110 protein-coding genes, 3 tRNA genes and 6 pseudogenes (2 of these 119 only partly in view) are annotated in these 110,653 nt (G+C 63.0%); 65 read left to right on the forward strand and 54 right to left on the reverse strand.

The features are described 5' to 3' along the window. On the forward strand, positions 1-978 hold the 3' end of the coding sequence (locus ACNJYB_RS19190; protein ID WP_439375354.1) for an AAA family ATPase. Its footprint begins 2,349 nt before the window's first position; the window shows 978 of its 3,327 coding nt (coding positions 2,350-3,327); its start codon lies beyond the left edge, outside the window; its stop codon occupies positions 976-978. Positions 979-2,495: 1,517 nt separating this feature from the next. Here the strand turns inward: ACNJYB_RS19190 and ACNJYB_RS19195 are convergent. From ACNJYB_RS19195 to ACNJYB_RS19215, 5 genes are all read right to left on the reverse strand, one after another. Further along, on the reverse strand, positions 2,496-3,851 hold the full coding sequence (locus ACNJYB_RS19195; protein ID WP_439375355.1) for an HlyD family type I secretion periplasmic adaptor subunit: 1,356 nt from the start codon (positions 3,849-3,851) through the stop codon (positions 2,496-2,498). Positions 3,852-3,873: 22 nt separating this feature from the next. Then, on the reverse strand, positions 3,874-5,697 hold the full coding sequence (locus tag ACNJYB_RS19200) for a type I secretion system permease/ATPase (RefSeq protein WP_439375356.1): 1,824 nt from the start codon (positions 5,695-5,697) through the stop codon (positions 3,874-3,876). Between the two features lie 11 nt (positions 5,698-5,708). After that, positions 5,709-9,824 (reverse strand): hypothetical protein, encoded by a 4,116-nt coding sequence (locus ACNJYB_RS19205; RefSeq protein WP_439375357.1) that lies wholly within the window; start codon positions 9,822-9,824, stop codon positions 5,709-5,711. A gap of 79 nt (positions 9,825-9,903) precedes the next feature. Next, positions 9,904-10,200 carry a hypothetical protein gene (locus ACNJYB_RS19210; protein WP_439375358.1) on the reverse strand — a complete coding sequence of 99 codons (297 nt, stop codon included), beginning with the start codon at positions 10,198-10,200 and terminating at the stop codon, positions 9,904-9,906. 122 nt (positions 10,201-10,322) lie between these two features. Further along, a complete protein-coding gene (locus ACNJYB_RS19215) occupies positions 10,323-10,934 on the reverse strand; it encodes a sigma-70 family RNA polymerase sigma factor (RefSeq protein ID WP_439375359.1) in 612 nt (203 codons plus the stop codon). Between the two features lie 526 nt (positions 10,935-11,460). On the opposite strand from ACNJYB_RS19215, the gene ACNJYB_RS19220 reads away from it, so the two are divergent. The 5 genes from ACNJYB_RS19220 to ACNJYB_RS19240 all read left to right on the forward strand — a co-directional run bounded on the left by ACNJYB_RS19220 (position 11,461) and on the right by ACNJYB_RS19240 (position 17,394). Then, positions 11,461-11,655: a hypothetical protein gene (locus ACNJYB_RS19220; RefSeq protein ID WP_439375360.1), complete on the forward strand. Its 195-nt coding sequence runs from the start codon at positions 11,461-11,463 to the stop codon at positions 11,653-11,655. Between the two features lie 139 nt (positions 11,656-11,794). Continuing rightward, positions 11,795-13,045, forward strand: coding sequence for an HlyD family efflux transporter periplasmic adaptor subunit (locus tag ACNJYB_RS19225; RefSeq protein WP_439375361.1), 1,251 nt, complete (start codon positions 11,795-11,797; stop codon positions 13,043-13,045). Positions 13,046-13,049: 4 nt separating this feature from the next. Continuing rightward, positions 13,050-15,419: a peptidase domain-containing ABC transporter gene (locus ACNJYB_RS19230; RefSeq protein WP_439375362.1), complete on the forward strand. Its 2,370-nt coding sequence runs from the start codon at positions 13,050-13,052 to the stop codon at positions 15,417-15,419. 545 nt (positions 15,420-15,964) lie between these two features. Beyond that, complete coding sequence (locus ACNJYB_RS19235) at positions 15,965-16,069, forward strand: hypothetical protein (RefSeq protein ID WP_439375363.1); 105 nt, start codon at positions 15,965-15,967, stop codon at positions 16,067-16,069. A 147-nt stretch (positions 16,070-16,216) separates the two neighbouring features. Continuing rightward, positions 16,217-17,394 (forward strand): IS3 family transposase gene (locus ACNJYB_RS19240; RefSeq protein ID WP_439368046.1). Its coding sequence is split into 2 segments (ribosomal slippage): positions 16,217-16,514 and positions 16,514-17,394, totalling 1,179 coding nucleotides; the frame shifts between segments, so codons are not numbered across the junction. Between the two features lie 1,054 nt (positions 17,395-18,448). Here ACNJYB_RS19240 and ACNJYB_RS19245 read toward each other — a convergent pair. Beyond that, positions 18,449-18,694, reverse strand: a complete 246-nt coding sequence (locus ACNJYB_RS19245; RefSeq protein WP_439375364.1) for a hypothetical protein — start codon at positions 18,692-18,694, stop codon at positions 18,449-18,451. Positions 18,695-18,746: 52 nt separating this feature from the next. Beyond that, entirely contained in the window at positions 18,747-18,875 is a 129-nt protein-coding gene (locus ACNJYB_RS19250) for a hypothetical protein (RefSeq protein ID WP_439375365.1), read from the reverse strand. A gap of 457 nt (positions 18,876-19,332) precedes the next feature. On the opposite strand from ACNJYB_RS19250, the gene ACNJYB_RS19255 reads away from it, so the two are divergent. The 4 genes from ACNJYB_RS19255 to ACNJYB_RS19270 all read left to right on the forward strand — a co-directional run bounded on the left by ACNJYB_RS19255 (position 19,333) and on the right by ACNJYB_RS19270 (position 21,538). Next, the gene (locus ACNJYB_RS19255; protein WP_439375366.1) at positions 19,333-19,836 is read left to right on the forward strand and encodes a recombinase family protein; all 504 of its coding nucleotides are present in this window, start codon (positions 19,333-19,335) and stop codon (positions 19,834-19,836) included. A 13-nt stretch (positions 19,837-19,849) separates the two neighbouring features. Continuing rightward, positions 19,850-20,110 carry a hypothetical protein gene (locus ACNJYB_RS19260; RefSeq protein WP_439375367.1) on the forward strand — a complete coding sequence of 87 codons (261 nt, stop codon included), beginning with the start codon at positions 19,850-19,852 and terminating at the stop codon, positions 20,108-20,110. A 652-nt stretch (positions 20,111-20,762) separates the two neighbouring features. Then, on the forward strand, positions 20,763-20,948 hold the full coding sequence (locus ACNJYB_RS19265) for a hypothetical protein (RefSeq protein WP_439375368.1): 186 nt from the start codon (positions 20,763-20,765) through the stop codon (positions 20,946-20,948). Between the two features lie 359 nt (positions 20,949-21,307). Then, positions 21,308-21,538 (forward strand): hypothetical protein, encoded by a 231-nt coding sequence (locus tag ACNJYB_RS19270; protein ID WP_439375369.1) that lies wholly within the window; start codon positions 21,308-21,310, stop codon positions 21,536-21,538. Positions 21,539-22,008: 470 nt separating this feature from the next. Here the strand turns inward: ACNJYB_RS19270 and ACNJYB_RS19275 are convergent. The 5 genes and pseudogenes from ACNJYB_RS19275 to ACNJYB_RS19295 form a co-directional block, all read right to left on the reverse strand. Continuing rightward, a pseudogene (locus ACNJYB_RS19275) lies at positions 22,009-22,326 on the reverse strand (transposase); the annotation flags it as partial. Between the two features lie 175 nt (positions 22,327-22,501). Next, the gene (locus tag ACNJYB_RS19280) at positions 22,502-23,059 is read right to left on the reverse strand and encodes a hypothetical protein (RefSeq protein ID WP_439375370.1); all 558 of its coding nucleotides are present in this window, start codon (positions 23,057-23,059) and stop codon (positions 22,502-22,504) included. Between the two features lie 182 nt (positions 23,060-23,241). Next, entirely contained in the window at positions 23,242-24,990 is a 1,749-nt protein-coding gene (locus tag ACNJYB_RS19285) for a caspase family protein (protein WP_439375371.1), read from the reverse strand. Positions 24,991-25,147: 157 nt separating this feature from the next. Beyond that, positions 25,148-25,993 (reverse strand): tetratricopeptide repeat protein, encoded by an 846-nt coding sequence (locus tag ACNJYB_RS19290; protein WP_439375372.1) that lies wholly within the window; start codon positions 25,991-25,993, stop codon positions 25,148-25,150. A gap of 74 nt (positions 25,994-26,067) precedes the next feature. Next, positions 26,068-26,319: a hypothetical protein gene (locus ACNJYB_RS19295; RefSeq protein ID WP_439375373.1), complete on the reverse strand. Its 252-nt coding sequence runs from the start codon at positions 26,317-26,319 to the stop codon at positions 26,068-26,070. A 91-nt stretch (positions 26,320-26,410) separates the two neighbouring features. Between ACNJYB_RS19295 and ACNJYB_RS19300 the strand changes: the two genes are divergently transcribed. Next, a protein-coding gene (locus ACNJYB_RS19300) for an IS3 family transposase (RefSeq protein WP_439368046.1) occupies positions 26,411-27,588 on the forward strand; the annotation gives its coding sequence in 2 pieces (ribosomal slippage) (positions 26,411-26,708 and positions 26,708-27,588; 1,179 coding nt in all). A gap of 309 nt (positions 27,589-27,897) precedes the next feature. Here ACNJYB_RS19300 and ACNJYB_RS19305 read toward each other — a convergent pair. Continuing rightward, positions 27,898-28,371: an ATP-dependent DNA ligase gene (locus tag ACNJYB_RS19305; protein WP_439375595.1), complete on the reverse strand. Its 474-nt coding sequence runs from the start codon at positions 28,369-28,371 to the stop codon at positions 27,898-27,900. A gap of 203 nt (positions 28,372-28,574) precedes the next feature. Here ACNJYB_RS19305 and ACNJYB_RS19310 point away from each other — a divergent pair, with 203 nt between their 5' ends. Together ACNJYB_RS19310 and ACNJYB_RS19315 are read left to right on the forward strand one after the other, a co-directional pair. Next, positions 28,575-28,931 (forward strand): hypothetical protein, encoded by a 357-nt coding sequence (locus ACNJYB_RS19310; protein WP_439375374.1) that lies wholly within the window; start codon positions 28,575-28,577, stop codon positions 28,929-28,931. Positions 28,932-30,190: 1,259 nt separating this feature from the next. Beyond that, the gene (locus tag ACNJYB_RS19315; protein WP_439375375.1) at positions 30,191-30,415 is read left to right on the forward strand and encodes a hypothetical protein; all 225 of its coding nucleotides are present in this window, start codon (positions 30,191-30,193) and stop codon (positions 30,413-30,415) included. Positions 30,416-30,825: 410 nt separating this feature from the next. Here ACNJYB_RS19315 and ACNJYB_RS19320 read toward each other — a convergent pair whose 3' ends face one another. From ACNJYB_RS19320 to ACNJYB_RS19330, 3 genes are all read right to left on the reverse strand, one after another. Next, positions 30,826-30,993 carry a hypothetical protein gene (locus tag ACNJYB_RS19320; RefSeq protein ID WP_439375376.1) on the reverse strand — a complete coding sequence of 56 codons (168 nt, stop codon included), beginning with the start codon at positions 30,991-30,993 and terminating at the stop codon, positions 30,826-30,828. Between the two features lie 462 nt (positions 30,994-31,455). Beyond that, the gene (locus ACNJYB_RS19325) at positions 31,456-32,073 is read right to left on the reverse strand and encodes a LabA-like NYN domain-containing protein (protein ID WP_439375377.1); all 618 of its coding nucleotides are present in this window, start codon (positions 32,071-32,073) and stop codon (positions 31,456-31,458) included. Between the two features lie 1,227 nt (positions 32,074-33,300). After that, entirely contained in the window at positions 33,301-33,549 is a 249-nt protein-coding gene (locus ACNJYB_RS19330; RefSeq protein ID WP_439375378.1) for a hypothetical protein, read from the reverse strand. Positions 33,550-34,012: 463 nt separating this feature from the next. On the opposite strand from ACNJYB_RS19330, the gene ACNJYB_RS19335 reads away from it, so the two are divergent. Both ACNJYB_RS19335 and ACNJYB_RS19340 read left to right on the forward strand, forming a co-directional pair. Beyond that, complete coding sequence (locus ACNJYB_RS19335; RefSeq protein WP_439375379.1) at positions 34,013-34,135, forward strand: hypothetical protein; 123 nt, start codon at positions 34,013-34,015, stop codon at positions 34,133-34,135. Between the two features lie 150 nt (positions 34,136-34,285). Beyond that, entirely contained in the window at positions 34,286-34,474 is a 189-nt protein-coding gene (locus ACNJYB_RS19340) for a hypothetical protein (protein ID WP_439375380.1), read from the forward strand. A gap of 304 nt (positions 34,475-34,778) precedes the next feature. Here the strand turns inward: ACNJYB_RS19340 and ACNJYB_RS19345 are convergent. The 5 genes and pseudogenes from ACNJYB_RS19345 to ACNJYB_RS19365 all read right to left on the reverse strand — a co-directional run. Then, positions 34,779-35,872: pseudogene (locus tag ACNJYB_RS19345) on the reverse strand (IS3 family transposase); the annotation flags it as partial. Between the two features lie 515 nt (positions 35,873-36,387). After that, positions 36,388-36,954, reverse strand: a complete 567-nt coding sequence (locus ACNJYB_RS19350) for a hypothetical protein (protein WP_439375381.1) — start codon at positions 36,952-36,954, stop codon at positions 36,388-36,390. A gap of 4 nt (positions 36,955-36,958) precedes the next feature. Continuing rightward, complete coding sequence (locus ACNJYB_RS19355; RefSeq protein ID WP_439375382.1) at positions 36,959-37,561, reverse strand: HEAT repeat domain-containing protein; 603 nt, start codon at positions 37,559-37,561, stop codon at positions 36,959-36,961. Further along, a complete protein-coding gene (locus ACNJYB_RS19360; RefSeq protein ID WP_439375384.1) occupies positions 37,562-38,314 on the reverse strand; it encodes a hypothetical protein in 753 nt (250 codons plus the stop codon). Between the two features lie 548 nt (positions 38,315-38,862). Next, positions 38,863-38,937: transfer RNA gene (locus ACNJYB_RS19365), tRNA-Glu, on the reverse strand. Positions 38,938-39,164: 227 nt separating this feature from the next. Here ACNJYB_RS19365 and ACNJYB_RS19370 point away from each other — a divergent pair. Genes ACNJYB_RS19370 through ACNJYB_RS19380 form a run of 3 tightly spaced genes read left to right on the forward strand, consistent with a single transcriptional unit; the run spans position 39,165 to position 39,882 of the window. Continuing rightward, a complete protein-coding gene (locus ACNJYB_RS19370) occupies positions 39,165-39,419 on the forward strand; it encodes a PilZ domain-containing protein (RefSeq protein WP_439375385.1) in 255 nt (84 codons plus the stop codon). Between the two features lie 53 nt (positions 39,420-39,472). Next, complete coding sequence (locus tag ACNJYB_RS19375; RefSeq protein WP_439375386.1) at positions 39,473-39,715, forward strand: hypothetical protein; 243 nt, start codon at positions 39,473-39,475, stop codon at positions 39,713-39,715. 5 nt (positions 39,716-39,720) lie between these two features. After that, positions 39,721-39,882, forward strand: coding sequence for a hypothetical protein (locus ACNJYB_RS19380; protein WP_212336736.1), 162 nt, complete (start codon positions 39,721-39,723; stop codon positions 39,880-39,882). Positions 39,883-40,015: 133 nt separating this feature from the next. Here ACNJYB_RS19380 and ACNJYB_RS19385 read toward each other — a convergent pair whose 3' ends face one another. The 3 genes from ACNJYB_RS19385 to ACNJYB_RS19395 all read right to left on the reverse strand — a co-directional run bounded on the left by ACNJYB_RS19385 (position 40,016) and on the right by ACNJYB_RS19395 (position 42,122). Next, complete coding sequence (locus tag ACNJYB_RS19385) at positions 40,016-40,654, reverse strand: glutathione S-transferase family protein (protein WP_439375387.1); 639 nt, start codon at positions 40,652-40,654, stop codon at positions 40,016-40,018. 290 nt (positions 40,655-40,944) lie between these two features. Then, positions 40,945-41,397, reverse strand: a complete 453-nt coding sequence (locus ACNJYB_RS19390) for a VOC family protein (protein ID WP_439375388.1) — start codon at positions 41,395-41,397, stop codon at positions 40,945-40,947. Between the two features lie 257 nt (positions 41,398-41,654). After that, on the reverse strand, positions 41,655-42,122 hold the full coding sequence (locus ACNJYB_RS19395; RefSeq protein ID WP_439375389.1) for a cupin domain-containing protein: 468 nt from the start codon (positions 42,120-42,122) through the stop codon (positions 41,655-41,657). Positions 42,123-42,330: 208 nt separating this feature from the next. Between ACNJYB_RS19395 and ACNJYB_RS19400 the strand changes: the two genes are divergently transcribed. From ACNJYB_RS19400 to ACNJYB_RS19410, 3 genes are read left to right on the forward strand one after another with little or no spacing between them, the layout of a single operon-like run. Continuing rightward, positions 42,331-42,528: a hypothetical protein gene (locus ACNJYB_RS19400; protein WP_439375390.1), complete on the forward strand. Its 198-nt coding sequence runs from the start codon at positions 42,331-42,333 to the stop codon at positions 42,526-42,528. Continuing rightward, positions 42,528-42,791: a hypothetical protein gene (locus ACNJYB_RS19405; protein WP_439375391.1), complete on the forward strand. Its 264-nt coding sequence runs from the start codon at positions 42,528-42,530 to the stop codon at positions 42,789-42,791. Before ACNJYB_RS19400 ends, ACNJYB_RS19405 begins: the two co-directional genes overlap by 1 nt. Continuing rightward, positions 42,788-42,940 (forward strand): hypothetical protein, encoded by a 153-nt coding sequence (locus tag ACNJYB_RS19410; protein WP_439375392.1) that lies wholly within the window; start codon positions 42,788-42,790, stop codon positions 42,938-42,940. Before ACNJYB_RS19405 ends, ACNJYB_RS19410 begins: the two co-directional genes overlap by 4 nt. Before the next feature lie 117 nt (positions 42,941-43,057). Here the strand turns inward: ACNJYB_RS19410 and ACNJYB_RS19415 are convergent, their stop codons facing one another. Both ACNJYB_RS19415 and ACNJYB_RS19420 read right to left on the reverse strand, forming a co-directional pair. Next, positions 43,058-43,552 (reverse strand): hypothetical protein, encoded by a 495-nt coding sequence (locus ACNJYB_RS19415; protein WP_439375393.1) that lies wholly within the window; start codon positions 43,550-43,552, stop codon positions 43,058-43,060. Between the two features lie 176 nt (positions 43,553-43,728). Beyond that, positions 43,729-44,001 (reverse strand): hypothetical protein, encoded by a 273-nt coding sequence (locus ACNJYB_RS19420; RefSeq protein WP_439375394.1) that lies wholly within the window; start codon positions 43,999-44,001, stop codon positions 43,729-43,731. A gap of 313 nt (positions 44,002-44,314) precedes the next feature. Between ACNJYB_RS19420 and ACNJYB_RS19425 the strand changes: the two genes are divergently transcribed. Continuing rightward, complete coding sequence (locus tag ACNJYB_RS19425) at positions 44,315-44,650, forward strand: GYD domain-containing protein (RefSeq protein ID WP_439375395.1); 336 nt, start codon at positions 44,315-44,317, stop codon at positions 44,648-44,650. A 120-nt stretch (positions 44,651-44,770) separates the two neighbouring features. On the opposite strand, the gene ACNJYB_RS19430 is transcribed toward ACNJYB_RS19425, so the two are convergent. Both ACNJYB_RS19430 and ACNJYB_RS19435 read right to left on the reverse strand, forming a co-directional pair. Next, positions 44,771-45,073 carry a hypothetical protein gene (locus ACNJYB_RS19430; RefSeq protein WP_439375396.1) on the reverse strand — a complete coding sequence of 101 codons (303 nt, stop codon included), beginning with the start codon at positions 45,071-45,073 and terminating at the stop codon, positions 44,771-44,773. A 354-nt stretch (positions 45,074-45,427) separates the two neighbouring features. Continuing rightward, positions 45,428-45,685, reverse strand: coding sequence for a hypothetical protein (locus tag ACNJYB_RS19435; RefSeq protein WP_439375397.1), 258 nt, complete (start codon positions 45,683-45,685; stop codon positions 45,428-45,430). Between the two features lie 18 nt (positions 45,686-45,703). On the opposite strand from ACNJYB_RS19435, the pseudogene ACNJYB_RS19440 reads away from it, so the two are divergent. Then, a pseudogene (locus ACNJYB_RS19440) lies at positions 45,704-45,999 on the forward strand (HU family DNA-binding protein). A gap of 703 nt (positions 46,000-46,702) precedes the next feature. On the opposite strand, the gene ACNJYB_RS19445 reads toward ACNJYB_RS19440, so the two are convergent. Then, on the reverse strand, positions 46,703-46,882 hold the full coding sequence (locus tag ACNJYB_RS19445) for a hypothetical protein (RefSeq protein WP_439375398.1): 180 nt from the start codon (positions 46,880-46,882) through the stop codon (positions 46,703-46,705). Positions 46,883-47,066: 184 nt separating this feature from the next. On the opposite strand from ACNJYB_RS19445, the gene ACNJYB_RS19450 reads away from it, so the two are divergent. Both ACNJYB_RS19450 and ACNJYB_RS19455 read left to right on the forward strand, forming a co-directional pair. Next, a complete protein-coding gene (locus ACNJYB_RS19450; protein WP_439375399.1) occupies positions 47,067-47,333 on the forward strand; it encodes a hypothetical protein in 267 nt (88 codons plus the stop codon). 100 nt (positions 47,334-47,433) lie between these two features. Beyond that, a pseudogene (locus ACNJYB_RS19455) lies at positions 47,434-47,613 on the forward strand (hypothetical protein); the annotation flags it as partial. A 224-nt stretch (positions 47,614-47,837) separates the two neighbouring features. On the opposite strand, the gene ACNJYB_RS19460 reads toward ACNJYB_RS19455, so the two are convergent. Beyond that, the gene (locus ACNJYB_RS19460) at positions 47,838-48,119 is read right to left on the reverse strand and encodes a hypothetical protein (protein WP_439375400.1); all 282 of its coding nucleotides are present in this window, start codon (positions 48,117-48,119) and stop codon (positions 47,838-47,840) included. A 227-nt stretch (positions 48,120-48,346) separates the two neighbouring features. Here ACNJYB_RS19460 and ACNJYB_RS19465 point away from each other — a divergent pair, with 227 nt between their 5' ends. Then, complete coding sequence (locus tag ACNJYB_RS19465) at positions 48,347-48,631, forward strand: hypothetical protein (RefSeq protein ID WP_439375401.1); 285 nt, start codon at positions 48,347-48,349, stop codon at positions 48,629-48,631. Between the two features lie 69 nt (positions 48,632-48,700). Here ACNJYB_RS19465 and ACNJYB_RS19470 read toward each other — a convergent pair whose 3' ends face one another. Beyond that, entirely contained in the window at positions 48,701-48,865 is a 165-nt protein-coding gene (locus ACNJYB_RS19470) for a hypothetical protein (RefSeq protein ID WP_164933808.1), read from the reverse strand. A gap of 380 nt (positions 48,866-49,245) precedes the next feature. Here ACNJYB_RS19470 and ACNJYB_RS19475 point away from each other — a divergent pair, with 380 nt between their 5' ends. The 7 genes from ACNJYB_RS19475 (at position 49,246) to ACNJYB_RS19505 (ending at position 54,108) form a co-directional block, all read left to right on the forward strand. Next, on the forward strand, positions 49,246-50,007 hold the full coding sequence (locus tag ACNJYB_RS19475) for an SIR2 family NAD-dependent protein deacylase (RefSeq protein WP_439375402.1): 762 nt from the start codon (positions 49,246-49,248) through the stop codon (positions 50,005-50,007). Between the two features lie 198 nt (positions 50,008-50,205). After that, a complete protein-coding gene (locus ACNJYB_RS19480) occupies positions 50,206-50,868 on the forward strand; it encodes a cold-shock protein (RefSeq protein WP_439375403.1) in 663 nt (220 codons plus the stop codon). Between the two features lie 130 nt (positions 50,869-50,998). After that, complete coding sequence (locus tag ACNJYB_RS19485) at positions 50,999-51,484, forward strand: DUF192 domain-containing protein (RefSeq protein ID WP_439375404.1); 486 nt, start codon at positions 50,999-51,001, stop codon at positions 51,482-51,484. Between the two features lie 96 nt (positions 51,485-51,580). Continuing rightward, a tRNA-Pro gene (locus tag ACNJYB_RS19490) sits at positions 51,581-51,657 on the forward strand. A gap of 387 nt (positions 51,658-52,044) precedes the next feature. Then, positions 52,045-52,230 carry a hypothetical protein gene (locus ACNJYB_RS19495; protein ID WP_439375405.1) on the forward strand — a complete coding sequence of 62 codons (186 nt, stop codon included), beginning with the start codon at positions 52,045-52,047 and terminating at the stop codon, positions 52,228-52,230. A gap of 290 nt (positions 52,231-52,520) precedes the next feature. Beyond that, the gene (locus tag ACNJYB_RS19500) at positions 52,521-52,727 is read left to right on the forward strand and encodes a hypothetical protein (RefSeq protein ID WP_439375406.1); all 207 of its coding nucleotides are present in this window, start codon (positions 52,521-52,523) and stop codon (positions 52,725-52,727) included. A 1,150-nt stretch (positions 52,728-53,877) separates the two neighbouring features. Further along, entirely contained in the window at positions 53,878-54,108 is a 231-nt protein-coding gene (locus tag ACNJYB_RS19505; protein ID WP_439375407.1) for a hypothetical protein, read from the forward strand. Positions 54,109-55,374: 1,266 nt separating this feature from the next. Here ACNJYB_RS19505 and ACNJYB_RS19510 read toward each other — a convergent pair. Together ACNJYB_RS19510 and ACNJYB_RS19515 are read right to left on the reverse strand one after the other, a co-directional pair. Then, complete coding sequence (locus ACNJYB_RS19510; protein WP_439375408.1) at positions 55,375-55,536, reverse strand: RNA-binding protein; 162 nt, start codon at positions 55,534-55,536, stop codon at positions 55,375-55,377. A gap of 278 nt (positions 55,537-55,814) precedes the next feature. Further along, positions 55,815-56,066 carry a hypothetical protein gene (locus ACNJYB_RS19515; protein WP_439375596.1) on the reverse strand — a complete coding sequence of 84 codons (252 nt, stop codon included), beginning with the start codon at positions 56,064-56,066 and terminating at the stop codon, positions 55,815-55,817. 664 nt (positions 56,067-56,730) lie between these two features. Between ACNJYB_RS19515 and ACNJYB_RS19520 the strand changes: the two genes are divergently transcribed. Continuing rightward, a complete protein-coding gene (locus ACNJYB_RS19520; RefSeq protein ID WP_439375409.1) occupies positions 56,731-56,925 on the forward strand; it encodes a hypothetical protein in 195 nt (64 codons plus the stop codon). Positions 56,926-56,937: 12 nt separating this feature from the next. Here the strand turns inward: ACNJYB_RS19520 and ACNJYB_RS19525 are convergent, their stop codons facing one another. After that, positions 56,938-58,110, reverse strand: coding sequence for an OpgC domain-containing protein (locus ACNJYB_RS19525; protein WP_439375410.1), 1,173 nt, complete (start codon positions 58,108-58,110; stop codon positions 56,938-56,940). Positions 58,111-58,367: 257 nt separating this feature from the next. Between ACNJYB_RS19525 and ACNJYB_RS19530 the strand changes: the two genes are divergently transcribed. From ACNJYB_RS19530 to ACNJYB_RS19545, 4 genes are all read left to right on the forward strand, one after another. Then, a complete protein-coding gene (locus ACNJYB_RS19530) occupies positions 58,368-58,673 on the forward strand; it encodes an ETC complex I subunit (protein ID WP_439375411.1) in 306 nt (101 codons plus the stop codon). Positions 58,674-58,843: 170 nt separating this feature from the next. Beyond that, positions 58,844-59,335 (forward strand): Lrp/AsnC family transcriptional regulator, encoded by a 492-nt coding sequence (locus ACNJYB_RS19535; RefSeq protein ID WP_439375412.1) that lies wholly within the window; start codon positions 58,844-58,846, stop codon positions 59,333-59,335. A 62-nt stretch (positions 59,336-59,397) separates the two neighbouring features. Then, a complete protein-coding gene (locus ACNJYB_RS19540) occupies positions 59,398-59,751 on the forward strand; it encodes a DUF1428 domain-containing protein (RefSeq protein ID WP_439375413.1) in 354 nt (117 codons plus the stop codon). A 197-nt stretch (positions 59,752-59,948) separates the two neighbouring features. After that, positions 59,949-60,245, forward strand: a complete 297-nt coding sequence (locus ACNJYB_RS19545; protein ID WP_439375414.1) for a DUF3551 domain-containing protein — start codon at positions 59,949-59,951, stop codon at positions 60,243-60,245. Positions 60,246-60,339: 94 nt separating this feature from the next. On the opposite strand, the gene ACNJYB_RS19550 is transcribed toward ACNJYB_RS19545, so the two are convergent. Beyond that, positions 60,340-61,368, reverse strand: coding sequence for an AraC family transcriptional regulator (locus ACNJYB_RS19550; RefSeq protein ID WP_439375415.1), 1,029 nt, complete (start codon positions 61,366-61,368; stop codon positions 60,340-60,342). 98 nt (positions 61,369-61,466) lie between these two features. Here ACNJYB_RS19550 and ACNJYB_RS19555 point away from each other — a divergent pair, with 98 nt between their 5' ends. The 4 genes from ACNJYB_RS19555 to ACNJYB_RS19570 all read left to right on the forward strand — a co-directional run bounded on the left by ACNJYB_RS19555 (position 61,467) and on the right by ACNJYB_RS19570 (position 67,247). Further along, positions 61,467-62,639, forward strand: coding sequence for an isovaleryl-CoA dehydrogenase (locus ACNJYB_RS19555; protein WP_439375416.1), 1,173 nt, complete (start codon positions 61,467-61,469; stop codon positions 62,637-62,639). 82 nt (positions 62,640-62,721) lie between these two features. Then, positions 62,722-64,326 carry a carboxyl transferase domain-containing protein gene (locus ACNJYB_RS19560; RefSeq protein WP_439375417.1) on the forward strand — a complete coding sequence of 535 codons (1,605 nt, stop codon included), beginning with the start codon at positions 62,722-62,724 and terminating at the stop codon, positions 64,324-64,326. A gap of 4 nt (positions 64,327-64,330) precedes the next feature. Beyond that, on the forward strand, positions 64,331-66,334 hold the full coding sequence (locus tag ACNJYB_RS19565; RefSeq protein WP_439375418.1) for an acetyl/propionyl/methylcrotonyl-CoA carboxylase subunit alpha: 2,004 nt from the start codon (positions 64,331-64,333) through the stop codon (positions 66,332-66,334). Position 66,335: 1 nt separating this feature from the next. Continuing rightward, positions 66,336-67,247 (forward strand): hydroxymethylglutaryl-CoA lyase, encoded by a 912-nt coding sequence (locus ACNJYB_RS19570; protein ID WP_439375419.1) that lies wholly within the window; start codon positions 66,336-66,338, stop codon positions 67,245-67,247. A 9-nt stretch (positions 67,248-67,256) separates the two neighbouring features. On the opposite strand, the gene ACNJYB_RS19575 is transcribed toward ACNJYB_RS19570, so the two are convergent. The 5 genes from ACNJYB_RS19575 to ACNJYB_RS19595 all read right to left on the reverse strand — a co-directional run bounded on the left by ACNJYB_RS19575 (position 67,257) and on the right by ACNJYB_RS19595 (position 72,089). Next, positions 67,257-68,017 (reverse strand): IS5 family transposase gene (locus tag ACNJYB_RS19575; protein WP_439375420.1). Its coding sequence is split into 2 segments (ribosomal slippage): positions 67,257-67,658 and positions 67,661-68,017, totalling 759 coding nucleotides; the frame shifts between segments, so codons are not numbered across the junction. 177 nt (positions 68,018-68,194) lie between these two features. Further along, positions 68,195-69,121, reverse strand: a complete 927-nt coding sequence (locus tag ACNJYB_RS19580; RefSeq protein ID WP_439375421.1) for a dihydrodipicolinate synthase family protein — start codon at positions 69,119-69,121, stop codon at positions 68,195-68,197. 72 nt (positions 69,122-69,193) lie between these two features. Further along, positions 69,194-70,177 carry a TRAP transporter substrate-binding protein gene (locus ACNJYB_RS19585; protein ID WP_439375422.1) on the reverse strand — a complete coding sequence of 328 codons (984 nt, stop codon included), beginning with the start codon at positions 70,175-70,177 and terminating at the stop codon, positions 69,194-69,196. 23 nt (positions 70,178-70,200) lie between these two features. Next, the gene (locus tag ACNJYB_RS19590; protein ID WP_439375423.1) at positions 70,201-71,466 is read right to left on the reverse strand and encodes a TRAP transporter large permease; all 1,266 of its coding nucleotides are present in this window, start codon (positions 71,464-71,466) and stop codon (positions 70,201-70,203) included. After that, positions 71,466-72,089 carry a TRAP transporter small permease gene (locus ACNJYB_RS19595; protein WP_439375424.1) on the reverse strand — a complete coding sequence of 208 codons (624 nt, stop codon included), beginning with the start codon at positions 72,087-72,089 and terminating at the stop codon, positions 71,466-71,468. Before ACNJYB_RS19595 ends, ACNJYB_RS19590 begins: the two co-directional genes overlap by 1 nt. A 181-nt stretch (positions 72,090-72,270) precedes the next feature. Here ACNJYB_RS19595 and ACNJYB_RS19600 point away from each other — a divergent pair, with 181 nt between their 5' ends. Beyond that, a complete protein-coding gene (locus ACNJYB_RS19600) occupies positions 72,271-72,954 on the forward strand; it encodes a GntR family transcriptional regulator (protein ID WP_439375425.1) in 684 nt (227 codons plus the stop codon). A gap of 98 nt (positions 72,955-73,052) precedes the next feature. Here the strand turns inward: ACNJYB_RS19600 and ACNJYB_RS19605 are convergent, their stop codons facing one another. The 3 genes from ACNJYB_RS19605 to ACNJYB_RS19615 are packed head-to-tail and all read right to left on the reverse strand — an operon-like array spanning position 73,053 to position 75,981. Then, entirely contained in the window at positions 73,053-74,411 is a 1,359-nt protein-coding gene (locus ACNJYB_RS19605; protein WP_439375426.1) for a TRAP transporter large permease, read from the reverse strand. Beyond that, the gene (locus tag ACNJYB_RS19610; protein WP_439375427.1) at positions 74,408-74,962 is read right to left on the reverse strand and encodes a TRAP transporter small permease; all 555 of its coding nucleotides are present in this window, start codon (positions 74,960-74,962) and stop codon (positions 74,408-74,410) included. Before ACNJYB_RS19610 ends, ACNJYB_RS19605 begins: the two co-directional genes overlap by 4 nt. Further along, complete coding sequence (locus tag ACNJYB_RS19615) at positions 74,959-75,981, reverse strand: TRAP transporter substrate-binding protein (protein WP_439375428.1); 1,023 nt, start codon at positions 75,979-75,981, stop codon at positions 74,959-74,961. Before ACNJYB_RS19615 ends, ACNJYB_RS19610 begins: the two co-directional genes overlap by 4 nt. A 340-nt stretch (positions 75,982-76,321) precedes the next feature. Here ACNJYB_RS19615 and ACNJYB_RS19620 point away from each other — a divergent pair, with 340 nt between their 5' ends. Continuing rightward, positions 76,322-76,564 (forward strand): pentapeptide MXKDX repeat protein, encoded by a 243-nt coding sequence (locus ACNJYB_RS19620; protein WP_130367076.1) that lies wholly within the window; start codon positions 76,322-76,324, stop codon positions 76,562-76,564. A 118-nt stretch (positions 76,565-76,682) separates the two neighbouring features. On the opposite strand, the gene ACNJYB_RS19625 is transcribed toward ACNJYB_RS19620, so the two are convergent. Beyond that, a complete protein-coding gene (locus tag ACNJYB_RS19625; protein ID WP_439375429.1) occupies positions 76,683-77,030 on the reverse strand; it encodes a DUF6481 family protein in 348 nt (115 codons plus the stop codon). A 267-nt stretch (positions 77,031-77,297) separates the two neighbouring features. Here ACNJYB_RS19625 and ACNJYB_RS19630 point away from each other — a divergent pair, with 267 nt between their 5' ends. From ACNJYB_RS19630 to ACNJYB_RS19640, 3 genes are all read left to right on the forward strand, one after another. After that, positions 77,298-77,534 (forward strand): hypothetical protein, encoded by a 237-nt coding sequence (locus ACNJYB_RS19630; protein ID WP_439375430.1) that lies wholly within the window; start codon positions 77,298-77,300, stop codon positions 77,532-77,534. Positions 77,535-77,607: 73 nt separating this feature from the next. Then, positions 77,608-77,832 (forward strand): DUF2273 domain-containing protein, encoded by a 225-nt coding sequence (locus ACNJYB_RS19635; RefSeq protein ID WP_439375431.1) that lies wholly within the window; start codon positions 77,608-77,610, stop codon positions 77,830-77,832. A 210-nt stretch (positions 77,833-78,042) separates the two neighbouring features. Next, positions 78,043-78,816 (forward strand): hypothetical protein, encoded by a 774-nt coding sequence (locus ACNJYB_RS19640; RefSeq protein ID WP_439375432.1) that lies wholly within the window; start codon positions 78,043-78,045, stop codon positions 78,814-78,816. Between the two features lie 91 nt (positions 78,817-78,907). Here ACNJYB_RS19640 and ACNJYB_RS19645 read toward each other — a convergent pair whose 3' ends face one another. Further along, positions 78,908-79,069 carry a hypothetical protein gene (locus tag ACNJYB_RS19645; protein WP_439375433.1) on the reverse strand — a complete coding sequence of 54 codons (162 nt, stop codon included), beginning with the start codon at positions 79,067-79,069 and terminating at the stop codon, positions 78,908-78,910. Positions 79,070-79,341: 272 nt separating this feature from the next. On the opposite strand from ACNJYB_RS19645, the gene ACNJYB_RS19650 reads away from it, so the two are divergent. Beyond that, positions 79,342-79,494: a hypothetical protein gene (locus tag ACNJYB_RS19650; RefSeq protein ID WP_439375434.1), complete on the forward strand. Its 153-nt coding sequence runs from the start codon at positions 79,342-79,344 to the stop codon at positions 79,492-79,494. 144 nt (positions 79,495-79,638) lie between these two features. Here the strand turns inward: ACNJYB_RS19650 and ACNJYB_RS19655 are convergent, their stop codons facing one another. Continuing rightward, the gene (locus ACNJYB_RS19655; protein WP_247349066.1) at positions 79,639-79,866 is read right to left on the reverse strand and encodes a DUF2171 domain-containing protein; all 228 of its coding nucleotides are present in this window, start codon (positions 79,864-79,866) and stop codon (positions 79,639-79,641) included. Positions 79,867-79,988: 122 nt separating this feature from the next. Here ACNJYB_RS19655 and ACNJYB_RS19660 point away from each other — a divergent pair, with 122 nt between their 5' ends. Next, the gene (locus ACNJYB_RS19660) at positions 79,989-81,266 is read left to right on the forward strand and encodes a hypothetical protein (RefSeq protein ID WP_439375435.1); all 1,278 of its coding nucleotides are present in this window, start codon (positions 79,989-79,991) and stop codon (positions 81,264-81,266) included. A 23-nt stretch (positions 81,267-81,289) separates the two neighbouring features. On the opposite strand, the gene ACNJYB_RS19665 is transcribed toward ACNJYB_RS19660, so the two are convergent. Beyond that, positions 81,290-81,526: a hypothetical protein gene (locus ACNJYB_RS19665; RefSeq protein WP_439375436.1), complete on the reverse strand. Its 237-nt coding sequence runs from the start codon at positions 81,524-81,526 to the stop codon at positions 81,290-81,292. Positions 81,527-82,641: 1,115 nt separating this feature from the next. On the opposite strand from ACNJYB_RS19665, the gene ACNJYB_RS19670 reads away from it, so the two are divergent. Further along, positions 82,642-82,926, forward strand: a complete 285-nt coding sequence (locus tag ACNJYB_RS19670; protein ID WP_439375437.1) for a hypothetical protein — start codon at positions 82,642-82,644, stop codon at positions 82,924-82,926. A gap of 85 nt (positions 82,927-83,011) precedes the next feature. After that, the gene (locus tag ACNJYB_RS19675) at positions 83,012-83,218 is read left to right on the forward strand and encodes a cold-shock protein (protein ID WP_439375438.1); all 207 of its coding nucleotides are present in this window, start codon (positions 83,012-83,014) and stop codon (positions 83,216-83,218) included. A 693-nt stretch (positions 83,219-83,911) separates the two neighbouring features. Here ACNJYB_RS19675 and ACNJYB_RS19680 read toward each other — a convergent pair. The 3 genes from ACNJYB_RS19680 to ACNJYB_RS19690 all read right to left on the reverse strand — a co-directional run bounded on the left by ACNJYB_RS19680 (position 83,912) and on the right by ACNJYB_RS19690 (position 85,821). Beyond that, positions 83,912-84,112 carry a hypothetical protein gene (locus ACNJYB_RS19680; protein WP_439375439.1) on the reverse strand — a complete coding sequence of 67 codons (201 nt, stop codon included), beginning with the start codon at positions 84,110-84,112 and terminating at the stop codon, positions 83,912-83,914. 261 nt (positions 84,113-84,373) lie between these two features. After that, positions 84,374-85,399, reverse strand: coding sequence for an acyltransferase family protein (locus ACNJYB_RS19685; protein WP_439375440.1), 1,026 nt, complete (start codon positions 85,397-85,399; stop codon positions 84,374-84,376). Positions 85,400-85,593: 194 nt separating this feature from the next. Continuing rightward, positions 85,594-85,821 (reverse strand): hypothetical protein, encoded by a 228-nt coding sequence (locus tag ACNJYB_RS19690; RefSeq protein ID WP_439375441.1) that lies wholly within the window; start codon positions 85,819-85,821, stop codon positions 85,594-85,596. 1,135 nt (positions 85,822-86,956) lie between these two features. On the opposite strand from ACNJYB_RS19690, the gene ACNJYB_RS19695 reads away from it, so the two are divergent. Further along, the gene (locus tag ACNJYB_RS19695; RefSeq protein ID WP_439375442.1) at positions 86,957-87,202 is read left to right on the forward strand and encodes a hypothetical protein; all 246 of its coding nucleotides are present in this window, start codon (positions 86,957-86,959) and stop codon (positions 87,200-87,202) included. A 1,256-nt stretch (positions 87,203-88,458) separates the two neighbouring features. Here ACNJYB_RS19695 and ACNJYB_RS19700 read toward each other — a convergent pair. Beyond that, positions 88,459-88,535, reverse strand: a tRNA-Arg gene (locus ACNJYB_RS19700). Positions 88,536-88,940: 405 nt separating this feature from the next. Between ACNJYB_RS19700 and ACNJYB_RS19705 the strand changes: the two genes are divergently transcribed. From ACNJYB_RS19705 to ACNJYB_RS19730, 6 genes are all read left to right on the forward strand, one after another. Then, entirely contained in the window at positions 88,941-94,145 is a 5,205-nt protein-coding gene (locus ACNJYB_RS19705) for an alpha-2-macroglobulin family protein (RefSeq protein ID WP_439375443.1), read from the forward strand. An 8-nt stretch (positions 94,146-94,153) separates the two neighbouring features. Continuing rightward, positions 94,154-96,289: a penicillin-binding protein 1C gene (gene pbpC / locus ACNJYB_RS19710; RefSeq protein ID WP_439375444.1), complete on the forward strand. Its 2,136-nt coding sequence runs from the start codon at positions 94,154-94,156 to the stop codon at positions 96,287-96,289. A 50-nt stretch (positions 96,290-96,339) separates the two neighbouring features. After that, on the forward strand, positions 96,340-98,082 hold the full coding sequence (locus ACNJYB_RS19715; RefSeq protein WP_439375445.1) for an ArnT family glycosyltransferase: 1,743 nt from the start codon (positions 96,340-96,342) through the stop codon (positions 98,080-98,082). A gap of 1 nt (position 98,083) precedes the next feature. Continuing rightward, a complete protein-coding gene (locus ACNJYB_RS19720) occupies positions 98,084-98,920 on the forward strand; it encodes a phosphatase PAP2 family protein (protein WP_439375446.1) in 837 nt (278 codons plus the stop codon). A gap of 66 nt (positions 98,921-98,986) precedes the next feature. Beyond that, on the forward strand, positions 98,987-99,724 hold the full coding sequence (locus ACNJYB_RS19725) for a glycosyltransferase family 2 protein (protein ID WP_439375447.1): 738 nt from the start codon (positions 98,987-98,989) through the stop codon (positions 99,722-99,724). Beyond that, positions 99,721-100,059: a lipid-A-disaccharide synthase N-terminal domain-containing protein gene (locus ACNJYB_RS19730; protein WP_439375448.1), complete on the forward strand. Its 339-nt coding sequence runs from the start codon at positions 99,721-99,723 to the stop codon at positions 100,057-100,059. Before ACNJYB_RS19725 ends, ACNJYB_RS19730 begins: the two co-directional genes overlap by 4 nt. Positions 100,060-100,068: 9 nt before the next feature. On the opposite strand, the pseudogene ACNJYB_RS19735 reads toward ACNJYB_RS19730, so the two are convergent. Beyond that, positions 100,069-100,524 (reverse strand): annotated as a pseudogene (locus tag ACNJYB_RS19735) (PhoU domain-containing protein); the annotation flags it as partial. A gap of 61 nt (positions 100,525-100,585) precedes the next feature. Here ACNJYB_RS19735 and ACNJYB_RS19740 point away from each other — a divergent pair. Continuing rightward, a pseudogene (locus tag ACNJYB_RS19740) lies at positions 100,586-101,131 on the forward strand (PhoU domain-containing protein); the annotation flags it as partial. An 88-nt stretch (positions 101,132-101,219) separates the two neighbouring features. Here ACNJYB_RS19740 and metC read toward each other — a convergent pair. Further along, the gene (gene metC, locus ACNJYB_RS19745) at positions 101,220-102,404 is read right to left on the reverse strand and encodes a cystathionine beta-lyase (protein WP_439375449.1); all 1,185 of its coding nucleotides are present in this window, start codon (positions 102,402-102,404) and stop codon (positions 101,220-101,222) included. A 381-nt stretch (positions 102,405-102,785) separates the two neighbouring features. Between metC and ACNJYB_RS19750 the strand changes: the two genes are divergently transcribed. The 5 genes from ACNJYB_RS19750 to ACNJYB_RS19770 all read left to right on the forward strand — a co-directional run bounded on the left by ACNJYB_RS19750 (position 102,786) and on the right by ACNJYB_RS19770 (position 107,751). Next, positions 102,786-103,802: an amino acid ABC transporter substrate-binding protein gene (locus ACNJYB_RS19750; RefSeq protein ID WP_439375450.1), complete on the forward strand. Its 1,017-nt coding sequence runs from the start codon at positions 102,786-102,788 to the stop codon at positions 103,800-103,802. A 27-nt stretch (positions 103,803-103,829) separates the two neighbouring features. Next, positions 103,830-105,035, forward strand: a complete 1,206-nt coding sequence (locus ACNJYB_RS19755; protein ID WP_439375451.1) for an amino acid ABC transporter permease — start codon at positions 103,830-103,832, stop codon at positions 105,033-105,035. Then, positions 105,032-106,552 (forward strand): amino acid ABC transporter permease, encoded by a 1,521-nt coding sequence (locus tag ACNJYB_RS19760; protein ID WP_439375452.1) that lies wholly within the window; start codon positions 105,032-105,034, stop codon positions 106,550-106,552. The genes ACNJYB_RS19755 and ACNJYB_RS19760 overlap by 4 nt, the downstream gene beginning before the upstream one ends. 11 nt (positions 106,553-106,563) lie before the next feature. Next, the gene (locus ACNJYB_RS19765) at positions 106,564-107,301 is read left to right on the forward strand and encodes an amino acid ABC transporter ATP-binding protein (RefSeq protein ID WP_439375453.1); all 738 of its coding nucleotides are present in this window, start codon (positions 106,564-106,566) and stop codon (positions 107,299-107,301) included. A 99-nt stretch (positions 107,302-107,400) separates the two neighbouring features. Further along, positions 107,401-107,751 (forward strand): hypothetical protein, encoded by a 351-nt coding sequence (locus ACNJYB_RS19770; protein ID WP_439375454.1) that lies wholly within the window; start codon positions 107,401-107,403, stop codon positions 107,749-107,751. 61 nt (positions 107,752-107,812) lie between these two features. On the opposite strand, the gene ACNJYB_RS19775 is transcribed toward ACNJYB_RS19770, so the two are convergent. Next, a complete protein-coding gene (locus ACNJYB_RS19775; protein ID WP_439375455.1) occupies positions 107,813-108,847 on the reverse strand; it encodes a cysteine synthase A in 1,035 nt (344 codons plus the stop codon). 741 nt (positions 108,848-109,588) lie between these two features. Between ACNJYB_RS19775 and ACNJYB_RS19780 the strand changes: the two genes are divergently transcribed. After that, a protein-coding gene (locus tag ACNJYB_RS19780) for an efflux transporter outer membrane subunit (RefSeq protein WP_439375456.1) crosses the window boundary here: on the forward strand, positions 109,589-110,653 show its 5' portion. It continues 420 nt past the right edge of the window; only the first 1,065 of its 1,485 coding nucleotides appear in the window; it begins with the start codon at positions 109,589-109,591; its stop codon lies beyond the right edge, outside the window.

Raw genomic sequence — 110,653 nt, forward strand, 5'->3', positions numbered from 1 at the left:
AACCTGCGCGAGGTCATAAAGCTCGTCGAGGAGACGAACGTGCTGGCCGAACGAAGCGGTGATCCCCTGCGTCAGGCCGAAGCCGATCATCTTGCGGGTGTGCTTTCGTTCCACCTCGGCCAGTTTCAATTCTCACGTGACCGGCTCGAGAGAAGCGCACAAGCCGGGGAACACCGCGGCCGATACTATTCCGAAGTTTACGGAATCGACATGAGCGTATTCTGCCGTGCCTACATGAGCCATTGCGACTGGCATCTCGGCTATCCCGTTCGTGGCCTCAAGATTGCTGAGGAAGGGCTCGCGGTCGCGCGCGAGATTTCGCATCCATTCAGCATCGCGCTCGCGCTCAACTATTTGGCGATGCTCTATCAGTTCCGGCGAGAGCCCGATGCCGCGCTGAAAGCCGCTACAGAGTCGCGAGACATCTGCACCGAGTTCCGTTTCGATTATTATGGCGCCTGGGCGAGCCTTGTTCGCGCCTGGGCGATCGCTGAATCCGGCCGGTTTGACGAGGGAGTTGCTGACTTTGATGCCGGGCTTGAGGACTTCCGGCGGACCAGTGCGGGACTACGCATTCCGCACCATCTTGGCTTGCTCGCGGCGCTTCATCGCAAGGCGGGGAACTCTATGGCCGGGCTTCGGCTCATTGACGAAGCGGACGCCGTTGCGGACGCAAGTCTCGAGAGCTGGTGCGGTGTCGAACTTCATCGCGAGCGCGCTGAACTGCTGTTGCTGGCAGCGGGGGAGCAGGCAGAAGGTCAAGCGGACGCACACTTCGAGGCTGCCATTGAAATGGCCGCTGCCCAGGGAGCAAAGCTGCCCGAGCTTCGCGCAACTGTTGCGCGCGCCAGATTCCAAGCGGCACGCGGCATGCGTCAGCAAGCGCGCGACGCTCTTGTGCCGATCTCTAGCTGGTTCAGCGAGGGTTTGGAAACGCGCGATCTTATGGAAGCTCGCAAGTTGCTGGCAGACTTGTAGCGCGTTGTAACGAAGTAATCCTCGATCGGTTCGGCCTCAAGTTTCCATCTTGGCGACTGCCGTGCGACTTTGCATGGGGTTGTTTTGATATTTTGGTGAGACGTGGCCTGAGGCCCCAGTCCGCCTTCGCCCAAGAGGGCTCCGGCGCGACAGCATTCGCTCGCTTCGCTTTCGAGAGAGTTGCGCTGGCTTGCCGAGCCGGTGTCCATCAAACCGGCAGCAGCTCATCGAGGTTTTCTACATGAGCTAGCGCAACTTTATGGGATTCCGGGTTACTACGGCATTCGAGCACCGAGGCGCAGCCAATCGCCACCATCATAAGAGGTACGCCAGTTGCCCAATCGCGAGTTCCCTGCCGGTGATGTAGGTTGTTGGAGCTGGGCTTTCGTGACGCCTTGGCCCGGTACCGCGGCCTCAACCCGAGACAGCCCCGAGTTGGGGCCGCTCTATTCGGCAATGAAAGACCGCCAAACCGAGGCGGCCTTAGTACCTCGTGAGAGGCTTCCACGACTCTCCCGCCATTGCTTCTATGTTGGACCAAGTTCTCCGCTGCGGTCTTCGACATCGGCCGCCCGTTGGATCAGGCCGGATGCAACCTCCGGTTCGTCGGGTTTGCCATGCGCAGCAGCGTTAAGGCCGCTGGATATTTTTGAAAACCGGCGATGCATATACGTGCTCGCTGGCCGTCAGTCAGATTTGAGAACTCATTTTGACAATGCACCGGATCAACAATGCATCGGAAGCCACCCAGCATTAAAGCAATCGTTTCAGCTTACGTAGGATTAAGGGACCAGCGGGCGCTCGAAGATACGAGAGATCTTCGGCGCGAATTACTCCAATCCATGTCCGGCCCCGCAGCCAAGTACGTTCAGCATGATCTCCGATTGATCGAAGATGGCTTGGAAGAACTGCGCCAGCTGCATATCAGCTCTCCTTCTGAGCGTGCTCGGCCTCGGCGCGGAGCAGGGCGGTAAGGCTGGGATACTCTAACCATCGCGAGCGTAGCGATGACGCGCCCGACATAGCGGGCCGATCCGTCGGGCTTGCCGCGCCAGCTGAACAGCAGGACGGTGCTGCTGTGCCGGCGCAGAACGTGGCCGGCGCCATTACCGAACGACTTGCTCATGGGGTGGCGCTTCATGAGCTTCGCCAGCTCCGACCGGATAAGCATCTAAGCATCCCGGACGGGGACGTTCCTATTGTAGGCGAGGAGAGATTTGGCGGAGGTGAGCAACTTCACACTTCTGGTTTTCAGGCGGATTGGAATAGGCTGCCAGCTGCACAGGTCGGGAGCCTTCCAAGGCAACAGAGCTGACTGTCCAGCATGCCCGGCTGCCCCGGCGTCGGGCGCGCGAGCTCCGAGCTGCGCAGCACGTCCGGACGTCGACGGATCGGCAGCAATATTCGACAGCGACAGATGGCTGTCATCGCGGCCTATTACGAACCTGTCCCGCGATGGCTCCAGCACCCAGGCCGCCACGCCGGGCTGCGGTGGCCGATTGACGTAAACCGTTAAATCATGTTTCCCGGAAAGCGCGGTAGAAACTGTCGAACACCGGTTTCATGATGTACTCGAAAAACGTGCGCTCTCCGGTCTTGATGTAAACGTCGGCGGGCATCCCAGGTGTCGGGATAAAGTCGGGCACCCGTTTGACAACATCATCTTTGTCCAGGCGCACCCGAACGACGTAGAATTCCCGACGCATGTCACCGTCGGGATGTGGCTCGGCTTTTACCTCTGCGAGGGCATCCGCTGAGATGTAGATGACGCTGGCCCCAACCATTGGCGTGATGCGCTGGTTGAGCGCCGACAGCCGGACCAGCGCCTGCTGGCCTACGCTCACGTGTGAAATGTCATTGGGCCGCACATGTGCCTCGATAATGCGCTCGTCGGCGATCGGGAGGAGCTCAAGGATTACGGCCCCAGACGACACAACGCCGCCGGGGGTATGGAAGTTTTGCTTCACCACGATGCCGCGGACCGGGGAGCGGACATCGATGCGATCGACCACGTCTTGAGCAGCCCGAATCTGCTCCTCGACGTCATCGAGGTCCGCCTCGGTCTCGCGCAGCTCTTTGATAGCGTCCCGGAGCGCCGTCGAGTGGAGCTGGGCTATTTTCTCGTTCGCTTGAGCAATTCGTTCCTTGGAATCGGCGATCCGGCCGAGATATTCGCCTAGGTCTCCGCCGAGGCTGGCCTCGGAGCGTCGCAGCGCCAGCACATCGGTCTTGCGGACCAATTGCTGGCCAAGAAGCATATTCTTGTCCTTTAGCTCTTCGGCAAACAGAGCAATACGATCCTTGGTGGATTGCACTTGCGCCTGATACCCACGAACGCTTTCCTCAAGCCCGGCGATTTGCTTCCTGAACACGCTTTCCTCGGCGGCGCGACTATCTTGGCGCGCCCGCAGCTCGGCTCGTTGCAGCTCGAGAATCGCGTCGATCTCCGGGTCACGTGCGCGCCCGCGGAACGCGGCTGGAGTGTCGATCGTCTCTGAAGAAGTCATTTCGGCTCCGAGACGTGCCTTCATGGCGAGTAGTCGATACTTCTTCAACACCAGCCGCCTCAACTTGGATTTGGTAGCAGTGTCGTCCATGCGAACGAGCACCTGGTTCGGCTCGACGACATCACCTTCCTTCACCGCGATCTCGCGGATGATTCCGCCTTCGAAATGTTGGACCAGCTTGTTCTGTCCAGTAGCCACGAACGTGCCCGAGGCGACCACCGCACCGTTCAGCGGAGCGATCCCGGCCCAAACACCAAAACAACCGAGCCAAACCACCAGAATGGCGAGACCGGTGAAAATGGGCCACTTGGCGCTCAGCGGAATCCCCCGGTACCAATCGCCGGTGCTGCCATTTTCCGTTTTCATCCTGTCCTCCCGGTACGTCATCTCAGGGGCCAGAGGATTCGATGCGTGGCGGATGATCCGTCTTGTCTCCACCGGCTCCGCCGGTCGAACGGACCAAGCGATGCAACACTTCGCTCGGAGATCCGAATGCCTCTGCGCGTCCGGCCCGCAGAATCAGCACTTTGTCTACGCTGTTCAGCAGCGCGGGTCGCAAGGTCACGACGACGGCGGTGACGCCACGCTTCTTGGCGCGCTGCAGGGTCTCGGTTAGCGCCTGCTCGCCCGCCGCGTCGAGATTCGAGTTGGGTTCATCGAGCACGACGAGGCATGGGTTGCCGAAGAAGGCGCGCGCGAGCGCAATCCGCTGCTTTTGTCCGCCGGAGAGCGGCCCACCGCCGCGATCTAACGTGGTCTCGTACCCGTGCGGCAGCTGGCAGACCATGTCGTGGGTGCCCGATACCATCGCGGCCTGATAAATGCTTGCGTCGGGCAGGTCGCTGCGCATGCGGCAGATGTTCTGCTTGATGGTTCCGGGAAACAGCTCGACCTCCTGGGGCAGGTAGCCGGTATATTCCCCGAATTGCCGGCGATCCCAGTTGCGAAGCTCGGTTCCGTCCAGTCTGACCTTGCCGGCGGTCGGAACCAGGCAGCCCACCAGAATGCGCGCTAGCGTCGATTTGCCCGATCCGGACGGTCCGACAATGGCCAGGGACTCTCCGGGCGCAAGCTCGAGGGATACGCCATTCAGGACTGGTTCTTTCGACCCGGGCGGCAGGTACAGCACCCGATCGACCGTCAGGCGGCCTTGCGGCTTGGGTAGGCGCAGCTTCGGCGTTTCGTGTTGGAATGACTGCACCGCCTGGACGACGCGCGCATAGGCCGACCGCGCCTGAACGCAACTCCGCCACCCTTCGATCAGGCCCTCAAGCGGCTGCAGCGCACGACCGGCAATGATTGAGGCAGCAATCATCATGCCGCCGGTGATCTCCGCATGGAGAGCCAAATAGGCCCCGGTTCCCAGTATGGTGATTTGCGTCACGAGGCGGACGAACTTTGACCCGCCACTGATCCAGAAATTCCGGTCGAGTGCCTGTCCTTGCGCGGTCAGCGCTGGCGCCTGCCGATGACCCCAATGCAGAATGCTCTCGTTCAGCATCCCCATCGCATTGATCACCTGCGAATTTCGCGCCAGCGACTCGGCGGCTGCGTCGGCCTCGGCGGCATGCAAACTTGCCTGGCCGAGACGCTCCGAAGTTGCTTTCTGGTTGATCAGCGCAATCAGCGATAAGGCCAAGCCCGACACGAGGGCTAGATAGCCGAGATCTCGGTGAACGAGGAAGATAACTCCGAAATAGAGCGGCGAGAGCGGTGCATCCATCAACAGAAGCATGACGGGGCTGCTGATAAATCCACGCACCTGGTGGAGGCTGCGGATGCCCTGGATGGTCCCGCCCTCGCCAGCTCTGGCGTTGTTGATGCTGCTCGCCAGCACGGCGCCACCGAGCAACGCCTCCATCTTGGTCGCCAGACGACCCAGCACCTGCCGACGCAGTATGTCGATGATCGAGAGGACGCCGATGAACGCCAGCGCGAGGGCCGAGAGCATCAGCAGTGTTTCGAGGCTGCGGCTCGTCAGCACGCGGTCGGATATCTGGAACAGATACATCGGTAACGTAAGCATCAGCAGATTGACGACGACCGAAAAGGCCGCAACCGCAATCAGGTGTGCGCGCGCCGCCGAACGCCAGGCCGCCAGGGGGTTGACGGGTCCAACCTGCTCGCGCGCTTCGCCACCACTTGGTGCGACCGGGCGCTGATCCGGAAAATCGTCGCGCGGCGGATTGCTTAGTGGCTCGACGACCGCCATGTTCGGCCCCGCTATAGGATGGCGTGCTGATCCGTTGAATGTGTGGGATCCACGATGTCGGGAGGCGGCGGCGCCTGCTCCTGGACATCGGCAAGCTCCGGCGCTGAACTTTGCGGGGCCGATGTGGCGGAAGACACGGCGTCCGGCGCCGAAGTGCCGGCATCTCCGCTCAGCGCAACGCCATATTGGGTATATTGAGTTCCGCTGTAGAGGCTGCTTTCTGGAGGCGGCGGCGCGTCGTTCAGGGCAATCACGTCGCCTGAGAGATAGGTTGGGTTGACGGGCGCAGCGGACGCGGTCGGCGCGGTTTCAGGCACCTGGATCGGCGCGTCAGTCGAGGTGGCGAGCGCGAGCAGGGTGTCGGCCGGGAGTGACGCGTCGGTAGGCGCATCGCTCGGAGCAGCGGTCGTGACGATGGCCGGCTCGCTCGTGTTGACGTTCGACGCTGTAGTTGCAGGCGGGGCCTCGGTAGCTGAGGGCGACACGTCCGTAGCCGGATCACTCGGCGCGGCAGCCGTTGTTGCGACCGACCCAGACGTGTGAATGTCTGATATCGTACTCGCAGCGGCGTCGTTGGTGACGGCCGAGGCCGACACGTCATTGCCTGGATCGCTCGTCGCGTTAGCCGTAGTGGCGACCGGTTGCACGCCCGATGTGGTACTCGCAGGTGTATCGCTGGCGACGGTGTCGGTGGCCGGATGCGACGCGTCACTGACCGGATCGCTGGCAGTCGGAGAAGTTATAGCGGCCGACCCGGACGTTTGCACGTCCGATGTGGTATTCGCCGCAGCATCGTTGGCGACGGCGTCGGTGGCCGGATGCGACGCGTCACTGACCGGATCGCTGGCAGTAGGAGCAGTTATAGCGGCCGACCCGGACGTTTGCACGTCAGATGTGATATTCGCCGCAGCATCATTGGCGACGGTGTCGGTGGCCGGATGCGACGCGTCACTGACCGGATCGCTCGGCGCAGCAGCCGTGCTGACGACCGCGCCCGATGTGGGCACATCCGACGCCGTAGTCGCCGCAGGATCGCTGGTGATGGCCTCGATGGCCGGATGCGGCACGTCACTGACCGGATCGCTCGAAGCGGCAACCGTTGTCGCGGCCGCTCCCGATGTGGGCACATCCGACGCCGTAGTCGGCGCAGGATCGCTGGTGATGGCCTCGATGGCCGGATGCGGCACGTCACTGATCGGATCGCTCGAAGCGGCAACCGTTGTCGCGGCCGCTCCCGATGTGGGCACATCCGACGCGGTAGTCGCCGCAGGATCGCTGGTGATGGCCTCGATGGCCGGAGGCGACACATCACTCACCGGATCGGTCGATAAGGCGGCCGTTGTCGCGACTGCCCCCGATGTCGGCACATCCGACGCGGTACTCGCGGCAACATCGCTGGTGACGGTCTCAGTGCCTGCCGTCACCACCGGCTGCGCCGCGGTCTCAACCGGTGCGACCGCATCGACCAGGTCGTGACTGGCGCTGCCCACGCTGTCGGTCACAGCCGTCAGCACCGGCTGCGCTGCGGTCTCGACTGGCGCGACTGCATCAGTCAGGTCGTGGCTCACACCGCTCACGCTGTCGGTCACAGCCGTCACCACCGGCTGCGCCGCTGTCTCGACCGGAGCTACTGCATCAGCCAGGTCGTGGCTCACACCGCTTACGCTGTCTGTCACAGCCGTCACCACCGGCTGCGCCGCGGTCTCAACCGGTGCGACCGCATCAGCCAGGTCGTGGCTCACACCGCTCACGCTATCGGTCACAGCCGTCACCACCGGCTGCGCCGCGGTCTCAACCGGTGCGACCGCATCGACCAGGTCGTGACTCACGCTGCCCACACCGTCGGTCACAGCCGTCAGCACCGGCTGCGCCGCGGTCTCGACTGGTGCGACCGCATCGACGACCAGGTCGTGACTCACGCTGCCCACACCGTCGGTCACTGCCGTCACCACTGGCTGCGCCGCGGTCTCGACTGGCGCGACTGCATCAGTCAGGTCGTGGCTCACACCGCTCACGCTGTCGGTCAGCACCGGCTGCGCCGCGGTCTCGACTGGTGCGACCGCATCAACCAGGCCGTGACTCACGCTGCCCACACCGTCGGTCACAGCCGACATTGCAGGCTGCGCCGTGGCCGCGACCGGCGCGGCTGCATCAACCAAATCGTGACTCACAGTGCCCACGCCGTCGGTCACAGCTGTCACCAGCGGCTGCGCCGCGTTCTCGATTGGCGCGACCGCCGCATCAGCTAGGTCGTGGCTCACAACGCTTACGCTGTCGGTCACAGCCGTCACCACCGGCTGCGCCGCGGTCTCAACCGGTGCGACCGCATCGACCAGGTCGTGACTGGCGCTGCCCACGCTGTCGCTCACAGCCGACATTGCAGGCTGCGCCGTGGCCGCGACCGGCGCGACTTCATCAGTCAGGTCGTGACTGGCACTGCTCGCGGCATCGGTCACGGCCGTCAGCGCCGGCTGCGCCGCTGTCTCGATCGGCGCGACCGCATCAGCCAAATCGTGGCTCACGCCGCTTACGCTGTCGGTCACGGCCGTCACCACCGGCTGCGCCGCTGTCTCGACCGGCGCGACTGCATCAGCCAGGTCGTGGCTGGCACTGCTCACGGGATCGGTCACAGCCGTCACCACCGGCTGCGCCGCGGTCTCGACCGGCGCTACGGTATCAACCAGGTCTTGACTGGCGCTGCCCACGCTGTCGGTCACAGCCGTCAGCACCGGCTGCGCTGCGGTCTGAACTGGCGCGACTGCATCAGTCAAGTCGTGACTGGCACTGCTCACGGCATCGGTCACGGCCGTCAGCGCCGGCTTCGCCGCTGTCTCGACCGGCGCGATGGCATCAGCCAAATCGTGGCTCACGCCGCTTACGCTGTCGGTCACGGCCGTCACCACCGGCTGAGCCGCGGTCTCGACCGGCACGACTGCATCAGCCAGGTCGTGGCTCACATCGCTCACGCTGTCGGTCAGCACCGACTGCGCCGCGGTCTCGACCGGCGCGACTGCATCAGCCAGGTCGTGGCTGGCACTGCTCACGGGATCGGTCACAGCCGTCACCACCGGCTGCAATACGGTCTCGACTGGCGCGACTGCATCAACCATGTCCTGACTGGCGCTGCCCACGGTGTCGGTCACAGCCGTCAGCACCGGCTGCGCTGCGGTCTCGACCGGTGCGACCGCATCAGCCAGGTCGTGGCTCACACCGCTTACGCTGTCGGTCACGGCCGTCACCACCGGCTGCGCCGTGACCTCGACCGGCGCTACCGCATCGGCCAAATCGTCGCTGACACTGCCCACGCTGTCGGCAACAACCGTCAGTGTCGGCCGTGCTGCGGCCTCGACCAGCCCGGCCGCATCAGCCAGGTCCTGGCTCACACTGCTCACGCTGTCGGTCAGAGTTGTCGCTGCGGTCTGCGCCGCGGTCTCGACCGGCGCGACCGCATCAGACAGGTCATGAGTTATGCAGCCGAGCTGGGGTGTGGACGCCATCATGAATGGGCTAAATAGGCTTCCAGGCACGTTGGACGGCTCGGACTCAAGCATTAGCTCGGCAGGCGGTTGATCGAGCCCAAGCTGCGAGTTAATTGACACCGAATAGGCAGAGCTGTCGTCGGGTGCGCCATCACTGTCGTGACAACAATGATGATGATGATGATGATGATGGTAAGGATAATCGGCATCATCGCCGCTCCGTCCATCTTCGCCTCCCGTGGCGACAGCGACCCCTTCACCGAGGGTTGCGCTCAGCTTAGTCACATCTTCATGCGGCGGCGCTGCAACCCCGATTGGATCGATCTGAGGCGCACCCACTGCCCCGGAGCCGGCGACCTTATTGGCTGCCGCATTCTCTGCGCTCGTTTTCCAGTGATCAGTCAGCTGTGCATCGTCGTTCGTCGAATGCGGTGCCGCGCCGTTCTGCGCAGTGGTCGCGTCTTCCTCGGCCGCCGCCACGCCGCTCGCCGTGGCGGAGAAAAACTCTTTGCCGGCTATCAGCGGGGCAATGAAGAACGACCAAGTCAAGAAACCAAATGAGCCGGTTCGCTTGTCTGCACGCCGTATTCCGGCCTCGAAATTCTTACGACGTTGCTCGATTAGATCGCGCTGTTCGATTTCGTTCATGACTACCCGCCCATATCGTTTCCTCTTTTCCCGCCTCCAGCCAGCATTCGAGAGCCGTGTGACCCCCGTTGTCGAGTCATCAACTGTCGTGGGACGTGTCCACGGGCGCGTCGAGATGCCCTACGTCCAGGTGATCCGCGATGCTCAGCTGGCTGATGGCGTAATCGAGCGCATCGTCAGGCGACATTGCAGCGAGCGCGGCATGGGTGTCCGAATGATCCAGGCCTTGTGAGCCGAACTCAGCATGGGAGCTGAGATCAGTGTGAGAGAAGTCGAACTTGGCCAGCGCTTCACCCGGGTCGTTGCCGCCGACCTCGGACGGGCTGCTGTCGCCATGTTCCGATCCGAGATTGTCCGGAAGGTTACTCACCGACATCTCTCGCTCCTCCTTTGGTGATCGCGACGGTCGGCAGGCAACGCCCTAGCTAGACCGCGCCATCACCCTTATCGGCGCCGCACGCCGATGGATGCAGCGGCGAAAAAAATACATTCACGCGGTCATTCCAACTGCCGGCGCATGGCCATGAGCTCTCTCCGGATCCAAGCCTTGACAGTGCCTACGGGAACTCTGAGGTATTCAGCTATTTCTTCATGCGTGCGTCCGTCGATAATCGCCAACAACACGCTCGCGCGGCGGTTTGGCTCCAGCTGATCAAGCATCGCTCGGAGCGCCATACTGTCTGGGATGCAGAACGCCGGATTTGGAATCATTTGTTCCCGCTCGCAGATGGCGTTCAGGGTAGCGTCCTCTAGTGCGAGCTCGCGCCTCGCGTTCGCTAGCGTTTTGAGTGCCGTGTTGCGGACAATCGCGTAGATCCAGCCGCGCGCGGATCCGCGCGCAGGATCAAAGTCTTCGGCGTGTCGGAGAATCTGCGCGAATGCCTCGTGAATGACGTCCTCGGCGCGCGACATGTCGTGCACAATCCGGTGCGCCACCGCGTGCAAGTGGTCCTTCTCCCGGGCGTAAATCTCGCCGACCGCCGACTGCGACCCACAGGCGCAGTCGAGCAGCGCCCTCTCGTAATTAAGTTCCGTCTGGCATCGCGATGTGTCTTGCTGCGCTGCGCTGGCGCGAGCTGGCTCGACAAACTGCATAACTTCATGGGACATGCGTGCCTGCCGGCGACTTGCATTTCAAGCAAATGCGAAATGCTTTTTGGCGTTCAAACGAGGTGGCCAGGACTTCGTTCCGACGGGATTCGGTGTTCCTCAATTTTTTTTTAAAGCTGATCGTGCGCCTCTTCGGTGCACGCTCTCAACTTGGTACCTGGACGATCAACGGCAGTCGGCGCGCCACACTTCAAAAGCCTTCCGGCTCCCGTAGGCAATGTCGAGTGCACTGTAACTTGTGGCAGCCGCGCAATAGCACTGCATGCGTGGGCATCGATACCATACGAGGCCGTTGAGTCTTCGACCCGTGCTGAGGCTGGGAGGAAAACGTCTTCATCGAATATGTCGTGTTCGATTCGGCAGTTGATTCGGACCGGCGCGATGACAAACGCGAATCAATAATAGCGCCTCGCAATGCCGCACAGAAAATTTGTCCGACAGTGCATCCGGTTTGGCGTCTAGCAGCTAGTGATAACGTGGCAACCATTACACCGAATAATCTCGCCACTGAAGAAAGGACACCAACATGCACGAGATGACCTTTGCTCACCCTATCGAACTCTCCAATGAGCAGCTCGACCTCGTCGCCGCCGGCGGCACCCGCGACTGTAACAGCGGCTGCAACACTGGCTGCAACGGCGGCGGCGTCACCATCGGTATCGGTATCGATATCGACCTCGATGTCAATGTCTCCCTGGGTAAACAAGAGAAGTGCTGGTAAGATGAGTTGGCGAACCGCTTCCCCATGGCGGAAGCGGTTCTCCACCACCTTGTACGGTATCAGCCCACAGGGACTTGTTGTGGCTATCCCGTTATCCCTTAATCCCTTGGATTCACGAATAAGAGCGCACGGTGCATAGATGGCGGCACGCCCAGCTCTATTTCGCCAGGAAGCAATCGACTTTTTGCGCCAGCGCCATAGCTGGGGTGAGGTGGTCGCGCTGCAGCCATTATCGACCACGATCCTGAGCTGGAGTTTTGCGGGGGTCATCGTACTCATTGTTTGTTTCTTATCGATTGCGTCATACGCCCGCAAAGAAACCGTAGTCGGCTATCTCACGCCAAGCTCCGGCACGGCCAAAATTTTCGTGCCACAGCAGGGCTTCATCAAAGAGATAAAGGTGAAGGAGGGGCAGGAGGTCGCGGAGGGCGACCCGCTGCTGACCGTGGTGACCGCCCAAATCACTGCCAATGGCAATGATGTCAATGCCACCGTGCTCGAAGTTCTGAGGCAGCAACGCAATGTGGTCGAGCGGCAGATCGCTGCGGAAGAGCGGCGGACCACCTCGGAACGGGATCGGCTTGCTTCGTCGATCAACGGAATGGAAGGAGAAATTGCCCAGCTCGAGGACCAACGGAACATTCAGAACGAACGGCTGAAGCTGTCCGAGGGGTTCGTAGCGACGGGCGCCAAGCTGACCGCAAGCGGAACTTTGGCGCCGATCGAGCTGAAGCGCCGCGAGCAGGCCGCACTCGAGCAAAAGCAGAGCGTGGTGTCGCTCGATCAGCAGATCACTGCACGACGGAGCCAATTGACCGACACCCGGCATGCGCTCGAGCAACTGCCGGCCGTCGTTGCCGAGCGGGTTCGCGTCCTGCGTAGTGATCTCTCCTCGATCGAACAGCGCGTCGCCGAGGTGAACGGACGGCAAGCTTACGTGATCAAGGCGCCGACGAGTGGGCGGGTGTCCACGCTGCAGGCGACGGTCGGCCAGGTCGCTGATCCCAGACAAATGCAGCTCGAGATCATCCCCCTCGAGGCGCAGTTGCAGGCGCAGCTATTCTTTCCGACGCGTGCCTTTGGTTTCGTGCGGCCCGGCCAGCCGGTGAGATTGCTGTACGATGCATTTCCCTATCAGAAGTTCGGCGCCTATGGCGGCAGCGTGACAGAAGTCTCGCACGCCGTCCTGACGCCTAATGAAACCACTGGGCCGATCACACTGAAGGAACCGGCATACCGGGTGACGGTGGCGCTCGATCGGCCCGACATCGATGCCTATGGGCGCAAGATGCCGCTGCAGCCGGACATGCTGCTCAGGGCTGACGTCATTCTGGAGCAGCGCTCGCTAATACGGTGGCTGCTCGATCCGGTGTTAAGCGCGAGGATGTAGCTGCATGCACGGAATGTTGAATTTTAGTGGACGCAGGGTGCTCCCGGTCATCAGGCAGACCGAGGCGACGGAATGCGGACTGGCATGCCTTGCGATGGTCGCGTCCTATCACGGCCATCGCACCGACATGAATACGCTGCGGCGGCGGCATCCGGTATCGCTGAAAGGTGTGACGCTCCGCGACCTCATTGAGATCGCAGCTCATCTGGGGTTGGGCTGCCGGCCGCTGCGAATCGAGGTTGGCCATCTCGGGCAATTGCGGCTGCCGGCGATCTTGCATTGGGACATGGCTCATTTCGTCGTCCTGAAGGCCTACAGAAAAAAAGGCATCGTGGTGCACGATCCGGCCGCTGGCGAGAAATGGTTTCCTATCAAAGAAGCCGCGCGACATCTCACCGGGGTCGTGCTCGAGCTCTCGCCCACCGAGGCGTTCTGCCGCACCGACGAGAGGGTGCGATTGCCGTTCTCGGTATTCTGGAGCGGCATGAGCGGCAGCACTCATTCGCTAATTCAGATATTGATCCTATCGCTGGTGATCGAAAGCCTTATCTTGGCCGCCCCCTTCTACATGCAGCTCACGGTCGATGAGGTGATCGCCAGAGGCGATGCTGATCTCCTGGTTGTGCTCGGGCTGGGGTTCGCGCTGCTCCTGCTGATCAAGGTAGGCTCGACCGCGACGCGCTCATTCATTGTTCTCATTCTGCAGAACACGTTGAGCTTTCAAATTGGTGCGCGGCTGTTTCATCATCTTTTGCGTTTGCCGCTGTCGTTCTTTGAGAAGCGCCACATAGGCGATATTCTGTCGCGCTTCAACTCGATCGAGCCGATCCGCAACATGCTCGCCGAGGGCTTGATCACCGGCCTGATCGACGGCCTGATGTCGGTGCTGATGCTGGCCTTGATGTTCACCTACAACGTCCAGCTCGGCTGTATCGTCCTGTTCGCGTTCGCTCTCTATGCGGCGGTACGGCTCGCGTTGTTCAGGATGTTCCGGCGACGGAGCGAAGCGATCATTCATAGCAAGGCAGACGAGAACTCCACCTTCATCGAAACGCTGCGGGCGGTGCAGAGCCTGAAGCTATTGAACCGGGAGAACGAGCGGGAGAGCCAGTGGCTGAATCGGTATGCTGCCTACGTCAATGCCACCGTGAGGCTAGGCCGGGCGAAGATCAGCTTCAAGGCGATGAACGACACGATATTCGGGCTGGAGAACGTCATCACCATCTATCTCGCCGCTCGCCTCGCCCTCGACAACCTCATGACGGTCGGCATGATCTTCGCGTTCGTCAGCTACAAGATGCAGTTCGCCGAACGCACAGCGCTGCTGATCGAAAAGCTGGTGGACCTGCGCATTCTCGGACTGCACCTTGAGCGCCTCGCCGACATTGCGCTCACCCCGCTCGAGCGCGGCCACGACCAGAACCTGTCCTATATGCGACCGATCCGCGGCGCCATCGAACTGCGCAACGTGTGCTTTCGCTATGCCGAAGGCGAGCCGCTCATTCTCAATAATGTCAACCTGTCGGTCGCTCCCGGACAATTCGTCACGATCATGGGGCCTTCTGGGTGCGGCAAATCAACGCTTGTCAAGATCATGCTGGGGCTGCTTGAGCCCACGAGCGGAGAGGTTCTGATCGACGGCGTCCCGTTGTCCCAGCTCGGAGCGCGCGCCTATCGCGAGCAGATCGGCGCGGTTATGCAAGAGGATCAATTGCTGTCGGGATCGATCGCCGACAACATCTGCGTGTTCGAGACCACATTCGATCTTCAAGGGATGACCGAGTGTGCGCGGATCGCCGGTATTCACGACGACATCATGGCAATGCCGATGAGCTACAACAGTCTGATCGGGGACATGGGAAGCTCGCTGTCGAGCGGGCAGAAACAGCGAGTGCTGCTGGCGCGGGCGCTCTATCGCCGGCCAAAGATCCTGTTTCTGGACGAAGGTACCGCGCATCTCGACACCGACAAGGAGAGGGAAATCAACGCCAATCTGCGGCAGCAGAACATGACGCGCGTGAGCGTGGCGCATCGCCCCGAAATCACTCACGGAGCCGACATGATTCTCCATCTTGCGCCGGCGGCCGCCCCGTTGCAGGTCGGGGTCACAAGCCAAACGCCAACGGCCGCGCCGGGTGGCGATGCTGCTGTTGCTAAGCGGCTGGAGGCAAGCGAGCATTCGACCGAGCAGCAAGCCGACGATCCGGTGTCCGGCCGGAGCGATGGCAACAACGATTGTGGCCAACCGCGCAAGGAAGACTGTGAGCCGCAGAAGGATCCTTCCGATGTCGATCTGGCTGGCGATGGCGGCAAGCGGGGCAGCTATCGCAACGCGGGTGAAGCGCTCGCCAACACCGATTTCTCAAGGTGCTGACTCGCGGAATCGTACTCGCCCGAAAAAGAGCATGGCGCCTCACAGAGGTCCGCGAAGGGGCGTTCGCGGTCGGTGATGTCGCCCGCGTCCTCTTGAGCATCGACAATTTTGCCACTGTGGTGATTGCTATGCGTGAGTTTAGCGCACCTCGTACCGCCATCGGTTTGGCGCCGGCATCGAGTTTGCGATCGAGCGCGGCTCGCTCTAGCTGCACGAGAGCGGCACCTATGTGAGGCTGCTGCCGCCGGGCGAAGAGTCTGTTCAAATAGGAAATTCCGCGCCGGATGATGCCAAACGGCGTGCGCCGCCCTTAGTCCGGTGCGTCGGGCGGTCGCGGTGCGTCTCGGCTCCAGCCCCAGATGCCTGGGCCCATGCGTACTCCGCAAGTTCCGATTCGCCTTGGGACAAAGTGCGCCTAGGATTGACGCCGATCATTGGAGTTCTCGCGTCTGGCCTCGAACGGGCGTTCATGAACCTAACAACCTGCGAACAAAGCCAAGGGCGCCTTAAAAGAGGGCGCTGGTAAGCTCACCGGCGACAAGGAAATGGAACGCGAAGGCCACGCCGACAAGGCAAAAGGTGACCTGCACAAGGCCGCGGGCAACGTCAAAGATGCCGGGCGCAATGCGGCCGATAGCCTTAAGAAGTAACCCCCGAGAAACGGCCGCTATACCTGACCGCCCCCAACAGGAGGCTGCAACGGTGCCGAGTCAAGAACAGCCTCGTACAGATTATCTTTGAACCTCCTCCGAATTGATGGACACCCGTAGTAGGCTCGAAGAGCCAGGAGGTGTCGGATGGAAGGACGTCAACGTCGCTCGTTTACCGATGACTACAAGCGGCAAGCGGTTGATCTCGTAGCGTCTAGCGGTCGCTCGATCGGCTCGGTTGCCAAGGAACTTGGCTTGCGTGATTCCGTGCTACGGCGGTGGGTGGAGCAGCGAGGGGCCCGGCTGGAGCCGACGGCGGCGGCGCGGCGCCCCGCAACGCAGGCGACGCTGCCGTCGGCGGACCACGCGGCGGAGATCGCTCGTCTGCAGCGCGAGAACGACCGGCTGCGCATGGAGCGCGATATTTTAAAAAAGTCCATTGCGATCTTTGCTGGAGTTCAGAAATGAGATTTCGCTTCATCGAAGATCGCCGCGCCGACTATCCAGTGACGATCATGTGCGACGTGCTTGGCGTCTCGCCTGCTGGATATTACGCCTGGCGAGCGCGCCCTGAGAGCCAGCAGGCCATTGCCAACCGTGAGCTCGTCGACGACATCAAGCGGGTTCATCGCGACACAAACGGCCGCTACGGCAGCCCGCGCATCCATGCCGAGCTGAGAGCCCAAGGCCGTGGAGCGAGCCGTGGTCGCATCGAGCGGTTGATGCGTCGTCACGGTATCAGAGCCATCATGGCGAGGCCGCGACGGGTGCGCACCACCGACAGCCGTCACGATTTCCCGATCGCGGCGAACTTGCTCGAGCGCAACTTCGTCGCCGCCGCGCCGAACCGCATCTGGCTCGCCGACATCACCTATGTCCAGACTGATCAGGGCTGGCTCTATCTGGCCACGGTCATGGACCTCTACAGCCGCAAGATCGTCGGCTGGGCGATGGCGGATCATTTGCGCGCCGAGCTGCCTCTGGCGGCGTTGCGGATGGCAATCGCGGCGCAGCGGCCAAATGCCGGCCTGATCCACCATTCCGATCGCGGCGTTCAATATGCCTCGGCGGATTATCGCAAGCTGATGCAAGCCACCGGCCTCAGAGCCTCGATGAGCCGCAAGGGCGACTGCTATGACAATGCCCCGATGGAGAGCTTCTTTCACACGCTCAAGACGGAGCTCGTTCACCACCGGCACTATGAAACGCGGGCAGAAGCCACACGGGATCTCTTTGCCTATATCGAGGGCTTCTACAATCGAGTTCGCCGTCACTCCGCCATCGGCTTTATCAGCCCGATCGAGATGGAGCTAAAAGCAGCTTAACCCTGTCCATTTTTTCGGTGGAGGATCACTTGAGCGATCACTTTCAGTAGGTCGCTTACGAGTTCAGACTCAGTGCAGCCCATAAAACCCGCCCGAGCGCGCAAGCTGGTCAAAGTGTCGCGGCTTAAGGTAAGTGGCGCTCCGGGCCGCGAGCAGCGCTACGCTCGCGATGGTGTGGAGTATCCCAGCCTTGCCGCCCTGCTCCGCGCCCTAGAGGCCGAGCACGCTCAGAAGGAGCACTGATGCGCGCCTGGCGGAGCTGTTCCAGCCCATCTTCGATCAATTGGAGATCATCCTGAACGTACTTGGCTGCGGGACCGGACATGGATTGGAGCAATTCGCGCCGAAGATCTCTCATGTCTTCGAGCGCCGCTGGTTCCTTAATCCTGCGTAAGCTGAAACGATTGCTTTAATGTACAGATATAGAGATAACACTACGCCATGCTCACTCCCCACAAACTCACCAGCAACTTATCCATGACCAAGCGTCTCCGTGGCGCGAACCGCCATCGCGCGATGTGATTGACAGAAGGCCTGGAGGAAGCGACAACGCTCGACGTTGCGGACGGAGAGTCGACTCCCCACCAGGCTGGTAGGTGGTGCTCGGCAAAAGCACTACCTACCAATCCCGTTACCTGATGCGTTCCTTGACGGGAAGGGCGTGGCGGAATAAGCGCATAACTTATCCCGCGGTGATTTTAAGTCATCGATTGTTCGTCTTTGGGCTTGATTTCCGAATCCAGCAAAGTAATCCGCCCGCTGCCTTGATATTGAATAACTTTCTTCGGCCTTGCCAGCGTTCAATCGAGGCCGCCCCTGGCCGGGGCCTCACCGCCCGACGATTATGATTCGTGAGAGGCCATGGCGGAGACGTTCACGCGCCGAATCGGCGCATCCTGTCAGCCCTGGCGTAGCGCGCGCTCAACCGCGCGCGGGCTCCGCCAATGAACGTGATTGTCAAGACGACGCCGAGCACGTAGGAGCGCGCCGCCTCAAGCGCGCGCGGCAACCCCGGAGCAGCGGCGATTGCCGCATGGTCGGCGAGGGCTTCGCCCTACCAATCCAGGTCCGCCGCGCCGCCTGGCTCCGCCGGGTTGCCGGTAGGTTTGCCGGTTACTGCCGGTGGACCAGGGAAGGGCACCACGTCGCGGTCCGCCGCCCGGATCACTTCCTTGGCCATCCGCATCGGGTCGAACCCAAGATTTGCGACCGCCTCGGCCACGCCCTGCCGCTCCAGCTCGGCGACGATCGCCTCAGCCACCTTCATCAGTCTTGCCATCTCCGCCGGGGTCTCGCTCATGATCGTGTCCTCACATGGTGCCACGCTCGCCCTGGGTGGCGAGCGCTTCGCGCTACGGACTCCTCAGCGCTATCGCGGCGTCGATCAGCTCGGGCTGGCGCACCAGCAGCGCGGCCACGCCGACCAGCAGCAGCATCCCGGCCACCATGATGGCAATGGCGATCCAGATCCTGTCCTCCATCAGGGCCCGCCTACCTTCCCTTCAGGCGCGCCCGTCTTCGGATTTTTTTCCTAGCGGACCAGCATGACCGCGAGGGCGGCCACGAAGCCGACCACCAGAAGGCTGCCGGCGGTTACCGAGATCCAGTCGATTTGGTGAAGATGAATCCGCATTGGTGTGACCTTCCCGTGAGGCGTCGCCGCTGCCGCAACGGGGCAAAGCGGTTTAGGCGGCGGCGCGCCGGGGCGCGGTTGAAGTCCGCGCTCTCTCCCCATTTAACGGCCGCCCGGCCGGTGCCGTTCCTGATGGGACGCCTAATCTTTGAGCGCGCCTTGGCGATTTGCGAAACTCAGGAGTTTTGCAAGAAACTCCTAGGCATGGAAAATCAATGTGTTACACTTTGCGGAAGTTACTTGCAAAAGTGGGGCGCGAAATGGCAACCCTTGGATACGCAAGAGTGAGCACGCGAGACCAGCACTTGACCGGCCAGCTCCGAGCCCTAAAGGCGGCCGGCGCCACCACGATATATCGCGAGAAGGTTAGCGGCGTCCGGGCCGATCGGCCCCAGCTCGCGAAGCTCATGTTGGCGCTTCAGGCTGGTGACGTCGTCGTGGTGACGAAGCTGGATCGGCTCGGCCGCTCGACGCGCGAGTTGTTGTACCTAATCGAGCAGATCGGCGCGGCCGGCGCGGCGTTCCGGAGCCTCGGCGACCCGTTGTTTGACACGACGTCGTCGCAGGGCCGGCTTCTCCTGGCCGTGCTGGCCGCAATCGCATCGTTTGAGCGCGATTTGATCCGCGAGCGCACTAGCGAGGGGCGGAAGCGCGCAATGGCCGAGGGGCGGAGGTTCGGCCGGAAGCCGAAGCTGACACCCCACCAGCGCGCCGAGGCCTTGAAACGCCGGGCCGCTGGCGAGATGCTGGCTTCGATCGCCAAGAGCTATGCGGTCGACATCAGCATGATCTCGCGCCTGGCCGAATAGGGAGGGCCGACCCATGACCGATTTGGTGCAACGATTGCAATCTGAGCGATCCCCCATCTGCCTCGAGGCAGCACGCGAGATCGAGCGCACGGGCTCGATGCTGCGCGAGGCAAAAGCCGAGATCGTTCGTCTGCGCGATGCCAAGCGCCGCGCTATGCAGGTCGCCGACGAGCGCGCGAAAGAGGTAGTCGACTTACGCATGCAACTCGCCAAGAGCTTTGCGGTCGACGTATCGATGATTTCGCGGCTGAGTCGAAAGTCTACGGATCGTTAAACGCCGCTATCACGAGCCGTCGATCCTTGAGCTTGACGAGAACCTGGTGGCTAACTGGGAATAGCGTGGGTCAGACCGTGTACCGCATTCAGGCTGATCCGGCCGCGAAGGCCGTGCTGGCAACAGAGCGCCCCAATCCCAGGCTGAACCTTTCGCCCAGATGATCTCTCGTCTCCGCTGAAGTTACCCTGATGGCACTTCAGACAGGGCCGGCGGTCCGTTCCACCCATGCTAGGAGAGGTGATGTTGCCTGACTTCGCCGGGCTTCATGTCCTCAGCCCTTCAACTTCAATCGCGCCTTACCAAGCGGGGTCGTCTGCCCTCGGTGCGGCGACGGGGTCGCGGTCTAGCGACGAGCGCCGCGAAGGCGATGATCCCCGCGACATCAACTGCGATTGCGTAGGTTTCGTACAGCAACAAAGTGTCCCCGTGTGTTACCAGCGTCCGCAGCCTAGCGATTCCTCGATCTCCGTTCGGTTCGATTGCTGACACTGCCGCGCTCCGCGGCTCGCCCAGCGCGTGGCGTGGGTCGCCCGGCCCTTCGACCGGCAAGATGGAAGGTCCACTCAGCGACCCCCGCACGGGCGCCCAGGCCCCCTGCATAAGTGGAACAACCCTCCGCGTCTGCACCAAATGGGTGCAAAACTGATCCATGCCCCGCGGCCCGCAGACCTTCCGCCAGATCGACGTCAAAAGGGCCGTGCTGGCCGTGATGGCGGCCGGCCTGCCGGTCGCGCGGGTCGAGGTCTCGCCCGAAGGGCGAATCATTGTCATTGCCGGCCGGCCGGGGCAGGATGCAGGCTCAGCAGAGGTCAATGAGTGGGATGCTGTCAAATGAAACGCCGCAACCCGCCTTTCGTGCACGAGTACCAGACCCAGCACGGCACCACTGCCTATTACCTGCGAAAGCCGGGATACCCGAAGGTTAGGCTGCGCATCCCCGACGGATGCCGGCCTTGGTCACCGTCATTTATCTCGCCAAGTCGACCCAAACCGTCGCGCCAGCCTTGAAAGCGCGCATCCAAATTATCAATCGGAAAGGGCAGGCGCGTCGAAATGCAGGCCGGCTTAGTGTTCGGCTGCGCACATAATTCGTAGGAGCGCGATTGCACCGAAACAACGTCTGCATGGGTTGATGCCGCCGACCTAATGACGCTAGGCTGCCCGAGCAAGCGCAAGACATAAGGGAGGGCCGCGATGTCCATCGACGACCGCCACCGTGACAAGAACGGTGAGATCAGCAAGAAGCACGGCAACACCCTTATTCGTACACTGCGCAAGATTTACGGCAACACCTTCGCCGCCGGCCACCCGGAGACAGCGAAGCTGGGTGAAGTGTTCCAGCATCTCAATGAGACATCGCTAAGCCAGCTGGTTCACGATCACAAAAACGGGCACCTCGAAAAGAAAATCAAAAAGGTAGAATAGCTCGCCATCCGCTCGGCTTGCGTTGAGAGAAGGCTTTTCGGAAGGCTCGCAACGTGCCAAGGCCGACGAGGTCTGGCCTGGCATCGCTCGCACCTATGGGCTGGCGAAGAAATACAAGATCAGGTGGCCTGGCCCGCAAGTGTTGACGCCACCACGGGCTGCTCCTTAACAGCCCGCCGGATTGCCCCTCGGGCTCGTACAGTTCATGTGCCTGATCAAAGAGGTAGCTTAGAGCGCGCACGTAGTCGTTGCGCTGGTTTTTCCGAGCAAACGATGCGGCGAGGCGAGCTTCGATTTCGGCGGACAGGCTTCGTCCGGTACGTTTTGCCTCCGCCTCTAACCGCCCACCATTGTGGGGCTTTCCCTGCGGCCTTGGGATGCCTCGCCCGCTGACGTGCCAGACGAAGGGCCATGCGGCTGGAACGGCAACCTGTATGCCGACAGCTGGGCGTGCGCCCAAAAGCTGCGGCGAGGCCGCAGAACCAGCGATAGGCGAGATTGAGCTGAACCTCGCGGCATAGTGCGCGCTCCGAGCGGATCGCGAATACGCCAAGGATGAGCATCCGGATCATCAGCTCCGGATCGACCGATGGTCGGCCAGTGTTGGAGTAATGCGGCGCAAGCTCGACGCGCACCCACGACAGATCGAGAACTGCCGCAATTTGCCGAACCTGATGGTCGTCCGGCACTACGGCCTCGAGGTCGAACGCATAGAACAGATGACCCTGCTCGCCTTGCGCCGCCCCATCATCGAATCTCTCCGTCGATAGCCGCTTCTTCGACGGAATCACGGTTCGCACCGCTCCTCAAGGTAGTTCTGCAACAAAATCCCCCGAAAGCGGACCGCGGCTGAGCGATTTGTGAGTAACGGGCGCTTAGGCCAGCCGCTGCCATGACGCGATATAGTGCGGCGAGCTAATGCGTAAGCATGTAGGTGCCCCCGATCAGATGCTGATGCTGATGCTACCGGTTCGCGAATGCATTGCCGTTTTGAATTGAGCAGGTGGCACCCAATGTTTCTACTGAGAGAACCTCGCGCACGACGCCATCGAACCCCTGGCGCTTAATGGTTTTGCCGTTCTCTTTGCCAACCACAACGGCCACGGTGCAGCTGGAGTAGCTGCTATCGAAGGTCGCGACGGCGCGCATCGCGCCCGAACCGCCGCCGCCCGCATAACCGCGGTAGGCGACAAGCTGGTTGCCCTCAAATCGCAGCCCTCTGGCTTCACCGATTCCGGTTTTCGCCGCGTTCGGGTCGACATCTCCGCCCTGGGTGCGCCTCCCGATCGATCGCGACGAGTACTCGAACAACCGACCCAATGAGCTAATGTAGATAATGTACTTGATGTCGTTGCGGGTCTGCCTCTCCTTTCCATTGGGATCGCGCACAACAGCCTGTGCGGTCCAACTCAACGTAACCGTTTTGTTCATCAGTTGTTGCGGAGCAGCCGTCGCTGGAGCCGCTCCCATCCACACGAGGCCGATGAAAACAACACTAACGGCTGAACGGGCCAAACCCATGTGAACCTTTCCTCTACACCCCAATGAATCTAAATTCTTTTGCGCCTCCGCCGAAAAGGCGGCCACCCTGGCGTCCTGTATGTCCCGTTGGACCGGGCATAGCCTCAAACAAGGAGGGCGAGTCGTGGGTCATCATACTGAGGTCTCTGTCGGAATCGACACGTCAAAATCGAACGGAATGGTCACTCGCAATAGGTCTTCCCGCCGAAGCTGAAGCATTTTCCACCCACCGATGGCCGAGGGGCCTGTACCTTCGGCGACTGCTCGCGAGCGAGCTCGCGCGGCTTTGGCGGCGGCTCTGATCGCTTCTCGCATTCCCCGTTCGAGTTCAGAAAATAGTCCTTCCCGCAGCTGATCTGAATGCAAAGATCGCCGTCAACCCGCTGTCCTTTGGCGCAGATCAGTGGACAAACCCGGTCCTTCCTGCCGCGTACGGTGTCCAGCGCGTCCAGGCTCGCAACCTTGATGTCAAAGTTTGTTTTCGCATACTGGTTGAACAGAGCGAGCGCCTTTCTGGATCTGTCATCCCAGCGGCCCTCGCTGCTCCCTGGATCACAGCCGACGCGTTTGAGGTGGGCTTGCAGTAGCCGCGCGACATCGGAGGCATCGATCTGGGGCGAAGGAAGCGGGGGAGCCTGTGGGACTGGTGCGGGCGCGAGGGAAGACATTTTCGCCGCTTCCTCTCTGGCCTCTCGTCTGGCGCGCTCGACCTGCGCCTGGGCGTCGGCAGCGGCCTGACGGCGGATGTCCTCAAGCTGCTTGCGGGCCTCTTCGGCCTGCTGCTGCGCCAACTCAACCTGCTTTCTCGCATCGTCCAGCTCTTTCTTGGCCTGTGCAGCGAGCTGGCGGCGGCTTTCCTCAAGCTCCTTCTTGGCCTGCTCGGAAATTTTCTGCTTGGCCTCCGCTGTCTGACGCGCGCTTTGCTCTTCCAGCTGCCTGCGCAGGTCCTCGGCCTTCTGCGTCGCCTGGACTTCGGCGTTTCGTCGCGCTGCGTCAGCCTTTTCTCGCGCAAGCTGCGCTTCCTGCAGCTTGGTCAGCTGCGCTCGTGCGAGATCCGCATATAGTCCGCTTCCGTGGGCGGCAAGGAATGAGCGCCAGGCGTCCATCGTGCTGACCTGCGCCGCCAACTCGTAGTCGACGCGCGCAGCCGTATCCAAGTCGATCTGCTTGGGAACCAGCGCCATCGTCTCGCCGCCAAGCGAGCCGTAGACAAAGGGTTCCTGACGGTTCGCAGTTGCCTTGAGGACTTCGTCGCGGATACGCCCGAATGCGAGGCGAAGGTCCAGGCCCGGCTCAGCGATATTTCTGACGAGCGCCGTCGCGAATGGGCTGTGCTCGCCATCCCCGTCGCTTGCGACCGCGCCGGCCTTCGCTGCGAATGCGATCAGCGTGTCCGACATCGCGGGCTCGACCTTGGCAAGACCGCGGCCAATCGAACGGCTGGAAACGGTTCGTCTCATCGTTTTGGCGAACGGATTATCGCGGCACGCGTCGAGAACGATGAGCTTGAGCCGCTTCGCACCCTCCAGCCCCTTCAGAACGCGGTCAAGCGAGATGGTCTCGTCCTCGATATCAAAGTCGCTCAACAGCTTGGCGTCGGCGGGAATGAGATAATTGACCCCGTCGACTTCGATGCCATGCCCGGCGTAGTACACCACCGCGATGTCCGCGCCCCGGGCGATATCTGAGAAATTGCGTATGGACTGGCGGAAGCTGGCGATGCCGAGGTCATGCTCGGTATTGACTACGTCGAACCCGACGCTTTTGAACAGAGAGGATACTGCATCGGCGTCGCTCGCCGGGTTCGCGAGTTGGGGGACCCGCTCGTATTTCGACATGCCGATGATTAGGGCGACACGCTTTTCCGCGCGCGCCGTGCCGCCCGTGAACATCACGATCAGCGCTAGAATGACCAGAAGTACCGACCGCATCCTTAGCCCCAGAGATCGGAATTCGTCTTACTTCAACCTATCATCGGAAACGTCCATTTGAGCGACTTGGATCGCGCCTAACGTGAGGGAGATCACACTGCGACGCCCCAGTCCGGCGGGAGCCGCCAGCGCCGATTAGAGCTTTATCGACCAGCCATCATTTTTTTGTTTTTTCCAGCCTCCGAATCTTAGCCATGTATGGGGCGCCGATATCGGCATCAACAAGCTTCAGGACTTGACGGTAATCGGCAATCGCCGATGCAGTCTCACCCTTTTCCTCATACGCTGAAGCACGCCTTATGTATGAAAAGGTGTCTTTCGGATCATCGGTGATCGCAGCGGTGAATTCCGCGATGGCCGCATCAAAATCACCTCGGTCAAGCGCAGCGCGCCCTTTCATATACGACGTAGGCGTCGCTGGGGCCGGTGGGGGCGCAGCAGCGGTCGGCAGCGCCTGCGGTGAAGCAGCGGCCACACGGCTGTCCGGATTCTGCTCGGCTTGCTCTCTGAGCATCGTGAAGGCCAGATCACGATCCGCTTCGCTTTCCGAGATCAACAGGGGGTACACGGTCACATAAGTCTCTTGCGGAACGACGATCTCACCCAGCTCGGGCAGATCCAAAATTATCGGAGCTGACAGCGCCGTTAGCGCTGGCAATCCGATTGTGCCGCCGCGAAACCTCACAAAGCGCTCGGGAGCAAGGCGGACAGGGTTAGCCAAGATGGGATTGCGGGGCGCGAACGCCGCCCGCTGCATCGTGTGAACCGGCCCAATGTGGATGACGGGATTCGGTTGGACATACTGCCGGGGCGCATAGACTCGCGCGGGCATCGTCCGATAGACCGGTGCCGAACGCACAATCGGGGATGCCCTGAAGGTGCTGACCGACCTCGCCGGCGCGCTCGAATGGATGTACCCGCCACCGCCGGCCCGCGCCATGACCGACGACGACGCGATGAAGCTTCCGGCGAACAGAAGACCGAACAGCAATAGCCTCTTCATATGCCCCCCTAAAATGACTTAGCTTGAAAGGCGCCAGTGTTCAGCAACGAAGACGCGAACGCAAGCGGGGTTACCTATTCTTTGCCTTCAGTCCGGCGGCCGGGACAAAACCTGAGCGGCGGCTGCGGGACTACCAATAATAATATCAGCATGAACATCACCGTTTCCGGCAATGCCAGCAAAGACGAGGTCGGGAGAATGATGTTCCAGGACGCGCAAACGCCGTCGAGGCAGCTGGCCGCCGCCAGAAACAACAGCAAACGAAACCCTTTCAGCGATCCGGGCGCGCGCCGTCGTAGTCGGTCGTTGCCGAACTTCTGCGCCATGCTTGCTGCAAAGCCAGACGACGCGTAATGTCTGAACCTCCTCCGAATTGATGGACACCCGTAGTAGGCTCGAAGAGCCAGGAGGTGTCGGATGGAAGGACGTCAACGTCGCTCGTTTACCGATGACTACAAGCGGCAAGCGGTTGATCTCGTAGCGTCTAGCGGTCGCTCGATCGGCTCGGTTGCCAAGGAACTTGGCTTGCGTGATTCCGTGCTACGGCGGTGGGTGGAGCAGCGAGGGGCCCGGCTGGAGCCGACGGCGGCGGCGCGGCGCCCCGCAACGCAGGCGACGCTGCCGTCGGCGGACCACGCGGCGGAGATCGCTCGTCTGCAGCGCGAGAACGACCGGCTGCGCATGGAGCGCGATATTTTAAAAAAGTCCATTGCGATCTTTGCTGGAGTTCAGAAATGAGATTTCGCTTCATCGAAGATCGCCGCGCCGACTATCCAGTGACGATCATGTGCGACGTGCTTGGCGTCTCGCCTGCTGGATATTACGCCTGGCGAGCGCGCCCTGAGAGCCAGCAGGCCATTGCCAACCGTGAGCTCGTCGACGACATCAAGCGGGTTCATCGCGACACAAACGGCCGCTACGGCAGCCCGCGCATCCATGCCGAGCTGAGAGCCCAAGGCCGTGGAGCGAGCCGTGGTCGCATCGAGCGGTTGATGCGTCGTCACGGTATCAGAGCCATCATGGCGAGGCCGCGACGGGTGCGCACCACCGACAGCCGTCACGATTTCCCGATCGCGGCGAACTTGCTCGAGCGCAACTTCGTCGCCGCCGCGCCGAACCGCATCTGGCTCGCCGACATCACCTATGTCCAGACTGATCAGGGCTGGCTCTATCTGGCCACGGTCATGGACCTCTACAGCCGCAAGATCGTCGGCTGGGCGATGGCGGATCATTTGCGCGCCGAGCTGCCTCTGGCGGCGTTGCGGATGGCAATCGCGGCGCAGCGGCCAAATGCCGGCCTGATCCACCATTCCGATCGCGGCGTTCAATATGCCTCGGCGGATTATCGCAAGCTGATGCAAGCCACCGGCCTCAGAGCCTCGATGAGCCGCAAGGGCGACTGCTATGACAATGCCCCGATGGAGAGCTTCTTTCACACGCTCAAGACGGAGCTCGTTCACCACCGGCACTATGAAACGCGGGCAGAAGCCACACGGGATCTCTTTGCCTATATCGAGGGCTTCTACAATCGAGTTCGCCGTCACTCCGCCATCGGCTTTATCAGCCCGATCGAGATGGAGCTAAAAGCAGCTTAACCCTGTCCATTTTTTCGGTGGAGGATCAGTCGTCGATGTGACCAAACGGAAGCTCAGTGGAACGGAGCCGATCCGTCTGGACAAAGCGGCTTTACTGTCGGGGCCGGTCGGAGGCAAACGCCTAGGAGGAGCTGGTTGGCAGAGGTGCCCCAGCAGCCGCCGTTAAGCGCGTGGGGCACCACGTGTGATGCTTGGACGAACTGTTGAAGTCACACGTCCAGCCAGGGTCGGCGCAGCCCGCAAAAAAGCGCCCCGCCGGAAGGGGGGCTTTAAGCGTCCGACGGCTGTGGATGGCGGCCTCCCGGCCCCTTACGCTAGTGCGCCCATCACGCGGTACATCGCCGGATGAGTCCGATTTTTGACCTTGATCCAGTATTTCGATCGGCCGCCCTGGTAGGGTCGATCACGGTGTTTGGAGACGATCCCCTCCAGGCCCATTTTACAGGCCGCCTGAAAGAGGTCCGGCCCGATCGCTCCTTGCTCAAACGGGCTGACGAAGATGCCTTCTGGACGCCGCGCTAAAAGGCGCCGGAGAGCATTTTTCCGAAGGTGGAGGGGAAGCTTGCGGAGATCGTCACCGTTCTCGACAAGGAGGTCGAATGCGCAGAGCTGAACCTCCTCGTCATGCTGCCGGCTGTGCAAGGCGTTGAAATCCGGCACGCCATCAACGCCAAGCACGACGGCTTCCCCATCGAGGACGAAGCGCTTCTGGCGGATCTTGCGGGCGGCCTCAATGATCCATGGGAAGCGGGCGGTCCAGTCGTAGCCATTGCGCGAGAACAGCCGGACGCGGTCGCCGTCGCGAACGACCCACTAACGCGGGTAACCCCGTTGCACCACGGTGCCCACGCCAAGCGTCTTGCCGGCGCGCTCAAAGGCACGAGATAGATTGCATTGCGCCTATCAAGGTTAACTATCGATCCAGCTTCGTTCACGTCCCGCTCAATACTACGCTGGAGGAAAACCCCTAGGGTGGCCTCAGCACCATGGACACGCTCGAAACGATCGGGGTCATAGCCGTCTCTTTCGCCCCGTTTCTGGTCTCGGTTGGAGCGGTGCTCTCGGCTGGAGGGCCCCGCAAATGGCCATTCTTCTCATACGCGTGTTCGTTTTTAGCTGGCTTGGCGGCCGGAAAGGGTTTCGGCTTTCTGCTGTGGTCCATTTGCTGGATCCTTGCGTGGGTATTTGCCGTGATTGCGCTGAAGGCGGGTGGGGACCGTTCGATCCGAACCTCTTCACCTGAAAATGCGCAGGCCCACGATGCTGAAGTCGCTGTCGAGCCACCTGATGATGAAGCTTCGCCGCGGGGAGGCGGCTCCGGCGGCGAAGGCCAAGCAGCTTGAACGGCGCTGGGCCGCCCGGCGGGACGCAACGGTTAGAGAACTGAGAGCGTGAACGAGAGCAACGCCGCTGGCTTGGCGCGCTCGGTGTTCAGCGCAGCGGACCGGGAGAAAGGTTCAGTCTGGGATTGGCGACTATGCGCTCCATGTTGCCAGCAGGGCCTCGGCAGCGGCCGGATCAGCCTGAATGCGGTACACGGTCTGACCCACGCTATTCCCCGTTAGCCACCAGCTCCTCCAGGTCAACCAGCTCGAGGATCGACGGCTCGCGATAGCGGAAGACGGTGGCATCCATGCCCCTCAGCTTCTGAGCCATCACGCGCTTGATGGCTGCCGCAAAGTCATCCGGCCTTCACCATACAACGTCACCGTCTCATCGGGATCTAAGGTCATTGCTCCCCTCCCGTGCCATTTTCCGGGCGTAGCATATTCGCTGGCGCGTTTTGGATGCCGGCGGCCACTTATCACCAGATTGGCGTGACGTGCGGCTTGTTTTTGATTGGTCCCTGGCTGGCTGCATAGCGCATGTCGGTTGGGCTGGGTCTCGATCAGCCCAGTGTCGCAAAGCGAACCGAGCGGAGATGGTGAATCGGTTAGCCTTCGGACGCTGGGGGCACAGGGGATGATGGTTGCCTTACGAAAGCTATGCACTTGCCGTTGACGGCATCGCGATCATCGCCTTTGCGGCGTTGATGGTTGGACAGCGAACACGTCCTCATGGCCGAGGCCGAAGGCCGTCAGGCTAGGCAAATCAGCGCGGTCGGGAGAGCAAGCCGCGCAATTTCGGGCGCCACCACCCCCCGGCCGCGGCAATCGGGCTGGTCGGCTTGTGCCATTCGCGGGTGGTGGCAATCGGGCGTAAAAGGGAACCTTTCACCGACCCGTCGGGGCCCTCGGCCCAGGGGCGGCTGGCGAGCTCAGTGGCCTAAGTTAAAAATCGCAGTTTCCTAAGTACCTTAGGAACGTAATTAACATGATGGCCGAGAACATCCGCTCGGTGAAGCTATCGACTTTGCCCGTGGTCGCCATGCTCCACGACGTCGGCAGGTCCAGCGCCACGACGCGGACCTTGCGGGCGTCCAGCTCATGTTCAGCGGGTCCCAGTCGGCGGCGGTGAGGTGCGACAACCGGTCGACCTGCTCGACTAGCAGAACGTCCCCCGGGCACAATCACGATAGCAACCGTGCATTTCCCAAAGCATTGCTCAAACAGCGCGACGATGTTCGGGGGTGCATGGGATCGGTTAAGCAGAAGGGTTGCGCATGAGACTGACTGAACTCATTGAAACCAGCGACGAAGCCGAGCACCTCGAAACGGCTTGTAAGCGTATCGACCGCATCGTGACCAACAGTGGCGGCCTTTACGACAAATTTTGGATTGTCGATTATCAGCGCGGCGCCCAGCAAATCCATCTCGAAGGCGATTTTACCGCGTTCGAGCTGCTGTCATTTGCCGCCTACATGATCCGTGTCGCCAAGGCCGACTGACCATTCAAGAGGATCTTATTCCTGCGGGCGCGCGCGTGTTGGGCACGCGGGCACCGACTGACAGCATCCGAGGTAGGCCAGTTGCCAAATTGCGAGTTCCCCATCGTCGATGCAGGTTGTTGGAACTGGGCTTTCGTGACGCCTTGGCCCGGTACCGCGGCCTCAACGAGTTGGGCCGCGCTCGTTCACTGTGAAAGCCGGAGAGACGGCCCCGGCTCGCAGAGTAGGGGGGTAAGGCCAGGGCCGCTCCGCCGGCGTGGTCCGAGCCGGCTGATGACAATGACCAGCCGGTTTCTCTTGTTCCTATTTGAACAGATCTTCGCCCGGCGGCAGCAGCCTCACATAGGTGCCGCTCTCGTGCAGCTCGAGGCCAGCCGCGCTCGGCTGCCAACTTGGTGCCGGCCCCGAACTCAGCGCCTGTCGCCTTGCAGCCCGTTCTGCGACAGGAACGGCGCGTTGATCTTCTCGATGTGGATGCGGCCGTCCTGGACCGGCTCGATGCTCTTGGCAAGCTCGATCAGCTTGCGCGCGGCGGCCTCTGGATCGGCAAAAGGCCGGCTCGGGGCGAACTTAGTCACGCCGCGCCTTTACGTTCGAGTAGGTTCGCTAAGTTGTTCCACGCCGATGCGATTCGCAGCCACTTTTCTCGCTCCACGGGGCACGTTGCTGCCAGAGCTTTTCTCATCGCGGCGAGAGCTTCTGCTTGATGGTCGGGGGGTGAATCATGAGGACTATCGTTCGTCGGAATTACTAAAACCAACGAAATGCGACAGCCCGGAAAATTACGGACGAGCACGTGAGACCATCGGACAAGCGCAAACAGGAAACTCGCCGCTTCGAGGGGCAGCGGGTCTCTACCGCTCCTCGGTCGGGCGAACCCATTTGTACGGTGTGATTTGCCGTGTCTCTTTCAGCTTGATCATGTGCCGGCGGCGCGTATCGCGGCGTGCGGCACGACCTGCACTTCAGTGAAGCTTCCCGCGGGGCTAGGCTTTGGCGCTGTGCAGCAAGAGGGGCGAGCGGAGCCGCTCGAGCAAGTTTCACTCCGGTGGGTCATTCCCCTTCGGCTCCTGCAAGAATTTCGCGAAATGTCCCCGTGCTTCGCGGTCGCGCGGGGCGGGGCGTTCGGAGGGGCCGCGGCCGAGCTTGGATTGCAGCTCGACGAGGTCGGTGAAGACGTCGGCCTGGCGGCGCAGCTCGTCGGCGATCATCGGCGGCTGGCTGGCGATGGTGGAGACCACGGTGACCCGCACGCCACGGCGCTGGACGGCCTCGACCAGGGAGCGGAAGTCGCCGTCGCCGGAGAACAGCACCATCTGGTCGATGTGCTCGGCGAGCTCCATGGCGTCGACGGCCAGCTCGATGTCCATGTTGCCCTTGACCTTGCGACGGCCGGAGGCGTCGACGAACTCCTTGGTCGCCTTGGTGACGACGGTGTAGCCGTTGTAGTGCAGCCAGTCGATCAGCGGACGGATTGAGGAGTATTCCTGATCCTCGATGATGGCGGTGTAGTAGAACGCCCGGAGCAGCGTCCCGCGGCTCTGAAACTCCTTCAGCAGGCGCTTGTAGTCGATGTCGAAACCCAAAGTTTTCGCCGTCGCGTAGAGATTGGCCCCGTCGATAAAGAGCGCGATCTTGTTGGTAGGAGAAGGTGACATTTGGCTTAAACCTCGGAGACGCAAGTCTGTGCGGCAGAGCGGAGCCAAGTCGGAGGCGCAGATACCCTGAGCGCATTGTGTCGGAGAGGCTACCTGAGATCGCGGGTTGCGCCAAATGCTTTAGACTTCAAACGAGTTATCGCGAGTAGGCTGACGGTAGGAACTTTGGCGTACGCCGGAAGTTGTTTCGCTAAATTTCTCGTGTATTCTGATATTTGAAAATGATGTGGTACGAAGCGCGGGGCATTTCCATGGCTGTCGGCGAATTCGTTCTCTTTGATCGCGTTGTCGCCAAGCGTGGTCGTACTTGGCGATGGTCTGTTTCTGATCAGTTTGGGCGGCCCCTCTTAGTCGGCATCGAACGTAGCAAACCTGCAGCACAGTATATGGCCGCACGTGCCATGTTCCAGTTGCTTCTTACGGCTCCATCTCGAAGCAGGATGAACTTGACTTGATGTGAGACGTGCAGCCAATTCGGCACGAACTTATTTCGCGGATTACTCGTCTAGGCTGCCTCGTCGGGGCGGGTGAAGGATTGATCGGCGCCGATGCGCCCCGGCGTGCTTGTCTAAATCGTCAGGCACGCGCATTCCCCTGGTTACGTACGGGGCATGCTACAACCGCGAAAACGATGCAGGAAAGAGTTGAGTTTGATTCGTCCCGGGAGTCTGCTCCGCCCCGTGGGGGGATCATCACATCATCGACGGGCTCGGGCGGTTCGAGCGGCTTTGCCTGAAGCTGGCGGAGGAGAGCAGGGTGCCGGGCCAGGCCGGCGCGCTGCGCGAACTTGCTGCGAACTACGGTCGCGAAGCAGCGCTCCAGAGCACGTAGCTAGGACCGTAGATTGCGCCCGGCGCAGACAAAAAAACGCAAGCAAATTCAAGAAGAATTGACAGATACCCCCTGGAGTTGGATTGCCGGATGGATCGGCAATCTCCTTTTTGGCAGCTTTCGCACTTCAGTCTGCGATGGGTCGTTCACGCCTGAAGTCTAGGAGCCGAACAGGCCACTCTTTGGTGGTGTTTTCTGTGCTTTCTTCGGTCGCAAGGGTGCATCCGCGCGGCTCGCGAGTAGCTCCCGCAGGTTTGTAGGCGTGTAGAAGGAGAGCAGACCCTGACCGCGATCATCACTGCGGGTCGTTGACCGCGGCAATGTCCGCCGTTCGCATCCAGGTATAGCCGCCGCCTGCATCATGGCGTTCGGCATGGCTGCAATCGTAACGTTTCACTAACTCCCTCCCTGTTGAAAGAGGCCGCCATAGTTGGCGGCCTCTTTCTTGCCGATGACCGCAAGCCGCGGATTGCCTCGATCGAAGTCGGGCCGGACATCGGCTCCGCGGCTGCCGCATGCGCCGCAGACGAACTGCGGCTCGATATCAGACAGGCGAACATCGTCAGGCCAGCGATCGGCGCTCAGAGCGACGTGATGCCCGCAATGGCAGTAGACCAGGACGCCGCGGAGGCCCATCTCGCGCATCTCGCCGAACGGCCGTCGGCGTGGGTAGGCGTGTGGTGTCGGGCAGGGCGAGGCATGCCGCTATCGAAGCGCGACGCCGCCGAGAGTCAAATTATAAATTACTTGGGCTCCGGAGCGCGCGCGAGCCACTGCGCGTCGTGGGTGTGGAAAAGCGCAGGCACCGAACCCACAGGAAGCGCAACCGGCAGCGACTGGATGACGCACCGCAAACGACTGAGGCGGTAGTTAAATCCCGGTGGCGCTCGCAAGCTTGCGTTGGCCCCGCCGGACACTAGGTTTTCTTTCGGGTCGAGCGAGCCGGTTTCTCGCACCAACGTCCAGAGCCCAGAGCGACCAGCGCCTTCAGGCCAGAATCCAAGCGGCCAGCGACAAAGTCGAGCCTCGGCCTTCTCCACAACACGCCATTCGCGCGCGCTTGGCTTCGGCTGGGCGCAGTTCGTCATCCAAAACCGGAGAAGGTCCCATGGACATCCTGAAGACAAGTCCAAAGCCGCAAGACGTCGACGAGGTTGAGCGCAAGTACGGCAACCAGAAACTGACGCCGAGCGAGCCCAGCACTATCGCCTCGCTCAGGCGAACGCGCTGATCCGGCTCTACCGCTCCAAATGACGACAAGGGCCGGGGCTTCGGTCCCGCACACCGAATTCGGATCAGTGTGGCAAGCGCGGCATAGATCTGACCGGCGCATCCTGGTTAGCTTGGCAGTCGGACCATGAATCGTCTTCGGGACTCACCGATGTTCCAAGAACTGATTGACGACTATCGATGCCAGGCCACGCGATACATTGAGGATGCGCTCAAATTGGAGTCCAGCCACTGGCGTGACCAGGATGGGGACCAGTGGGTGGCGACCGCTGCACGCAAGCGGGGCCTCGCTGCGATGTTGTTTAAAATGGCTGACGCCTATGAGGAGCAGGACCGCTAGCTTAAGGGCGGGCTTCGGTCGCGCGCTCATACCCCGATCGGGGCGCCGGTCACCGGGTGGTCACCCCCGGCGAACGCCGGTTTGAAGTGGACCCCATGCTGAGGACCACTGGGTCCGGTTTTTTAAGTGGAGCTGCTGCCGTTCGTTCTTCCCAGTAACTTTACGCTACTCTTGCCTGCTGCTGTTGTGGCTGTGGGGATGTGGGTAACGCGTAGCGTTGTCCAAGCTTCTCGCTTGCGAGAAGCGTCATATCCACAGCCTGTTCGCCGAATGCGCCGGTGACACCGGCCCGCCAGACCGCCATCGGCGCGCGGTTTTCCAGCGCCTGATGAGGGCGCTGGAAATTGTAAAATTCGATCCATCGGGCGATTCCGGCTTTGGCCTTGTGGCCATCCGAATAACCCTTGAGATAGATGTCCTCGTATTTGAGCGAGCGCCACAGCCGCTCGATGAACACGTTGTCCATCCAGCGCCCACGACCGTCCATCGAGATCCTGACGCCGGTGGCGGCCAGCGTGCCGGTGAAGGCGGCGCTGGTGAACTGGCTACCCTGATCGGTATTGAAGCTCTCAGGCGGGCCGAAGCGCGCCAAGGCCTCTTCGAGCGCAGACACGCAGAACGATGTGTCCATCGTGTTCGACAGGCGCCAGGCCAGCACCGCACGGCTCGCCCAATCGATGATCGCCACCAGATATAGAAAGCCCTGGCCGATCGGCACATAGGTGATGTCGGCAGCCCACACTTGATTCGGTCGGTCGATCACCATATGGCGCAGGAGATACGGGAAGATCTTGTGTCCCGGCGCCGGCTTTGTGGTTCTGGGCTTTGGTCCCAGCGCCGCGATGCCCATCTTGCGCATCAACCGCTGCACGCGCTTGCGATTGATGCGACAGCCTTCGCCATTGAGGATCGCCGTCATCCGCCGCGAGCCCAGGAACGGCCAGGCCGTGAACAGCTCGTCGATCCGCCGCATCAGCTCAAGGTCGTTGTCATTGGCCGGCAGCGGCGACCGATACACGCTCGATCGCGCAACGCTCAGCAATTGGCATTGCCGGCGGATCGATAGACTCGCATGATCGCGCTGAAGCAATCCTCGGCGATCCGGCGCGCTCATCTTCCGGACCTCCTGGCTAAGAAATCCCGCTCAACCGTCAACTGTCCGATCTTGGCGTGGAGCTTCTCGACCTCCAGTTCGTGGGCTGCCTCGCCATCCCGACCAGCGCCCGCGTCGAACGCCCGAACCGCTTGATCCTGAAGCTGTTTCTTCCAGGCATAAATCCGATTCACATGCACCTGGTAGCGCTGTGCCAGATCCGTCACCGTTGATTGTTCTCGCAGCGCTTCCAAGGCGATCTTTGCCTTCAGCGCCGCATCGATTGTCCGTCTCGTCTTCTTCATGGTCCGCTCCGTTTATCAAAACGGAACGGCATCCGCACCACCTAAGCCGCCGGTCCAAAATCCGGGGTCCACCTCAGGTTCACGCTGGCTCGTTTGTTTCAGGCACATATGGACTTCACGACCGGCTATTAGGCGAGTTTTCGTCGGTGTACTTTCCACGAGAACGGAGCTTGATTCGTCATGCTGGAAACCGTTCTCTTATTGCTCGGAATGGGGCCATCGCCCTTCTGCTGATCGCGTTCTGGGGCTTGCACAAACAAGTATAAGGTCTTCGAGAATCGCTTTATCCTCAGGTTAGCCAAACCTCACGGGGGAAGCGGGGAATGGTTAGGCCCGGCGCGCGATCACCGGACAAGAACCGCGCCGGGCCACGAGCGCATGATTGTCAGAAATCCCGCCGGTTCACGCTGGCGGGCCTTGTAGTATTGTACGCCTTGCGGTCTCAAAGCTCGGGACCGCGAACTAATGAGCACTCCGGCCTCTAGGTCTTTCGGGAAAGGAGCTGCCCGAATACTTTAAGCCTGGTCCGGCTTATCTGCGGGGAGCTTCAACTGTAAATAACCCTGTTCGAATAGCTTCTTCATCAAGCTTCCCGAAACGTCGTCGGGCGAAATTCTTCCAGAGGCAAGCCCCGTCGCCATGGCCTGCATGACCTCACCTTGGTTGCGGTTCACGGGCGGACGAGCTTTGAAGGCTTTCGCTAACTCAATCGCATCGCCGACCGACTTGATTACTATTACGTGATGTTTGCCGGCCTTGTTCAGCACGCGATCCAACGACTCTCCCTTAGTCGTTTTCATGGCAAGGCCAAGTCCCCGATCTTTATCCTTGACCTTGAACTCACTAATTACACGAAGTGTTACGTCTGAAAGATTGCCTACGCCTCGATTATGAAGGGCTGCAGCTATAACGTCGACCTCGCCGGGGTCGAGCGCTTCGTCGACCTCCCAGACGGATACTTCGTTTTCTTCATCAAGAATATCTGACAGAACGTCGGCTGGGAAAGAAAGGTCCGCTGCCGCACCGGGGTCGACTTTGTCCCAATCGCCCCTACGACTTTTTCGTATGAATAACGACGCCACGCAGCTACCGAAGCATTGCCGCGGCGAGGAGGGCGATCTCGCCCATTTCCTTCTGACTGCTGATCTCTTCCAGCGCGTGTTTGGCGGGCAACGCTTTCATGCGCCCCAAAGCCCGCACGGCGGCCCTGCGTACTCGATAGTCCGGGTCCTTGGCGTAGCCGTGCAAAGCCTCTGCGCGTAGATACTCGGTATCTCTGTGGCGTGATGTCCCAATGGCCAACAGCAACGGCTCAAGCGCCGAAAGATTTTCCTTCAGGATCCCCGCCTCAAGTACTGCCGTGCATGAAGCGGGCTCGCCGACTAGGTCGATTACGCGGGCGATGCAGTCAACAACTTCCTCATTTTGGTCATCATCGGATTGATCGACGTTATCAAGTTGACCGTAGATGAACGAGTGAACGCGATCGCACTGGCCCGAGAATATCTTCTGGTATTGATCGAACGAGGTAAGGAACGTGTAGGACGGAGATGCTACTGCACGGTTGAACGCTTGGCTCAAGAGCGTAGTAGCGGTTGACGAACTGATCGGTACAGTCGCGACCGTGCTGTCTTCAAGCATCGTTCGCTGCCCGCGATTTGAAAGCGGGTAAGTAACGAAATCGCTCATCTATGCCTCTCCGGCTTCAGCAAGTTTCACTGCGTGTTGTCGCAACTCGCTGAGAAGCTCTGACAAATTGTTAAGTGGAACGATATTTCCTGCATCTGTATTAGCATCGATGTAAATCTGGGCGGCCGAAACAGGGGGAGTTGCCGGCATAATCGGAATGGGACCTCCCATAGGGTTTACGCGAACGGTTGTGACCTGAAGCGCCTCCCACTTGGCAAGGCGGTTGATCAAGAGCCCGCGGTCGTCGCGTGTCGGCCGATTGATCTGAAAGAGCAGATCCGTGTCATTCTCTGGATCGACTGGAATTCTCGGGATCAGTTTGTGTATAGCGCGGATTGCTTCTTTTGAGCCCGACGTTGGTCGAATGAGCGTAATCGCGTAGGCGACTCGGATCGCGTTGGGAAGTAGAGCGACGGCCTTTCCAGCGAAGCTGTCGAATGACTCGAGGCTCTGCCGAAATGGTCCGATTGAAAAGAAAGGCTTGTAGCCAGGCAGAGATGGATCGACCGTGTTCTGAGTGGGTCGGTCGCCCAGCACAACGTCAATTCGATTGGCCTGCTGCACGATAGTCAGGTGCGCGTGCGAGACGTCGCCGGCCTCCTGGTACACTTGCATCATGCGCTGGGCCGTGGTCGCAGCTGGCTCGACGCCCGAGATCTCCTTGAAGATCGCGCGTTGGGACCATCCAGAGACGCCAAAAAAGGAAAGCCGGAGGCCTTCTGCCAGCCAACCATCTAGCGCGTCATGCGACATACTTCCCTCGGTCGGCGAACTAGCGATATTTCGGACGTTATGCATGATTTGTCTGAAGAAAGCGCTGCTTAAAGGCAGGGTGCCTGCATCTGGCCCATCCAGTCAAGCGGACAGATGTTCCTGCGTCCCGTTGGCGTCAAGAGTGCCTCTCGTCAAGAGTGCCTCTGAGAGAGGAAGCGGTGTTACAGTGAACAAACTCTGAACCGCTGCGACCGCATTTCTAACCATGGCGGCGAGCCGCGCCACCCGGAAATGACCATAGCAATTTGGAATTACGTGAGGCTTGCGTGAGGGGAACGGCAGCATGTCGCGACACCAGCGCAATCATTGACGAGCCCGCGATCCGGATCAGCAGCGGCTCTACCGTTTGCCGCCAATCCGAAGCGGCGCGTCGCGCGCGAGCGAGAGATCCGCATTGTTCGTCCAATCCCGGCACACTGGCTCCAACTGCGAGATTGGCGGTCTGGCGCTGCTCACGAGTCCACACGCGTTTATTGGCCATGTGTTGGACAGGGCTGCAGAGAAGAGGGCTAAGTGATTGATTTCTATGGCGCTCCCTAGCGGAATCGAACCGCTCTCTCCACCGTGAAAGGGTGGCGTCCTAACCGATAGACGAAGGGAGCAAACGCAGGGCCCTGCCGCTTGTGGCGGCACGGCCGCCGACCGATCCGAGTCGGGCCCGGCGGCTTGCGGCGGGCGAACGTATAGTGGCCTTTGCGGCTCCGGGCAAGCCGTTCGGGAACGTCTTTTGGAACCGGTGGATAGCGTCGCCGCCGGGATCATTGGGAGGCGATTACAAGGATTTCTTAGGGTTCCCTGAGCTAGCGTCGGAGGGGGAGAGTTTTCGCCGATGCCACAGCCCAAGAAGCGCGCAGACCGCAAGCTGCTGTCCCGGCATGCCTGGATCACGCTCGACGGCGGGTTCGCGGCACGGCATTGCCTGGTCCAGGACATCTCCGACACCGGCGCCAAGATCACGATGGACGAGGACGCGAGCCAGCTGCCGGGCGTGATCCGGCTGGCGTTTGCGCGCGATGCGCGCACCGGGCGGAGCTGCCAGGTGATCTGGCGCCGCGGCAAGTCGGCCGGCGTCAGGTTCATCTGAGCTCACGCGCCGGCCGGATGGCGCGCGGCGGCCGTCCGGGCTAGAAGGTCGGCATGCGTGCGCTGCTCCTCATCTTCATCACGTTGCTCATGACCTCCGCCGCCAAGGCCGAGGGGCTGCGCCTTCCGCCATCCGAGCCGCCGCGGGCGGGGGCGTTGCCGCTGAAGGGCGCATCCGCCGCGGCGAAGGCGAATGCCTGCGCATCGTATGGCGCCGGCTTCCATCTGGTCGAGGCGACCGGCACCTGCGTGAAGATCGGCGGCGCGATCAGCCTCGACGCCGGCGTCAGGCGCTGAGCCGCATGCCGCCGGATCTGTTGCGGCTCGATATCGTCGTCCCCGTGCTGATGTATTGCGCGCTGCTGTGGTGGGTCGGCCGCGGCCTCAGCTGGACGGCAAAGCTCGCCACAGCAGCGGTGACGCTGCTGCTGATCATCTGCGTGGTGCTGGTCGAGCGGCGCTAGGCGACGTGGGCAAACAAAAAGTTCGAAAACAACCCCATGCACAGTAGCCGTCAAGTCGCGCAGCCACGGCGAAAGGTTGCGGCCAAACGGCGATTTCCCGTGCGCGCGTCGACGGTTGAGCCGCGCCGCCGGCTCACGACATCGGCGGTGCGACGAATTGTGCAAATCCGCTTCGCTTGCCGAGCTCGGCGAGCCAGCGCGTCAGGTTCGGCTGCGCCGGCCGGCTGATGCCCTCGACGCCGAGCCAGCGCCGCGCATAGGAGCCGATCGCGATGTCGGCGAGCGTGAACTGCTCGCCCTCGATGAAGCGGCGCGAGGCGAGCAGCTTGTCGGCGATCGCCCAGACCTCGGCGGCGGCATCGGCATCGCGCTGCACCTGGATCATGTCGCGCTCGGCGGGCGCGGTGCGCACGATGCCCCAGAACACCGGGCGGTCGACCGGCTGCACCGCCGACAGCGTCCAGTCCAGCCAGCGGTCGACGCTGGAGCGAAGCTTCGGCGCCTCCGGATAGATCGGGGTGCCGCGTCCATGCGCGAGGCAGAGATAGCGCATGATGGAGTTCGACTCCCACAGCACGAAGTCGCCCTCGACCAGCGTCGGGATCCGCGCATTGGGGTTCATCGCGAGATAGTCGGCCTCGCGGGTCTTGCCGTATTGCATGCCGGCATCGATGCGCTCGTAAGCGAGGCCGAGCTCGGTGAGGCACCACAGCACCTTCTGCACGTTGACCGAGTTGGCGCGGCCCCAGATCGTCAGCTTGGCGTCAGGCATGAAGCTTCTCCCGCGGCGCATCCTGTCTCGCGCGGGTGATAGCGGAATTTCGCCGCGCCAGCCTCTGCGATTGCGGCGAGCCCCTCATGCAAAAAGCTCCGCCCGGGGCGGAGCTCTTCATCGCAAAGTAAGCCTGTAATCAGTGGCCGAAGAACAGCCACAGCAGGATGATCACCGGGATCGGCACGCCCAGCAGCCACAACAAGATTCCGCGTCCCATCGCGTTCTCCTCCAATCACATTGTCCTGGGGTGAACGCGAAGGGCGCGGGCTTGTTCCTGCCCTGTGGGCCTACCAATGGCCGGTATTCGGCATCGAAACCCACGGCTCCTGCGGCGGCTTCGGCTCGCCCTTCTGCAACAGCTCGATCGAGTGCAGGTCCGGCGAGCGGACGAAGGCCATGTTGCCGTCGCGCGGCGGACGGTTGATGGTGACGCCGGCCTTCTGCAGCTTCTCGCACGTGGCATAGATGTCGTCGACCTCATAGGCGAGATGGCCGAAGAAGCGGTCCTCGCCGTACTTCTCCTCGTCCCAATTGTAGGTGAGCTCGACCAGCGGCGCGCCGCGCGTCTGCGGCTGCTTCTTCAGCGCCTCGAGATCGTCCGCCGCGCACAGGAACACCAGCGTGAACCGCCCCTTGTCGTTCTCGATCCGCCGCACCTCCTTCAACCCCAGCGCATCCTGGTAAAACTTCAGCGCGACATCGAGATTGCGCACGCGCAGCATGGTGTGGAGATAACGCATTTTCTTGTCTCCTCGAGAACATTTCGGGATTTTGTAATCACCGGGGCGTTAGGAAGCGCAAAATAGCAGCAAATTGCAACATGGGGCAGGGTGTTGCGTGTCAATTGCGCGTCACTCGTTCGGGGCTTGTTCTGAAGGCTTTTTGGATGGCGCAGGCACCCGTCCAGAATTCGCTCTCTCAATCGCCCCGTGTCTTAAGTCCCACTCGACGATTAATGTCCCTTGAACGGACGGAAGAAGAAACAGGACTTATCCCGCTACTTCTCCTCCGCAGACGTCGCCGTCGCTGGGCCTTCGCCCATGATCAGCAGCACGGCGTCCTCGTCCTTGGCGCCGTCCCAGTGCACCTGCTTGCCCGTGTGGGTGACGAAGCTGCCTGCGGGCATCGGGACGGTGCCGTTGTCGGGATCGAATTTCGCACCCGAGCCGACCCACCAGGTGCCTTGCAGCACGACGATGTAGCGGTCGTTGGGGTGGAAGTGCGGGCGGCTGAAATGGTTGCCCTTGGTCCATTTGTTGTAGACCATGTAGAAGCCGGGCTTGGTGGGATCGCCGACCACCACCGCCGTCTGTGCGCCGCGCGCATCGACCGGGCCCCAGGGAATCTGGTCCGGCAGTTTGTAGGTGACGGCGGCGGGATTGAGCTCGGCTGCGGAGGCGATGCTGAGCGTTCCGGCGAAGGCGAGCGGCAGCGGCAGCGTGCGCCAGGCGCGGCTTGTCGTCATGATGACCTCCCTTGATCGGCGCCGGTTGAATCCGCGCCTGTGTTTGCTGGGGGATGCTAGCCCAGCTTGCGATGGCAATGCACGCGGCAAACTTCGCCTTTGGATGCCGTCCGGCCAAATTCCTGCTCTGCGGTACTCGAAGCTTTTCAGCCGCGTGGTCAAACCGCCGGCACTTGAACCCCGCCGGAGACGGGGGCGACTAACCGCCATGGCCGCATTCGTTGCAGAACTCCTGTTCGATCTCGTTCGAAGCCTCGTCGGCAGCTGGCTGAGACAGGCTGTTGCCGTTTGTGCGTGGTTGGACGCGAAGATTCACGGCCGCGCTGCACGCGTTGTCGTGGGCGGTCTGCTCGGGATCGCCGCCTATTTCCTGATTCCTGTTATCGCCGGGCTGCTGGGTCTCTGATGCCTACCGTGAAGACGAACCTGATCATCGCACTGGTCATCGGGGCGCTTGTCTCGGCGCTGCTCCTCGCCATCGAGCCGCTGACTGACTTCGCTTATCTTTCGCTGGAGTGGCCGGGCATCACCGTCGCGTATTTCTTCTGGGGCGCGGTCGGAGGACCGACCTTCGTCGGCATCGCCATCTCCTGGGTCGTGAATGCACTCATCTATGGTCTCGGTGCTTTCGTCGTTCTCAGCGTCCTGAAGGTGCTGAGGGAAGCATGAAGCGCTGGCTCGAACGGCTGGGAGCGATGGCGAGGGTTGCAGTGATTTGCGGCACGGTCGCGTGGCTCGTGCTCATGACGAGTTCTCCTCAGGCGCCTGATGCCGCCATGCCCAGCGATACGCGCACCGGCACGACGTCAGGTATGTGAGCGAGGGGACGGATTGGACTCTCCAATTCCTGCTCGGTGCGTCGTTCGCGCTGGGCCGGGTGGCGTTCGGGTGCCGCTTCGCGACCAGGGACATGCCGGAGTGAATGATCCCGCGCTTTAGCGCCTTGCTCCGTCCTTGCTGCGCCGGGCCTCCTCGGCCTCGTCCACGAGCGTCAAGGCGGCGCCGTCGTAGCTCAGCTTCAAGCCGCGGCCGACGATCCATATCCATCCCTCGCGGGCGTCCCTGGTCGGCTGGGCGTTGAACTGGTCGGAGATCGATTTGACGGCGGCCTCTTGCGGCCCCGGATTGCTCAGCGCCGCATGGACGCGCCAGATCGGATGCCGGGCGTCAACTGCGTCGCTGTCGATCGTGACCTTGGCGCCATCGACTGCGCATTCGAGGGTATAGGTGTCGCGAAGCTGGCGGCAGCGGTAGCGGCGCTGCGTGATGACCTTGCTGGTTTCCTCGATCGTCATCCCGGGCGAGAAGCCGAGGATGTCGGATTTTTTCAAATTGGCGAGGGAGGCGGGCTTCAGAAAGTCCGGCTGGATCGCGACGAGAGCGGCAATGGCAACAACGATCAAGCCGGCGACAACAATGGCAATCTTCATCAGCCCCTCGCGAGAAACGTCCGACCATACAACAGCCGGAGCCTCCTGCCAGTCGGGCCTGATCATGCTGCGGACGCGTGATGGATTGTTACGCCGCAGCGATCTTCAATTGACAATGGCCGCGCCGCCTTGTGGGGAGCGACGCGGCCGCAAAGCAAGCCGTACAGGAAACCGGCTTACCTCGTGTTGCTGCGTGTCTTGGTGCCGCCCTGGTCGCTGCCGGGGCCGGAGCCGCCCTGGCCGGACGCGTCGGGCCGCACCATTCCGGTGCCGCCCGTGCGCTCGCGGCTCATGCCTGTCGTGCCCGTGGTGGTCGAGCCCTTGTGCGTCTTGGTCATGCCGGGCCTCTGCATGTTGTCGGACTGCGGGGCGGGGCCGGTCTGGGTCTGGGCGAGGGCGGAGCCGCACATCAGGCCGACGGCCGCGGCGGCAATGAGGATCTTCTTCATCTCGAACTCCTGGTTGGTTGTGTTGGCCAACGGGAATACGGAGGCGGCGTTCCTAACGGGACCGTCAAGCGCAAGAGATTCTTCGGAGGTATGCGGGCCACCATTTTGGGTCAGTTCTCGAAACCGCCTTTGACGCGTCCCCTCGCTGATGTATGTTCCCCGAGAGCCGCCAACGAGGTGTGCCGAAACCTCGTCAGTACCTGGCGGCGTTTATGCCCACGGCGGGCAATGTACTCCATCCATTTCTGAGCCCAACGTCGCGACGATCATCACGTCACGATGCGTGTCTTCATTTCAGAACGGAGCAAGCACCATGCATTTCTGTCTCACAGGGCAATACACGCCGCGCGCTCTCAATGCCATTCTGGAAAATCCAACGACCAATCGCCAGGAAGCGGCGAGGAAGCTGATCGAGGCGGCCGGCGGAAAGCTGGTCTCGATGTACAGCGTCGCGACCGACGGCCCCGGCGTTCTCGTCATCTTCGACGTGCCTGATCCCAGCGCAGCGCCAGCCATCTCCGGCCTCACCGTCACGGCGGGCACCCTGCAGAACGTGAAGCTGACGCGCCTGTTCACGCAGGACGAGATCAAGCAGGTGAGGCAGAACGCAGCGAAGCTGCGCTCGTCCTATAGCCCTCCCGGCAGTTGATCTTACGAACCACTCCTGAAACATGCGAGGCCGCCGACCGTCGCTCGAGCGGCGGTCTCGCGAACTCATGTTCACGTCTGCTTCAAGGCGCTCGCTGCTCGGAAGGCAGCGGGGCCGCAGCTACGCGGCCATCCGCTGCGCGACGGGGCTCGTCAGGTATTTGAGCGCCTTCGCATGCTCGAGATCGGGAACCGCGATGGCCGTGTGGCTGTAGATCGCATGGGTCCGCGATGTCGCGATCTTGTCCAGGATCTCCTTGCCCTTGATGACGTGCAGGCCCATGCCTTCCGCGGACGGGAAGATCGCCAGCACCACGTCATACGCCGCGATCACGGCTCTCAGCGCCTCGGCCTTGTCCTCGGCGACATCGACAAAAACGCGAACATCGGCGGCGAGTTCACGCAGCTCATGAAAATCCAGCACTGTGGGGATACTCCAACGCAACGATACCTGATGGAAGCTTGGATGCGTTGGGTTACCGAAGTCTGAACAACGCGCATCTCACCACAAGTTTCACGGTGAGGTGACGCCCTGATTGAGCAGGGCTACCGCACGTAGAGACGGACGCATAGCTCGCCGCAGCCCATCCTTCGAGACGCCGCCGATGGCGGGCCCTCAGGATGAGGGCGGAGTGCGCGGCAGCAGTTTCAGCGGGGCGGATGCTGCTTAGCGTGAGGAGACCGCGGAAGCGGTCGTCTCGAAGGACGGGGCGCTTGCTCAGGCCGCCACCGGGAAGTCATTCGTGATGGCCACGATCACGGTCGGCCGATGCGCGGTCTAGGTCGCCGCGCGCCAGCGCATCGGCAGCACGCCGTTTTCTCTGAAGCTGCCGAGGACGGCGAAGCGATCGGCTTGCGGATTGGGCTGGACGCGCGAGCAAAAAGTGACGGGATTCACGTGAAACTGCGGCTTGCGTTTTCGGGCTCGATGGGTTCTAAGCCCGGTGACTTCCTGACCGCCGGCATGACCACGAAGCGCGCTGCGCGGTTTTGTCATGTGCCCGGCAGAGTGACCTCGACGCTCACGCGCACCCAATTCAGAAGGATCCCAGACATGGCGAAGATGACCAAGACTCAGTTGATCGATGCGATTGCCGAGGGCACGCAGCTCTCGAAGAACGAGTGAAGTCGGTCATCGAGTACATGGCGACGGTGGGCTACAAGGAGCTCAACGAGTCCGGCGAGTTCGTTATTCCCGGTTTCGTGAAGATGTCCGTCGTGAACAAGCCGGCGACCGAGGCGCGGATGGGCATCAATCCCTTCACCAAGGAGCCGATGCAGTTTGCCGCCAAGCCGGCGAGCAAGTCGGTCAAGGCCTCGCCGCTGAAGGTGGCCAAGGACGCCGTCTGATCCGGCGCTCGCGCACAGCGTTGCGTGCCCAGAGCCCCGTTCCGATGTACTCGAAACGGGGCTTTTGCTTCTTGATTTGAAGCGCCGGCCGGCCAAAACTTAGACCAAGAAAAACCCCGCGCGATGCGCGGGGTTTTCCAAACTGACGGCCCTGGGATTTCAGCGCCTGGCCGTCAGTCATGCCACGAACTTAAGGTTGAAATTCCAAAATACAACAGCGCCGCGGCGACGGAATATGCTCGTCACGCGGCGCTGCTATGTGACTGGGCGCTGAAATCCCCAGCCTTCATGAGTCTGCGCAGCGCGCGGAAGGTTCAAGAGGATTTGCGTGAAATCCTGCGGAGGGGCTGGACTTTTTGTTCTCATTTTGTTCTTATGAGTCGCCGTGGAGGTGACCCATGACCGTCGAAAAACAACGCGAAGGATCCGGCTGTGGAACGAGCTCCGGAAGGTAGAAGGCCCTGCCGCGGAAGAGCTCCGCATCCAGATCCTCGAATGCTTCTCCCAGAAGAGCAAAGCCAAGCGAGCGGCTTGACCCAGGTTCGGCCGACGTCGACGGCAACCGGTGCGGTCCCGCCCAGGGGGGGCACGCGCCTGATCTCATATCGCCGAGGAGCGGACGCGACTCGAGTTATTGATCGGGGCCGATCATGGGACGTGGCGCTGCGCGTCGGTCTGCTCGCCGCCGCTCGATGAGGAACCATCATTCTGCACAGCGTTCGCGCAACATGACATGCCCGCGATGCGCAAGGCCGATGACGGCGAGCTTGGCCAACAGCTTTCGATGCGACCCTGCCGCGAGATCGTCATCGTGTTCGCGGTCGTCCGGTCGTCTCGACATTCGTGCCGCCGAAATCATCTGGCGCCGATACAGCGGCGCCACGCGACTTCATCGATCGTTAGGAAACGCTGCGCGCTGATTTTCTCGCCTCCGATTCGTTCTTCCAGAACGAAATGGAGTCGGATGCAGAACAAGTCGCGGCTGCCGAATCCCGATGCGAAAGTCGAGGCCGCCCATCGGCGCTGCATGTGGCGCGGCGAACGCGGCTGGGTCGCCGCGATCGGACTTGGCGCGCGCGATCCACACCTCTCGTCAAGAGTTGCTTCGCGCCGATTTCTTCGATTCCGATTCGTTCTTCGAGAACGAAGTGGAGTCGAAGCCGGAACAAAGCCGGACGGTGCCCGCCGTCGATCTTCACCAAGGTTTGGATGGAGCTGTGCAGGGCGCGGCCGCTGCTTCCGTCGGTCGCCAACGAACCGGCAGCGCAAAGCGCCTGCGCGAATTCCTAACGAAAGCTTGCGCGCAAGCCGATGACCCTATTCGGTTAGGTTAAAAGTCCAATCGCGTTGCGATCGCCGCGCACTGGCGTAGGTAATCTCGGAAAGACAAGCAAGAAACGCTTCGGCAAGAAGCAACTTTTCAAGATCGACGTCATGACGCCTTTGTCAGAACCATCCTTTCATCAAGGCGACCGGCACACTTACCGACGGGTCGTCATCGTCGGCTCGCTGTTCTGCCTCGCTTTCGTGTTGACCAGCTTCTCGCTGCGGCCGCAAGCCGAGGACATCCGCCTCGCCGTCCAGGCCGACAGGCTGGTGCGCACGGCGGGCCGCCCATTAGCGCCCGGCCAACTAGCGCTTGTCGGTGTGGATCGGGTCCGCCGCAGACGCATCGCCGCACGAAGCGCCCCGGGTCGCAAGCGCCACGAAGCCGGCGAAGCCGGACAGGTTGAGCAGAATTTCGAGCCAGGCGGGCATGTCGGCCTCGCTTTCATGAAGACAACCTCAACGTGCGCAAAGAGCGCTTGTTCCGCGCGGGCGACGGAAATCCGGCTAGACTAGAGTCGCGAGGAGGGGTCGAGCCGCCGGCCGAGGGCCGCGACGGATTCGGATGAGGGCTGCTCCTTGAGGAACTCGGCGATGGCCTGCGCGAGCTCGCGGTCACTCATCGGCGTCGGCGGCGCACGCAGCGTGCCGACGCCGAAATTGCGCACGATCTCATCGTAGTGCTGATCATCCGATTTCGGAACGAGCCTGCGAATACGGGCCAGCAAAGCGGATATGGGCAATCCTTCCTCCTTGGTATCGCCCCGCTGGCAGTTGTTATGGTCGGCTGCCATTTGCTCCCGTGGAACTGAAAACCCCGCCAGCATCGCGGAGGATACTGACGGGGCTTCCGTGCTTTTGCCTCTACCGGATGGCGGAGGCTCTGCACTTGCAGACTCAATGCCGCCGATGCGACTTCGTTCCGCCTTCAGCGCCATTTTTTGAGAGCCCTGGGTTCCGCCCTGCCCGCAACCATCGCAAGCGGCCTGCGTTGTGTCGGTTGATGCGAAGGAGGAAAATCATGAAGAAGACACTGGCAGTTCTCGCCACCGTCGCAGCCGTCGGCGTGACCGCGGTCGCGGCGCCTGCACCGGCCGAGGCGCGTGGACGCGGCATCGGTCCGGGCGTCGCATTCGGCCTTGCCGCCGGCGCGATCACCGCGGGCGCGGTCGCCGCATCGCATCCGTACGGCTATTACGGCCCGGGCTACGGCTACTATGACGGGCCGGGCTACTATTATGGAGCGGGCCCGTACGCCTATTACGGCGGACCGTACTACCGGCACCACTACTATCGCCACTGGTAAAGGTTCAATAAGGCGAAAAGCCCGGAGCGATGCTCCGGGCTTTTTTCATGCGTATCGATCAGACGTGCCTTACGGCCAGAGCGAGGGCCGTTCCACCTTGCGGGCATTCTCGAGCGTCGACACGAAATACTCTTCGCGTTCGCGCTTGAACTTCTCCTGGGTTGCACGGAAGGCGGCGACACGGGCGGCGATCTCTTCGCGTTCGCGGATCTTGCGTTGTTCGTCTTCGGTCATGTCCATCCCCTCTGTTCGCACTTGGACCCTGTCCATCGGAGTGTGTCTACACGTGGACTCAAGCGCTGCCGCCGCATTGCGCGTTGAGTCGCAATCAACACATGCATTGGCGCTTCCGATTGGGGCGTCAATGGGGAGGAGGCATTGCAGGATTGTGATAAGCGAAGGCCAGGAAAAATTGGCGGCGCGTTTCTCGCCGCACGTCGCCCCGTGCGCTTGTTCGCTGCTGTCGAGAGCGTCAACACCCTTGTTGCTTGGAGCGCGCGCAGTTTGCGAACGGCAGAATTTGCAGCAGGCAGGGGCGCACCTGATCGGACGATGGCAACGTCCGGCGCGCGCCATGCTATAGAGCCGTGCACGAAAGTCAGAAGGGCTGGCCCATGATTGCATCAGATCTTCGCAGCGGCGTCGAACGGCTCGGCGACATGATCGCCGAGGCCAGGACCATCGTGCCGTTCACGGGCGCCGGCATCTCGACCGAGTGCGGTATCCCCGACTTCCGCTCTCCGGGCGGAATATGGACGCGCTACCGTCCGATCGAGTTCGGCGAGTTTGTCGCCAGCCAGTCAGCACGCGACGAATCCTGGCGCCGCCGCTTCGCGATGGAGCAGGTGTTTGCGGCGGCCAAGCCCGGTCGCGGCCATCGCGCGCTGGCATCGCTCTACCGCGCCGGCAAGGTTCCCGCGGTCATCACCCAGAACATCGACAATCTGCACCAGGCTTCGGGCTTCGCCAGCGAGCACGTGATTGAACTTCATGGAAATACCACTTATGCGCGCTGCATCGGATGTGGGCAGTCCTATCGGCTCGACTGGGTGAAGCGACGATTCGACGAGGAGGACGCCGCACCCAACTGTACCGTGTGTGACGAGCCGGTGAAGACGGCCACGATATCGTTCGGCCAGATGATGCCCGAGGATGAAATGCAGCGCGCAACCGAGCTGTCGCAGCATTGCGACCTCTTCATCGCGATCGGTTCCTCGCTCGTCGTCTGGCCGGCGGCCGGCTTTCCGATGATGGCGAAGAACTCCGGTGCACGTTTGGTGATCATCAATCGCGAACCGACCGAGCAGGACGACATCGCCGACCTCGTCATCCGCCACGACATCGGCGAAACCCTCGGGCCCTTTGTCGGTAATTGAGGCGTTAGTTTGATTCGCGGCTGTGCAAGCTGTTCATAGGTTCAGGCGAATCTCTTTTTTGTCTATGCGCCGCAACCCGGAGTGTTATCTTTTGAGTCGGAAGATTCGCGTCGCGTCGAAGTGAGAACATTCTCTTAAGACGCGTGATTCGGGCGCCGCCAATGTGGCGGGTTGCATGGCAGTGTGGGGTCCGGGGTTATGGGGTCGTCGGACGGATTTGAGTCCAAAAAGCTTGGAGTTCCAGGGCAGGGCAGTTCACCGGGGCGGTTGACGCCGGGCGAGCACGGCACCGCCGGCCGTGACGGCGCACTCAGTCCCTTCACCGGACTGGGCGAGGCCAGCGCCAACCTCGTCGAGGTGACGGGCGTCATCAAATGGTTCGACGCATCCAAGGGCTACGGCTTCATCGTTCCCGACAATGGCTGGCCCGACGTCCTCCTGCACGTTACCGTGCTTAGGCGCGACGGCTTCCAGACCGCCTATGAGGGCGCACGGATCGTCGTGGAGTGCGTCCAGCGCGCCAAGGGCTACCAGGCATTCCGGGTCGTCTCGATGGACGAGTCGACCGCGATCCATCCGGCGCAGATGCTGCCGCCGCGCACCCATGTCACGGTCACGCCGACCAGCGGGCTGGAGCGAGCCCAGGTCAAATGGTTCAACCGGCTGCGCGGCTTCGGCTTCCTGACCTGCGGCGAGGGCACGCCCGACATCTTCGTGCACATGGAGACACTGCGCCGCTTCGGCATGACCGAATTGCGCCCCGGCCAATATGTGCTGGTCCGCTTCGGGCCCGGCTCCAAGGGCATGATGGCGGCCGAGATCCACCCCGAGACCGGATCGCCGGGCTTGCAGTCGCATTGAAGCTACCAATTCCCGCAATCGTGAGCAGAGGCGCGCCGGCCGACCAGCGCGCCTCTGGCTTTTCCGGCGGTCGCCGCGTAGGAGTTGGTCCGTTCCCACGCCCAGAGTGCCACTCCCCATGCGTTCTGCCATGACTTTGAATCGACGGCCGTTCCAGTGCCTCGCCAGGAGCTGGCTTGCCGCCATCCTCCTCATCGCCGGCTTTGCCGTCGCGAGTGCGCCCACCGGCGCCGCGACCTTCCAGCCGCTCGAGATCGTCACCAAGAACGGCGTGCAGGTGTTCTCGGTGGAGATGGCGACGACCGAGGAGGAGAAGCAGACCGGGCTGATGTACCGCAAGGAGCTGGCCGACGGCAAAGGCATGCTGTTCGACTTCAATCCCGAGCAGGAAGTCTCGATGTGGATGAAGAACACCTATGTCTCGCTCGACATGATCTTCATCCGCGCCGACGGCCGTATCCTGCGGATTGCGGAAAATACCGAGCCGCTGTCGACCAAGATCATTTCCTCCAGGGGCCCCGCCCGGGCGGTCCTGGAGGTGGTGGCGGGGACGGCCCAGAAATACGGCATCCGCCCCGGCGACCGTGTCGGCCACCCGCTATTCGGCAGCAAATAGGGGCGCCCGGCGGGGGCGTGCCAGCCTCGCCGGGCGGCGGTTTGTAAGCTTGCTGGCGCCTTTGGAAGCGTGTATCGACAGGAATCGCCGGATATTCGGGGTATAGCGCAGCCTGGTAGCGCGGCAGTTTTGGGTACTGCAGGTCGTTGGTTCGAATCCAGCTGCCCCGACCAGCTTCCTTAAGCATTTACAGCAAAATTTGCGGGCTCGATCTTCCCAGAATTTTCGGTTGGGAATGCCATGGGAAGATCGGCTCCATAGCTGGGCTGCGCGTTCGGGGACAACGGTGCGATAGTTCTCTGCCATGTCGAGCAGTGCGCCGTGCTCCAGGGGCAGGGCGCTTCCTCGGGCAAGTCCCGGCAGATGCGCTCCATGCGCACGTAGTCGTCGATGTCATGCTGATGCTGCCCCATGCGGCGGATCAGACTCCCGCTATGGTTGAATTGCAAGGGGGACGTCACGTCTGGGTTCCAATGTCGGGAACTGGACCGACGGTTCGCGCAGCGGTTGATATTCTCGATGCGGGAAATTCGGCAATTGGATAGTTTGAAGAGACGTCGTTGCCGCGGGCTGAGGATCTGTCGTTGAACCGGGAATTAAGGGAATTCCGCAGGCTTGAACGTGTGTGCAGGGAGCACGCGGCCGTCGCCTCCCTCGATCTGGAGCGCGACGGTCTTCTCAAGGTGGCCGAATATTATCGGAACGCCATCGAAGCCCTGCAACGCCGGCAGGACTCCCGCCAGTAGATTTCCCAAGCGGGCCGGCCGGCGGACCGATGCCACTGTTCCACCCCAGTCGTCACCGTTAGTTCGGTAGCAAAATGATAGCAGCCGCACAGGCATCTTCGGTCGGCGCTGGCGGGTTTCTCAATGCCGCGAGACATCCGGCGTAGAGAACTCGCGGTTCAGGCTGCTCACATTCGATAACGATGACCAACCCCTGTGCTGTTGGTCACAGAACATCGGAAGCGCGAAGAATAGGTTTCTGCCAATCAAACCGGGATGGCAGTTGTCTCATCCCCATCAGGAGAAAACCGATGACCCGCACCAGCAACGACATCCGACATCTCAGCCTTGACGATCTGGACGTAGTGACCGGCGGCACCGACAAGTCGGCGAGCCTGCATTTCAGCTTCTTTGGGATGAAGATTGGGGTGACGTCGACGGAAACCCCGGACGGAACAGTTACCTGCACGACGATCAAGAGCGGCTCAGGCACCAGCCACAGCTGCACCATCAGCTGAGTGACCAGAAACCGCCCCAAGCGCGGGGGCTTGCTCCTAGCTGGCGGCTGCCCCGGTTGGGGCGGCCCGGAGAACTCGAACCCGCCCGCGCTCCCGGGACCGCAATCCCTCGCGGCTTGTGCCGGCGCTACACCGCGCTTCTACCGGACGATCCGATCAAGACGGCAGCCCGTTATACAACCCAATATCTGATCTTTCATTTGGGTGCCTACCCGGCAACCCCTGATGCAAGCGCGCACATCGTCGCCCCACACACGCCCCTTGGTTTGAGAACTCGAGATACATCGATTGCTGCATGCCTTGTCGTTATTGGGGCATTTGGACAAACACGCCGCAAGGCCAAGTCGCTCGCCTTCTGAAAATGTTGCTTCTTGGGCGGTTGCGAGCGTCGTCGTTGTCGCCGCAATATAAAGGGCTAGCGGGAACGCGCTCTTTAGGACTTCTGTCGCCGACATTATTTCCTGCCTCTGTTTGAGACCTCGGAAAGCAGCGTACGCCGGATACCCACCAAGGCGAAAGGCGGCCAGGAAATATCGCATCCGCCACCGTGAGCCGGCGGGCTCCTTGCGTACGATTGGTCTCGGAATGTAGCAGTTCGGTTACAGCATCTGCCGGCCGGCGTTGCTAAGCTAGTCGCGGTCAGCGGAGGCCCAGCATGACAACCGATCTCGCTCAGAGTCCCAATTGGGACGAAGACCGCACCAAGGTCGATCTGGATCATTCCCGTGAGGCTTATCCTCATCCGTCGGACTCGAACCCCTTGGAAGCGGCTAAGTCTGCGGATGCTCCTGTTGGTCGTTACTTGCCCGGTAAATGGAGCTGGGGGCCGGCGAGGCCTTCATTCGATTGGTAGAGCACCTGCGCAGCGCTCATGTTGTGCGCTCTCGTGCCCAGCACGGCGATGTAGTGCCATCTAGCGGCCGCTTACGCTCAGCCCGAGTATCGTAGTAGCTGATCACCGCGAAAGTGGCCCCCTGCAGCCAAGGCGCCGATGCAGCCCGCAATCAATGAACCCGCCATAGCTGGACCAGTATTTCTACAGCGCCAGGTGGGCAATTCACGAAGGATTAGCGGTTGGAATAAACCCTCGGTCGACCGGAAGTGCCCGAGCGTCGGATCGGTTGAGAACAACCTGCACTACCGTTAGCCCATGAAGCTTTCGTTGGAATGGCCCTATTGGCTGATGATCTCTGGCTCCTTTCTGGTAGTCATCGGCATTACTGGTGTGCTCGTCAGTCGAAAGAGAGCGGACGAGGCAGATACGGCACAGGACGAACCAATTCAAACGCCCAAAGCGCAAATGCCCGCACTGCCGAAACTCCTCGACTCTAGAGGAAAAACAGCGACTAAGTCGGAAGTGAAAGAGGACCCGCCAGCGTGAGCCGGCGGCACCGCGGACCCAATAGAGCGTCGTGCCCTGCTGGAGCGCCAGCCCGCCTCCATCAACTGGCTTTGGTTTCCCGGCTCAGCCACTCGTCCAGATCCTCGGGATCGATTCGCCAGGAGGGCGATACGCCATCCGCTGTTCGAGCCGCCAGCCGGTAACCTTTCCGGCGGAGCTTGGCCGCCAATTTCTTCGCGCCGGCCTCGTCGCTACACTCAACGGACATACCTCCGTACAGGACGACCCACTTGAAGGGCAGTAGCTTGGGCTTCTCGGGGTGTCGTCGCCTCGAAAAGTGGCGCATGACTATAAACCCCAAATGCTAAACCTTCAGAGTTCAACCATTATTAGATACCCTGTTCAGAGGTTTCGCAAAGAAAATCAACCTAAGTGCAGTTATGCCGCATGCGCGCGCGAGTTGTGACTGCCGGCGCGAATAGAACATTCGGTGCATTCATTTTTGATCCACCGGGTTACTAGGCCGCCAGCCTGAACTAGCGGGCCTATTTGTTACCGCCTCAGCCGGCGGGCATGTGATGCCAGCCGCTGGCGGTTGCGGGTCCTGTGCGATCGGCTCCGGCGCTTCATTGCTGCTGCCTTCCGCCCTGTTGCACGGCGGGCTCGAAGAGCTCCGCCAGGAGGCGAGCGGCCTCTACGCCTTTCCAGAGTATGGCGCCCTCATCGAGGGGTAGGATCGACCCGGAGCGCTTCGCCCCTCTGGAGTTTGCCCGCGACTGTCACGGCCATGGACACGTGGGTGCAGGGATGCTGAGTGGATTGCGGCTGCGCCCGGCGAGTTGGCGGCCTGTTACCCGGAATTCGACAGGCCTGACGTTCTCGGAAGGCAGCGCGCGCGCCGCGCGACGTGCAGACAGTTCGACGACATTGGTTATGCCCGCAACGGGCTTGCGAGACTCGCTGATGCGTTTTCCCGTTTCAGGCTGTCTCCGGTGGCGGTTTGGGCGGAAAACGAATCCACGGGCTCCGCTCGCGGCGGAAACATGGGTCGGTCGATGGTCATGGTGGTTGCTCTGGGTTTGGCCGATCAAAGCCATGCCCGGTTTGAGACCGGGCAGCCGGAGGCCGTTGGTTCGAATCCAGCTGCCCCGACCAGTCCCGGTTGTCGACAACGTTGAGGGCCTTATGGCCCGTCAAAGCGCGATGAGACCGGGATCAATCGTCATAGCGCTTTAGGTTTTTGTTTGCGCATGATCTTTTCGGAAAACCGCTTCGCACTTTTCCGGATCATGCTTTAGCGCGCCTTCAGAACAGCAGCCAATCGACAAGCCGCCAGGCGATCCACGCGAGGGCGCAGATCCAGCCCAGCATGACGATCCCGGCGATGCCGAGGCCACAGAGCGCGAACAATGAGCTTCCGCTCTTCGGTGGCTCGGAGAGTTTCTCGGTCGTATCGATCTGGCTCACTGCGCCCCCTTGCCTTGCGGCGTACTCTTCATTGGTCTCTGCTCGGTCAAAGAAATTCGCCGGCCGCGCTCCAGCTCACACGGACGTGAGGCGAGATGGCTGTCCATCCATGAGGGCACGCGCTGATCGCAGCGCGCGCAGATCCCCCGGACAGGTGGGAAGAAGCTGCAACGCACAGGGCGGCGTTTGGTTGCTGCGGTTGGGACAGGAAATTCGCTGCGCCAATTTTTCGCGCCTCTGGCGCCAGCGTCGTCCGCTGCGTCGAAGCAGACGGGCGGCTACGCAACCGGCGTTGCGCTCGAGGCTCTCTGGGACGAGGTTTCAATCTCGATCAGTGCGATTGCATCAGCCAGCGCGGCGGTGACGACGACTGCGTCGACCGCTATAGCGTCGTCCTCCGCGGTATCTTCGACATCGGCGACATCGTCATCGCAATCGGCGGGCGGAAGCTTGGGGTCGGGAGACAGTGGCGGCTCGGCCAAGACCATCGTCAGCGAGGTCTCGATCACCCTCGATGGCGTCACCACCATCACGATCACCTATTCCGACGGCGCGACGGAGGTGAGACATCCGCGAGCGAGGGCCACGGCGCAGAATTACCGAGGATTCATCGAACCCTTGGCTCGTCACCCAGACATATCGGTGTTGGGGATTTCAGCGCCCAATGCCTAAACGGACGCCGCGAAGCGATGATATTCCGCTTGCGCGGCGTTGCGCTTTTGAACGCAATCAGCTCGAGGCGTGCCAGCCGGGCGGAAACGGCACGAACGGCCAGACGATCTGATTGTCGTTGGCGGGCTTGGGCGGCTCCTGAACCGACGTCCGGAGCAGTGGGGCAGGCGGCATCGATGACACCGCCAGGCGCAGACATACACACTGCAAGTTCATTGCGACCGCCCCAGCCAGTAAGTCATTTTTCAAAATGCAATGGGTTCAAAACCGCCACGCGTCCAAAACGACGCGCTCATCTCAAATCGTCCATGCATTCTAGAAAAACCGGCGCCGGCTTTCAACCGGTCCGGCCAACCCCTCCGCTGCAGGTAAGGTTGATCGGTTAGGTTAAGGGCGAGCGGTTGTTGCGGCCGCCTCAAGTGGCGTTATCAGATCGGTCCCGGCTCGCGATGGGCTGTCTGAAACCCGTGCTCACACAAGATCACTGTTCGTCGCGCGCGCGTATCCTTTGAGTTCTGGGTCATGTCTTTCAATCGCAACGTCAAAACCGTCAACACGCAGTCGAGCTGGACCGAAATCTGGCACCTCTGGACCGTGATCGTGCCGCGCCGCTCGATCAACGGGCAGCTCGTCTACGGCAAGGTCTGGCGCCGGCACGACGGCCGCAACTGGATCTACAAGAAGTTCACCGAATTCGACGCCGAAGAGGCGGCGTAGCTACCGCCTCTCTCAGGCGACCTTCGCCTCCGCTGCCGGCTTGGCCGGCGGCGGCTTCAGCGGCTTGTCCTGCTTCTTCGACCACGAGATGTAATAGGCCACGGTCGTCATGATCGCGATGCCGGCGATGCTGACGAACAGCTGCGCGAACAGCGAGCCGGAGCTCATCGACAGCTCGAAATGACCGACGAAGGACAGGAACACGCCGACGCAGAACACCGCGAGCGACTGCTGCCCGCACACGATCAGCGGGTCAAACACCTTCCATTCCAGCCCCGGCCAGTCTTTAGGCACGAAGCGGATCACCAGGATCACGATCACGACGAAATGCAGGAAGCGGTAGGGCGCGAGGTTGGTCTTGTCGTTGGGGTTGAAGGCCGAGAATAGCCATTCCGGGAACATGCCGCCGAAGCTGGGGAAGCGGCCGGCCATGGTCATCACCAGCGCGAACAGGAGATAGCCGAGGCAGAGCCACAGCGTAACAGGCGAATTGACCAGCGTCATCGAGCGCCGCGCGCCACCCATCGAGCACCAGGCGCCGAACACGAACAGCACCTGCCAGCAATACGGGTTGAAGTACCACTGGCCGGCCGGATAGGCCGTCAGATTCCAGCCGAAATGGCGCGCGGCGAGCCACAGCACGATCGACAAGGCCATCGTCAGATCGGGTTTGCGCAGCATGAACCACAGCACCGGCGGAAACAGGCCCATCAGCACGATGTAGAGCGGCAGCACGTCGAGATTGAGCGGCTTGAAGCGGAGGAACAGGCCCTGGCGCAAGGTCTCGGTGGCGTTGTCCACGAGGCCGGCGACGTTGAACTCGTTGATCATCTCGGAATCGCCGAAGCGCAACGCGAGATAGCTGATCGAGGCGATGTAGATCACGAACAGGATGATGTGGGCGACGTAGAGCTGCCAGACCCGCTTGGTGAGCCGGGTGGCGCCGACGATGAAGCCGCGGTCCAGCATCATCCGCGCATAGACGAAGGAGGCGGTGTACCCGGAGATGAAGACGAACAAGTCGGCGGCGTCGGAAAAGCCGTAATTGCGCGTGGTGATCCAGTTCACCACGTTGTCGGGGATATGATCGAGGAAGATCGCCCAGTTGGCGACACCGCGAAACAGGTCGAGCCTGAGGTCGCGGCCCTTTTCGGGCAGCGTAGCGTTGATGTTCAGGAAGGCCATGCGACGGGAGCTCTCGAAGGGGGCAGACAGGCTGAGGTCGGCGAGGCAGTGCCGCCGGGCGGGATCCCGGCGCGGAAGGCGGGTACGCAATTGTCACGGTGCAGCATAATGACTATACCGTCGCAGAGGTTACCGGGGCCGGAATCACCGATCAGTTCCCAGTCGGTGTCTCTATACTATCCCCGGGGTTTCCACCAACTGCCACCCTGACGCATCGAAATCGAACGAAAAGACGAAAAACGAGGCCCGGACCACCCATGACCGCACGCATTTTCAAGCCCGCCAAGAACGCGATGCAATCCGGCCGGTCCAAGACGAAGGAATGGCAGCTCGACTACGAGCCAGAGCAGCCGCGCGCGGTCGAGCCGCTGATGGGCTGGACCTCGTCGGGCGACATGAAGCAGCAGATCACCCTGCGCTTCCACAGCAAGGAAGAGGCGATCGCCTATTGCGAGCGCAAGGGTATCGCCTACCAGGTCATCGAGCCCCAGGAATCGATCCGCCGGCCGGTCGCCTATGCCGACAATTTCTCGTTCCGGCGCGGTGAGCCCTGGACACATTGAGGCTCGGCACACTCTATCGGCACTTCATGCCCGGGCCTGTCCCGGGCATTTGCGTTTTGGCGGCAGGGTTAAGGTCATGAGGACGGGGGCGGGCCGTCCTCCAGCCCCTTGGCACCAATCCCGCCCCATGCTTCGCTGCCGCGCATGACACGACCATGGCGAGGTGGGGGATGGCGGGGCGTGACCAGCTCGACGGCATCGATCTGAAGATACTTGCCGAGCTGCAGCAGGACGGGCGGGTTCGCAACAACGAGCTGGCGCTGCGCGTCGGCGTCTCCGCGCCCAACTGCCTGCGCCGGCTGAAATCGCTGTTCAGCCGCGGGGTGATCCGGGCGGTGCGCGCCGTGATCGACGAGCGGCTGCTCGGCTATGAGGTGGTGTCGTTCGTCTCGATCCAGCTCGGCAGCCAGGCTCAGCCGGTGCTGGAGGCCTTCGAGAGCTCGATCGCCGTGATCCCGCGCATCCAGCAGTGCTGGCGGATCTCGGGCGACACCGACTATCTGCTGAAATGCGTCGCGCCGAGCGTCGAGAGCATGCGCCAGCAGCTGCTGCATTTCGCTGCGATGCCCGACGTCAAGAACGTCCGCAGCTTTCCGGTGCTGGGCGTCGCAAAGGACGTGCCGCTGCCGCTGCAGGAGGTTGCGGCGGCGCCGGCAGGATAGGGGCAGGATAGGCGATTGTGTCCCCGCCGTGAGGCTCACGGGGATTGCGAAGGAGCTGAATCATGTACGTCGCGGGCTTCGTCATTCCGGTGCGGGAGGACAAGATGGAGGCCTATCGCCGATGGGCCGAGAATGGCTCGGCCCTGTTCAGGGAATACGGCTGTCTGGAGATCGTCGAGTCCTGGGAGGACAACGTCCCCAGCGGCACGCAAACCGACTTTCGCCGCGCCGTGCATGCGAAGCAGGGCGAGAAGATCGTCTTCACCTGGCAGGTCTGGCCCGACAAGGCGACGCTCGAGGCCGCCGAAGCCAGGATGGCCGGCGACAAGCGCTTCGAGGCTGCGGGCGAAATCCCGTTCGACCCGAAACGGTTGATCCTGGGCTGCTTCAAGCCGCTGCACGTCATGGGGCGCTGAGGGGGCAGAGGTGAGGTCGTAGTGGAAATATATAGCTGACTAACTCACCTAACTGTGACATGTGATTTGCGAAGTCCTGCAATGCGCTGAGACGTGATTGTCGGTTCTCGTGCGCCGCCTAGATGCAAGGTGTGACCCTCAGCCTGCCTCGCATGCCGAGGATTCTTTTGTGGGACCCTGAAGCAGGAAAAGACAATATGACATCGATCTCGAAGACGTTCGCGGCTTCCGCTGCGACGCTGTTTGCGTCTGCGTTTCTGGTTCTGACCGCGCCGGCTGCGCAGGCAGAGGACTACTGCATCACCAACGGCGCCCAGGCCGCTCATGGCTGCGGTTTCCCGACCATGGAAGCGTGCCGGCAGGCGGCAGGTGGTATCGGCGGCACGTGCTCGCAGAGCGGCGGCGCCAAGACCGCCAACGACGCGCTCGCTTTCCAGCCGAAACAGGCCAAGCAGCCCAAGCTTCGTTCGGGTGCGCAGACCAACTCGAACTGACGCATCGGACCAGTTTCGAAACGTTGCGGCCTCCGGGATTCATCCTGGGGGCCGTAAGTTTATGACGGGGCGCGCGACGTCGCTCGCGGGCGCGTTACCGGTACCGCCCGCGAAACTCACGTGGGGACGTACCGGTCCAGGTCCGAAAGGCCCGCGAAAAACTCTTCTCGTTGCCGAAGCCGGCGATCTCCGCGATCCGCTTGATCGGCACCCGGCCGCGCATCAGCTCCTGTTTTGCCAGTTCGAACTTTGCTTCTTCCTTGAGATCGCGCAGCGAGGTGGACTCCTCGCGCAGGCGCCGATGCATGGTTCGGGTGGAGAGCGCGAGCTCGCTCGCGACGTCCTCGGCGCCGAGGACCCGTCCGCGCGCATTGCGCAGCACGCGGCGGACGCGCTCGACCAGCAGCCGGTCGCGCCGGTAGGGCAGCACGGTGAGCCGCAGCGCGCCCTTGAGCATGTTGTCGAGATCGGCGGCGCTGCGGGTCAGCGGCAGCGAAAGATAATGCTTGTCGAAGACGATGCGGGCACTTGCCGCGTCGAAGCGGAGGTTTCTGCAAAAGATGGTCGGATAGACCGAGACGTGGGCCGGCTCGGGGTGGGGGAATTCGGCGGCGCGGAGCGCGATCCTGGAATCCACCGCCCAGCAGGAGAAGCCGAGCACGTAGCGGAACAAGGTGACCAGGCAGAATTCGCGCAAAGCCCCGAGGTCGCGCTGCTCCTGGATCGATACGCTTGCAGTCTCCTCGCCGATTTCGAGATCGAGCAGCACGTCCTCGGTGAGCAGGCGGTGATGCCGGCACCAGCGCTTCAGCGCGACCTCCAGCGTCGGCGCAGTGATCGAGGCGCGGCACAGCATGCCGTAGGAGCCCCACGGCAGCCGGCGCGAGAACCAGCCGAGCGCCTCGTCATCGAGCTCGCGCATGGCGTGGCCGGCCAGGGCCTCGAACTGGGCGGCAGTGACCCGCCCATCCGGAGAATTGACCAGGTCCGGCGCAACCTGACCCCGGCTCAACGCCTCCGCGGGATCGCGGCCGTAGCGCTCGTAGGCTGCGACCACGCCGCGGACGAAGGCGGCAGGGGTGACGGCGCGGCGCGAGTTCGCGGTTGCGGCTTGAAAAGTCATGGAAAATCCTCGCCAAGTTTGGCGGAAAATGCAACCTTTTCGACCGGAGAAGGACCCGGACCTCGCTAGGTTTGGAACCAAATCACGGAGGAATCGCCTTGAACATCCCGAGCATCGATTTCGATCTGGGCGAAGACATCGGCATGCTGCGCGACACTCTCCGCGCCTTCGTGGAGGCGGAGATCACCCCGCGCGCCGCCGAGATCGAAAAGGCCAATCTGTTCCCGGCAGACCTGTGGAAACGCCTCGGCGACCTCGGCCTGCTCGGCATGACCGCGCCGGAGCAATATGGCGGCTCCAACATGGGCTATCTCGCCCATATCGTCGCCATGGAGGAGATTTCGCGCGGGTCCGCCGCCGTGGGACTGTCCTACGGCGCGCATTCCAATCTCTGCGTTAACCAGATCCGCCGCAACGGCAACGACGCCCAGCGCCAGCGCTACCTGCCCAAGCTGATCTCCGGCGAGCACGTCGGCGCGCTCGCGATGTCCGAGCCCGGCGCCGGCTCCGACGTGGTCTCGATGAAGCTGCGCGCCGACAAGCGGGGCGACCGCTACGTGCTCAACGGCTCCAAGATGTGGATCACCAATGGCGGCGATGCCGACGTGCTGGTGGTCTACGCCAAGACCGATCCGGAGGCCGGCCCGCGCGGCATGACCGCCTTCCTGATCGAGAAAGGCTTCAAGGGCTTCACCCACGGCCAGCATCTCGACAAGCTCGGCATGCGCGGCTCCAACACCTATCCCTTGTTCTTCGACGAGTGCGAGGTGCCCGAGGAGAACGTGATGGGCAAGGTGGGCGAGGGCGTGAAGGTGTTGATGTCCGGCCTCGACTATGAGCGCGCGGTGCTGTCGGGCGGCCCACTCGGGATCATGGCGGCCTGCATGGACGCTGTGGTGCCCTACATGCACGAGCGCAAGCAGTTCGGCCAGCCGATCGGCGATTTCCAGCTGATGCAGGGCAAGCTCGCCGACATGTACGCGACCTGGCAGGCGACGCGCGCCTATGTCTACGCGGTCGGCCGCGCCTGCGACCGCGCCGATCATGCGCGCAGCTTGCGCAAGGACGCGGCCGCCGCGATCCTCTATTCCGCGGAAAAGGCGACCTGGATGGCGGGCGAGGCAATCCAGGCGCTGGGCGGCGTCGGCTACACCAGCGAATTCCCCGTGGGGCGTCTCTGGCGCGACGCAAAGCTCTACGAGATCGGCGCCGGCACATCCGAGGTGCGCCGCATGCTGATCGGCCGCGAGCTGATGGCGGAGACCGCGTAAGCTCCTTCCAATTGGAATTGCCGCGGAACTGGTCCAACCTGTCCGCGGCCTCTTCAGACATCACCAGCCACGCGGGACCTGCATGCCGCTCCATTCCAGCATCGATCCTTCTTCGTCGGACTTTGCGCGAAACGCCGAGGCGATGCGCGGCCTCGTCGCGGATTTGCGCGAAAAGCTCAGCCAGGTTGCCGGCGGCGGCGGCGAGGCCTCGCGCACCCGCCACACCGCGCGCGGCAAGATGCTGGCGCGCGAGCGCGTCGACCTCCTGGTCGATCCCGGCACCGCGTTCCTGGAGCTGTCGCCGCTTGCGGCCTATGGCCTCTATGGCGGCGACGTGCATTCGGCGAGCGTCGTCACCGGGGTCGGACGCATCTCGGGCCGGGAATGCGTGATCGTCGCCAATGATGCCACCATCAAGGGCGGCACTTATTACCCGATGACCGTGAAGAAGCACCTGCGCGCGCAGGACATCGCGCGGCAGAACAATCTGCCCTGCGTCTACATGGTCGATTCCGGCGGCGCCTTCCTGCCGCTGCAGGACGAGATCTTTCCGGACGAGCGGCATTTCGGCCGGATCTTCTACAATCAGGCGCAGATGTCCTCACAAGGCATTCCGCAGATCGCCATCGTGATGGGCTCCTGCACCGCCGGTGGCGCCTATGTGCCGGCAATGTCGGACGAGAGCATCATCGTGCGCAACCAGGGCACCATCTTCCTCGGCGGCCCGCCGCTGGTGAAGGCCGCGACCGGCGAGGTCGTGACCGCCGAAGAGCTCGGCGGCGCCGACGTGCATTCGCGGCAGTCAGGCGTCACCGATCACTACGCCCAGAACGATGCCCATGCGATCGGGATCGCCCGCCGCATCGTCGGTACGCTGAAACCGTCGGTGCGGCCGAACCTCAACATGCAGAAGCCGCGCGATCCGCTGTTCGCGGCAGAGGAGATCTATGGCGTGGTGCCGGTCGACGGCCGCAAGCCGTTCGATGTCCGCGACATCATCGCCCGCGTCGTGGACGGCTCCGAATTCGACGAGTTCAAGAAGCTTTACGGCACGACGCTGGTGTGCGGGTTCGCCCATATCTGGGGCTATCCGGTCGGCATCATCGCCAACAACGGCATCCTGTTCAGCGAGAGCTCGCTGAAGGGCGCGCATTTCATCGAGCTGTGCTGCCAGCGCGGCATTCCGCTGGTATTTTTGCAGAACATTACCGGCTTCATGGTCGGCAAGAAGTACGAGGCCGGCGGCATCGCGCGCGACGGTGCCAAGCTGGTGACGGCGGTTGCAACGGCCTCGGTGCCGAAATTCACCGTCGTGATCGGCGGCTCCTACGGTGCCGGCAATTACGGCATGTGCGGGCGCGCCTATTCGCCGCGCTTCCTCTGGATGTGGCCGAATGCGCGCATCTCGGTGATGGGCGGCGAGCAGGCCTCGATGGTGCTGAGCCAGGTCCGCCGCGACAACATCGAGGCCAAGGGCGACAGCTGGTCGAAAGAAAAGGAAGATGAATTCCGCGAACCCATCCGCGCGCAATATGAGAGCCAGGGGCACCCGTACTACGCCACCGCACGCCTTTGGGACGACGGCGTGATCGACCCCGCCGACACGCGCCTCGTGCTCGGCCTTGGCCTTTCGGCGGCGTCGAATGCGCCGATCGAGCCGACGAAATTCGGCCTGTTCAGGATGTGATGCGATGGACCGCTCGATGCTCTACCGGCGTTTTCGCACTCTCCTGATCGCCAACCGCGGCGAGATCGCCTGCCGGGTCATCCGCACCGCGCGCGCCATGGGCCTGCGCACGGTCGCGGTCTATTCCGAGGCCGACCGCGACGCGATGCATGTCGCGCTTGCGGACGAGGCCGTGCTGCTGGGGCCTGCACGCGCCCGCGACAGCTATCTCAATGCCGAGCGGCTGATCGAGGCCGCGAAAAAGACCGGGGCTGAGGCGGTTCACCCCGGATATGGCTTCCTGTCGGAGAATGCCGAGTTCGCGCGGGCCTGCCTGGACGCCGGGCTGGTGTTCGTCGGCCCGACCGCCGGCATGATGACGGCCATGGGCTCGAAATCGGGCTCAAAGGAGCTGATGGAGAAAGCCGGCGTACCGCTGGTGCCCGGCTATCATGGCGAAGCCCAGGACGAAGCGACGCTTGCGAAAGCCGCGGACAAGATCGGCTTCCCCGTGCTGGTGAAGGCCTCCGCCGGCGGCGGCGGCCGCGGCATGCGCATCGTTCGCTCGGCGGCCGAGCTCGGGCCTGCGATCGTGAGCGCCAAGCGGGAGGCGCTGGCTGCGTTCGGCGACGACCGCATGCTGATCGAAAAGTACGTCGACAATCCCAGGCATATCGAGGTGCAGATCATCGGCGACAGCCACGGCAATCTGCTCTCGCTGTTCGAGCGCGAATGCACGCTGCAGCGCCGGCACCAGAAGGTGATCGAAGAGGCGCCGTCGCCAACGCTGAACGCCGCCCAGCGCGAGACGGTCTGCGCCGCGGCGCGCAAAGCGGCGGGCGCCGTGAACTATGTCGGCGCCGGCACCATCGAGTTCGTCTCCGACGGTAAGGACGTGTTTTTCATCGAGATGAACACTCGCCTCCAGGTCGAGCATCCCGTGACCGAATTGATCACGGGCATCGACCTGGTCGAATGGCAGCTGCGCGTCGCCTTCGGCGAGGCGCTGCCCTTGAAGCAGGACGAGATCCGCCTCAACGGCCATGCGATCGAAGCGCGCGTCTACGCGGAGAACCCGACCAAGAACTTCATGCCGTCGGTCGGAAAAATCTCGACCTGGCGCATGCCGGCGGAGACCGGGGGCCTGCGCATCGATGCCGGCTATCGCGAGGGCGATACGGTCTCGCCTTACTACGATGCGATGCTGGCCAAGACGATAGCGTGGGCCCCGACGCGGGACGTTGCGATCGATCGCCTGAACCGCGGCCTGGAACAGTCCGACGTCCGCGGCATCGTCACCAATATCCCGTTCCTCTCGTCGCTGATCACGCACCCGAAGGTACGCGCGAATGCGATCGACACTGGGTTCATCGAGCGCGAGCTGGCGGTGCTGACGTCGGCGGCGCCTGCGCCCGGCGAACTCGAGCTCTGCGCTGCGGTGGCCGCGATCGTCAATGAGGAGCGGCAGACCGCGCAGACCGAGGCGAGTTCGCCCTGGCAGACCTTCGGCTGGCAGCCGGTCGGCCGCCGCCAGCGCAGCTTTGCGTTCCGCGTCGGCCATGGACCGGAGCAGAAGATTGTTCTGAACTATGGCAGCGGGCCATCGACGCTGGTGATCGGCGAGCGCGAGCTGGCGTTCACCATTGCGGCGAAGGATGGCGGCTTCGATCTGTCGCTCGACGGCGTGAAATCGTCCGTGGCCGCCGTGATCGACGGCCACGAGCTGTACTTGCGGACGCGCAACGGCCGCTTCGACCTGCACTGGGTCGATCCGTTCGGCGGCGAGAGCGAGGAGCACGTCGGCGAGGACAAGATCGCCGCACCCTTGCCGGGCACGGTCGTCGCCGTGCTGGCCGAGGAAGGCGCCAAGCTCGACAAGGGCGCGCCGATCCTCACGCTCGAAGTGATGAAGATGGAGCAGACGCTGCGGGCACCCTATGCCGGCGTGCTCAAATCCATCAAGTGCAGGGTCGGCGATATCGTGCAGGAGGGCGTCGAGCTCGCCGTGGTCGAACCTTCGGGAGAGTGAGATGAGCGACGAGGTCCGCATCATCGAGATGGGGCCGCGCGACGGCCTCCAGAACGAGAAGACGCCGGTCGGCGTCGAGGCCCGCATCGCCTTCGTCGAGGCGCTGGTCGGGGCCGGCCTCGATACGGTCGAGGTCGGCGCTTTCGTGTCGCCCAAGGCGATCCCGCAAATGGCGAGCTCCGACGCCGTGCTGCGCGGCGTCAGCCACATCAAGGGCGCCGAATTCCACGTGCTGGTGCCCAACGAGAAGGGTTATGACGCCGCCCGCGCTGCCGGCGCGAAGGTGGTCTCCGTGTTTGCGGCGGCTTCCGAAGGCTTTTCGCGCGCCAACATCAACTGTACCGTCGCGGAATCCATCGAGCGGTTCAAGCCGGTGCTGGCGCGTGCCGAGGCCGATGGCGTGAAGGTGCGCGGATATATTTCCTGCGTGCTGGGCTGCCCGTTCGACGGCGAGATCAAGCCGAAGGCGGTGGCCGATCTCGCGAGCACGCTGTGGGATCTCGGCTGCTACGAGATCTCGCTCGGCGACACCATAGGCGTCGGCACGCCTGATAAGGCGAAGGACATGCTGCGCGCGGTAGCCGCCAACATCCCGCCCGCAAAACTCGCGATGCATTTCCACGACACCTACGGCCAGGCGCTCGCCAATCTCTACGCCGGAATGGAAGAGGGCGTCCGCGTCATCGATGCCGCTGCCGGCGGCCTCGGCGGCTGTCCGTACGCGCCGGGCGCGACCGGCAATGTCGCGACCGAGGATGTCGTCTACATGCTCGAAGGCATGGGCGTCAGGACCGGCGTGGATATGGAGAAGCTGCTGGCGGCGACCAATGCGATGAGCGGCGTTCTTGGCAAGCCGCCGGTGAGCCGCGTGGCGTCCGCGTTGAATGCGAAGAAGAAGCGCGCTGCCTCCTAGGGCTCGGACTCAATTGATCCAATAGGCAACGATGGCGGCGAGATGGACGGCAGCCAAGAAGTTCCTGGCTAGTTTGTCGTAGCGAGTTGCGACACGCCTGAAATCCTTGAGGCGGCAGAAACAGCGCTCGATAACGTTGCGCCCCTTGTAGGCGCGTTTGCTGAAGCTGTGGAGAGTGACCCTGTTGGATTTGTTTGGAATGACGGGCTTGGCACCACGATCGACGATTTCGGCTCGAAAGCCGTCGCCGTCGTACCCTTTGTCGCCAATGAGGGCAGACATGGGTGGCGCGAGTTCCAAAAGGGCTGGCGCTGCGGCAATATCAGCGTCCTGGCCTGGAGTGAGATGAAATGCGCAAGGTCTGCAGTCAGGGTCGCTCAGCGCGTGGATTTTCGTGGTCCGCCCGCCGCGCGAGCGGCCGATCGCTTGTTCATGCTCCCCCCTTTTCCGCCGCTCGCCGAGCGATGCGCTTTGATCGTGGTGGAGTCGATGGACAAAGTCACGCCGTCTTTGCCGCAGCGGGCGAGCGCTTCAAAGATCGCCCGCCAATGTCCGCGCTTGGCCCAGCGATTGAAACGATTGTAGATCGTCGTGTACGGACCATAGTCGGGCGGGCAATCGCGCCAGCGTGCGCCGCACTGAAGCATGTGAATGATACCGCTGATGACGCGTCGATCGTCATCGCGCACCGGTCCGGTCTGGTTCGTTGGCAGATGCGGCTCTATCAGAGCCCATTGCTTGTCGTTGAGCCAGAACAGTCCTTTGCGCATCGAAGTCCCCCGCGTGGAATCAACCCGCTGCGAGGGAATCAGAGTTCGCTAATTAGGTACAGACCCTAGTTCTGCGTCGTTGCGAGCGCAGCGAAGCAATCCAGAGTCCCTCCGGGGGAAGTTTCTGGATTGCATCGTCGCAAGGGCTGCTCGCAATGACGACAGAGACAGCTTTCGTCAGGCCGCCTTCAGGCCGACATCGGGCAGCTGCGGCCGGTTCTTCAGTGCCTTGACCATCATGGCCTCGACCTCGGCCTTCTCCTGCGGCAGCAGTGCGAGGCGTGGTGGGCGGGTCAGCGCGGTGCCGCGGCCCATGATGTGCTCGCAGAGCTTGATGCACTGGACGAGGTCCGGGCGGGCATCGAGATGCAACAGCGGCATGAACCATTCGTAGAGCGGCATGGCTTCGGCCAAGCGGCCGGCCTTGGAGAGGCGGAAAAGCGTCTCGCCCTCGCGCGGGAAGGCGTTCGACATGCCCGAGACCCAGCCCACGGCACCCATCGCGACGCTCTCGACGATGACGTCGTCGAGGCCCGCGAACAGCACGAAGCGGTCGCCGACCATGTTGCGGGTGTCGATGAAGCGCCGCGTGTCGCCCGAGGAATCCTTGAAGCAGACCACGGTCTCGACGTCGGCGAGCGAGGCCAGGATGTCCGGGGTGACGTCGTTCTTGTAGATCGGTGGATTGTTGTAGAGCATCACGGGAAGGTCGGTCGCACTGGCGACGGCGCGGAAATGCGCGGCGGTCTCGTGCGGCTTGGAGGAATAGACCAGCGCCGGCATCACCATCACGCCATCGATGCCGACGCGCGCGGCTTCCTTTGCAGTCTCGACCGCAAACGCGGTCGTGAACTCGGCGATGCCGCACAGCACGGGCACGCGGCCGTTCGCGACCGACCTGGCCGCTTCCATGATCGCGACCTTCTCCTTGCGCTCGAGCGAGGTGTTCTCGCCGACCGAGCCGCAGACGATCAGGCCGGAGACGCCGTCGCGGATCAATCCGTCCATCACCTTGGCGGTCGCGTCGATATCGAGCGAGAGATCGTCGTGGAATTGAGTGGTGACGGCCGGGAAGACGCCTTCCCAGGCAACGCGGCGGCTCATGGTTTGACTCCGGGTAAATATGCCGGCGAGGGCTGGAGCCGCCGGCAGTTGTGAAAGGGATGGCGGATGGGATTAGAGCGTCGCGCCGACCTTGCGCAGCTCGGCGAGGACGGGTGCCTTGGGCAGCCAGATCTTGTCGAACTCGGCGATGACGGCCTCGGTATCGCCGGCCGGGACCTGGCGGATCGGGATCGGCGCGTTCTTGAAGTTCTCGATCAGCGCCGGCTCGTTGCCCGCGAGCTCGTCGATCTGCGCATCCAGCGTCGACTTGATCGTCTTGGTGATCAGCTCGCGGTCGGCCGCGGGCAGCGTTTGCCAGACCCGGCCGGAGACGACCGCCGCCATCGGCATGAAGACCGCGTTCATCTGGAGAATGACCTTGGACACCTTGTCGAAACGCTGGTTCCAGGAGAATTCGAGATCGGCCTCGAGGCCGTCGACCTGGCCGTTGGCCATGGCGTCGAACACCTGCGGCGTCGGGATCGGCGTCGGCGCGGCGCCAAGCGAAGAATAGAAATCGCGATAGACCGGGGTCGGATTGATGCGCAGCTTCATGCCCTTGATGTCGGCGAGCGTGTTCAGGTCCTTGGACGAGAACACGGCGCGCATGCCGGTGATGCCCCAGCCGAGGCCGATCGTGCCGGTCTCCTGCGGCAGCACCTCGAATAGTTTCAGGGCCGCCGGATGCCGCACGAATTTCGCCACCGCCGGGGTCGATCGGACGATGTAGGGCGCGTTGATCGCCGCGACATGCGGCACGCGCGAGCCGAGCTCGGCCGCCTGGATGAAGCCCATGTCGAGCGCGCCAGACTGCAATTGCTGCATCATCGCGGGCTCGTTGCCGAGCTGGCCGGAGTGGAACACGGTCAGGGTCAGACGGCCGTTGGTTGCGGCCTTGAGCTCGTCGCCGAATTTGAGCGCGGCCTTGTTCCAGGAATGGCCGTTGGGCGTGATCAGGCCGAGGCGGAATTCCTTGGCCTGGGCGAGCGCCAGCGACGGCGCGAACACCGATGCGGCGGCACTGGCGGCGAGAAAGCGGCGGCGTGAAAGCGGCATGGTCGGGCTTCCTTTGTACGGGCCTATTTGACGAGGATCAGCGAGAGCGAGGGGTAGAGCGAGAGCAGCACGAGGAGGACGCAGGAGATGACGAAGAAGGGCAGCGTCACCATGAACATCTTGCCGGGCTTGGCGCCGGTGACGGCGGCCGCGACGAAGAAGCAGAGTCCGACCGGCGGCGACAAAAGGCCGAGCACGAGATTGATCACCACGACGACGCCGAACTGCCGGGGATCGATGTGATAGACGTCGGTTGCAACAGGCAGCAGAATCGGCACCGTCATGATGAGGCCGGGAATACCGTCGATCACGGTGCCGATGATCAGCAGGATGACGTTGCAGATCAGCATGAAGCTGATCGGGTCCTTGGCGGCGGACTGGATCCAGCCGGCGGTTTCCTGCGGCACCTTGCCGAAGATCAGAACCCAGGAGAACACGGCCGCGGCGGCAACGAGGAACAGCACGATCGCCGAATAGATGCCACTGCGCAGCATCATCTGCGGCAGCTGCGAGAACTCGAACTCCCTGGTCCAGTATTTGCCGACGAGCGCCGCGGCAACGGCCCCGACGGCAGCGGATTCCGTGGCGTTGGCGAGGCCGCTCAGAATCGTGCCGACGATGACGATCGGGATCAGCAGCGTCGGCGAGGTCCGCAGGATCGTCATCAGGCGCTGCCGCGGCGTCTGATAGTCGGCTCGCGGATAGTTGTACATGTATCCCATCAGCGCGACGACGAGGCAGAACATCACGGTGAGGATGACGCCCGGCACGATGCCGGCGATCAGCATGTCGCTGACCGAGACCTGCGCCAGCACGCTGTAGACCACGAACATCACCGAGGGCGGGATGATCGGGCCGAGCATGCCGCCATAGGCGGTGAGGCCCGCCGCGAAGGTCTTGTCGTAGCCCTTCTTCTCCATCTCGGGGACCATGATCTGAGCCATGATCGCGACCTGCGCGGTCGCGGAGCCCAGGATGGAGGAGATGAACATGTTGGCGAGGATGTTGACGTAGGCGAGCCCGCCCTTGAGCGAGCCGACGAAGGCCATCGCCATGTCGACGATGCGCCGCGTGATGCCGCCGCCGTTCATGATCTCACCGATCAGGATGAACAGCGGAATCGCGATCAGGCCGTAGCTGTCGACACCGCCGAACAGCTGCAGCGGATAGGACTGGAACAGCACGGGATTGCCGGAGGCGGCGATGTAGACGAGGCCGGCAAGGCACAGGCAGAGCCCGATCGGCACGCCGACCAGCATGAACGCGACGAAGGCGGCGGACGTGACCATCAGTTGACCCCGTCGAGCTCGGAGAGCTGGAAGCCTTTCGGCGGCGTGCGCGGCACCAGCTCGAGATCTTCCAGCAGATTGGCGAGGCCGTGCACGGTCATCGACACCGCAAAGATCGGCAGCGTCAGATAAAGCACCCAGGTCGGCCAGTTCAGCGTCTGGGTGTGCTCGGTGTAGAGGAAGTTGAAGGTTTCAGCCGCGAGCTTGCGTCCGTCGAAGCTCGCGCGCGCGAGCCCAACCGGGTCCATCCAGAGCACGCAGGTGATGGTCAGGGCGACGCCGAACACGACCACAAGGCCGGTCGAGATCACCTTGGCGATCTTCTGGTGCTGGGGTGATAGCCGCTCCGTCAGCATCGTCACCGCGAAATCGAGCCGCAGCCGCGTCATCGCGGAGGCCCCGATGAAGGTCAGCCAGACCACGCAATAAACAGCGCATTCATCGATCCAGTAGATCGGAAAACGCGCGTAGCGGGTGACGACGTTCACCAGGATCAATCCGGTGAGCAGATACATCAGTCCCATCAGCGCCAGACGCTCGAAGGCGAGCAGGGCGCTCGACATCCGGACGATCGTACGTCGGAGGCTGAGTGCGCGCGTGGCCGGCATGGTCTGCTCGATCATGAAAGAGGCCCCAACCCCGAAGATTTGTCGTGCGATGGCCAAATGTATAATTTATACAATTTGAGAGTCAAACGGAGATTGCGGTCAAATCGGCGGCAGGGCGCGCTTTTGCTGGGCAGCTCAACATGCAAGACAGGGACCGCTTGGGACGGACGAGTCGGCAAGCAGGACGGAAGGTCAGATGAAACAGCCCCTGAAGCATCGCACCCTGTCGGCGGCAATCGTCGACCAGCTCAGGCAGGCGATCCTCGACGGCACCTATCCGGCCGGATCGCAGCTGCGCCAGGATGCGCTCGGGGATGCCTATGGTGTTAGCCGTATCCCGGTGCGCGAGGCGCTGTTCCAGCTCGAGGCCGAGGGCCTGGTGCGGATCGTGCCGCAGAAGGGCGCCATCGTCTCGGAGCTGTCACTGGACGAGATCAACGACGTGTTCGACCTGCGCGGCATCCTGGAGCCGCGATTGCTGGCACAGTCGGCGCCACGCTTTACTGCCGACGATTTCGAGGGGCTCGACGACATCCACAAGAGCTTCGAGAAGGCGATCAAGGCGCGCAATGTCAGCGAATGGGGGCAGCTCAACGCCGACTTCCACATGGCGCTCTACGTCCACGCGCCGCAGCCGCGCACGCGCGCGATCGTCCTGTCGCTGCTGCAGACCAGCGACCGCTATACGCGGCTGCAGCTTTCCAACACCAAGGCGATGGGGATTGCCGAGAAGGAGCACGCCCAGTTGATCGCGCTCTGCCGCGCGCAGAAGGTGGAGGAGGCCTGCCGCTTCCTGGAGCGGCACATCGAGGCCGTGCGCAAGGATCTGCTGCAAGTGGTGGCGAACGCGCCGAAGGCGCGGCGGAAGGAGAAATCGTAGGGTGGGAAAAGGCGCGTAGTTCGTAGTGTGCGTCAGCCCTGCAGATGCGCGAAGCGAATCTACAGGGCGCAACCCAGCCTACCGCAGTTTTGGTGTCGCTACCTGCTCCCGTCCGGCCCCATCACGAGGTCCGGCAGCCAGGTCGAGATTTCAGGCACGAAGCACAGCAGCAGCACCGCCAGCATCATCAGCAGCACGAAGGGCAGGGTGCCCCAGATCACATCGCGCAGGGGAATATCCGGCGCGACGTTGCGGATGACGAAGATGTTGAGGCCGACGGGGGGATGGATCAGGCCCATCTCCATCACGATGGTCATGACCACGCCGAACCAGATGATGTCGAAATTGGCGGCGCGTAACGGCGGCAGGATGATCGGCGCCGTCATCAGGATGATCGAGACCGGCGGCAGGAAGAAGCCGAGCACGACGACCATGACGAGGATCGCGAACAGCAGCTCCCAGCGCGGCAGGTGCATGGCGACGATGGATTCGGCGACGGATTGCGAGATGTGCAGATAGCTCATCACGTAGGAATAGAGCAGCGACATGCCGATGATCATCATCAGCATGGTCGATTCCCGGATGGTCGACGTCATGATCGGGGCGAGGTCGCTCGGCCGCCACACGCTGTAGATCGCGGCGATCAGCGCCAGCGCCAGGAGGCCGCCGAGGCCCGCTGTCTCTGACGGCGTGGCGTAGCCGCCATAGAGGGCGATCATGACGCCGGTCAGCAGCAGCACGAACGGGATGACGCGCGGCAGCACGCTGAAGCGTTCAGCCAGCGTGTACTCGTCGCGGGTCAGGATCGCCGCCTGGGGGCCGCCGTTCTTGTAGATCGCCTCAGCCGCCTTGTATTCCTGGCGGAAACGGATCACGGCATAGGCGCCGAACAGCGTGACCAGCAAGAGGCCGGGACCGATGCCGGCAAGGAACAGCCGACCCAGCGACTTTTCGGCGGCGACCGCGAACAGGATCATGGTGATGGACGGCGGCAGCAGGATTCCGAGCGTGCCGCCGGCGGCGATGATCCCTGCGGCAAAGCCGCCGGAATAGCCGCGCTTGCGCATCTCGGGAATGCCGGCCGAGCCGATCGCCGAGCATGTGGCGGGCGAGGAGCCCGCCATCGCCGCGAACAGCGCGCAGGCGAACACGTTGGCAACGCCAAGGCCGCCGGGGACGCGATGCAGCCAGGCGTGCAGCGCCGAGTAGAGATCCTGGCCGGCGCGCGACTTGCCGATCGCGGCGCCCTTCAGGATGAAGAGCGGGATCGACAGCAGCGTGATCGAGGCCATTTCCTCATAGACGTTCTGCGTCACCGTATCGAGCGAGGCCGCGGGCATGTAGATGCCCATGAACACGACCGCGACCGCGCCGAGCGCGAACGCAATCGGCATGCCCGAGAACATGATGACCAGCGTCGCGATGCCGTAGGCGAGGCCGATGCCGAACACGCTCATGGCCGCCGGCCTCCGGTAAAGGGCAGCGCGAGCTGCACGAGAATCTGGACGCAGAGCAGGCTCATGCCAAGCGCCATCAACGAATAGGGGATGGCGAGCGGCGGCGACCACATCGAGTTCGAGACCTGGCCGTCGACATAGGCTTCATGCGCCAGCGTCCAGGACTTCCAGCTGAAGAAGGCGCAGAACAGGAACGTCGCGGCGTCGACCAGCCACAGCCGGATCCTGTTGGCGAGCGGCGAGAGCAGGCCGACAAAGGCCTCGATGCCGATGTGACCGCGGTTCTGCTGCACATAGGCGGCCGTCATGAAGGTGGCGCCGACAAGCAGGAACACGGCCGCCTCGTCCTGCCAGTAATTGGCAGCCTTGAACAAAGCGCGGCTGAGCACGCTGTAGCTCAGGATGGCGCAGGCTGCGACCAGCGCGATCGCGGCGAACACGACGATGGTGCTGTTGAGGACGGCGAGACCGCGATCGATCGCCGCCGCAAGGCCTGTGCCCGCGCCAGCGGTCGCGTGGTCGTCACGATCCGGAAGCGGACCGTGGCTCATGCCGCAACGTCGGTAGCAAGCTTGAGCAGTTTGGCCGAGGTCGCGGTCTTGGCGCCGTAATCCTTCCACGCGGTGTCGCGGGCGATGTCGCGCCACTTCCCGACGGTCGCGGCATCGAGCGCCGAGACCTTCGCGCCGGCCTTCTCGTAGACCTTGGTCACCTCGACATCGTCGTCCTGCGCGCCCTTGCGGCCGAAGGCTTCGAGTTCCTGACCCACGGTGAGCAGGACGTCCTGCTGGTTCTTCGGCAACTTGTCGAAGATCGCCTTCGACATCATCAAGGGCTCGAGCATGAACCAGTAGGAGGCGCCTGCGCCAGATGTCAGGCACTTCGCGACCTCTTCGAGGCGGAACGAGATCAGGCTGGTGGAGGAGGTGATGCCGGCATCGCAGGCGCCGGTCTGCATCGCTGCGTAGATCTCGTTCGAGGGCACCGACAGCACCGAGGCGCCGGCGGTCTGCAGCACCATGTCCATCTCGCGCGAGCCGCCGCGCACCTTCATGCCCTTGGCATCCTCGGGCGCGACGATCGGCTTGGAGCGGCTGGCGACGCCGCCGGCCTGCCAGACCCAGGTGAGCAGGATGATGCCCTTGTCGGCGAGGAAGTCGGTCAGCGCCTTGCCGACCGGCTCCTTCTTCCAGCGCAGGCCCTGGTCGTAGGTGGTGACGAGGCCCGGCATCAGGCCAATATTGGTCTCCGGCAGCTCGCCGCCGGCGTATGGCATCGGGTAAAGCGAGATGTCGAGCGCACCCTTGCGCATCGCGGAGAACTGCGCGTTGGTCTTGATCAGCGAAGAGTTCGGATAGATCTCGGCGGCGATGTCGCCGTTGCTGCGCTTACTGACTTCGGCGGCGAACATTCGGCAGAGACGGTCGCGGAAATCGCCCTTGTCGACGGTGCCTCCAGGGAATTGATGCGAGATCTTCAGCGTGGTGGCGGCATGCGCGGTCCCGATACCGAGGCGCAAGATGGCGGGTGCGGCGACGGCAGTCGCGATCAGATGGCGGCGCGTAATCATGGTGTGATCCCCTTGGACGGTTCTTTGAACTGTTCTTGTTGGTGCGATTTGGGTCGGATCCTGTCAGACAGGCTTCGGGCCCATCCTAACCGGTCTTGCACCCGATGTTCTCTCATCTGATAGTTCGAGACCGAATGCTGCGGCAAGTGCGGGTCGTGTTGCGCTGCACACTTGCCGTTCTGCCGCTCCGGGTGCAGGCCTGATACCGCGGATGTGATTGCGGCGAATGCGCGGCCTCAAGAATTTGTGGCGCGGCCGTAACAAGTCCGCGCCCAGATCCGTCGAGATCAATTAGCGGCGTCCGTCGCTGACAAACACCATCTCGAAGGGAAGATGATCCATGACCATTCGTACCCGTATCGCGCTCGGCGTCTCGGCTGCCGTTCTCTCGCTTGGCCTCGCGCTGTCGCCGGCCGCTTTTGCCCAGGACAAGATGGGCAAGGACGACGGCATGATGAAAAAGGACACGATGTCCAAGGACGGCATGAAGAAGGATGCCATGTCCAAGGACGACGGCATGAAGAAGGATCACATGTCCAAGGACGGTATGAAGAAAGACGACGGGATGATGAAGAAGAACTGATCTTCGTCGTCGGAGCGTATGCGAAAGGAAGTCCGGGGGCGGTCGATTGGACCGCCCCGAAACGATGCCCCCGTTCAACTTCAATTGAACGTGACGTACGAACGCGACTTTGTGAACGTTACTTGCGCTTGGCCTTGCGGGCGGCGTAACGGGCGTCGCGCTTGGCCTTCTGCTCGGCCTCGAGCACAGCTTGCCGCTCGGCGGCTTCCTGAGCCTCGCGGGCGATCCGCGCGGCCTCGGCGGCCTTGGCTTCTTCCTCGAGACGCTTCTGCTCGGCCTTTTCGGCCTCGCGCGCGGCCTTTGCCTCGGCGCGCTTGGCCGCAAGGGCCTCGCGTTCGGCACGGCGCGCGACAACCGCCGGATCATCGGGGCCCGGCTGCGACTTGAATTTGTTCAAAAGATTTTTGCGGGCGTCCTGCGCCGCCTTTTGCCGGTCTGCGAAGCCGGGTTCCCTGAATCCACTCATCGACGAGCCTTGTCTTCCTCGCTTTCGATCTTACATCAGTGCCTGTTGGTACGTCGGCTGGGCATAGCAGGCGCAACGCGACGCAGAAGCGTGTACATCGGCGCGCGTCGCGAAGCCACCCATAATCGCAGCCGATCAGGTAGACGAAAAATCGCTCCCCCGACGATCTCTCGTAGCCCCGAAAAACTGCCGAATTGTGATGTCCCTCATAGGGGGCGCCCCGACGCAACGCCTAGCGTCCGCCCCAATTCGAGACGGAGCACGGGCATGACCATCTTCCGGCTGAGCCTCAGGGCGCTCGCACTCATCCTCGTGGTGGCGGCGCTGGCGGGTGCCACATTGCTGTTTGCCCGTCCGCAACCGATCGAGAACACCGTCCTCGGCGCCGACTGGGAGTGCAGCCAGACCGCCTTCGTGCTCACGACCTGCGCACCGCGGGCTCGCGAAGCGATTCCGGCCGTCGAAACCTCGCGCAAGGATGCGATCCGCCAGACCCGGGGCTGAACGAAGGGCCGGCCGGGATGTGACGCCACGTCGCAGAGGTGATAAGCCGGCTCACCCGTGCGATCAGGTTGTCATGTCGAGCCCTGCATCCAAGCCCGAACCGGGCGAGAAGCCCAAATCTCCGCGAAGGCCTCAACCCGGGGACAACCGCCGCGGCGCCATCGCCGGCCTGTTCATCGCGCTTCTGATCATCGGAATCGGCTGGTGGCTCGCCCGCGATCTCACCTCGGCGAGCAAGATGCAGGACTGCCTGATGTCGGGGCGGAGCAATTGCAACGTCATCGAGCCGGCGCGCTAACGGCGGTCCGGCACCACCGGTTGCAGCCCCATGGGACCGAAAAATTGCCGTGATCTTAATCATTTGTAACGGGACTTGGCCCATCACTTTGGTCCATCACTTGGCCGATCAAGCAGGTCAGTCATGTCAGCCGGCATCACCCCGGCCGCGAGGCGAATCGCCTATCGCGCGGGGGACGACGGCAAGCGAGAGAGTAGGGGGCAAGCACGCATGAGTGCGTCCAGCCGCAAGACAATCATCATTCCCTTGGTTTCGGCCATGTCACTGCTCGCGCTGTCGGCGCAGGCGCAGGACAGGCCGAGGGACGCCGGCCAGTTGCCGGACCGGCCTGCCGCCGGCGCGCCGGCCCAGACCAATCCGAACATGCGCAAGGGCCCACCGCCGCAGCAGGCGGCCCGGCCCGCGCAGCCGCCCGGCGGCGGCCAGCCTCACGCTGGCGGCCCCAGTCCGTACCACGCCGGCGGCCCGCCGCCCGGCCGCAACTATGCGCGCGGCCCGGCGCCGGCGCGTGATTGGGGCGGACATGCCTATCGCGGCAACCTCGCCTGGGAGGGTGGGCGCTGGCGTCACGAAGTCCATAACGGCCGCTCCGGCTGGTGGTGGGATGTCGGCGGCGTCTGGTATTATTATCCGCAACGGATGGCCGGCCCGCCCGCCTACATCTCGGAGGAGTATTATGACGACGTGCCGGTGGCCTATGCCCCGACGCCGCCTCCGGTCGCCTATGAACAGCCACCTCCGCCGCCGCCGGCCGATCCGGGCGCAAGCGCGCTGGGCGGGGCCATTGTCGGCGGCGTGCTCGGCGGCCTGATCTCGGGCAACGCAACGGGGGCAGCCGCAGGTGCGGTTCTCGGCGGCGCCACCGGCGCGATCGCCGGCGCGACGGCCGCCTCGCGGCCGGGCTACTATCTGGCCGAGGGCAATTGCTACTACCGCTATCCAAACGGGCAGTATGTGCAGGCCGATCCGCGCGCGTGCTACTGAGCCTCCATGCAGGATCTGAAGCGAAGGCGGGCAAAAGCCCGCCTTTTTGTTTGCCGGTGGGTTGCGCGGATGAGGGCTGATCGCCCGCGCGTCAAGTTACCAGCCAGTTGAAGAATGCCATCGCGCCCCAGACCAGGCCTGCGATCCAGGCCAGCGTCACGAGACCGATCGTCGCAAGGCACGCGATGCCAAACAGGTCGGACCGCTGTCGTTGTGCCGGGGCCCTGGGTTCGGCGGTTGCTTGCTGTGTCATGACGGGAAAGACCTCTCACGCCGTCTCGCGCTTCCTGGGACGCGCTGAGGTGCTGTTTAGCGCGAGACGCCGTGCGCAGGCTGTGACGCAATTCACAGATGGCGCGGAGTGAAGCGGGGTCCTTTCGCCGTCGATGAGGACGAAACCGCGAGTGCAAATCCCCTGGGGCGACAATCAAGGGTGTCTGAACGGCTATAACAACGTCGGTCCTCCGCAATCATACGGACGAAATGCCACGCCCTTGTCCACATCGAGCGGCTAAACTCGGACTCATGTTCAACAAGTACGACCCGCAGCACGAAGCCGAGGCCGCAATGAAGCGCGCCGCAGCGGCCGAAGGCGCCGACCGGCAGCGGCTGATCGAACTCGCCATCGCCTGGCATCAGCTTGCCCGCGAGCGGCGCGACGACGAGCCCGCGGACTAGCGGTCGCGCGCGCAATCAGCGCTACGCGCAACTCCCCGTTAATTTTTGCGCAGCGCTGATTTTCGCGGTCTCGATTCGTGCTTTGCGAACGAAGCGGAGTCGGACCGTGAACAAACAAAAAGCTCCGAAGGGGCGTTGGTGTTGTCACGCAGCTTCCGACTTCGGGACCGCGTCGGCATTGACCGAAAGCTTGACGACATCGCCCTCGACCGCACCGACATATTTCGTGTCGATGTAGTGGTGGTGGTCCTTGTGGCCCTCCGGGCTGTCCTTGCGGGTCAGCTTGATGCGGTTGCCCTCGACGCGGTCGACGGTGCCGACATGCGCGCCGTCCTTGCCGATGATTTTCATGTGTTCCCTGATTTCCGACATGATGTCCTCCTTGCGCAGTTCCAACGATGCAGACGCATCTTCGTTGCACCGTAGCGCGCCGCAGTTTGGACCCCGCAGGCGCGCCGGACGTTGAAGGGAGAGTTGCAGCTGACAACCGTCGTATGGAGACCATCAAGGCCTATCTGGAGCGGAAGCGCGATGAACTCGGGTTGCTGAATGGCTGCCTGAGCACCCCGCGGCACGTGCCGTGCCCGCGCTCGGTGGACGAGGTCATCAGGACGAAATTCCAGCTGACCGCGGCATTGCGCGCGGAGCACGCGCTGCACGACTGGAAGGCGACGGAGACATCCTGGTCGGCCACGGCGTCTCCGACCAGCGGCCCGTTCACCTTCAGCTACGACTACCAGCGCGCGGATCTGAAGGTGAACGGTCCCTCTTTCTATGAACGCGAGCATGGCTGCAGCAGCGAGACGATCTATACCGCCTCCGGCATGGCCGCGATCTCGGCGCTGCTCCTTGCCGTCACCCGGATCGTGGCGGGCGCCGACATCCTGGTCCTGCCGGGCTCCTACGGCGAGACGCTGGAGCTGATCGACCGCTTGGTCCCGGAGCTGCGGCTCGTCACGTTGAGCTTGACGCTGGGCGATGCCCTGGCTGGCGCCGGCGCGCCGCGAATCCTCATGCTGGATTCCTGCGTCTCTGCCGGCGCGTTCGAAGCGGCGCTGCGCTGCGAGGGTTCGGGTCTCGATCTCCTGATCTTCGACACGACATGCTTTGCCGGCCGATCGGGTCGTATCCGGCGTGTCCTGCGCTGGGCAAGGCGAAGCGGAATCCCCGTCGTGATGGTGCGAAGCCACACCAAGCTCGATTCGCTCGGCGCGGAATACGGCCGGCTCGGCTCCGCGGTGTTCGTCCGCGGGAGCGAGGAGGGCGCCGGGCGATCGTTGTCCGAGCGCCTCGCAGCGGAGACGCGTGACGTCGTGCGGCTCCTCGGCAGCGCGGCGTTGCCGGCGCATTTTCCGCCCTTCGTGGGCACGCCGGATTATTGGGCCTTAACGAAGCGGCGCGTCGCCGCCATCCTGCGCAACGGCCGCCACGCGGCCCGGCTTTTCGCGCGCGAGCTTGCCTTGCTCTCGGCCGAACTCCACTTCACCCACGGCCTCTATGTCACGCTCCGCAGCAGGCACCCTCTCGATGAAGCCAGCGCGCGCCACGCCGCAGAAGCGATGAGCCGCGATCTCGGCCGGGATGGCTTCCCGATCCGCCACGCGGGCAGCTTCGGCTTCGACTTCGCCGCGACGGAATGGTTTCACAACGCGACCACCGATGAGTACAGCGTCCGGGTGGCGGTGCCGGATCTGCCGACGGAGTTCTGGAATGATTTGGCCGCGGCGATTGCGGGTTGGTGGCGGACGCATCAGCCGGTGACCGGGGAATGAGGCGCAGGCGCGGCGCACCTTGATCAATCGATCGCCAGGCACTGCTCCAAACGCTGCTTTTCCGAGCGCGGCTTCTGGTGGACGCCCCGCGACCACGCCTGAACGGCGAAGGCGAGCACCTGCTGGTGCGCCACAGCGTCAGTAACGGATGCCCGCGCCGTCTCGACGCGCCTTGCGATCGCGCCGGTGTTCACGTCGACGCCTGCGTCGATTGCCAAAAATGATATCGCGATCACGGCCACCGCAGATGCGATTGCCATTCTCGTCCACTCGGATGGTGGCATCGAGGTCCTTATTGGGCGCACGTCGCCCGGCGAATAGATAGGACTGATGGGCCCGGTGCAAAGGCTCGGCCACGCGTTCGTGAAGGACGATGGATTGACAATTGAGCGTCGTGGGATGGCCGATCGTCAGATGGCTCGTCGGCAAGAAGTCGGAATAGACGGCTTGGATTTTCGAGCAGGGCGAATCGGGATAGTCGACGGCGCGGGCAATTTCTTCAGCCCCCGGCAGATGCTCGGCGGCTCGCTTGAGCCGCACAATTCGGCAGATGGCCAACACGAAGAACGGGTGAATGACGCGCTCCAGAGGCTCGCCTGTTCGCTCCGGCGAGCCTCGTTCAAGACAACAAGGCCGAGGCGCCGTGTGCGATCCGTACGGATTCAACGGGAAGGCGGTCAGGAAGGTGGGCAGCAGCCGTAAGAAGGTCGAGTGGCGGCTGGGGCCATGAGGAGGCGAGTGGGCGAGGAATTGCGCGCCCGCGTGCTGATCGAGCGCCCGGAGAGGCGGCCCCGGATCTCGCGGTTGCGGGGGTATGGCCGGGGCCACTCGGCCGGCTCGGCGGCGAGCCCGGTTCCTTCGAAGGAGACCGGGGGCCAGTTCGGATAGTCCGGAATGGGTGCCTCTTCTGGGCGCTCGCTATTTCCGCTCCAGCTTCGTAAGGTTCGGCTGCCTCTCCGGGCTCAACAACCCAGACCCTCGCCCGGAGGGCGGCCTCGCCATGCCGTGGCGGGGCCGTTGCGCGTGCTGGGACGCCTAATCTAATTGGCTAGGAACCATTAGCGTATTGCAGCGTCGGTTTGTGCCCCCAGCCGAAAAGGTAGCCCCCCCGACTGCTGGAGGAAAACCCGCATCAGACGGGTTGGCGGCCCCCACTCGGGGCCGTTTAATTTTCAGCGCTCGTAGGATGAGCTAACCTAACCTCTCAATGAGCGCACGAACGACGCGCTGCTTTCCGCCTCAGCCGGCGCAGCGCTGCCAAGAGAGATTGGCGTGTAAAGCAGGTCGCTGCCTCAGTAAGCGGCTTCATAAACATTTAAGAACATGCATAAATGCTGGGTTAGTGATTTTAGTTTTGTCGTAAAGGTATTTCCGAATGGCACTAGCAGCCGACCATCATGATCTGTTTCGCCTGATCCTGGCATTTCAGAAGATTAAAGACCCGCATCTGCGCCGAATGGTTCTTCAGCATATAGAGAAGCTGCAAGAGCAGCAGACGACGAGGCGGGAAGATCATCCGTCAGCCCAGGATGATCTGAGGGTGCACCCCGAGTGTTTTGATGCTGATGCGGTAACCAAGAACGGTATCGCACAGACAGAGCCGGACCTTGCCGTCATCGAGCCTAGCCTTCAAACGTTAGCCGGTCCGGTTTCAGGATAGAACGGCCAGATCGAAACACGGGTCGTGTCCGCAAGCTGGCCTGAAGTTATGTTCTGGCCGATTTTTCGAACTGGAGAATTCTAGCGTGGCTTTGGGTACTGTTAAGTGGTTCAATGCGACCAAAGGATACGGATTTATTCATCCGGATGATGGTGGTCCTGACGTGTTCGTCCACATCTCGGCAGTTCAAAAGGCTGGCTATAATGGTCTCGCTGAAGGGGCCAAAGTCAGTTACGAACTGGTGACGGGTCGGAGTGGTAAATTGTCCGCCGATAATCTACGGATCGGCTGAGGCGGCCCTCCGGCAGCCCGACATTCCGTCGATTCACATTCGTTATAGTTGGAACCGGCGATGTCGGGATAACTCGGCAATGCCGGGGCTGGCGAAGGCATTTCATTCCGGAATTATTGAGCCCGGCACGGTGAGGGGCCGCTGTCCAAAAGCAGCGGTCCTTCTTCTTTGCGTCATTTACGGGTGCATCGGAACCGACTGACATTTGCTGAGTTTCTGCTCGCATCTGTTCCCAACACCGGATGGCCCAGCAAGGCCCAAGCCGGGCGCCCTACACCCGCTTGGGCCTTCCTTTTGCCTCCGGGACAATCTGGCACAAACTGCATAGCCGGCCCGACTTAACCCAGGTTAAGATGGGGCATGGGCGGAGAACTACTACTGCGTGTGCTTGCCATTGGCGCGGGTGTTTTCACCTTGGCCGCAGCAACGGCGCTAATCTTTAGCCTTTGATTTATCTCAAGTAGCGCGCGCGAGCCGCCCGCATCCTCCATCCCTTGGGAGGCGACAATGCGGCCCTGGATGTTGCATGCGCTGGCGTGGGGGGCGGCCGCCGTGGGGCTGGCAGCCATCATTTCCATGAGCATGTAGGGACCGGTCGCGACGCACATTTATTCAATCTTATGAGCGACCACGTTGGAGAACTGGCCAGTGAAATCGTGGCTTTCGCCAACCTGCCGGGCACTGACGGGCCTTTCAATGCAGCGATGCAAAGAACTCGTTTCGCAAGTGTCGCTTGATGTTCTCGGGGTGACGCTCACCCTGGGCAGCGAGCTTGAGCACGCGCTCGGCGACCTCTGATGCGGTCCGCTGATGTTGAAGGGTGAATTCCGGGCTGGAAAGGACTTCGTCCAAAACATCACGAAGCATTTGCACGGTGGCCGCGTCGTAAGCCATGAGCCAGATCCTAATGGTTTGAGCCTCAAAAGCGGTGCCGAGCTTGAAATACGCGTCTCGGCAGCGCCCATTTTCGCACTGAGCGCTGAAATCTCAGTTGGCGTTTAGGATGCAACGGCTATGCCACAGCCTTATGACATCGAAAATTCTGTCGATGTGGGTACCATCGTGATCGAGGCGTGTACCGCAATGGCGCGACGCTGAACGTCAAGGAAGATCGCGGAAGCAACGTGATTGGAGACATTTACGCGCCGACGACGTCTAGGCGATTTTAGCGACATCCTTCATGCGGCCATCTGAACGGCCTCGGGACCATCGGTTGATTGGTGTTTCGACGTAGCGCCACGACAATGCGGCCAGCGTCCAGATGATGGCAAATGCGGTCCAGCGCCAAACCTCGCCAAGATCACGGTGAAGGTTGAGGTTGTCGTTGCCGGTAAGCCATGGGGACAGGCAAACAATCGGCCAGTGGATCAGGTAAAACCCGTAAGAGACGTCACCGAATTTCACGAAGAGCTTCGGCACGATTGGCATAATGGCGAGGCCTGCTACCGCGATTCCGCAAGCGAGCGGCGTCGGGATGCGGGCTGGTAGCCAGTGATGTCCGCTGATGAAGACGCCAAATGCAAACGCTAGAAGAAATGATGACGTATAGAGATCATTGATTACCCTGGATTTTGGAAGGCGGATGGCGACCATATAGGCGGCGACACCTGCGCCGAATGCGGCATGCTTTTCGGTGATGAAGCGGCTTACTATGGCGTTGTGCGGATCTAGAACGTTCCACAGCACAAAGGATGTCGCGCAGTAGGCCAACAATGCTGCGGGCCCTCCTCGCGGCAGGATCAATGCAGCGATCATGTAGAATGCGACCTCATATTCGAGCGTCCAACCTACCGAGTTGATCGGCGCGAATTGCGGGAAGATCAGCAGCGATTTGATAATGTGGAGCGGATCGGCGTCATCAGAAATGCGTATGCCTGAAACGACGAAGACCACAATGAAAAGCGTCACCAGAGCGTTCAACGGGTAGATGCGAAAGAAGCGCTTCCACAGAAACTCTCCGGTTTCAAAGTCGCTGGCCGATGCGACGTGGCAAACGATAAAGCCGCTGATTGCAAAGAACAGGTCGACGCCGCTGGCTCCATGCCGGGCTAACCAGTCGAACGTCAGGAGGTGCTGCGGATTGAAGTTCGACAACGCAATGTAGGAATGGAAGTAGAAGACAGAAACGGCGGCAATAGCGCGCCCGGCCTGGATGCCGGGTAGTCTTGAATTTGGTTCCATTGCGTTCTCGTGTGCCCCAAGGTCTCTGGTGTATCGCAGGTTGCTTCGCAACATCAACGTTCGTCCGTCATTTTCCTCAAGCAAACACCAGAGGTTCCACATGCTCGAACTGCATGGCATTTTGCGTGGACCGTGCCGCCGGCGCCGGATGCTGGCTGCGTGATCCAGGTCCAGACGCGCTTGCGCGAGCTGGGCTATTCCGATGCGGCGCGGTCGATGGCCAGCTGGAGCCGAAGGGGCGGACCGAGGCCGCGTGCATGGTTCGCGAAGGAAAACTCCCGCAGGTCGATGCCTTCGTCGGTCTCGCGGAAGGCCGCACCTTCGCGAAAGTCCTCGAGGACGATGTAGAAGCCCTTGTCGAGCCGATTGTTCGGGATGATCGACGGCGAGGCGATACGTAGAACTCCACTGACCGGAGTCAATTCCAGGCAAGCTTTGTCTCGAGGGCGAATCGGAACTCGCGGATTCATCCCTGCGTTGCCGCGAGCCCAAGCCGACCCGGCTGGATGAGGCGCGTCGCATCGTTGAGGAGTGCGCCGCGGATATTGCGCGGTACGAACGGCCCCGGGCATCTCTGGGGCTGGAGCCGAGACGCACCGAGACCGCCCGACGCACCAGACTAAATGCGGCGCGCCGTTGGCATCCTCCCGCTCGGGATTCACTTCCGCAGTCCAAAAAGATACAGTGTCCCAAATTTAATGAGCGACTGTCCTGACAGGACCGCACGGGATTACGAGGTGCGCTCCGAAGCGAAGAAAGCGTGCCGCTCGGCTTCCGCAGTGAAGAAGGCGGTCAAGAAGGCAAGAAGGTTGAGCGGCGACGGCTCGGCGGATGAGACGCCATCGCCGTCAGTTCCAGCCCGCTCTCCCTCGGGCTGGAGCGTTCTCTTTATACGTTTGATCCTCGGACGGCGGCTCAGGGTGCCAGATATGCGGGTAGGCTGCCTGAGCGGCTCTTCCGATCGCGCGATTTGCTTCACCGCTTGCTTCAAAATTGAACTTTGCGGAATGAGGGCAGTCCTATTTCATCTTGCGCCAGGCAAGTAGGAACAATCAGTGTAATTGCCGCAACGGTTTGGTGGCGCCAGCCGAGCTGGCGGGCTTGCGCCCTAGTAGCGGTCATAATACCCAGGTGCGTACCTATGCCGGTGGGGTCGGTAATAGCCGTCGCCGTAGCCGTATGGGGCATAACGAGGTCTCGCGTAGGCGCCGGGAGCGTGATAGTCGTTCGGATAGCAGCGACCGTTCGAATAGTTGTAGTCGTAGCCATGCGGACACGCGCCGCCTCTTCCCGGGAATTGCACCTGTTGAACTTGGGCTTCCTGCGCAGGCGCGGCCGCCATCGGTCCAAGGGCAGCCAACGACAGAATTGCAGCTTGAATAAGCACCGTTTCTCTCCCTCTTGGTCCATCTGTAACGAAGGGCAAGGAAGCGAGTTCCTGCGGCGATGCTTATAGGACGCTAACGCACAACCGCCATTGAACGAAACATTCACTTGCGGTTCACGCGACGTGTGACGCTGGCACCTCGTTCGCGTGGCCCGGCGGCACCAGCCCACATGGGTGCCGCTCTCGTGCTGATCGAGCCAGCCGCGCTCGATCGCAAACTTGAGGCCGGCGACGAATTCGGCGCCGGTCGCGTTGCAGCCGTTCCGCGAGAGAAATGGCGCGTTGATCTTCTCGATGCGGATGCGGCCGTCCTGGACCGGTTCGACGGCAGCGGCGAGCTTGAGGAGCTTGGGATCGGCGATGCCACCTCGCGGCATTGCGTCTTGCGCCGAGATGCGCTGTGGCCGCAGCGATAGCAGCGCAGAAGACCGGGACGCCGCGCAAGCCCATCTCGCGCATTTCGCCGAACGTGATCTTGATCTGGCGACTATCGGGGTGCGTCGGTGTGTGGCGTCGTGCAGGGCGGGACATAACGCTATCGAAGCGCGGCGTCAGCGAGAGTCAAATTGTCAATCACTTGCGGCTGGGAACGCTCGCAGACCGCGATCCCTCGCCATGCAACTGCTCGGGGTAGCCGAAGCTATCCTGGTGCAGCGCGATCGCGATCCGAAAAGTCCTATGGCTGCGGGCCGGTCCCGGAGATCATCCGCAACGTAGTCAAATCCGTCGATTGGTTGAGCGGTCCAACACCGATCGGCAAGGCCGCCGCTGAGGGGCGCCGTCGCAGGAGATCACGGCCATGAAAGATGCAACGAACCTGCCGGACACGTTCGGGCTGCCGTGATCTGCGGCGTGACGCGCGGCGGTCAGACGCACTGGCTATTACGTCAATCTGGCGGACCTGGTCGCCTCGGAAGCGTTTGCAGGTCAACTGCCAACTCATGCCTCCTCTGGCAATCTGAACTGATGCAGCACGGGGAGGCCCGCCGGTTCAGGCTGGCGGGCTGCGCCGTTTCAAGAGATTAGAAGAAGGCAAGTAATCCCGGCGACCATGACGTCAAAGCCTGTCAATGCGACGAGGACAAAGGCTCGCTCGATGCTGTCCATGGACTTCCCCCACTCATACGCGCATTCCCAAGACGCGAGGCTACATTGCCGACGTACCGAATCAATTCGATTGTCAACCTGCTGCACGCACGGGGCTGTGGATAGCGGGGGCAACGGCAGTGGCGAAGCAGTTTGGGGCCGCTAGAGTTTCTCGTCCTATCTTGGGGGGACCCAGTCTGGTCCCGGTCGAAGTCCGGGATCTCGGCCGCGCTGCGGCCTTCAGTTCGTCAGCCGGCGCAACTCATGCAGGCGGGCCAGGCAAAACTCGCGATACAGGCTATCAATGAATGTCCACATGGCAATCCCCTGAGTCCAATGAGGGGGACGCTAGGCCGGCTGTGTTTCGGGGACATTTCGTGGCACTCGGGAAATGGCTTCGTGAGCGAGGTTGGGGAACGGCGAACAAATCACGAAGCTCGTTTGCATCCGTGTTGCGCGGGATGGATTGCACGGGTTGGTAACGGCTTGATTTTGCTTGTTGCAGCTTGCAGCGCCGCGCAACACGAAATTGTCCTGAGAACGAAGCCGATACCGCGCCAACATATTGATATATGAGGAGAAACACTGGCGATCCCGGCAGGACTCGAACCTGCAACCCGCGGAGTAGAAATCCGCTACTCTATCCAGTTGAGCTACGGGACCGTCTTGGGCCGCCCGGGTCGGGCGGCTGGCCGTTCATCTAGCATGCCAATATGAAAAATCTCGTGTTTCGCCAAGTCTGAACCGAACCGTTTTCCTCAATGCCGCGACATAGCGGAACGGTGGGGTGTCAGGGTGCCGGGTTGAGCGGCAGCGGACTGGACGATGGATCACATCGCCGGGAACGCTGAACAGCTTCCGGGACACGGCCGCCGGACGACTGGCTAGGTGTTGCTGCGCCATCAGGACGGCGTGCGCGGCGGTGTCTCGGCCGGTCTCCTCTGGGCCTGCCTTTGTCATGGCGAATGCGACGTTTTACATCTCTGGTTCCATCGCCTTGTGTCCGTCACCTTTCCGCGCATTTCTTGCGACAAGCGGCGTTCGTCCGCGATTTCCGGGAGTCCATCCATGATCGGTCTCGTTCGCGCCGTCACAATCTGCGCCGCGCTGGCGCTCGGCCTTAACGCGGCGCAGGCCGCCGACAAGGCCTTCAAACGCGACGATCTCGCCGATTCCGCGATCAAGCTGGAGGCGCAGATCAAGAGCGAGGCGGGCCCGGTCGCCAAGACCAACGCAACGCTTCGCACGGATGCCGACGCCGCCTTCAAGCGCAACGATTACCGCACCGGCCTGTCGGTGCTCGGCCAGATTGCGGCCACCACGCCTGACGATGCCGGCAACTGGCTGCGGCTCGCCAAGGTGATCTTCCAGATCTGGCCGAAGAACTCGAGCGAGCAGACCTTCCTGCTGGAGCGCGCCTCGACCGCGGCCTACATCGCCTACATGCGCGCAGGCAATCCGGGCGAGGAGGCCGACGCGCTCGCCGTGCTCGGCAAGTCTCTGGCCGAACGCAAGCTGTGGCGGCCGGCGCTGGATTCGCTGCGGCTGTCGCTCGATCTGCGCGAGGTCGCCGATGTCCGCGGCCAATATGAGAAGCTGCGCGACGAGCACGGTTTCCGGCTGCTCGACTACACCGTGGACTCGGATTCGGCGAGCCCGCGCGCCTGCTTCCAGTTCTCGGAGGAACTCGCCAAGCGCACCGACTTCGCGCCGTACCTCGCCCTCGCAGGGCAGGACAAGCCGGCGCTGTCGGCGGAAGGCAAGCAGCTCTGTGTCGACGGTCTGAAGCACGGCGAACGCTACAATATCAACCTGCGCGCCGGCCTGCCGTCCACGGTGAAGGAGGGCCTGCCGAAATCGGCCGAGTTCAACGTCTATGTGCGCGACCGCAAGCCCTTCGTGCGCTTCACCAGCCGGGCCTATGTGCTGCCCCGGACCGGCCAGCGCGGCATTCCCGTGGTCAGCGTCAACACGCCCGCGGTCAACGTCAGCGTCTTCCGGATCGGCGACCGGAACCTCATCAACACGGTGGTCGACAGCGATTTCCAGAAGACGCTGACCAAATACCAGCTCAGCAATCTCGGCGACGAGCGCGGCGTGAAGGTCTGGTCGGGCGAGCTTTCAACCGCGATGACGCTCAATCAGGACGTCACCACGGCATTCCCGGTCGACCAGGCGCTCGGCGAGCTTCAGCCTGGCGTCTACGTGATGACCGCCGCGGCCAAGGGCCCGGGCTCGGACGACGAGTACCAGCTCGCCACGCAATGGTTCATCGTCTCCGACCTCGGCGTCACCGCGTATTCCGGCAATGACGGCATCCACGTCTTCGTCAACTCGCTGGCCTCGACCGATCCGGTCGGCAAGGCCGAGGTGCGGCTGGTTGCCCGCAACAACGAGATCCTCGCGACGCGCAAGACCGACGAGTCCGGTCACGTGCTGTTCGAGGCGGGCCTTGCGCGCGGCGATGGCGGCCTGTCGCCGGCGATGCTCACGGTCACCGGCGAGAAGGCCGACTACGCCTTCCTGAGCCTGAAGACGTCCGCCTTCGATCTCTCCGACCGCGGCGTTTCGGGGCGCGCGGTGCCCGCGGGCGCCGATGCCTTCGTCTACGCCGAGCGCGGCGTTTATCGTTCCAGCGAGACCGTCTTCCTCACAGCGCTCTTGCGCGACGGGCAGGGCAACGCCGTGACCGGTAGTCCCATGACGCTGGTGGTCGAGCGCCCCGACGGCGTCGAATACCGCCGCGCGGTGCTGCCCGACCAGGGCGCCGGCGGCCGCACACTGTCCGTGCCGCTCAACTCGGCCGTGCCGACCGGCACCTGGCGGGTCCGCGCCTTCACCGACCCGAAGGGCGCGTCGGTCGGCGAAACCACCTTCATGGTCGAAGACTACGTTCCGGATCGGATCGAATTCGACTTGTCGGCCAAGGACAAGCTGATCAAAGCCAACGCTCCGGTGGAGCTTAAGGCGGACGGTCATTTCCTCTATGGCGCGCCGGCCTCGGGCCTTGCGCTCGAAGGCGACATGCTGGTCGCGCCTGCGGCCGAACGGCCCGGCTTTGCCGGCTACCAGTTCGGCGTTGCCGATGAGGAGACCACCTCGAACGAGCGCACGCCGCTGGAGAATCTGCCGGAGGCCGATGCCAACGGCGTCGCCACCTTCCCGGTGACGCTGGACAAGCAGCCGGCCTCGACGCGGCCGCAGGAGGCGCAGATCTTCGTCCGGATGGTCGAGACCGGCGGCCGCGCCGTCGAGCGCAAGATCGTGCTGCCGGTCGCGCCCGCTGCCGCGCAGATCGGCATCAAGCCGCTGTTCGGCGACAAGAACGTCGCCGAGGGTGACAAGGCCGAGTTCGACGTCGTCTTCGTCTCGCCCGAGGGCCAGAGGTTGCACCGCGACGGCCTGCGCTACGAGCTGCTGAAGATGGAGTCGCGCTACCAGTGGTATCGCCAGAACAATTACTGGGAGTACGAGCCCGTCAAGTCGACCTCGCGCGTCGCCGACGGTGACGTCACGATTGCAGCCGACAAGCCGGCGCGGATCTCGCTCAGCCCGCAGCCCGGGCGTTACCGGCTGGATGTGAAGTCGAACGATGCCGAGGGCCCCGTGACGTCGGTGCAGTTCGACGTCGGCTGGTACTCCGACGGCAGCGCCGATACGCCGGACCTTTTGGAGACCTCGATCGACAAGCCGCAATATTCCTCCGGCGACACCATGACGGTGTCGGTCAACGTCCGCAGTGCCGGCAAGCTCACCATCAACGTGCTCGGTGACCGCCTGCTGACGACGCAGACCGTCGACGTCAGGGAAGGCACCGCGCAGGTCAAGCTCCCGGTCGGCAAGGACTGGGGCACCGGCGCCTATGTCCTGGCGACGCTACGCCGTCCGCTCGATGCGGCGGCCCAGCGCATGCCGGGCCGCGCGATCGGCCTGAAATGGTTCGGCATCGACAAGCAGACCCGCACGCTTGCAGTGAAGCTGACGCCGCCGGCGCTGATCCGGCCCAATGCGATCTTGAAGATCCCGGTCAAACTCGACGGCCTCAATCCGGGCGAGGACGCCAAGATCGTCATCGCCGCGGTCGATGTCGGCATCCTCAACCTCACCAATTACAAGCCGCCGGCGCCGGATGATTACTATCTCGGCCAGCGTCGCCTGAGCGCGGAGATCCGCGATCTCTATGGCCAGCTCATCGACGGCATGTCGGGCACGCGCGGCCAGATCAAGTCCGGCGGCGACGCCGGAGCTGCGGAGCTGCAGGGCTCGCCGCCCTCGCAAAAGCCGCTGGCGCTCTATTCCGGCATCGTGACCGTCGCCGCCGACGGCACGGCCGAGGTGAGCTTCGACATTCCAGAGTTCGCCGGCACCGCGCGCGTCATGGCGGCGGCCTGGACCGCGACCAAGCTTGGCCGCGCCAGCACCGACGTCGTGATCCGCGACCCCGTGGTGCTGACCACGACGCTGCCGCGCTTCCTGCTCAATGGCGACCACGGCACGGTTAATCTCGAGATCGACAATGTCGAGGGCCAGGCCGGCGACTACGTCATCAACGTCAAGACCGGCGGGCCGGTGAAAATGACCGGCAATCCCGCCACCTCGGTCAGGCTCGCCGCCAAGCAGCGGAATTCGTTCTCGCTCGCGCTCGACGCGACCGCCGCGGGGCAGGCGACGCTCGACGTCGACATCAAGGGGCCGAACGGCCTTGCGCTGGCGCGGCACTATGCGTTCGACGTCAAGGCGGCAACGCAGGTTCTGGCGCGGCGCTCGATCCGGACGCTGGCGAAGGGCGAAAGCCTGACGCTGACCTCGGACATGTTCTCCGACCTCGTGCCGGGCACCGGCAGCGTCTCGGTCTCCGCGAGCCTGTCGACCGCGCTCGATGCGGCGACGATCCTGAAGGCGCTCGACCGCTATCCCTATGGCTGCTCGGAGCAAATCACGAGCCGGGCCATGCCGCTGCTCTATGTCAACGAGCTTGCGGCCGGCGCGCATCTCGCCATGGATACCGAGGTCGACCAGCGCATCCGCGACGCGATCGAGCGGCTGTTGGCCCGCCAGGGCTCGAACGGCTCGTTCGGCCTGTGGTCGGCTGGCGGCGATGACGCCTGGCTCGACGCCTACGTGACGGACTTCCTCACCCGCGCCCGCGAGAAGGGCTTTGCGGTACCTGACGTGCTGTTCAAGAACGCGCTCGACCGCATCCGCAACGCCGTCGTCAACGGCAACGAGCCGGAGAAGGACGGCGGCCGCGATCTCGCCTACGGCCTCTACGTGCTCGCGCGCAACGGCGCTGCGCCGATCGGCGATCTCCGCTATCTCGCGGACACCAAGCTGAACAACCTTGCGACCCCCATCGCGAAGTCACAGCTTGCCGCCGCGCTTGCCCTGGTCGGCGACCGTAATCGCGCCGAGCGCGTCTATGGCGCGGCGCTCGACAGCCTCGCGCCAAAACCGGTGCTGGAGTTCGGCCGCACCGATTACGGCTCGCAGCTGCGCGATGCCGCAGCGCTGGTCTCGCTTGCGAGCGAGGGCAATGCGCCGAGAGCGACGCTGACGCAGGCGGTGTCGCGGGTCGAGACAGCGCGCGGGCTCACACCCTACACCTCCACGCAGGAGAATGCGTGGCTGGTGCTGGCGGCGCGGGCGCTCGCCAAGGAGAACCTGTCGATCGAGGTCGACGGTCAGCCGGTCAAGACTGCGCTGTATCGCAGCTACAAGGCGGACACGATGAGCGGCAAGCCGCTGAAGATCACCAACACCGGCGACGCACCGGTGCAGGCGGTGGTCTCGGTGTCGGGCTCGCCGGTGACGCCGGAACCCGCGGCGTCGAACGGCTTCAAGATCGAGCGCAGCTACTTCACGCTCGACGGCAAGCCCGCCGACATCAGCAAGGTCAAGCAGAACCAGCGCTTTGCCGTGGTGCTGAAGGTCACCGAGGCCAAGCCCGAGTACGGCCACATCATGGTGTCCGACTATCTGCCGGCCGGGCTCGAGATCGACAATCCGAAGCTGGTCTCGTCGGGCGACAGTGGCACGCTGGACTGGATCGAGGATGGCGAGGAGCCTGAGGACACCGAGTTCCGCGACGACCGCTTCACCGCCGCCGTCGACCGGGCCTCGGACTCCAAGTCGGTGTTCACGGTCGCCTATGTCGTGCGCGCGGTCTCGCCCGGCAAATACGTGCTGCCGCAGGCCTATGTCGAGGACATGTACAATCCCTCGCGCTATGGCCGCACCGGCACGGGTACGGTCGAGGTGCGGGCGGCGAAGTGAGTGTTGGGATGAGCGCAGCGGAGCCACATCATGTGGATGGACGGGTCAAGCCCGGCCATGATGGGCGGAGAGGGCAACTCGCCTTTCGCTCCCTCTCCGCGCTCGCCTTCACCCTCATCCTCGCCATCATCGGATTCGTCGCCTGGGTCTATTCACTCGGCCCGCTCCCGCTCGACGAGGCGCGGCAGGTCTCCACCACCATCGTCGATCGCAACGGCAAGCTGCTGCGCGCCTATGCGATGGCGGACGGGCGCTGGCGGCTGCCGGTCGGCGTCAGGACCAACGTCGATCCGACATATCTGAAGCTGCTGTTCGCCTATGAGGACCAGCGCTTCTACGGCCATGACGGCATCGATCCGCTGGCGCTCGGCCGCGCCGCGCTGCAACTCGGCACGCGCGGTCATATCGTCTCCGGCGGCTCGACCATCACGATGCAGGTGGCCCGGCTGATCGAGCCGCGGCGGCAGCGCTCGCTCTACGCAAAGCTGCGGCAGATGGTGCGTGCCATCGAAATCGAGCGCATCATGAGCAAGGAGCAGATCCTCGATCTCTATCTCGCGCTCGCGCCCTACGGCGGCAACCTCGAAGGCATCCGCGCAGCCTCGATCGCCTATCTCGGCAAGGAGCCGAAGCGGCTGTCGCTGGCCGAAGCCGCATTGCTGGTCGCGCTGCCGCAATCGCCGGAGACGCGCCGGCTCGACCGCTATCCGGACGCGGCGCGCAAGGCGCGCGATCGCGTGCTCGATCGCATGGTCGAGGAGCATGTGGTCAGCGCAGAAGACGCCAGGCAAGCCAAGGCAGCGCCGGTGCCGGCACTGCGCAAGCCGATGCCGATCCTGGCGCCGCATGCCTCCGACACCGCGCTGTCGACCGTCAAGGATACACCAGTCATCAAGCTGACGCTGGATGCGAATCTGCAGAAGGTGCTGGAGCCCTTGGCGCGCGACCGCGCCGTTGCGCTCGGGCAAAACATCTCGGTCGGCATCATCGTGGTCGACAACGAGAGCGGCGACGTGCTCGCGCGCGTCGGCTCGGCGGATTACTTCGACGAGAGCCGGGCGGGGCAGGTCGACATGACCCGCGCGATCCGCTCGCCGGGCTCGACGCTGAAACCTTTCATCTACGGGCTCGCCTTCGAGGACGGCTTTGTTCATCCCGACAGCCTGATCGACGACCGTCCGGTCCGCTTCGGCTCCTATGCGCCGGAAAATTTCGACATGACCTTCCAGGGCACGGTGCCGGTACGGAAGGCGCTGCAATTGTCCCTGAACGTGCCTGCCATCGTGCTGCTCGACCGCGTCGGATCGAGCCGGCTGGCCTCGCGGCTGCGGCAGGCTGGCGGCAACCTCATCCTGCCCAAGGACGAGGCGCCGGGCCTTGCCATGGGTCTTGGCGGTGTCGGCGTGACGCTGCAGGACCTCGCCCAGCTCTATGCCGGCTTCGCCCGGCTCGGAACCACCAAGCCGCTGCGCGAGATCGTCGCGGCCAAGGACGACCGCGAGCCGCTGCGGCTGCTGGATCAGGTCGCAGCCTGGCAGGTCGGCAGCGTCCTGCTCGGCACGCCGCCGCCGGAGAACGCGGCTCACAACCGGATCGCCTTCAAAACCGGCACCTCCTACGGCTATCGCGACGCCTGGTCGGTCGGCTTCGACGGCCGCATGACCATCGGCGTCTGGGTCGGCCGTCCGGATGGGGCGCCGGTTCCCGGCCTGATCGGCCGCGTGGCCGCGGCGCCGATCCTGTTCGACGCCTTTGCGCGCAGCGGCAAGACGCTGGCCCCGTTGCCGAAGCCGCCGAAGGGAACCCTGGTCGCCAGCAACGCGAAGTTGCCGTTGCCCCTCAAACGGTTCCGCCCGGTCGGAGAGCTGGTCCGGACCAGCGGCGAGCAGGCGCTGCATATTCAGTTCCCGCTGAACGGCTCGCGGATCGACGTCGATCGCTCGGGCGCGCCCGAGAGCGCCGCCATGCCAGTCAAGGTCGCCGGCGGCGTTCTGCCCATGACCGTGATGGTTAATGGCACCGCGCGCGGCGAGATCGACGGCCGCCGCCAGCGCCTGATCGATCCGCCCGGCCCGGGCTTTGCACGGCTCACCGTGATCGATGCCACGGGCGCGGCGGACACAGTTGTCATTCGAATTCAATGACCCTGCCTTAAGCGGTTGTGGCGATGGCGGTTTCAGCGTAAGCGGAACCAATGGCCGAGACCTACCCCACCCCCCGTTTTGGAGCCCCCCGTGGGCCGAAATCGCCCGTGAATCCGGGCAGCCGGCTCGTGACCATGCTCGATATCGCCACGGCCAGCCACGCCCGTGCGGTCGCTTTCCTGCTGCTATGCGCGCTGCTGCTGTTCCTGCCCGGCTTCTTCACCATCCCGCCGGTCGATCGCGACGAGGCGCGGTTTGCCCAGGCCACCAAGCAGATGGTCGAGAGCGGCGACTACGTCGACATCCGCTTCCAGGAGGACGTCCGCTACAAGAAGCCGGTCGGCATCTACTGGTTGCAATCGGCCGCCGTTCAAGCCGCATCCGCGCTCAAGCTGCCGAAGGCCGAATTACGTATCTGGGTCTACCGGCTGCCGTCGCTGATAGGAGCGCTCGGCGCCGTGCTCATGACCTATTGGGCGGCGCTCGCTTTCGTCACGCGGCGCGCCGCCGTGCTGGCTGCGCTCCTGATGTGCGCCTCGGTACTGCTCGGCGTCGAGGCGCGACTCGCCAAGACCGATGCGATGCTGCTGTTCTGCGTTACCGCCGCGATGGGCGCGATGGCGCGGGCCTACCTGTCCTGGCAGCGCGCCGAGGACGAGACCCATCCGCCCTGGAGCTGGCCCGCGGTATTCTGGACCGCGCTCGCGGTCGGCATCCTGATCAAGGGCCCGCTGATCCTGATGTTCGCCGGGCTCACCATCGTCACGCTCGCGATCCTGGATCGCGACGCCTCCTGGCTGTGGAAGCTGCGCCCGGTGTGGGGCCTAATGTGGATGCTGGTGCTGGTGCTGCCCTGGTTCGTCGCGATCTTCTGGCGCGCGGGCGAAGCCTTCTTCGCCGATTCCGTCGGCGGCGACATGCTCAGCAAGATCGGCGCGCAGGAATCGCACGGCGCGCCGCCCGGATTGTACCTGGCGCTGTTCTGGATCACCTTCTGGCCGGGCGCGCCGCTGGCGGCGATGGCGGTGCCCGCGGTGTGGCGGGCCCGGCGCGAGCCCGGTGCGCAATTCCTGCTGGCCTGGCTGATCCCGTCCTGGATCGTGTTCGAGGCGGTGCTGACCAAGCTGCCGCATTACGTGCTGCCGCTGTACCCGGCGATCGCCATCCTCACCGTCGGCGCGGTGGAGCGGCGCGTGCTGTCGCGCTCCTGGCTCGCGCGCGGCTCGGCCTGGTGGTTCGCGATCCCCGCGGCGGCTTCAATCATCGCGGTCGTGGGGGCGGTGATGCTGACGCGGCAGCCGGCCTTCGTGGCCTGGCCGTTCATCGCGGCCTCGCTGATCTTCGGCCTGTTCGCCTGGTGGCTGTTCGACACCAATCGCGCCGAGCGGTCGGTGCTCAACGCGCTGGTCGCGGCCCTGATGCTGGCGGTCGTGGTCTGGGGCATCGTGCTGCCGTCGCTGACGCCGCTGTTTCCGAGCATCGAGATCGCGCGCGCGCTTCGCAACGTCAGCTGCGTCGGGCCGAAGGCGGCTGCCGCCGGCTATCACGAGCCGAGTCTGGTGTTCCTGACCGGCACGCAGACGCTGCTCACCGACGGCTCGGGCGCGGCGGACTTCCTGCGCCAGGGCAGCTGCCGCTTCGCGCTGATCGAGCAGCGTTCGGAGCGCAACTTCGTGCAGCGCGCCGAGGCGATCGGGCTGCGCTACAAGGTCGGCGCGCGCATCGACGGCTACAATTTCTCGCAAGGGCGCGCGATCTCGATCTCGATCTTCCGCTCGGAAGGCACCGAATAGGATGTCAGCCCCGGCCCATATCGCACCCTATCCCGTGCAATTGCTCACGGTGTCGGGACGTGCGCTGGCACAGCTCGTGCGCTCACCGTCGCATTCGCGCCGCGCCGAGGCCGCACGCAAGCTGGCGCGGCATTCGCTCTGGCTCAGCATGGCGGGCGCGGCCCTGGTCATCACCCTGATGCTGGCGTTCGACCTGACCGAGATCCAGATGATGCCGGCGCGCGGCGCGCCAGGCCTGTGGCCGATTCGCATCCTCACCGATTTCGGCAAGGACGAGTACGTGCTTTCAGCACTGGGCGTCGCGCTCGTGGTCGTGGCGCTCGTCGCGGCGGGACTTCACGGCACCCGACGCGCATTGCTGCTGGGCTTGGGCACACGGCTGCAATTCTTGTTTCTGTCTGTGGCCCTGTCCGTATTCGTCGGCGAGGTCCTGAAATATCTCATCGGCCGCGGGCGTCCGTTCGTCGGCGGCAAGGCCGATCCGTTCAATTTCATCCCGTTCGAGGGGACGGGAGCCTATGCCAGCCTGCCGTCGGGCCATGCGATCACGGCGTTCGCGCTGGCGTTTGCAGTCTCCGCACTCTGGCCGCGGCTGCGGCTGTTCATGTTCACTTACGCGATCGTGATCCTGCTGACCCGGCTCGTGCTGCTCGCGCATCATCCGAGCGACGTCACCGCCGGGGCCCTTGTCGGACTCGTCGGCGCCATGGCCGTTCGCTACTGGTTTGCGGCGCGCCGGCTCGCCTTTGCCATCCGTGCCGACGGCACCATCGTGCCGCTTCCTGGGCCGGTCACAGGGCGCCTCAAAAGGGTTGCCCGCGGGGCATCCGCCCCATAAAAGCGGCTGCCTGCCGGGGCCGCCGGTTCCCCGAGGGGCAGGCCAATTCCAACCACGAGTCTCGATTTGTCGACGTCCCAGCCATCGGTTTCCATCGTCGTTCCCGTGCGCAACGAAGCCGACAATATTGCGCCCCTGATCGAGGAGATCACGACGGCGCTCGACGGCCGCTGGGACTACGAGATCATCTACGTCAATGACGGCTCGACCGATGCGACCGGCGAGCGGCTCAAGGCGATCATGGCGCAGCGAAGCAATCTGCGTCAGCTCCGCCACGCCACCTCAGGCGGCCAGTCGGCCGCGGTGCGCAGCGGCGTGCGCGCGGCGCGCGGGGCGATCGTGGCAACCCTCGACGGCGACGGACAAAACAATCCGGCCTTCCTGCCGGACCTGATCGCTGCGGTTGAGAAAGGGGCGGGGCGGGTCGGCCTCGCCGCGGGGCAGCGCGTCGGGCGCAAGGACACCGGCTTCAAGAAATTCCAGTCGCGCGTAGCCAACAGAGTCCGCAGCGCGATCCTTCAGGACGGCACGCGCGACACCGGCTGCGGATTGAAGGCATTCCGCCGCGAGGTGTTCCTGATGATGCCCTATTTCGATGGGCTGCATCGCTTCCTGCCGGCGCTCGTGCGCCGCGAGGGCTACGACATCGCCTATGTCGACGTGGTCGACCGGCCGCGTCGGTCCGGCGTGTCCAACTATGGCTTCTTCGACCGGCTGTGGATCGGCATCATGGACCTCGCCGGTGTGTGGTGGCTGATCCGCCGCAAGAAGCCGACACCAGATGTGACTGAGGTGAACGCATGATCATCCAATACGGTCAGGCGCTGAGCAACTATTTCTACGACGTCTTCGTCGCCAAGTTCGACTTCTGGCTCGCGTTCGGCCTCGTCGCGCAGCTGTTCTTCACCGCGCGCTTCCTGGTGCAGTGGATCGCGAGCGAGCGGGCGGGCAACAGCGTGGTGCCGATGGCATTCTGGTTCTGCTCGGTGGGCGGCGGGCTGATGACGCTGGTTTATGGCGTCGTGAAGCGCGAGCCCGTGATCATCCTCGGACAGGCGCTCGCGACAATCATCTATGTCCGCAACATCATGCTGATCATCAAGAACCGCGGACGCGCGTCGAAGACGCTGGAGCGCTGATCGCGGACGCTAGGGCGGCAGCACCGATGCCGCGCCCGAGGCGGGCAGGGCGGCTATCTCCGCATCGCGCCTGCGGTAGCGCTCGCCGGCCGCATCCAGCACCGGATAGGCGACCGAGCAGATATGCGAGTGGATGCGGCGCAGGTCGCGCAGCACGTCGAGATGCAGCGAGGTGGTCTCGATGGTCTCGGGCCGGCCCTCGCGCAATCGGTCGAGATGGCGCTCGACGGCGGCAAGCTCGGTGTGCTTGAGAATCGTCTTCTCCACCAGCAGCTTGCGCGCCTCGTTGGCATCGCCCGACGTGAACACGCCGAAGGCGATCCGCAGCGATTCCATGGTGCGCTTGTGGAAGGCGGCGAGCTCCTCGGCGCCCTCGGCCGAGAACTGGAAGCGGCGCTTGATCTTCTTGGTCGCAAGCTCGCTCAGGCTCTTGTCGATGATGTCGCCGATATGCTCGAGATTGATCGGGGCCGGTGCTGTTCGTGCTCGGCCTCGTCGCCTTCCGCTCCGGCCCGCGCTCGCGGATGAAGGCACCCGGCGCGACGATCCCGCGAGCTATCGGCCGATCGGCAATCTCATCAACCGCGTGGTCGGGATCGCGCTCGTCCTGCCGTTCCTGGGCGCGATCGCCGCGCACATGCATGCCTGGCAGCCGGATCTGGCGAAGATGACGGCGGCCTTCCACATCGCCTTCAACTCCGGCACGGCCATCATCTTCCTCGGGCTGCTCGACACCATGTCGCGCCTGCTGAGGCGGCTGCTGCCGGATCGCGTGCAGGAGACCGACCCGACCCGGCCGCGCTAACTCGACGAGAGCGCGCTGGAGACGCCGTCACTGGCGCTGACCGACGCCGCCCGCGAAGTGCTACGCATGGGCGACCTCGTGGAAATCATGTTGCGCAAGGTGATGAGCGCGATGATGACCGGCGACCGCGCACTGGTCGACCAGGTCTCGAAGATGGACAATGCCGTCGACGGTCTTGACGAGGCCATCAAGCTCTATGTGACCAAGCTGATCCGCGGCAGCCTCGACGAGAGCGAGGGGCGGCGCGCGATGGCGATCGTGTCCTTCCGTCCGCGGATCAACCCTTTGCTGGCGCGTCGGCGTTTACGTTTGCCTCGGTTGCCCGTTCCCGCGGCGCAATGCCTTGTGAGCAGGCTCACATTGCCGCCTTGAGGGCAGCGAAGCCGCGATCGAGATCGGCCTTGAGGTCGTCGGTGCTCTCGAGCCCAATGTGTAGTCGCAGAGTCGGGCCGCCCGGCGCCCACTTGGTCGCGGTGCGATAGGCGTCGCAGTCGAAGGGAATCGCAAGGCTCTCGAAGCCGCCCCAGGAAAAGCCCATGCCGAACAGCTTGAGCGTGTTGAGCATGGTGTCGACGGCCTTCTGCGGCGCCGGCTTCAGCACGATACTGAAGAGACCGGAGGCGCCGGTGAAGTCGCGCTTCCAGATCGCGTGGCCCGGATCGGTGTCGAGCGCCGGATGCAGCACGCGCGCGACCTCGGGTCTTGCGGCGAGCCAACGCGCCATATCGAGGCCCGAACGATGATGTTGCGCGAGGCGCACCGACAGCGTGCGCAGGCCGCGCAGCGCGAGGAAGACGTCATCGGGGCCGGCGCAGACGCCGAGCAGGCGGATGCCTTCTGAAATCTGCGGCCAGGCCTTGGCGTTGGCCGAGATGGTGCCGAACATGATGTCGGAGTGACCGCCGATATATTTGGTGGCGGCCTGCATGCTGATGTCGACGCCCTGTTCGAGCGAGCGGTGATAGAGCGGCGTCGCCCAGGTGTTGTCGTCGATGACGAGTGCGCCGCGCGCATGCGCGACCTCGGCGATGGCCCGGATGTCGGGCATCTCGAACGACTGCGAGCCCGGCGCTTCCACCAGCACGGCGCGGGTGTTGGGCTTGAACAGCTTGTCGATCCCGGCGCCGATCAGTGGATCGAAATAGGTGGTCTCGACGCCATAGCGGGTCAGCATGCCGTTGCAGAAATTGCGCGAGGGCCGATAGACGTTGTCGACGACCAGGATATGGTCGCCGGCCTTCAGCACCGAGAGCAGGGTGGTGGAGATCGCCGAGAGCCCCGACGGCACGATGCCGACGCCTGCGCATTGCAGTCCCTCCAGCGCCATCAGCGTGTCCTGGAACGCCCTGGTGGTCGGGGTGCCGTGGCGGCCATAGGTGAACTCGCCGCGATGGGCGTGCAGGTCCTCGGCGGACGGATAGAGCACGGTCGAGCCGTGGAACACCGGCGGATTGACGAACCCCTTCTGCGCCTTCGTGTCGCGGCCGGAGGTGACCAGCCGGGTCTCGGCCTGTTGCTGGGAGGGGTGCGAGGAATCCATGCGCCTGCTTTCAAAACCACGTTTCCGCCGGGGCGTGTTGCACCGCGCGGGGCGGCCGAAAGGCCGCAGTCGTTAATAACAGAACACAGAACAGTCCCGTCAACCCCTTGACCCGGCTCGCCAGTCGTTCTGTGATGCGCAGGTGCTATTCAGTCGCCGCATGTTGAGGGGCCTGCCGCGACCTTCGATCCATCGTCTGACCGGACCTTGCGTCACGGCCATCATGGCGGGCGCCTGCGGCGGGGATTAAGGTATGGCCTCCCGGGATCGGCGAGTGTTCGGCAAGGTTTTCCAGCATGACTCTTGCAAGGCTCCCCCTGGCAGAGACGATCCTGAGACAACATTCCTGACCTTGAGACGACCTTGAAAGGCCCACAGCCCATGAATCGCGTAACCCTGGCACTCACCCTCGCTCTCGCCGCCGGCTTGACTGCCAAAGCCGCCGACGCGCAAACGCTCAAGACGGTCAAGGACCGGGGCACGCTGTCCTGCGGCGTCAGCCAGGGCCTGCCGGGTTTCTCTTCGCCCGATGACAAGGGCAACTGGACCGGCCTCGACGTCGACCTCTGCCGCGCAATCGCGGCCGCCATCTTCAACGACCCGACCAAGGTCAAGTTCGTGCCGACCTCGGCCAAGGACCGTTTCACGGCGCTGCAATCCGGCGAAATCGATGTGCTCTCGCGCAACACCACCTGGACCATCTCGCGCGATACCTCACTCGGCGCCAACTTCACCGGCGTGACCTATTATGACGGGCAGGGGTTCATGGTGAAGAAGTCGCTGAAGGTGAATTCGGCGCTCGAGCTCAACAGCGCTTCGGTCTGCGTGCAGACCGGCACCACCACGGAGCAGAATCTCGCCGACTACTTCAAGGCCAACAACATGAAGTACGAGGTGATCGCGTTCGGCACCAACGACGAGACCGTCAAGGCCTATGAGGCCGGCCGCTGCGACGTCTTCACCACGGACCAGTCGGGCCTCTACGCCAACCGCCTCAAGCTCGCCAATCCCAACGATCACATGGTGCTCCCCGAAATCATCTCGAAGGAGCCGCTCGGCCCGATGGTGCGCCACGGCGACGACCAGTGGTTCGACATCGTGAAATGGACGCTGTTCGCGCTCGTCACCGCCGAAGAGCTCGGCATCACCTCGAAGAACGTCGACGAGAAGGCGAAGCTGGAGAGCCCCGAGCTGAAGCGCGTGCTCGGCAGCGACGGCAATTTCGGCGAACAGCTCGGCCTGACCAAGGACTGGGTGGTGCGGATCGTGAAGGCTACCGGCAATTACGGCGAGGTGTTCGATCGCAACGTCGGGGCCGGCTCGCCGCTCGCCATCAATCGCGGTCTCAACAATCTCTGGAACAAGGGCGGTCTCCAGTACGCGCCGCCGATTCGCTGAGTCCTGCCTGATCAGCGGCGCGCGCCGATGAGCACCGAGGCTCGAAAACCGCCGGCCCAGATCGCGCTGAAGATCAGGCGCATTCTGGGCGGCAAGGCAGGCTGGAACGGCGTCGCCGTCCAGTTTGCCTTCGCGGCGATCCTGGGCTGGATCGGCTACGAGATCGTCTCCAACGCGCGCGCCAACCTCGAGAACCAGCACATCGCCGCCGGCTTCGGCTTCCTGCGGAATAATGCCGGTTTCGACGTCAACCAGACGCTGATCTCCTACACCGGCTCGGACACGTTCCTGCGCGTGTTCGTGGTCGGGCTTCTCAACACGCTCGTGGTCTCGGTGGTCGGCATATTCTTCGCCACCGCGATCGGCTTCGTCGTCGCGCTGTGCCGGCTGTCGCCCAACTGGCTGCTGTCGCGCGTCGGCGAGATCTATGTCGAGATCATCCGCAACCTGCCGCTGCTGTTCCAGATCCTGTTCTGGTACCTGGCGGTGCTGGCGGCGCTGCCCAATCCGAGGCAGAGCATTTCGCTGCTGGGCATCGCCTTCATCAGCAATCGCGGGCTCGTCATTCCCCGTCCGATCGGCGAGAGCGGATTCGAGCCGTTCCTGGCGATGCTGGTCCTCGGCATCGTCGCCTCGCTGGGCTTGCGCTTCTACGCAAGGCGCGCGCTGTTCCAGCGGGGGCAGGTGATCCGTATCTGGCCCTCCGTGCTGGCCTTGCTGTTCGGGCTTCCGCTCGCGACCATGCTGGTGTTCGGTCTGCCCTTCACCTTCGAGCTGCCGCAGCTCAAGGGGTTCAATTTCGCCGGGGGCTCGCGGATCATCCCGGAATTCGTGGCGCTGACGGTGGCCCTGTCGACCTATACCGCCGCCTTCATAGCCGAGATCGTGCGGGCCGGCATCCTGTCGGTGCACAAGGGACAGATGGAGGCGGGCTCCTCGCTCGGCCTCAGCCGCGGCGCCACGCTCCGGTTGATCGTCGTGCCACAGGCCATGCGCGTCATTGTGCCGCCGCTAACCAACCAATATCTCAACCTGACCAAGAATTCCTCGCTGGCGGTCGCGATCGGCTATCCCGACCTCGTGTCGGTGTTCGCCGGCACCTCGCTGAGCCAGACCGGGCAGGCGATCGAGATCATCGCGATGACGATGGGCGTCTATCTCCTGATCTCCCTCGTCACCAGCGCCGTGATGAGCGTCTATGGTTGGCGCGTCAGCCGGAGCCTCGGCGCATGACCGATATCGCCTCATCCTCCTTCGTCCGGCACGATCTGGTGAACGAGCGTCCCGCGCCGGTGAAAACCACGGGCTTCATCGGCTGGGTGCGCACGCGCCTGTTCAACTCGCCGACCAACATCCTGCTCACGATCCTCGGCGCGTTGCTGCTCTGGTTCACCATCGTTCCCAGCGTGAGATTCCTGATGGTGGATGCGGTCTGGAGCGGCAACGACCGCTCGGCCTGCCTCACCGAGAAGGCCGGCTTCGCGGTCGGCGCCTGCTGGCCCTACATCCAGGCCAAGCTGCCGCAGCTGATCTATGGCTTCTATCCTGAGGCCGAGCGCTGGCGGGTCAACCTCACATTCGTCCTGGCGGCGGTCCTGCTGGTGCCGATGCTCGTTCCACGCCTGCCGGCGAAGGGCTTGAATGCCGGCTTGTTTTTCTTCGCCTTTCCCGTCGTCGCATTCTTCCTGCTGCATGGCGGTGGCATCAAGGGCTTTGGCCTGAGCTGGACGGCCGGCCTGCTCGGGCTGTTCGACGACAGCATCATCGGCGCCGGAAACGTCCTGCTCAATCTCAGCAAGACCTCGGCCGTCGCGCCGCTGCTGTGGGTCATCGGCAACCTGATCGTGCTGGTTGGCACGGCGATCCATTGGCTTGTCTTCCCGCTGATCTGGCTGCGTGACCGGATCCAGGACTCGGGCCAGTCGGTCTGGGTCGACTTCGCGATCACGACCGTGGTCGTCTCACTGATCGCCTTCGTCCTCGGCGGCGGCCTGCGCACCGGCTGGCGCGCGTTGGTCTCGAGCGTTGCGACCTTCATCGCCGTGGCGATCGTGACCAAGCTGATGGGGCTCGATCAAGGCGGCTTGCCGGTGGTGCAGACCAGCCTGTGGGGCGGGCTCCTGGTGACGCTGGTGGTCTCGGTCACCGGCATCGTTACCTCGCTGCCGATCGGCATCGCGCTCGCGCTCGGCCGCCGCTCGACCATTCCGCTGATCCGGATCTTCTCGATCGCTTTCATCGAGTTCTGGCGCGGCGTGCCGCTGATCACCGTGCTATTCTTCGCCACCTACATGCTGCCGCTGTTCCTGCCCGGTAATTTCACCGTCGACGGCCTGGTGCGCGCGCTGATCGGCATTGCGCTGTTCACCGGCGCCTATCAGGCCGAGAACGTCCGCGGCGGGCTTGCCGCGATCCCGCGCGGGCAGGGCGAGGCCGCAGCGGCGCTCGGACTGTCCTGGTGGAAGACGACCTCGCTGATCGTGCTGCCGCAGGCGCTACGCCACGTCATTCCGAACCTCGTCAACAGCTTCATCTCGCTGTTCAAGGACACTTCGCTGGTGTCGATCGTGGCGCTGTTCGACCTCCTGGGCTCGCTTCGGGCCTCGTTCTCGGATCCGAAATGGTCGACGCCTTCCACGGCGTTCACCGGGTTCGCCTTCGCCGGGATCATCTATTTCATCTTCTGCTTTGGAATGTCGCGCTACTCGCTGTTCGTCGAGCACCGCCTCAACGCCCACCGCCGCAACTGATCGAGGCCACCATGTCCGACCCCATCGTCAAGATTTCCGGCCTGAACAAATGGTACGGTGAATTTCACGTCCTTCGCGACATCGACCTCGAGGTCAAGAAGGGGGAGCGCATCGTCGTCTGCGGTCCCTCGGGCTCCGGCAAGTCCACGCTGATACGCTGCATCAATGCGCTGGAGGAATTCCAGGAGGGCGAGATCGTCGTCGACGGCATCGAGCTCGGGCCCAATCTCAAGCATATCGACGCCGTGCGCCGCGAGGTCGGCATGGTGTTCCAGAGTTTTAATCTGTTCCCGCACCTCACAGTGCTCGACAATTGCACGCTGGCGCCGATCTGGGTGCGCAACATCCCCAAGAGGGACGCCGAGGCGACCGCGATGAAATTCCTGGAGCGGGTGAAGATCCCCCATCAGGCCAACAAGTTCCCGGGCCAGATGTCCGGCGGCCAGCAGCAGCGTGTCGCCATCGCCCGGGCCCTGACCATGAACCCGAAGGTGATGCTGTTCGACGAGCCGACCTCGGCACTCGACCCCGAGATGGTCAAGGAGGTCCTCGACACCATGGTCGATCTCGCCGAGGAGGGCATGACCATGCTGGTCGTCACCCACGAAATGGGCTTTGCCCGCGAGGTCGCCAACCGCGTCGTGTTCATGGACGCCGGCCAGATCATCGAGGCCAACACCCCGAACGAGTTCTTCGCCAGTCCCCAGCACGCCCGCACAAAGCTGTTCCTGAGCCAGATTCTGCGTTGACCGCCGGCAGTCCGGCCGCCTCGCGGCCTTACCCGCACGCAAGCTTGGCACCATGCGAATCGGCTTGGCTCTTTTCGGACCATCCTCCGGAGAGAAACCTTGCAGAGCAGTCTCGGCGCGCACCAGAACGCGCGATTGCAGAAGAAATTGAAGAAGCAGGCGGACGCAGTCATCTCCTTCGCCATCGAGTCGCTGGGGCGGGGCAGACTTGACGAGGCCGAGACACTCTGCCGCGAGATCCTGAAAGAGGGTTCCGGATCACTTCCACGCGACGAATCTGCTCGGCCTGCGCGGGTTCGACGGCGGATGGCTCGAGGACACGCAATTCCTGCTCGAGCGTGCGAGCATGCTCGATCCGCGTTCGCCCGATGTGCACAGCTTTCCCGAGGCGATCGCAAGTTCTGGCGCGGCTATCGTGCTGCAGCCTCGGAACGGATCGAGGAAGCGTGAGCGGGCCGGGCCGCGGCGACCTCGTGGACGCGCGTCCCGGACGTGAGGAGCCCGGCGAAGATCAGACGAACGGCGGCTTGATGTTGCTGCGCTTCTCCAGCCATTCCGGCACCGGAAGATTCTTGGCGCGCATGAAATCGGCGTTGAACAGCTTGGACTGATAGCGGCTGCCGGAATCGCACAACACGGTCACGATGGTCTTGCCCGGCCCGAGCTGCTTTGCGAGGCGTATCGCGCCCGCAATGTTGATGCCGGTGGAGCCTCCGAGGCACAGTCCTTCGTGCTGGAGGAGGTCGTAGATCACCGACACGGCTTCGGCGTCCGGAATCAGGAAGGCATCGTCGACTTTGGCGGTTTCGATCACGGGCGTAACGCGGCCGAGGCCGATACCTTCAGTGATGGAGTCACCCGGGGTCGATTTGGCCTGGCCGTTCTTGAACAGCTCGTACATCGCAAAACCCTGCGGATCGGCGCAGGCATTGACGATGCCGGGGTGCTTCTCCTTGAGATAGCGGCTGGTGCCGGCCAGCGTGCCGCCAGTGCCGACCGAGCAGATGAAGCCGTCGATCTTGCCGCCGGTCTGCTCCCAGATCTCGGGCCCCGTCGACTCGTAATGCGCCTTGGCGTTGTCGAGGTTGTTCCACTGGTCGGCGAACAGCACGCCGTTCGGCTCGGTCTTGCGCAGCTCGTCAGCGAGCCTGCGGCCGACATGCTGGTAATTGTTGGGATTGGCGAAAGGAAGGGCGGGGACCTCGATCAGCTCGGCGCCACACAGCTTCAGGAAGTCCTTCTTCTCCTGGCTTTGCGTCTCCGGAATCACAATCAGCGTGCGGTAGCCGCGGGCGCTGGCGACGACCGCGAGCCCGATGCCGGTGTTGCCGGCGGTCGCTTCCACCACGAGACCCCCGGGCTTGAGCTCGCCGCGCTTCTCCGCCTCAAGGATCATCCATTTGCCAGCGCGGTCCTTCACCGACTGGCCGGGATTCATGAACTCGGCCTTGCCTAGGATGATGCAGCCGGTCGATTCCGAGGCGCGCTTGAGCTTGATCAGCGGGGTGTTGCCGATCGCTTCGACAACGTTGGTTCGGAAGGTCATGTCGGGGGAAATCACTGGCAAAGGGTTGATCTGATTGACCAGAACCTAGTGCCTGGGAGCCCAAAGGGGAAGGCTTTTGCGCTGCGGCGAAAGTCCCGGCGCGGCTCGCGGAGTGGCGATATTCCCGAGCAAAGCACCGCGCGAATGATGCCGGCATGCGATCCCGGATGTCGGCGGAACGAATATGCCCGGTGAACGTCGGGACATGGAAGATATCGGTCGTCGCGGCAACTCTCACGGCCAACTGTATCGCGTGCGAGCCGGACCGTGATCGCATGCAAGCCGCTTTGGTCGAACGTGGTTCCTGGCATCGGTGGCCGCGTGTTAGTAAGGCGATCCGTGCAGCCTCGCGAGCGTAGCCGGCCGTGCCCTGAGACGGACCTGAGGGTCGCATGCAGCTCGTTGCTAACCGGTGCAGCCTGATCAAGCCACTCTCAACTGGATGTGGCGCCAATATCACATGAAATCTTGGTAAGCTTGAACGCTCTTCCAGGCGCAGTGAAAAGTCCAGAAGCCTCTGCAAGACAGGCATATCTTGCATTTGATCGATCGCGATGGAAAGGGCGCTGGGCGCGCCGTCTCGCAGCTGCGGGACTGTCCCGCTGTTCCGCGCCCGGCTAGTATGGATTGAGGTTCCGCAGAAAGCATAGCTGTGAACGAGTTGCCACAAGCCCCCCGACTGTCCCGCTGCGAATCGGTTAATCCGGCTCCGCGGTGGCGGCTCGATCTGCCCGGCGGGGGGTGGATGTGACACAGCTTGTTCCGGCGATCGCCGTCTGGCGGTCCTTGGGGTCTGCGTGCCGGGCGCGTCGTGCAGTGCGCTGGCTCGCGGTTGCGTGCTTCGCCGCAAGTTCAGGCGCGTGCGTGCTGACGCAGGATCTTCCCGATCCCGCGCTCGATGTTCCCACACAGTACAAATATTCCGGGAAGGGCGATGCGCCGCCGTCGCTGGATTGGTGGCGCGGCTTCCGGTCCGCCGAGCTGACCCAGCTGATGGAAGAGGCGCAGACCGTCAATCTCGATATCGCTGCCGCCGTCGCGCGCATCGTCCAGGCTGACGCCCAGGCGCGGCAGGCCGGCGCGGCGTTGTTGCCGAGCCTGTCGGGCACCGGCCAGGAGACCTATTCGCGCACCTCCGGCTCTTCGGCCTCGGGGCTGACCAATGGGGGCCGCGAGGTCGTCAACTATCAGGCTTCCCTCAGCGCGAGCTACCAGCTCGACTTCTGGGGCCAGAATCGCGATGCCCTGCAGACGGCGGAGGAGACGGCGAACGCCAACCGCTTCGATCGCGACACGGTCGCGCTGACGACGCTCGCCGCTGTCGCAAATGCCTATTTCCAGTTGCTGGCCTCGCAGGATCGCATCAGGACCTCCGAGCGCAACATCGCGAGCGCGCAGCGCATCCTCGATGCGGTCAAGGAGCGCCGCAAGGCCGGCACAGGCACCGATCTCGACGTTGCGCAGCAGGAGAGCGTGCTCGCCAACCAGAAGGCGCTGGTGCCGCCGCTGCGCCAGACGCTCGACCAGAACCGGAATGCGCTCGCCGTGCTGGTATCGCGCCCGCCGGAAAGCGTGCGCATCGCCGGTGGTTCGCTGAACAGCATCGCGATCCCGCGCGTCACGCCCGGCCTGCCATCGGAGATCCTGACGCAGCGGCCCGACATCCGCCGGCAGGAGGCGCAGCTCGCCTCTGCGACCGCCAATATCGGCAATGCACGCGCGCAGTTCTTCCCCACCATCCAGCTCACCGGCAATGGCGGCTATCAGAGCTCGGCGCTGGTGTCGCTGTTCCAGCCGCATGCGGCG

Source organism: Bradyrhizobium sp. SMVTL-02, assembly GCF_051853005.1.
GTDB lineage: Bacteria > Pseudomonadota > Alphaproteobacteria > Rhizobiales > Xanthobacteraceae > Bradyrhizobium.

Excerpts from the sequence above, each read along its gene's own strand:
- ACNJYB_RS19195 (WP_439375355.1), bottom strand. The coding sequence starts at position 3,851 with ATGAAAACGGAAAATGGCAGCACCGGCGATTGGTACCGGGGGATTCCG.
- ACNJYB_RS19200 (WP_439375356.1), bottom strand. The coding sequence starts at position 5,697 with ATGGCGGTCGTCGAGCCACTAAGCAATCCGCCGCGCGACGATTTTCCG.
- ACNJYB_RS19205 (WP_439375357.1), bottom strand. The coding sequence starts at position 9,824 with ATGAACGAAATCGAACAGCGCGATCTAATCGAGCAACGTCGTAAGAAT.
- ACNJYB_RS19210 (WP_439375358.1), bottom strand. The coding sequence starts at position 10,200 with ATGTCGGTGAGTAACCTTCCGGACAATCTCGGATCGGAACATGGCGAC.
- ACNJYB_RS19215 (WP_439375359.1), bottom strand. The coding sequence starts at position 10,934 with ATGTCCCATGAAGTTATGCAGTTTGTCGAGCCAGCTCGCGCCAGCGCA.
- ACNJYB_RS19220 (WP_439375360.1), top strand. The coding sequence starts at position 11,461 with ATGCACGAGATGACCTTTGCTCACCCTATCGAACTCTCCAATGAGCAG.
- ACNJYB_RS19225 (WP_439375361.1), top strand. The coding sequence starts at position 11,795 with ATGGCGGCACGCCCAGCTCTATTTCGCCAGGAAGCAATCGACTTTTTG.
- ACNJYB_RS19230 (WP_439375362.1), top strand. The coding sequence starts at position 13,050 with ATGCACGGAATGTTGAATTTTAGTGGACGCAGGGTGCTCCCGGTCATC.
- ACNJYB_RS19235 (WP_439375363.1), top strand. The coding sequence starts at position 15,965 with ATGGAACGCGAAGGCCACGCCGACAAGGCAAAAGGTGACCTGCACAAG.
- ACNJYB_RS19245 (WP_439375364.1), bottom strand. The coding sequence starts at position 18,694 with ATGAGCGAGACCCCGGCGGAGATGGCAAGACTGATGAAGGTGGCTGAG.
- ACNJYB_RS19250 (WP_439375365.1), bottom strand. The coding sequence starts at position 18,875 with ATGGAGGACAGGATCTGGATCGCCATTGCCATCATGGTGGCCGGGATG.
- ACNJYB_RS19260 (WP_439375367.1), top strand. The coding sequence starts at position 19,850 with ATGACCGATTTGGTGCAACGATTGCAATCTGAGCGATCCCCCATCTGC.
- ACNJYB_RS19265 (WP_439375368.1), top strand. The coding sequence starts at position 20,763 with ATGCCCCGCGGCCCGCAGACCTTCCGCCAGATCGACGTCAAAAGGGCC.
- ACNJYB_RS19270 (WP_439375369.1), top strand. The coding sequence starts at position 21,308 with ATGTCCATCGACGACCGCCACCGTGACAAGAACGGTGAGATCAGCAAG.
- ACNJYB_RS19280 (WP_439375370.1), bottom strand. The coding sequence starts at position 23,059 with ATGGGTTTGGCCCGTTCAGCCGTTAGTGTTGTTTTCATCGGCCTCGTG.
- ACNJYB_RS19285 (WP_439375371.1), bottom strand. The coding sequence starts at position 24,990 with ATGCGGTCGGTACTTCTGGTCATTCTAGCGCTGATCGTGATGTTCACG.
- ACNJYB_RS19290 (WP_439375372.1), bottom strand. The coding sequence starts at position 25,993 with ATGAAGAGGCTATTGCTGTTCGGTCTTCTGTTCGCCGGAAGCTTCATC.
- ACNJYB_RS19295 (WP_439375373.1), bottom strand. The coding sequence starts at position 26,319 with ATGGCGCAGAAGTTCGGCAACGACCGACTACGACGGCGCGCGCCCGGA.
- ACNJYB_RS19310 (WP_439375374.1), top strand. The coding sequence starts at position 28,575 with ATGGACACGCTCGAAACGATCGGGGTCATAGCCGTCTCTTTCGCCCCG.
- ACNJYB_RS19315 (WP_439375375.1), top strand. The coding sequence starts at position 30,191 with ATGAGACTGACTGAACTCATTGAAACCAGCGACGAAGCCGAGCACCTC.
- ACNJYB_RS19325 (WP_439375377.1), bottom strand. The coding sequence starts at position 32,073 with ATGTCACCTTCTCCTACCAACAAGATCGCGCTCTTTATCGACGGGGCC.
- ACNJYB_RS19330 (WP_439375378.1), bottom strand. The coding sequence starts at position 33,549 with ATGCGCGAGATGGGCCTCCGCGGCGTCCTGGTCTACTGCCATTGCGGG.
- ACNJYB_RS19335 (WP_439375379.1), top strand. The coding sequence starts at position 34,013 with ATGGACATCCTGAAGACAAGTCCAAAGCCGCAAGACGTCGACGAGGTT.
- ACNJYB_RS19340 (WP_439375380.1), top strand. The coding sequence starts at position 34,286 with ATGTTCCAAGAACTGATTGACGACTATCGATGCCAGGCCACGCGATAC.
- ACNJYB_RS19355 (WP_439375382.1), bottom strand. The coding sequence starts at position 37,561 with ATGAGCGATTTCGTTACTTACCCGCTTTCAAATCGCGGGCAGCGAACG.
- ACNJYB_RS19360 (WP_439375384.1), bottom strand. The coding sequence starts at position 38,314 with ATGTCGCATGACGCGCTAGATGGTTGGCTGGCAGAAGGCCTCCGGCTT.
- ACNJYB_RS19370 (WP_439375385.1), top strand. The coding sequence starts at position 39,165 with ATGCCACAGCCCAAGAAGCGCGCAGACCGCAAGCTGCTGTCCCGGCAT.
- ACNJYB_RS19375 (WP_439375386.1), top strand. The coding sequence starts at position 39,473 with ATGCGTGCGCTGCTCCTCATCTTCATCACGTTGCTCATGACCTCCGCC.
- ACNJYB_RS19380 (WP_212336736.1), top strand. The coding sequence starts at position 39,721 with ATGCCGCCGGATCTGTTGCGGCTCGATATCGTCGTCCCCGTGCTGATG.
- ACNJYB_RS19385 (WP_439375387.1), bottom strand. The coding sequence starts at position 40,654 with ATGCCTGACGCCAAGCTGACGATCTGGGGCCGCGCCAACTCGGTCAAC.
- ACNJYB_RS19390 (WP_439375388.1), bottom strand. The coding sequence starts at position 41,397 with ATGCGTTATCTCCACACCATGCTGCGCGTGCGCAATCTCGATGTCGCG.
- ACNJYB_RS19395 (WP_439375389.1), bottom strand. The coding sequence starts at position 42,122 with ATGACGACAAGCCGCGCCTGGCGCACGCTGCCGCTGCCGCTCGCCTTC.
- ACNJYB_RS19400 (WP_439375390.1), top strand. The coding sequence starts at position 42,331 with ATGGCCGCATTCGTTGCAGAACTCCTGTTCGATCTCGTTCGAAGCCTC.
- ACNJYB_RS19405 (WP_439375391.1), top strand. The coding sequence starts at position 42,528 with ATGCCTACCGTGAAGACGAACCTGATCATCGCACTGGTCATCGGGGCG.
- ACNJYB_RS19410 (WP_439375392.1), top strand. The coding sequence starts at position 42,788 with ATGAAGCGCTGGCTCGAACGGCTGGGAGCGATGGCGAGGGTTGCAGTG.
- ACNJYB_RS19415 (WP_439375393.1), bottom strand. The coding sequence starts at position 43,552 with ATGAAGATTGCCATTGTTGTCGCCGGCTTGATCGTTGTTGCCATTGCC.
- ACNJYB_RS19420 (WP_439375394.1), bottom strand. The coding sequence starts at position 44,001 with ATGAAGAAGATCCTCATTGCCGCCGCGGCCGTCGGCCTGATGTGCGGC.
- ACNJYB_RS19425 (WP_439375395.1), top strand. The coding sequence starts at position 44,315 with ATGCATTTCTGTCTCACAGGGCAATACACGCCGCGCGCTCTCAATGCC.
- ACNJYB_RS19460 (WP_439375400.1), bottom strand. The coding sequence starts at position 48,119 with ATGGCAGCCGACCATAACAACTGCCAGCGGGGCGATACCAAGGAGGAA.
- ACNJYB_RS19465 (WP_439375401.1), top strand. The coding sequence starts at position 48,347 with ATGAAGAAGACACTGGCAGTTCTCGCCACCGTCGCAGCCGTCGGCGTG.
- ACNJYB_RS19470 (WP_164933808.1), bottom strand. The coding sequence starts at position 48,865 with ATGACCGAAGACGAACAACGCAAGATCCGCGAACGCGAAGAGATCGCC.
- ACNJYB_RS19475 (WP_439375402.1), top strand. The coding sequence starts at position 49,246 with ATGATTGCATCAGATCTTCGCAGCGGCGTCGAACGGCTCGGCGACATG.
- ACNJYB_RS19480 (WP_439375403.1), top strand. The coding sequence starts at position 50,206 with ATGGGGTCGTCGGACGGATTTGAGTCCAAAAAGCTTGGAGTTCCAGGG.
- ACNJYB_RS19485 (WP_439375404.1), top strand. The coding sequence starts at position 50,999 with ATGACTTTGAATCGACGGCCGTTCCAGTGCCTCGCCAGGAGCTGGCTT.
- ACNJYB_RS19500 (WP_439375406.1), top strand. The coding sequence starts at position 52,521 with ATGACCCGCACCAGCAACGACATCCGACATCTCAGCCTTGACGATCTG.
- ACNJYB_RS19505 (WP_439375407.1), top strand. The coding sequence starts at position 53,878 with ATGAAGCTTTCGTTGGAATGGCCCTATTGGCTGATGATCTCTGGCTCC.
- ACNJYB_RS19515 (WP_439375596.1), bottom strand. The coding sequence starts at position 56,066 with ATGGTGGTGACGCCATCGAGGGTGATCGAGACCTCGCTGACGATGGTC.
- ACNJYB_RS19520 (WP_439375409.1), top strand. The coding sequence starts at position 56,731 with ATGTCTTTCAATCGCAACGTCAAAACCGTCAACACGCAGTCGAGCTGG.
- ACNJYB_RS19525 (WP_439375410.1), bottom strand. The coding sequence starts at position 58,110 with ATGGCCTTCCTGAACATCAACGCTACGCTGCCCGAAAAGGGCCGCGAC.
- ACNJYB_RS19530 (WP_439375411.1), top strand. The coding sequence starts at position 58,368 with ATGACCGCACGCATTTTCAAGCCCGCCAAGAACGCGATGCAATCCGGC.
- ACNJYB_RS19535 (WP_439375412.1), top strand. The coding sequence starts at position 58,844 with ATGGCGGGGCGTGACCAGCTCGACGGCATCGATCTGAAGATACTTGCC.
- ACNJYB_RS19540 (WP_439375413.1), top strand. The coding sequence starts at position 59,398 with ATGTACGTCGCGGGCTTCGTCATTCCGGTGCGGGAGGACAAGATGGAG.
- ACNJYB_RS19545 (WP_439375414.1), top strand. The coding sequence starts at position 59,949 with ATGACATCGATCTCGAAGACGTTCGCGGCTTCCGCTGCGACGCTGTTT.
- ACNJYB_RS19550 (WP_439375415.1), bottom strand. The coding sequence starts at position 61,368 with ATGACTTTTCAAGCCGCAACCGCGAACTCGCGCCGCGCCGTCACCCCT.
- ACNJYB_RS19560 (WP_439375417.1), top strand. The coding sequence starts at position 62,722 with ATGCCGCTCCATTCCAGCATCGATCCTTCTTCGTCGGACTTTGCGCGA.
- ACNJYB_RS19565 (WP_439375418.1), top strand. The coding sequence starts at position 64,331 with ATGGACCGCTCGATGCTCTACCGGCGTTTTCGCACTCTCCTGATCGCC.
- ACNJYB_RS19570 (WP_439375419.1), top strand. The coding sequence starts at position 66,336 with ATGAGCGACGAGGTCCGCATCATCGAGATGGGGCCGCGCGACGGCCTC.
- ACNJYB_RS19580 (WP_439375421.1), bottom strand. The coding sequence starts at position 69,121 with ATGAGCCGCCGCGTTGCCTGGGAAGGCGTCTTCCCGGCCGTCACCACT.
- ACNJYB_RS19585 (WP_439375422.1), bottom strand. The coding sequence starts at position 70,177 with ATGCCGCTTTCACGCCGCCGCTTTCTCGCCGCCAGTGCCGCCGCATCG.
- ACNJYB_RS19590 (WP_439375423.1), bottom strand. The coding sequence starts at position 71,466 with ATGGTCACGTCCGCCGCCTTCGTCGCGTTCATGCTGGTCGGCGTGCCG.
- ACNJYB_RS19595 (WP_439375424.1), bottom strand. The coding sequence starts at position 72,089 with ATGATCGAGCAGACCATGCCGGCCACGCGCGCACTCAGCCTCCGACGT.
- ACNJYB_RS19600 (WP_439375425.1), top strand. The coding sequence starts at position 72,271 with ATGAAACAGCCCCTGAAGCATCGCACCCTGTCGGCGGCAATCGTCGAC.
- ACNJYB_RS19605 (WP_439375426.1), bottom strand. The coding sequence starts at position 74,411 with ATGAGCGTGTTCGGCATCGGCCTCGCCTACGGCATCGCGACGCTGGTC.
- ACNJYB_RS19610 (WP_439375427.1), bottom strand. The coding sequence starts at position 74,962 with ATGAGCCACGGTCCGCTTCCGGATCGTGACGACCACGCGACCGCTGGC.
- ACNJYB_RS19615 (WP_439375428.1), bottom strand. The coding sequence starts at position 75,981 with ATGATTACGCGCCGCCATCTGATCGCGACTGCCGTCGCCGCACCCGCC.
- ACNJYB_RS19620 (WP_130367076.1), top strand. The coding sequence starts at position 76,322 with ATGACCATTCGTACCCGTATCGCGCTCGGCGTCTCGGCTGCCGTTCTC.
- ACNJYB_RS19625 (WP_439375429.1), bottom strand. The coding sequence starts at position 77,030 with ATGAGTGGATTCAGGGAACCCGGCTTCGCAGACCGGCAAAAGGCGGCG.
- ACNJYB_RS19630 (WP_439375430.1), top strand. The coding sequence starts at position 77,298 with ATGACCATCTTCCGGCTGAGCCTCAGGGCGCTCGCACTCATCCTCGTG.
- ACNJYB_RS19635 (WP_439375431.1), top strand. The coding sequence starts at position 77,608 with ATGTCGAGCCCTGCATCCAAGCCCGAACCGGGCGAGAAGCCCAAATCT.
- ACNJYB_RS19640 (WP_439375432.1), top strand. The coding sequence starts at position 78,043 with ATGAGTGCGTCCAGCCGCAAGACAATCATCATTCCCTTGGTTTCGGCC.
- ACNJYB_RS19645 (WP_439375433.1), bottom strand. The coding sequence starts at position 79,069 with ATGACACAGCAAGCAACCGCCGAACCCAGGGCCCCGGCACAACGACAG.
- ACNJYB_RS19650 (WP_439375434.1), top strand. The coding sequence starts at position 79,342 with ATGTTCAACAAGTACGACCCGCAGCACGAAGCCGAGGCCGCAATGAAG.
- ACNJYB_RS19655 (WP_247349066.1), bottom strand. The coding sequence starts at position 79,866 with ATGTCGGAAATCAGGGAACACATGAAAATCATCGGCAAGGACGGCGCG.
- ACNJYB_RS19660 (WP_439375435.1), top strand. The coding sequence starts at position 79,989 with ATGGAGACCATCAAGGCCTATCTGGAGCGGAAGCGCGATGAACTCGGG.
- ACNJYB_RS19665 (WP_439375436.1), bottom strand. The coding sequence starts at position 81,526 with ATGGCAATCGCATCTGCGGTGGCCGTGATCGCGATATCATTTTTGGCA.
- ACNJYB_RS19670 (WP_439375437.1), top strand. The coding sequence starts at position 82,642 with ATGGCACTAGCAGCCGACCATCATGATCTGTTTCGCCTGATCCTGGCA.
- ACNJYB_RS19680 (WP_439375439.1), bottom strand. The coding sequence starts at position 84,112 with ATGGCTTACGACGCGGCCACCGTGCAAATGCTTCGTGATGTTTTGGAC.
- ACNJYB_RS19685 (WP_439375440.1), bottom strand. The coding sequence starts at position 85,399 with ATGGAACCAAATTCAAGACTACCCGGCATCCAGGCCGGGCGCGCTATT.
- ACNJYB_RS19695 (WP_439375442.1), top strand. The coding sequence starts at position 86,957 with ATGGGTGCCGCTCTCGTGCTGATCGAGCCAGCCGCGCTCGATCGCAAA.
- ACNJYB_RS19705 (WP_439375443.1), top strand. The coding sequence starts at position 88,941 with ATGATCGGTCTCGTTCGCGCCGTCACAATCTGCGCCGCGCTGGCGCTC.
- pbpC (WP_439375444.1), top strand. The coding sequence starts at position 94,154 with ATGAGCGCAGCGGAGCCACATCATGTGGATGGACGGGTCAAGCCCGGC.
- ACNJYB_RS19715 (WP_439375445.1), top strand. The coding sequence starts at position 96,340 with ATGGCCGAGACCTACCCCACCCCCCGTTTTGGAGCCCCCCGTGGGCCG.
- ACNJYB_RS19720 (WP_439375446.1), top strand. The coding sequence starts at position 98,084 with ATGTCAGCCCCGGCCCATATCGCACCCTATCCCGTGCAATTGCTCACG.
- ACNJYB_RS19730 (WP_439375448.1), top strand. The coding sequence starts at position 99,721 with ATGATCATCCAATACGGTCAGGCGCTGAGCAACTATTTCTACGACGTC.
- metC (WP_439375449.1), bottom strand. The coding sequence starts at position 102,404 with ATGGATTCCTCGCACCCCTCCCAGCAACAGGCCGAGACCCGGCTGGTC.
- ACNJYB_RS19750 (WP_439375450.1), top strand. The coding sequence starts at position 102,786 with ATGAATCGCGTAACCCTGGCACTCACCCTCGCTCTCGCCGCCGGCTTG.
- ACNJYB_RS19755 (WP_439375451.1), top strand. The coding sequence starts at position 103,830 with ATGAGCACCGAGGCTCGAAAACCGCCGGCCCAGATCGCGCTGAAGATC.
- ACNJYB_RS19760 (WP_439375452.1), top strand. The coding sequence starts at position 105,032 with ATGACCGATATCGCCTCATCCTCCTTCGTCCGGCACGATCTGGTGAAC.
- ACNJYB_RS19765 (WP_439375453.1), top strand. The coding sequence starts at position 106,564 with ATGTCCGACCCCATCGTCAAGATTTCCGGCCTGAACAAATGGTACGGT.
- ACNJYB_RS19775 (WP_439375455.1), bottom strand. The coding sequence starts at position 108,847 with ATGACCTTCCGAACCAACGTTGTCGAAGCGATCGGCAACACCCCGCTG.